The sequence below is a fragment of the Streptomyces sp. NPDC002868 genome (assembly GCF_055563295.1).
Genome location: NZ_JBVHDR010000008.1, coordinates 275,768 through 391,110, shown reverse-complemented (window position 1 = coordinate 391,110; position 115,343 = coordinate 275,768). Strand labels below are relative to the sequence as shown.

Annotated in this window: 95 protein-coding genes, 1 other RNA gene and 1 pseudogene (1 of these 97 cut by a window edge); 72 read left to right on the top strand and 25 right to left on the bottom strand. The window is 68.8% G+C overall.

What is annotated here, in order from left to right; translation table 11 throughout:
- The 7 genes from mtnA to ACZ3H8_RS25140 form a co-directional block, all read left to right on the top strand.
- Positions 1-967 carry the 3' portion of an S-methyl-5-thioribose-1-phosphate isomerase gene (gene mtnA / locus ACZ3H8_RS25170; RefSeq protein ID WP_467405424.1) on the top strand. It extends 182 nt beyond the left edge of the window, so only the last 967 of its 1,149 coding nucleotides appear in the window; its start codon lies off the left edge, out of view; the stop codon is at positions 965-967.
- 4 nt (positions 968-971) lie between these two features.
- Positions 972-1,661: an MtrAB system response regulator MtrA gene (mtrA, locus tag ACZ3H8_RS25165; RefSeq protein WP_205375139.1), complete on the top strand. Its 690-nt coding sequence runs from the start codon at positions 972-974 to the stop codon at positions 1,659-1,661.
- Position 1,662: 1 nt separating this feature from the next.
- Positions 1,663-3,684, top strand: coding sequence for an MtrAB system histidine kinase MtrB (mtrB, locus tag ACZ3H8_RS25160; protein WP_467405420.1), 2,022 nt, complete (start codon positions 1,663-1,665; stop codon positions 3,682-3,684).
- A complete protein-coding gene (locus tag ACZ3H8_RS25155) occupies positions 3,674-5,524 on the top strand; it encodes an LpqB family beta-propeller domain-containing protein (RefSeq protein WP_467405419.1) in 1,851 nt (616 codons plus the stop codon). Before mtrB ends, ACZ3H8_RS25155 begins: the two co-directional genes overlap by 11 nt.
- A gap of 80 nt (positions 5,525-5,604) precedes the next feature.
- Positions 5,605-6,327 (top strand): ComF family protein, encoded by a 723-nt coding sequence (locus tag ACZ3H8_RS25150; protein ID WP_467405417.1) that lies wholly within the window; start codon positions 5,605-5,607, stop codon positions 6,325-6,327.
- A gap of 341 nt (positions 6,328-6,668) precedes the next feature.
- A complete protein-coding gene (gene hpf, locus ACZ3H8_RS25145; RefSeq protein ID WP_307663078.1) occupies positions 6,669-7,358 on the top strand; it encodes a ribosome hibernation-promoting factor, HPF/YfiA family in 690 nt (229 codons plus the stop codon).
- A 197-nt stretch (positions 7,359-7,555) separates the two neighbouring features.
- Positions 7,556-8,311, top strand: a complete 756-nt coding sequence (locus ACZ3H8_RS25140) for a response regulator (RefSeq protein WP_467405415.1) — start codon at positions 7,556-7,558, stop codon at positions 8,309-8,311.
- A 20-nt stretch (positions 8,312-8,331) separates the two neighbouring features.
- Here the strand turns inward: ACZ3H8_RS25140 and ACZ3H8_RS25135 are convergent, their stop codons facing one another.
- Both ACZ3H8_RS25135 and ACZ3H8_RS25130 read right to left on the bottom strand, forming a co-directional pair.
- Positions 8,332-9,495 (bottom strand): winged helix-turn-helix domain-containing protein, encoded by a 1,164-nt coding sequence (locus ACZ3H8_RS25135; protein WP_467405412.1) that lies wholly within the window; start codon positions 9,493-9,495, stop codon positions 8,332-8,334.
- A gap of 168 nt (positions 9,496-9,663) precedes the next feature.
- Positions 9,664-10,239: a GNAT family N-acetyltransferase gene (locus ACZ3H8_RS25130; RefSeq protein ID WP_467405410.1), complete on the bottom strand. Its 576-nt coding sequence runs from the start codon at positions 10,237-10,239 to the stop codon at positions 9,664-9,666.
- A gap of 240 nt (positions 10,240-10,479) precedes the next feature.
- Here ACZ3H8_RS25130 and secA point away from each other — a divergent pair, with 240 nt between their 5' ends.
- The gene (gene secA / locus ACZ3H8_RS25125; protein WP_467405407.1) at positions 10,480-13,299 is read left to right on the top strand and encodes a preprotein translocase subunit SecA; all 2,820 of its coding nucleotides are present in this window, start codon (positions 10,480-10,482) and stop codon (positions 13,297-13,299) included.
- A gap of 85 nt (positions 13,300-13,384) precedes the next feature.
- Here the strand turns inward: secA and ACZ3H8_RS25120 are convergent, their stop codons facing one another.
- Positions 13,385-13,900 (bottom strand): SgcJ/EcaC family oxidoreductase, encoded by a 516-nt coding sequence (locus tag ACZ3H8_RS25120; RefSeq protein WP_467405405.1) that lies wholly within the window; start codon positions 13,898-13,900, stop codon positions 13,385-13,387.
- An 80-nt stretch (positions 13,901-13,980) separates the two neighbouring features.
- On the opposite strand from ACZ3H8_RS25120, the gene ACZ3H8_RS25115 reads away from it, so the two are divergent.
- Positions 13,981-14,418 (top strand): MarR family winged helix-turn-helix transcriptional regulator, encoded by a 438-nt coding sequence (locus ACZ3H8_RS25115; RefSeq protein WP_467405402.1) that lies wholly within the window; start codon positions 13,981-13,983, stop codon positions 14,416-14,418.
- An 82-nt stretch (positions 14,419-14,500) separates the two neighbouring features.
- On the opposite strand, the gene ACZ3H8_RS25110 is transcribed toward ACZ3H8_RS25115, so the two are convergent.
- Positions 14,501-14,929, bottom strand: a complete 429-nt coding sequence (locus ACZ3H8_RS25110) for an Rv3235 family protein (RefSeq protein ID WP_467405400.1) — start codon at positions 14,927-14,929, stop codon at positions 14,501-14,503.
- Positions 14,930-15,204: 275 nt separating this feature from the next.
- On the opposite strand from ACZ3H8_RS25110, the gene ACZ3H8_RS25105 reads away from it, so the two are divergent.
- Both ACZ3H8_RS25105 and ACZ3H8_RS25100 read left to right on the top strand, forming a co-directional pair.
- Entirely contained in the window at positions 15,205-15,711 is a 507-nt protein-coding gene (locus ACZ3H8_RS25105) for a DUF6912 family protein (RefSeq protein WP_467405397.1), read from the top strand.
- Positions 15,712-15,791: 80 nt separating this feature from the next.
- Positions 15,792-16,457, top strand: coding sequence for an HAD family hydrolase (locus ACZ3H8_RS25100; RefSeq protein WP_398989779.1), 666 nt, complete (start codon positions 15,792-15,794; stop codon positions 16,455-16,457).
- 168 nt (positions 16,458-16,625) lie between these two features.
- Here ACZ3H8_RS25100 and ACZ3H8_RS25095 read toward each other — a convergent pair whose 3' ends face one another.
- A complete protein-coding gene (locus ACZ3H8_RS25095; protein ID WP_467405395.1) occupies positions 16,626-17,192 on the bottom strand; it encodes a DJ-1/PfpI family protein in 567 nt (188 codons plus the stop codon).
- A gap of 459 nt (positions 17,193-17,651) precedes the next feature.
- Between ACZ3H8_RS25095 and ACZ3H8_RS25090 the strand changes: the two genes are divergently transcribed.
- Positions 17,652-22,604: an NAD-glutamate dehydrogenase gene (locus ACZ3H8_RS25090; protein WP_467405392.1), complete on the top strand. Its 4,953-nt coding sequence runs from the start codon at positions 17,652-17,654 to the stop codon at positions 22,602-22,604.
- 121 nt (positions 22,605-22,725) lie between these two features.
- On the opposite strand, the gene ACZ3H8_RS25085 is transcribed toward ACZ3H8_RS25090, so the two are convergent.
- The 3 genes from ACZ3H8_RS25085 to ACZ3H8_RS25075 form a co-directional block, all read right to left on the bottom strand.
- Positions 22,726-23,985 (bottom strand): glycosyltransferase 87 family protein, encoded by a 1,260-nt coding sequence (locus ACZ3H8_RS25085; protein ID WP_467405391.1) that lies wholly within the window; start codon positions 23,983-23,985, stop codon positions 22,726-22,728.
- A 98-nt stretch (positions 23,986-24,083) separates the two neighbouring features.
- Complete coding sequence (locus ACZ3H8_RS25080; protein ID WP_467405389.1) at positions 24,084-24,869, bottom strand: ABC transporter ATP-binding protein; 786 nt, start codon at positions 24,867-24,869, stop codon at positions 24,084-24,086.
- On the bottom strand, positions 24,862-25,779 hold the full coding sequence (locus ACZ3H8_RS25075) for an ABC transporter permease (protein ID WP_467405386.1): 918 nt from the start codon (positions 25,777-25,779) through the stop codon (positions 24,862-24,864). Before ACZ3H8_RS25075 ends, ACZ3H8_RS25080 begins: the two co-directional genes overlap by 8 nt.
- A 126-nt stretch (positions 25,780-25,905) precedes the next feature.
- On the opposite strand from ACZ3H8_RS25075, the gene ACZ3H8_RS25070 reads away from it, so the two are divergent.
- A complete protein-coding gene (locus tag ACZ3H8_RS25070; RefSeq protein ID WP_467405384.1) occupies positions 25,906-26,511 on the top strand; it encodes a TetR/AcrR family transcriptional regulator in 606 nt (201 codons plus the stop codon).
- Positions 26,512-26,960: 449 nt separating this feature from the next.
- On the opposite strand, the gene ACZ3H8_RS25065 is transcribed toward ACZ3H8_RS25070, so the two are convergent.
- The 4 genes from ACZ3H8_RS25065 to ACZ3H8_RS25050 all read right to left on the bottom strand — a co-directional run bounded on the left by ACZ3H8_RS25065 (position 26,961) and on the right by ACZ3H8_RS25050 (position 34,091).
- Positions 26,961-27,842, bottom strand: a complete 882-nt coding sequence (locus ACZ3H8_RS25065; protein ID WP_307663093.1) for a carbohydrate ABC transporter permease — start codon at positions 27,840-27,842, stop codon at positions 26,961-26,963.
- Positions 27,839-29,122: a carbohydrate ABC transporter permease gene (locus tag ACZ3H8_RS25060; protein WP_467405381.1), complete on the bottom strand. Its 1,284-nt coding sequence runs from the start codon at positions 29,120-29,122 to the stop codon at positions 27,839-27,841. Before ACZ3H8_RS25060 ends, ACZ3H8_RS25065 begins: the two co-directional genes overlap by 4 nt.
- A 71-nt stretch (positions 29,123-29,193) precedes the next feature.
- Positions 29,194-30,558, bottom strand: a complete 1,365-nt coding sequence (locus tag ACZ3H8_RS25055) for an ABC transporter substrate-binding protein (RefSeq protein ID WP_467405380.1) — start codon at positions 30,556-30,558, stop codon at positions 29,194-29,196.
- A 161-nt stretch (positions 30,559-30,719) separates the two neighbouring features.
- Positions 30,720-34,091: an FHA domain-containing protein gene (locus tag ACZ3H8_RS25050; protein WP_467405377.1), complete on the bottom strand. Its 3,372-nt coding sequence runs from the start codon at positions 34,089-34,091 to the stop codon at positions 30,720-30,722.
- A gap of 455 nt (positions 34,092-34,546) precedes the next feature.
- On the opposite strand from ACZ3H8_RS25050, the gene ACZ3H8_RS25045 reads away from it, so the two are divergent.
- The 4 genes from ACZ3H8_RS25045 (at position 34,547) to ACZ3H8_RS25030 (ending at position 39,760) form a co-directional block, all read left to right on the top strand.
- Positions 34,547-36,181: a serine/threonine-protein kinase gene (locus tag ACZ3H8_RS25045; protein WP_467405376.1), complete on the top strand. Its 1,635-nt coding sequence runs from the start codon at positions 34,547-34,549 to the stop codon at positions 36,179-36,181.
- Positions 36,182-36,403: 222 nt separating this feature from the next.
- Positions 36,404-37,684, top strand: coding sequence for a serine/threonine-protein kinase (locus ACZ3H8_RS25040; RefSeq protein WP_467405375.1), 1,281 nt, complete (start codon positions 36,404-36,406; stop codon positions 37,682-37,684).
- A 38-nt stretch (positions 37,685-37,722) separates the two neighbouring features.
- Positions 37,723-38,829, top strand: coding sequence for a peptide chain release factor 2 (prfB, locus tag ACZ3H8_RS25035; protein WP_467405372.1), 1,107 nt, complete (start codon positions 37,723-37,725; stop codon positions 38,827-38,829).
- 268 nt (positions 38,830-39,097) lie between these two features.
- Entirely contained in the window at positions 39,098-39,760 is a 663-nt protein-coding gene (locus ACZ3H8_RS25030) for a hypothetical protein (RefSeq protein WP_467405370.1), read from the top strand.
- Positions 39,761-39,846: 86 nt separating this feature from the next.
- On the opposite strand, the gene ACZ3H8_RS25025 is transcribed toward ACZ3H8_RS25030, so the two are convergent.
- Positions 39,847-40,041, bottom strand: coding sequence for a hypothetical protein (locus ACZ3H8_RS25025; RefSeq protein WP_307663101.1), 195 nt, complete (start codon positions 40,039-40,041; stop codon positions 39,847-39,849).
- A 249-nt stretch (positions 40,042-40,290) separates the two neighbouring features.
- Between ACZ3H8_RS25025 and ftsE the strand changes: the two genes are divergently transcribed.
- From ftsE to ssrA, 5 genes are all read left to right on the top strand, one after another.
- Positions 40,291-40,980, top strand: a complete 690-nt coding sequence (gene ftsE / locus ACZ3H8_RS25020) for a cell division ATP-binding protein FtsE (protein WP_266475950.1) — start codon at positions 40,291-40,293, stop codon at positions 40,978-40,980.
- A gap of 40 nt (positions 40,981-41,020) precedes the next feature.
- Positions 41,021-41,938, top strand: coding sequence for a permease-like cell division protein FtsX (ftsX, locus tag ACZ3H8_RS25015; RefSeq protein ID WP_467405367.1), 918 nt, complete (start codon positions 41,021-41,023; stop codon positions 41,936-41,938).
- 67 nt (positions 41,939-42,005) lie between these two features.
- On the top strand, positions 42,006-43,157 hold the full coding sequence (locus ACZ3H8_RS25010) for a S41 family peptidase (RefSeq protein ID WP_467405364.1): 1,152 nt from the start codon (positions 42,006-42,008) through the stop codon (positions 43,155-43,157).
- Positions 43,158-43,175: 18 nt separating this feature from the next.
- Positions 43,176-43,655, top strand: coding sequence for an SsrA-binding protein SmpB (gene smpB, locus ACZ3H8_RS25005; protein ID WP_398989795.1), 480 nt, complete (start codon positions 43,176-43,178; stop codon positions 43,653-43,655).
- Between the two features lie 97 nt (positions 43,656-43,752).
- Positions 43,753-44,137: a transfer-messenger RNA gene (gene ssrA, locus ACZ3H8_RS25000) on the top strand.
- 27 nt (positions 44,138-44,164) lie between these two features.
- Here ssrA and ACZ3H8_RS24995 read toward each other — a convergent pair.
- Positions 44,165-45,421, bottom strand: coding sequence for an MFS transporter (locus tag ACZ3H8_RS24995; RefSeq protein ID WP_467405361.1), 1,257 nt, complete (start codon positions 45,419-45,421; stop codon positions 44,165-44,167).
- 274 nt (positions 45,422-45,695) lie between these two features.
- Here ACZ3H8_RS24995 and ACZ3H8_RS24990 point away from each other — a divergent pair, with 274 nt between their 5' ends.
- The 10 genes from ACZ3H8_RS24990 to ACZ3H8_RS24945 all read left to right on the top strand — a co-directional run bounded on the left by ACZ3H8_RS24990 (position 45,696) and on the right by ACZ3H8_RS24945 (position 57,090).
- Positions 45,696-46,697 carry a LysR family transcriptional regulator gene (locus tag ACZ3H8_RS24990; protein WP_467405472.1) on the top strand — a complete coding sequence of 334 codons (1,002 nt, stop codon included), beginning with the start codon at positions 45,696-45,698 and terminating at the stop codon, positions 46,695-46,697.
- Between the two features lie 94 nt (positions 46,698-46,791).
- Positions 46,792-48,132 (top strand): nitrate/nitrite transporter, encoded by a 1,341-nt coding sequence (locus ACZ3H8_RS24985; protein ID WP_467405359.1) that lies wholly within the window; start codon positions 46,792-46,794, stop codon positions 48,130-48,132.
- Between the two features lie 84 nt (positions 48,133-48,216).
- Positions 48,217-49,359, top strand: coding sequence for a uroporphyrinogen-III synthase (locus ACZ3H8_RS24980; RefSeq protein ID WP_467405357.1), 1,143 nt, complete (start codon positions 48,217-48,219; stop codon positions 49,357-49,359).
- 51 nt (positions 49,360-49,410) lie between these two features.
- A complete protein-coding gene (locus ACZ3H8_RS24975) occupies positions 49,411-49,947 on the top strand; it encodes a GNAT family N-acetyltransferase (protein WP_467405355.1) in 537 nt (178 codons plus the stop codon).
- A 204-nt stretch (positions 49,948-50,151) separates the two neighbouring features.
- Entirely contained in the window at positions 50,152-50,754 is a 603-nt protein-coding gene (locus ACZ3H8_RS24970) for a CGNR zinc finger domain-containing protein (RefSeq protein ID WP_467405353.1), read from the top strand.
- 131 nt (positions 50,755-50,885) lie between these two features.
- The gene (locus tag ACZ3H8_RS24965) at positions 50,886-51,473 is read left to right on the top strand and encodes a sigma-70 family RNA polymerase sigma factor (protein WP_142217417.1); all 588 of its coding nucleotides are present in this window, start codon (positions 50,886-50,888) and stop codon (positions 51,471-51,473) included.
- Positions 51,470-52,300, top strand: a complete 831-nt coding sequence (locus ACZ3H8_RS24960) for an anti-sigma factor family protein (RefSeq protein WP_467405350.1) — start codon at positions 51,470-51,472, stop codon at positions 52,298-52,300. The genes ACZ3H8_RS24965 and ACZ3H8_RS24960 overlap by 4 nt, the downstream gene beginning before the upstream one ends.
- 61 nt (positions 52,301-52,361) lie before the next feature.
- The gene (locus tag ACZ3H8_RS24955) at positions 52,362-54,662 is read left to right on the top strand and encodes a HelD family protein (RefSeq protein ID WP_467405348.1); all 2,301 of its coding nucleotides are present in this window, start codon (positions 52,362-52,364) and stop codon (positions 54,660-54,662) included.
- Between the two features lie 406 nt (positions 54,663-55,068).
- The gene (locus tag ACZ3H8_RS24950) at positions 55,069-56,502 is read left to right on the top strand and encodes an NAD-dependent malic enzyme (RefSeq protein WP_467405347.1); all 1,434 of its coding nucleotides are present in this window, start codon (positions 55,069-55,071) and stop codon (positions 56,500-56,502) included.
- 306 nt (positions 56,503-56,808) lie between these two features.
- Positions 56,809-57,090 carry an HU family DNA-binding protein gene (locus tag ACZ3H8_RS24945; RefSeq protein WP_004571953.1) on the top strand — a complete coding sequence of 94 codons (282 nt, stop codon included), beginning with the start codon at positions 56,809-56,811 and terminating at the stop codon, positions 57,088-57,090.
- Positions 57,091-57,181: 91 nt separating this feature from the next.
- On the opposite strand, the gene murA is transcribed toward ACZ3H8_RS24945, so the two are convergent.
- On the bottom strand, positions 57,182-58,522 hold the full coding sequence (murA, locus tag ACZ3H8_RS24940) for a UDP-N-acetylglucosamine 1-carboxyvinyltransferase (RefSeq protein WP_356229732.1): 1,341 nt from the start codon (positions 58,520-58,522) through the stop codon (positions 57,182-57,184).
- Positions 58,523-58,775: 253 nt separating this feature from the next.
- Here murA and ACZ3H8_RS24935 point away from each other — a divergent pair, with 253 nt between their 5' ends.
- The 18 genes from ACZ3H8_RS24935 (at position 58,776) to ACZ3H8_RS24850 (ending at position 79,596) form a co-directional block, all read left to right on the top strand.
- Positions 58,776-59,336, top strand: coding sequence for a YqgE/AlgH family protein (locus ACZ3H8_RS24935; RefSeq protein WP_307663114.1), 561 nt, complete (start codon positions 58,776-58,778; stop codon positions 59,334-59,336).
- Between the two features lie 30 nt (positions 59,337-59,366).
- Complete coding sequence (locus tag ACZ3H8_RS24930) at positions 59,367-59,654, top strand: DUF3039 domain-containing protein (protein ID WP_356229730.1); 288 nt, start codon at positions 59,367-59,369, stop codon at positions 59,652-59,654.
- A 201-nt stretch (positions 59,655-59,855) separates the two neighbouring features.
- Positions 59,856-61,160, top strand: a complete 1,305-nt coding sequence (locus tag ACZ3H8_RS24925) for an extracellular solute-binding protein (RefSeq protein ID WP_467405343.1) — start codon at positions 59,856-59,858, stop codon at positions 61,158-61,160.
- A gap of 290 nt (positions 61,161-61,450) precedes the next feature.
- The gene (locus tag ACZ3H8_RS24920) at positions 61,451-62,647 is read left to right on the top strand and encodes a carbohydrate ABC transporter permease (RefSeq protein ID WP_467405340.1); all 1,197 of its coding nucleotides are present in this window, start codon (positions 61,451-61,453) and stop codon (positions 62,645-62,647) included.
- Positions 62,644-63,483: a carbohydrate ABC transporter permease gene (locus tag ACZ3H8_RS24915; RefSeq protein WP_467405337.1), complete on the top strand. Its 840-nt coding sequence runs from the start codon at positions 62,644-62,646 to the stop codon at positions 63,481-63,483. Before ACZ3H8_RS24920 ends, ACZ3H8_RS24915 begins: the two co-directional genes overlap by 4 nt.
- 19 nt (positions 63,484-63,502) lie before the next feature.
- Positions 63,503-65,302 (top strand): beta-N-acetylhexosaminidase, encoded by a 1,800-nt coding sequence (locus tag ACZ3H8_RS24910; protein WP_467405336.1) that lies wholly within the window; start codon positions 63,503-63,505, stop codon positions 65,300-65,302.
- A gap of 287 nt (positions 65,303-65,589) precedes the next feature.
- Positions 65,590-66,486, top strand: a complete 897-nt coding sequence (locus ACZ3H8_RS24905) for an FAD binding domain-containing protein (protein WP_467405333.1) — start codon at positions 65,590-65,592, stop codon at positions 66,484-66,486.
- Complete coding sequence (locus ACZ3H8_RS24900; protein WP_467405331.1) at positions 66,483-67,838, top strand: (2Fe-2S)-binding protein; 1,356 nt, start codon at positions 66,483-66,485, stop codon at positions 67,836-67,838. Before ACZ3H8_RS24905 ends, ACZ3H8_RS24900 begins: the two co-directional genes overlap by 4 nt.
- On the top strand, positions 67,835-70,150 hold the full coding sequence (locus tag ACZ3H8_RS24895; protein ID WP_467405329.1) for a xanthine dehydrogenase family protein molybdopterin-binding subunit: 2,316 nt from the start codon (positions 67,835-67,837) through the stop codon (positions 70,148-70,150). Before ACZ3H8_RS24900 ends, ACZ3H8_RS24895 begins: the two co-directional genes overlap by 4 nt.
- Positions 70,151-70,339: 189 nt before the next feature.
- Positions 70,340-70,780, top strand: a complete 441-nt coding sequence (locus ACZ3H8_RS24890; protein WP_467405326.1) for a hypothetical protein — start codon at positions 70,340-70,342, stop codon at positions 70,778-70,780.
- A gap of 75 nt (positions 70,781-70,855) precedes the next feature.
- On the top strand, positions 70,856-72,328 hold the full coding sequence (locus ACZ3H8_RS24885) for a WXG100 family type VII secretion target (protein WP_467405324.1): 1,473 nt from the start codon (positions 70,856-70,858) through the stop codon (positions 72,326-72,328).
- Between the two features lie 30 nt (positions 72,329-72,358).
- Positions 72,359-73,717: a type VII secretion-associated serine protease mycosin gene (mycP, locus tag ACZ3H8_RS24880; RefSeq protein WP_467405322.1), complete on the top strand. Its 1,359-nt coding sequence runs from the start codon at positions 72,359-72,361 to the stop codon at positions 73,715-73,717.
- A gap of 418 nt (positions 73,718-74,135) precedes the next feature.
- Positions 74,136-74,378 carry a hypothetical protein gene (locus tag ACZ3H8_RS24875; RefSeq protein WP_467405319.1) on the top strand — a complete coding sequence of 81 codons (243 nt, stop codon included), beginning with the start codon at positions 74,136-74,138 and terminating at the stop codon, positions 74,376-74,378.
- Positions 74,379-74,410: 32 nt separating this feature from the next.
- A complete protein-coding gene (locus tag ACZ3H8_RS24870; protein ID WP_467405317.1) occupies positions 74,411-76,231 on the top strand; it encodes an alpha/beta hydrolase in 1,821 nt (606 codons plus the stop codon).
- Entirely contained in the window at positions 76,228-76,809 is a 582-nt protein-coding gene (locus ACZ3H8_RS24865) for a hypothetical protein (RefSeq protein WP_467405314.1), read from the top strand. The genes ACZ3H8_RS24870 and ACZ3H8_RS24865 overlap by 4 nt, the downstream gene beginning before the upstream one ends.
- A gap of 255 nt (positions 76,810-77,064) precedes the next feature.
- On the top strand, positions 77,065-78,432 hold the full coding sequence (gene mycP, locus ACZ3H8_RS24860; RefSeq protein ID WP_467405312.1) for a type VII secretion-associated serine protease mycosin: 1,368 nt from the start codon (positions 77,065-77,067) through the stop codon (positions 78,430-78,432).
- A 14-nt stretch (positions 78,433-78,446) separates the two neighbouring features.
- A complete protein-coding gene (locus ACZ3H8_RS24855) occupies positions 78,447-78,917 on the top strand; it encodes a hypothetical protein (RefSeq protein ID WP_467405310.1) in 471 nt (156 codons plus the stop codon).
- Positions 78,918-78,954: 37 nt separating this feature from the next.
- Positions 78,955-79,596, top strand: coding sequence for a hypothetical protein (locus ACZ3H8_RS24850; RefSeq protein WP_467405308.1), 642 nt, complete (start codon positions 78,955-78,957; stop codon positions 79,594-79,596).
- 6 nt (positions 79,597-79,602) lie between these two features.
- On the opposite strand, the pseudogene ACZ3H8_RS24845 reads toward ACZ3H8_RS24850, so the two are convergent.
- A pseudogene (locus ACZ3H8_RS24845) lies at positions 79,603-80,397 on the bottom strand (helix-turn-helix domain-containing protein).
- A gap of 260 nt (positions 80,398-80,657) precedes the next feature.
- Positions 80,658-80,987: an ATP-binding protein gene (locus ACZ3H8_RS24840; protein ID WP_467405305.1), complete on the bottom strand. Its 330-nt coding sequence runs from the start codon at positions 80,985-80,987 to the stop codon at positions 80,658-80,660.
- Positions 80,988-81,211: 224 nt separating this feature from the next.
- Between ACZ3H8_RS24840 and ACZ3H8_RS24835 the strand changes: the two genes are divergently transcribed.
- Both ACZ3H8_RS24835 and ACZ3H8_RS24830 read left to right on the top strand, forming a co-directional pair.
- The gene (locus ACZ3H8_RS24835; RefSeq protein WP_467405302.1) at positions 81,212-82,039 is read left to right on the top strand and encodes a helix-turn-helix domain-containing protein; all 828 of its coding nucleotides are present in this window, start codon (positions 81,212-81,214) and stop codon (positions 82,037-82,039) included.
- The gene (locus ACZ3H8_RS24830; protein ID WP_467405299.1) at positions 82,036-82,242 is read left to right on the top strand and encodes a DUF397 domain-containing protein; all 207 of its coding nucleotides are present in this window, start codon (positions 82,036-82,038) and stop codon (positions 82,240-82,242) included. The genes ACZ3H8_RS24835 and ACZ3H8_RS24830 overlap by 4 nt, the downstream gene beginning before the upstream one ends.
- Positions 82,243-82,296: 54 nt before the next feature.
- Here the strand turns inward: ACZ3H8_RS24830 and ACZ3H8_RS24825 are convergent, their stop codons facing one another.
- From ACZ3H8_RS24825 to ACZ3H8_RS24805, 5 genes are all read right to left on the bottom strand, one after another.
- Positions 82,297-84,369: a protein kinase domain-containing protein gene (locus ACZ3H8_RS24825; protein WP_467405298.1), complete on the bottom strand. Its 2,073-nt coding sequence runs from the start codon at positions 84,367-84,369 to the stop codon at positions 82,297-82,299.
- Positions 84,370-84,411: 42 nt separating this feature from the next.
- Entirely contained in the window at positions 84,412-86,601 is a 2,190-nt protein-coding gene (locus ACZ3H8_RS24820) for a protein kinase domain-containing protein (protein ID WP_467405296.1), read from the bottom strand.
- A gap of 3 nt (positions 86,602-86,604) precedes the next feature.
- Complete coding sequence (locus ACZ3H8_RS24815) at positions 86,605-87,525, bottom strand: protein kinase family protein (protein ID WP_467405294.1); 921 nt, start codon at positions 87,523-87,525, stop codon at positions 86,605-86,607.
- A gap of 142 nt (positions 87,526-87,667) precedes the next feature.
- Entirely contained in the window at positions 87,668-89,692 is a 2,025-nt protein-coding gene (locus tag ACZ3H8_RS24810) for a protein kinase domain-containing protein (protein ID WP_467405293.1), read from the bottom strand.
- Between the two features lie 22 nt (positions 89,693-89,714).
- Positions 89,715-91,925, bottom strand: coding sequence for a protein kinase domain-containing protein (locus ACZ3H8_RS24805; protein ID WP_467405291.1), 2,211 nt, complete (start codon positions 91,923-91,925; stop codon positions 89,715-89,717).
- A gap of 806 nt (positions 91,926-92,731) precedes the next feature.
- Here ACZ3H8_RS24805 and ACZ3H8_RS24800 point away from each other — a divergent pair.
- Positions 92,732-93,160, top strand: a complete 429-nt coding sequence (locus ACZ3H8_RS24800) for a hypothetical protein (protein ID WP_467405289.1) — start codon at positions 92,732-92,734, stop codon at positions 93,158-93,160.
- A 113-nt stretch (positions 93,161-93,273) separates the two neighbouring features.
- Here ACZ3H8_RS24800 and ACZ3H8_RS24795 read toward each other — a convergent pair whose 3' ends face one another.
- Entirely contained in the window at positions 93,274-94,140 is an 867-nt protein-coding gene (locus tag ACZ3H8_RS24795; protein ID WP_467405288.1) for an AraC family transcriptional regulator, read from the bottom strand.
- A 246-nt stretch (positions 94,141-94,386) separates the two neighbouring features.
- Between ACZ3H8_RS24795 and ACZ3H8_RS24790 the strand changes: the two genes are divergently transcribed.
- The 7 genes from ACZ3H8_RS24790 to ACZ3H8_RS24760 all read left to right on the top strand — a co-directional run bounded on the left by ACZ3H8_RS24790 (position 94,387) and on the right by ACZ3H8_RS24760 (position 103,262).
- Positions 94,387-94,977 carry a hypothetical protein gene (locus ACZ3H8_RS24790; RefSeq protein ID WP_467405285.1) on the top strand — a complete coding sequence of 197 codons (591 nt, stop codon included), beginning with the start codon at positions 94,387-94,389 and terminating at the stop codon, positions 94,975-94,977.
- Between the two features lie 496 nt (positions 94,978-95,473).
- The gene (locus ACZ3H8_RS24785; protein ID WP_467405284.1) at positions 95,474-95,944 is read left to right on the top strand and encodes a hypothetical protein; all 471 of its coding nucleotides are present in this window, start codon (positions 95,474-95,476) and stop codon (positions 95,942-95,944) included.
- A 188-nt stretch (positions 95,945-96,132) separates the two neighbouring features.
- Positions 96,133-99,045, top strand: coding sequence for an FxSxx-COOH system tetratricopeptide repeat protein (fxsT, locus tag ACZ3H8_RS24780; protein WP_467405282.1), 2,913 nt, complete (start codon positions 96,133-96,135; stop codon positions 99,043-99,045).
- A gap of 424 nt (positions 99,046-99,469) precedes the next feature.
- Entirely contained in the window at positions 99,470-100,732 is a 1,263-nt protein-coding gene (locus ACZ3H8_RS24775; protein ID WP_467405279.1) for an ATP-binding protein, read from the top strand.
- A complete protein-coding gene (locus ACZ3H8_RS24770; RefSeq protein WP_467405277.1) occupies positions 100,680-102,098 on the top strand; it encodes a DUF6414 family protein in 1,419 nt (472 codons plus the stop codon). Before ACZ3H8_RS24775 ends, ACZ3H8_RS24770 begins: the two co-directional genes overlap by 53 nt.
- 208 nt (positions 102,099-102,306) lie before the next feature.
- Positions 102,307-102,693, top strand: coding sequence for a GntR family transcriptional regulator (locus ACZ3H8_RS24765; protein ID WP_467405469.1), 387 nt, complete (start codon positions 102,307-102,309; stop codon positions 102,691-102,693).
- Positions 102,690-103,262, top strand: a complete 573-nt coding sequence (locus ACZ3H8_RS24760; protein WP_467405275.1) for an HD domain-containing protein — start codon at positions 102,690-102,692, stop codon at positions 103,260-103,262. Before ACZ3H8_RS24765 ends, ACZ3H8_RS24760 begins: the two co-directional genes overlap by 4 nt.
- On the opposite strand, the gene ACZ3H8_RS24755 is transcribed toward ACZ3H8_RS24760, so the two are convergent.
- Together ACZ3H8_RS24755 and ACZ3H8_RS24750 are read right to left on the bottom strand one after the other, a co-directional pair.
- Positions 103,250-103,723: an NUDIX domain-containing protein gene (locus ACZ3H8_RS24755; RefSeq protein WP_467405272.1), complete on the bottom strand. Its 474-nt coding sequence runs from the start codon at positions 103,721-103,723 to the stop codon at positions 103,250-103,252. The two genes, ACZ3H8_RS24760 and ACZ3H8_RS24755, sit on opposite strands and share 13 nt — an antisense overlap.
- 2 nt (positions 103,724-103,725) lie before the next feature.
- Complete coding sequence (locus ACZ3H8_RS24750) at positions 103,726-104,442, bottom strand: XRE family transcriptional regulator (RefSeq protein WP_467405270.1); 717 nt, start codon at positions 104,440-104,442, stop codon at positions 103,726-103,728.
- A 515-nt stretch (positions 104,443-104,957) separates the two neighbouring features.
- Between ACZ3H8_RS24750 and ACZ3H8_RS24745 the strand changes: the two genes are divergently transcribed.
- The 12 genes from ACZ3H8_RS24745 to ACZ3H8_RS24690 all read left to right on the top strand — a co-directional run bounded on the left by ACZ3H8_RS24745 (position 104,958) and on the right by ACZ3H8_RS24690 (position 114,916).
- Positions 104,958-105,272 (top strand): hypothetical protein, encoded by a 315-nt coding sequence (locus ACZ3H8_RS24745; protein WP_467405267.1) that lies wholly within the window; start codon positions 104,958-104,960, stop codon positions 105,270-105,272.
- A complete protein-coding gene (locus tag ACZ3H8_RS24740; protein ID WP_467405266.1) occupies positions 105,269-106,135 on the top strand; it encodes a DUF2637 domain-containing protein in 867 nt (288 codons plus the stop codon). The genes ACZ3H8_RS24745 and ACZ3H8_RS24740 overlap by 4 nt, the downstream gene beginning before the upstream one ends.
- Positions 106,135-106,521, top strand: coding sequence for an RRQRL motif-containing zinc-binding protein (locus ACZ3H8_RS24735; RefSeq protein ID WP_467405263.1), 387 nt, complete (start codon positions 106,135-106,137; stop codon positions 106,519-106,521). Before ACZ3H8_RS24740 ends, ACZ3H8_RS24735 begins: the two co-directional genes overlap by 1 nt.
- Before the next feature lie 82 nt (positions 106,522-106,603).
- A complete protein-coding gene (locus ACZ3H8_RS24730) occupies positions 106,604-108,823 on the top strand; it encodes a cell division protein FtsK (protein ID WP_467405261.1) in 2,220 nt (739 codons plus the stop codon).
- Positions 108,824-108,964: 141 nt separating this feature from the next.
- Positions 108,965-109,216: a hypothetical protein gene (locus ACZ3H8_RS24725; RefSeq protein ID WP_467405258.1), complete on the top strand. Its 252-nt coding sequence runs from the start codon at positions 108,965-108,967 to the stop codon at positions 109,214-109,216.
- Between the two features lie 21 nt (positions 109,217-109,237).
- Positions 109,238-109,426, top strand: a complete 189-nt coding sequence (locus tag ACZ3H8_RS24720) for a hypothetical protein (protein ID WP_467405256.1) — start codon at positions 109,238-109,240, stop codon at positions 109,424-109,426.
- Positions 109,427-109,438: 12 nt separating this feature from the next.
- Complete coding sequence (locus ACZ3H8_RS24715) at positions 109,439-110,047, top strand: hypothetical protein (protein WP_467405255.1); 609 nt, start codon at positions 109,439-109,441, stop codon at positions 110,045-110,047.
- A gap of 2 nt (positions 110,048-110,049) precedes the next feature.
- A complete protein-coding gene (locus tag ACZ3H8_RS24710) occupies positions 110,050-110,517 on the top strand; it encodes a hypothetical protein (RefSeq protein WP_467405253.1) in 468 nt (155 codons plus the stop codon).
- Positions 110,518-110,607: 90 nt separating this feature from the next.
- On the top strand, positions 110,608-111,537 hold the full coding sequence (locus ACZ3H8_RS24705) for a bifunctional DNA primase/polymerase (RefSeq protein WP_467405251.1): 930 nt from the start codon (positions 110,608-110,610) through the stop codon (positions 111,535-111,537).
- The gene (locus ACZ3H8_RS24700; RefSeq protein ID WP_467405248.1) at positions 111,534-113,084 is read left to right on the top strand and encodes a YfjI family protein; all 1,551 of its coding nucleotides are present in this window, start codon (positions 111,534-111,536) and stop codon (positions 113,082-113,084) included. Before ACZ3H8_RS24705 ends, ACZ3H8_RS24700 begins: the two co-directional genes overlap by 4 nt.
- 306 nt (positions 113,085-113,390) lie before the next feature.
- Positions 113,391-113,633 (top strand): excisionase family DNA-binding protein, encoded by a 243-nt coding sequence (locus ACZ3H8_RS24695; protein WP_467405246.1) that lies wholly within the window; start codon positions 113,391-113,393, stop codon positions 113,631-113,633.
- An 11-nt stretch (positions 113,634-113,644) separates the two neighbouring features.
- Positions 113,645-114,916 (top strand): tyrosine-type recombinase/integrase, encoded by a 1,272-nt coding sequence (locus ACZ3H8_RS24690; RefSeq protein ID WP_467405244.1) that lies wholly within the window; start codon positions 113,645-113,647, stop codon positions 114,914-114,916.
- Positions 114,917-115,343: the final 427 nt, after the last annotated feature.

Here is a 115,343-nt window from a genome sequence, read left to right as displayed (position 1 = left end):
CGCCGTGCGTGGGGCGCCGCTGCTGGGCATCGCGGGCGCCTATGGTGTGGCCCTCGCCGCCGTGCGGGGCTACGACGTGGAGGAGGCAGTGGGGCTGCTGGAGCAGGCGCGGCCCACCGCCGTGAACTTGGGATACGGCGTGCGGCAGGCGGCGGCCGCGTACCGGGCTGCGGCGGAGAAGGGGGCGGACGCGGGGCAGGCGGGACAGGCGGCGCTGGCCGCGGCCAAGGCGCTGCACCGGGAGGATGCCGAGGCCAGTGCCCGGATGGCTGAGCACGGGCTGGTGCTGCTCGACGAGCTGCTGCCGGGTGGCAGTCACCGGATCCTGACCCACTGCAACACCGGGGCGCTGGTCTCGGGCGGTGAGGGCACCGCGTTTGCCGTGGCGCTCACGGCGCACCGCGCGGGGCGGCTGCGGCGGCTGTGGGTGGACGAGACAAGGCCGCTGCTGCAGGGTTCCCGGCTGACCGCCTATGAGGCGGCGCGCGGCGGAATGCCGTACACATTGCTCACGGACAATGCCGCGGGGTCGCTCTTTGCGGCGGGCGAGGTGGATGCCGTACTGATCGGGGCCGACCGGATCGCCGCCGACGGTTCGGTGGCGAACAAGGTCGGGAGTTACCCGCTCGCAGTGCTGGCGAAGTACCACCACGTACCGTTCATCGTGGTCGCGCCGACGACGACGATGGACCTGAGCACGCCGGACGGGGCGTCGATAGAGGTGGAGCAAAGGCCTGGACAGGAGGTGACGGAGGTCACCGCGCCGCACATAGCGGCGGCCGGAGGAGGAGTGGGCGGCGGGCTGCCGGTGGCGCCGCTGGGAACGCAGGCGTACAACCCGGCGTTCGACGTCACACCCCCGGAACTGGTGACCGCGATAGTCACCGAGCAAGGAGCGTTGTCCCCGGTCACCGGGGGTGGAATAGCGGAGCTGTGTGCCAGGTCACGCCAGGTAACGATTAGCTAATGGGATGATGTCGATTATGAAGGGACGAGTCCTTGTCGTCGATGACGACACCGCACTGGCCGAGATGCTCGGGATTGTGCTGCGTGGTGAAGGTTTCGAGCCGTCGTTCGTAGCGGACGGCGACAAGGCACTTGCCGCTTTCCGTGAGGCCAAGCCGGATCTTGTACTGCTGGATCTCATGCTGCCCGGACGGGACGGCATCGAGGTGTGCAGGCTGATCAGGGCCGAGTCCGGCGTGCCGATCGTGATGCTCACGGCCAAGAGTGACACCGTGGATGTGGTGGTCGGCCTGGAGTCCGGGGCCGATGACTACATCGTCAAGCCGTTCAAGCCGAAAGAGCTGGTCGCCCGGATCCGGGCGCGGCTGAGGAGGTCCGAGGAGCCGGCGCCGGAGCAGCTGGCGATCGGGGATCTGGTCATCGATGTGGCCGGTCACTCCGTGAAGCGGGACGGGCAGTCGATCGCCCTGACCCCGCTCGAGTTCGACCTGCTTGTCGCGCTCGCCCGCAAGCCCTGGCAGGTGTTCACCCGCGAGGTGCTGCTGGAGCAGGTGTGGGGCTACCGCCACGCCGCGGACACGAGGCTGGTCAATGTGCATGTACAGCGGTTGCGTTCCAAGGTCGAGAAGGACCCTGAGCGCCCGGAGATTGTGGTGACCGTCCGTGGTGTCGGTTACAAGGCCGGGCCGAGCTGACATGTCCCGAGGCAGTGTTGCTCCGAAGCCCGGGGAGCCGGGAGTCCGTACGGGGCGGGCTGCCGGACCGGGGCGTGAGCCTTCGCGATTCGGCCGCCTGCTCCATGGCGGACGGCTGCCCCAGGACAGTGCGCCCGGCGGCCCGATTCTCCGGCTCGCCATGCGCTGGGTGCGCCGTCCGCTGCTGCCGGCCGTCCGGCTGTGGCGGCGGAACATCCAGCTCAGGGTGGTCGCGGGCACACTGCTGATGTCGCTCGGTGTGGTGCTGCTGCTCGGCCTTGTCGTCATTGGGCAGGTGCGTAACGGTCTGCTCGACGCCAAGGGGAAGGCGGCCCAGAGTCAGGCGGCCGGTGGCTTCGCGGTGGCGCGGGAGAGGGCGAACGCGCCGGTTGGACCCGGCGGGCAGGACGGCGCCTCGACGGACGGCAGGACCGCCCGGAGCTCCTGGCGGTCCGACCTGGTGGAGCAACTGGCCAGTGGTGGTCAGGGCGCGTTCAACGTGGTGGCGCTGAGTTCCGGCTCCGAGGACGCGGGTTCCAGCCGCGGGCCCCGGACCTCGGGGAGTGTGGACTTCGCGAGCATCCCCGAGGGACTTCGGGAAGCCGTCGACCAGGGGACCGGGACGTACGAGACGTACATCCGGATCAAGTACAACAACGATGAGCACGAGCCGGAGCCCGGGCTGGTCATCGGTACGCGGCTGAACGACATCGAGGGCAATCCCTACGAGCTGTACTACCTCTTCCCGCTGGCTCAGGAGGAGCAGTCGCTCAGCCTGGTCAGGGGGACCCTCGCCACGGCCGGACTGTTCGTGGTGGTCCTGCTGGGAGCCATCGCCTGGCTGGTGGTGCGGCAGATTGTCACGCCCGTACGGATGGCCGCGGGGATCGCCGAGCGGCTCTCCGCGGGCCGCCTCCAGGAGCGGATGAAGGTCACCGGCGAGGACGACATCGCCAGACTGGGCGAGGCATTCAACAAGATGGCGCAGAACCTCCAGCTCAAGATCCAGCAGCTGGAGGAGCTCTCCCGCATGCAGCGGCGGTTCGTCTCGGATGTTTCGCACGAGCTGCGTACGCCGCTGACGACCGTCCGGATGGCAGCGGATGTCATCCATGAGGCGCGGCAGGACTTCGACCCGGTGACGGCGCGCTCCGCCGAGCTGCTCGGGGATCAGCTCGACCGCTTCGAGTCGCTGCTCTCCGATCTGCTCGAGATCAGCCGCTTCGACGCGGGAGCTGCGGCGCTGGAGGCCGAGCCGATAGATCTGCGCGAGGTGGTACGGCGGGTGATCGGCGGCGCCGAGCCGCTGGCCGAGCGCAAGGGCAGCCGGATACGGGTGATCGGCGACGAGCAGCCGGTCGTGGCGGAGGCCGACGCCCGGCGTGTGGAGCGTGTCCTGCGGAACCTGGTCGTCAACGCCGTCGAGCACGGCGAGGGCCGGGACGTGGTGGTGCGAATGGCAGTGGCCGGCGGGGCCGTCGCGGTCGCCGTGCGCGACTACGGCGTGGGACTGAAGCCCGGGGAGGCGACCCGGGTGTTCAACCGCTTCTGGCGGGCGGATCCGGCGCGTGCCAGGACCACTGGCGGAACCGGTCTCGGTCTGTCCATCGCGGTCGAGGACGCCCGGCTGCACGGCGGCTGGCTGCAGGCGTGGGGTGAGCCAGGCGGGGGTTCGCAGTTCCGGCTGACCCTGCCGCGTACGGCGGACGAGCCGCTGCGCGGTTCGCCGATACCGCTGGAGCCGGAGGACTCGCGGCAGAACAGGGAGCGTGCCCTGTCCGCAGAGCCGAAGGTGAGCGGGCACCTGCTGGCGTCTGTGCCCGTTCAGCCGGTGACGGACCGGTTGCCCCTGCCCGGGCCGCCGCGTGCTCCGGTGCGGCCTCGTACGGGCCCGACGGGCGTGAATCCCGCGGCGCTGCCGGGCAGCGGTGCCCGGGTGGTGGCGCGTCAGGCGGGGGAGCGGCAGGACGACTCCGCGGCACAGGTTTCTTCGGACCGGGAGGACACGACTCGTGGGCGCTGATTCCCGTCGCAACGGCCGCCGAGGCGCGTTGCGCGTGTCGGCGCTGCTCGGCTGCGGCAGTGTGCTGATCGCCGGGTGCGCCTCGATGCCCGACAGCGGTGACATCCACGCCGTGAAGGCGTCCCAGGGCGCGGACTCGCAAGTGCGGGTGTATGCGGTGCCGCCGCGGAAGGGGGCCACTCCCCACGAGATCGTCACGGGCTTCCTGGAGGCGATGACCAGCGACGATGCCAATTTCGCAACCGCGCGGACGTATCTGATGCCGGAGACGTCCCAGAAGTGGCGGCCGGAGGCGGGCACCACGGTGCTGTCGGCCGCACCCGACGCGGGACAGGCGAGCACGGGCGACGCGGAGAATCCGGGTATCGACTATCCGCTGTTGGGCAAGCAGATCGCCACGGTGGATACTCAGCACGCCTATCAGCCGGTCACGCCCACCGACTACCGCCGGACCATTCATCTGTCGCAGCAGAACGGTCCGGACGGCAAGCAGTGGCGTATCGACAACCTGCCGCCCGGGCTGGTGCTCGGCGCATCAGACTTCCAGCGCAACTACCGCTCGGTGAACAAGTACTACTTCGCCTCCGGGCGGAACATCCTGGTGGCCGACCCGGTCTACATCCGGCAGCGGCTGGATCCGGTGACCCGGATGGATCCCGTCACGCAGTCGGTCAAGACGCTGCTGGACGGGCCGACGAACTGGCTGAAGCCAGTGGTCGCGTCGCCCTTCCCGACCGGTACGACGCTGAAGGAGGGCACCAAGTCGCTCGCGTTCGACGACCGCAACGCGCTGAAGGTGCCGCTCAATGAGAAGGCGTCCAATGTGGACCGCCAGCAGTGCATGAAGATGGCGGCGCAGATCCTGTTCACTCTGAAGGATCTGACGTCCACCAGGGTGGAGCAGGTGGAGCTGCAGCGTGCGAACGGCTCGCAGCTGTGTGTGCTCAACAGCGGTCAGGCGGAGGGTTACGCGACGGACCACGTCTCGGGCAGGCCGGTCAACCAGTACTTCGTCGACGACAAGTTCCGGCTGGCGCTGCTGGCGGGCGGAGCGAAGGACGTAACCGAGCCGGAGAACGTGCCGGGGCCGTTCGGCAATGGGCAGCTGCCCATGAGCATGGTCGGGGTGGCTCGCGACGAGCACACCGCCGCGGCGGTCTCGAAGGACAACAGCCGCCTGTACGTGTCGTCCATAACCGCGGAGAGCGAACTGGGCGACGCGGTGGTGAAGAGCGTCGGCAAGAGCACCGGCAACCGTCTTTCGGCCCCCAGCTGGGACGGGCGTGGCGATCTGTGGGTCGCGGACCGCGACCCCGACCATCCGGCCCTGTGGCGTCTGGCGGACGGCGCGGGCCCGCCCCAGAACGTCAAGATCATCCCCGGGCTGGACGGCGCGCGCATCGAGGCGCTGAAGGTGTCCGCGGACGGTGTGCGGATCGCGCTGCTGCTGACGAAGGACGGGAAGACCACGCTGAAGATCGGACGAGTGGAGCGCCCGGGCCCCAAGGGCAGCCCAGTGGTGTCCGTCGCGGAACTGCGGCCTGCCGCACCGCAGATGGAGACGGTGACGGCCGTTTCCTGGGCCGGTCCCAGCAGGCTCGTGGTGGTCGGCAAGGAGTCCGGCGGGGTGCAGCAGGTGCGCTATATGCAGACGGACGGCTCGAGTTCGGACGTGAGCGTGCTGCCGGGGCTGAACCGGGTCTTGGCGGTCGCGGCGTGGGACGACGAGACTCGCCCGCTGGTGGCGTACTCCGAGGACGACGGCATCGTGCGGCTCCCGGCCGGCGCCAACTGGCAGACGCTGGTGAAGAAGGGCTCGTCGCCGGTCTACCCGGGGTAGTCGCGCCCGGCGCGGCCCCACTTACGGAGAGTTATCCACAGGGGTGGCACGGCGCTCCAGCTGTTGGCAGAGTGGTTGTCATGCGGGGCTGGTGGAGGGAAATCTCCGGTCTGGTGCTGCCGGTCGACTGCGGCGGCTGCGGCACTCCGCGTACGCCACTGTGCGAGGAGTGCGCGTGGGCGCTGTTCGGCACGGCAGCGCGCCGGGCGAGGCCCGTGCCGGAGCCCGCGGGCCTGCCGATGGTGCACGCCGCCGCACCGTACGCCGATGCGGTACGCGCGGTGTTGCTGGCCCACAAGGAGCGGGGCGCGCTGGGGCTGGCCCGGCCCCTGGGCGTCGCGCTCGCCGGGGCGGTGCGAGCCGGCCTGCCGCGGGCCGCCCGGGAAGCGGGGCCGCTGTTGCTCGTACCGGTGCCGTCGGCGCGGCGAGCGGTCAGAGAGCGGGGGCACGACGCGGCGCGGCGGATCGCTCTGGCCGCCGCGGGCGAGCTGCGGCGTACGGGGACGGAGGCGAGGGCGCTCCCGGTGCTGCGGCAGTGGCGGGCAGTGGCCGACCAGTCGGGCCTCACGGCCCGTGGACGGGTGGAGAACCTGGCGGGTGCCCTGGAGGTCGCGGCCGGCGGCGGACGGCTTCTGGAGGGCGGCCGGGCGGTGCTGGTGGACGATCTCATGACGACGGGGGCGTCGCTGGTCGAGGCTGCGCGGGCGCTCCGTGCGGCCGCCGGGCTGCGATTTCCCGGCCCCATGCAGCTGAGCGCAGCGGTTGTCGCGGTCCCACCACTCTCTTTCCGGAACCGGAACTGACAGAGTAGTCGGAACGTTGCAGGTAGTGAGAGGAGAAATACCCCTGAACGGAGGTACGCGCTGGTAGCGGGTGCCGACAGCGCTCCGATCGAGCTATGTTCGGTTGTGAGGAATGGCGATCGCCGTACCTCACCGAATGTACTGCCGTGCTTCCGGGCTTTCGGTCAGAGATTCGAGGAAATACCAGCCTCGAAAGTTGGTGGGGTGGGGATCTTGTCGACTGGGGAGGAGGAGGTGAAAGTCGCCAAGTCCGAGGCTTCGGTGATCACCGGAGTCTGGTGCAAGAGGGAGACGCTCCGCAGCCTGCGAGCGGGCGGGGCTATCCGGGAACGGAGTTCTGCGTGGACATCGTCGTCAAGGGCCGCAAGACCGAGGTGCCCGAGCGGTTCCGCAAGCACGTGGCCGAGAAGCTGAAGCTGGACAAGATCCAGAAGCTCGACGGCAAGGTGATCAGCCTGGACGTCGAGGTGTCCAAGGAGCACAACCCGCGGCAGGCCGACCGTTCCGACCGAGTGGAGATCACTCTCCACTCCCGAGGCCCGGTTATCCGGGCGGAGGCGGCGGCCGGCGACCCGTACGCAGCACTCGACCTCGCTACCGGCAAGCTGGAGGCGCGGCTGCGCAAGCAGCATGAGAAGCGCCACAACCGCCGTGGCAACGGCCGCATTTCGGCGTCCGAAGTGGCTGATGTCGTTCCCGGCGTCGCCGAGTTGAACGCCAATGGCCGGCCGCACGCCGAAGAGGCGTCGGAATCCATTCCCACCACCAGGATCGGTTCGCTCGAAATCCAGGGCGAGGGACCGCTGGTGGTCCGCGAGAAGGTCCACACCGCAGCACCGATGACGCTCGACCAGGCGCTCTACGAGATGGAGCTGGTCGGGCACGACTTCTACCTCTTCGTCGACTCCGAGACGAAGCAGCCCAGTGTCGTCTACCGGCGGCACGCTTACGACTATGGCGTCATCCACCTGGAGACCGACCCGCTGGCGGGATCCGAGGCGGGCGGCGCCGGAGGTGCACTCGGCGGCTGACGACGGCCGCCACAGCAGGTAGGTGGTGCCCCTGGAGCGCCCCGTGCGCCCCCAGGGGCACCACCGTGCGACCACTGGATCACCGCTCTTTCGTCCGGGCATGAAAGCATGGCCTCTCGCAAGCCAACCGGTGTGCTGTGCACTGACGTTGGCTGACCACACGTGATCTTCAGGCCACGGCCTCAGGGGGAGGAACGATGGCGGACAGCTTCGGGCCGGTTCGCGACGACGACGCGGACCACGCCGGTGCCCCAGTCGTCGCTGCCGACGCGGACCACGGCAGCTCCCGCAAGGAGCCGATCCGGGTCCTGGTCGTGGACGACCACGCCCTGTTCCGGCGCGGGCTGGAGATCGTCCTCGCTCAGGAGGAGGACATCCAGGTCGTCGGCGAGGCGGCCGACGGCGCGGAGGCCGTCGACAAGGCGGCCGATCTGCTGCCTGACATCGTGCTGATGGATGTGCGGATGCCCAAGCGCGGTGGCATCGAGGCCTGTACGTCCATCAAGGAGGTGGCCCCCAGCGCGAAGATCATCATGTTGACGATCAGCGACGAGGAGGCCGACCTCTACGACGCGATCAAGGCGGGCGCCACGGGATATCTCCTCAAGGAGATCTCCACCGACGAGGTGGCCACGGCGATCCGCGCGGTGGCGGACGGGCAGTCGCAGATCAGCCCGTCCATGGCGTCCAAGCTGCTCACCGAGTTCAAGTCGATGATCCAGCGCACCGACGAGCGCAGACTTGTGCCCGCGCCCCGGCTCACCGAACGGGAGCTGGAGGTGCTCAAGCTCGTCGCCACGGGGATGAACAACCGCGACATCGCCAAGGAGTTGTTCATTTCCGAGAACACCGTGAAGAACCACGTCCGCAACATCCTGGAGAAGCTGCAGCTGCACTCCAGGATGGAGGCCGTGGTCTACGCGATGCGGGAAAAGATCCTCGAGATCCGGTAGCGGTCAACAGCGGGCAAGGGTCAGGAAACGGCCCGGACGAGGTCCGCGGTGAGTTCGGGGCGGTCGACCCGTTCGATGCGTACAGAATCGCAGCCGACCCACTCCGCCGCCTCGCGCAGCGCCTGCGCCATGGGTGCCACCGACTTCGCGGCGCGCAGGGACACCTGGCGTGCCACCAGCGTCGAGCCCTCGCGGGCCGGGTCGACGCGGCCCAGCAGCTTTCCGCCCGACAGCAGCGGCATCGCGAAGTAGCCGTACACCCGCTTGGGCTTGGGGACGTATGCCTCGAGGCGGTGCGTGAAGCCGAAGATCCGCTCGGTGCGCGCCCGTTCCCAGATGAGCGAGTCGAACGGCGAGAGCAGGGTCGTACGATGCCGGCCGCGCGGCTCGGAGGCCAGCGCCTGCGGGTCCGCCCAGGCGGGCTTGGACCAGCCCTCGACCGTCACCGGCACCAGCCCGGAGTCCGCGACCACCGCGTCGAACTGCTCGCCCTTGAGGCGGTGGTAGTCCGCGATGTCCGCGCGGGTGCCGACGCCGAGCGCCTCGCCCGCGAGCCGGACGAGCCGGCGCATGCACTCCGTGTCGTCGAGCTCGTCGTGCAGCAAATCGTCGGGGATGGCCCGCTCGGCGAGGTCGTACACCCGCTTCCAGCTGCGCCGCTCGGTGCACACCACCTCGCCGTACATCAGCGCGCGCTCGACGGCGACCTTCGAGGCCGACCAGTCCCACCACTCCCCGCCGTTGTTCGCGCCGCCCAACTCCGTCGAGGTGAGCGGGCCTTCGGCGCGCAGCTGCTTGACGACCGTGTCGTACGTACCGTCCGGGAGGTCGTGGTTCCAGTGCGGGCGGGCGCGGTAGGCGCGGCGGCGGAAGGCGAAGTGCGGCCATTCCTCGACGGGCAGGATGCAGGCCGCGTGCGACCAGTACTCGAAGCTGTGCCCCTCGGTCCAGTACGCGTCCTCCACCGTCCTGCGGCCGACCGCGCCGAGCCGGGCGTACGGAATCAGCTCGTGCGAGCGCGCCAGCACCGAGATCGTGTCCAGCTGTACGGCGCCGAGGTGCCGCAGCACGCCCCGCACCCCGGCCCGCCTGTCGGGCGCGCCCAGGAACCCTTGGGCGCGCAGAGCTATGCGGCGGGCTTCGTCGGCGGACAGTTCGGCAGCGGGCCGCGGCACAGGGGTCATGGTCGGCACCCTAGACGGCGGCACTGACAATCGGCCCCGCGCGGACAACCGGCCCCGGCCGCCAGGCCAGGCCCTGCCAGGCATCGGCAGGCCAGGCCTCGCCCTGTCATCCCCGTCCCGTCATCTCCCCGTCCCGTCATCTCCCCGTCCCGTCATCTCCGCCTCCCGTCAGCTCCGGGTCGGGAGATACGGATGGGTGCTCGTCAGTCCCAGGTCGGACGGGAGCAGCGCGCCCACCCAGGTGTCCCTGAGGGTGTCCTTGTTGAGCAGGGCGGCGCGCAGCGCCCCCTCGACGACGAAGCCGGTCTTCTCGGCGACGGCCCGCGAGCCCGCGTTGCCCACCTCCGCCCGCCACTCGAGGCGCGTCGCGCCCAGCCTGGCGAAGGCCCAGTGCGCCACGGAGCCCACGGTCTCCGCCATGATGCCGCGCCCCCGGTGCTCCTTGGCCGTCCAGAAGCCGATCTCCCAGGTGCCCGACAAAGTGCGCAGGGTCACCGCGACCGACGCCATCAGCGGGCCGCCCGCGCGCGGCAGCACCGCGAAGGTGCACATCGTGCCCGAGTGCCAGCCGTCCGGCACCATCTGCCCGGTGAAGTCGGCCGCGTGCTGCCGCTCGTAAGGCGAGGGAACCGTCGTCCACCGTTGGATGTCGGGATCCTGGCAGGCCTGATACACCGCCTCCGTGTCGTCGGTCGTGAACGTGCGCAGCAGCAGGCGCTCGGTGGTCAGGGTGATCGGCTCCATAGCCGGATTCTTGTCAGGTCCGCGGAGGGAAGCGAGCACTTTTCGTACCTCACCGGCACCTTCCACGCGTCCCGCGCGTTCTATTTGCGGATGACAGCAGGCCTGGCTGACGGCGGACCTCCCGACCTGGTGGGGTCCTCGCTTACGATGGCCGTTGCGGTGGGGCCCACCTGCCGTGCCCGCGCCAGTGTCCATAACACGACCCAGTGCCAGGCCCGATTGGCAAGGAGACCAACCTCAGTGTCCGTCTTCAACAAGCTCATGCGTGCAGGCGAAGGCAAGATCCTGCGCAAACTGCACCGCATCGCGGACCAGGTCAACTCCATCGAAGAGGACTTCGTCAACCTCTCCGACGCCGAGTTGCGGGCGCTCACAGACGAATACAAGGAGCGCTACGCCGACGGCGAAAGTCTGGACGACCTGCTCCCCGAGGCGTTCGCGACCGTCCGCGAGGCCGCCAAGCGCGTCCTCGGCCAGCGCCACTACGACGTACAGATGATGGGCGGCGCCGCGCTGCACCTCGGACACGTCGCCGAGATGAAGACCGGTGAGGGCAAGACCCTCGTCGGCACGCTGCCCGCGTACCTCAACGCCCTCTCGGGCAAGGGCGTCCACCTGATCACGGTGAATGACTATCTGGCCGAGCGCGACTCCGAGATGATGGGCCGCGTCCACAAGTTCCTGGGCCTGAGCGTCGGCTGCATCCTCGCCAACATGACTCCGGCGCAACGTCGCGAACAGTACAACTGCGACATTACGTACGGCACGAACAACGAGTTCGGCTTCGACTACCTGCGCGACAACATGGCTTGGTCCAAGGACGAGCTCGTCCAGCGCGGCCACAACTACGCCATCGTCGACGAGGTGGACTCGATCCTCGTCGACGAGGCCCGTACGCCGCTGATCATCTCCGGCCCCGCCGACCAGGCCACCAAGTGGTACGGCGACTTCGCCAAGCTGGTCACGCGCCTGACCAAGGGCGAGGCGGGCAACACGCTCAAGGGCATCGAGGAGACCGGCGACTACGAGGTCGACGAGAAGAAGCGGACCGTCGCCATCCATGAGCCGGGTGTCGCGAAGGTCGAGGACTGGCTGGGCATCGACAACCTCTACGAGTCGGTGAACACCCCGCTCGTCGGGTACCTGAACAACGCGATCAAGGCCAAGGAACTCTTCAAGAAGGACAAGGACTACGTCGTCATCGACGGCGAAGTCATGATCGTCGACGAGCACACCGGCCGTATCCTCGCCGGCCGCCGCTACAACGAGGGCATGCACCAGGCGATCGAGGCGAAGGAAGGGGTGGACATCAAGGACGAGAACCAGACCCTCGCCACGATCACCCTGCAGAACTTCTTCCGCCTCTACGGCAAGCTCTCCGGCATGACCGGTACGGCGATGACCGAGGCCGCCGAGTTCCACCAGATCTACAAGCTGGGCGTCGTGCCGATCCCGACGAACAGGCCGATGGTCCGTAAGGACCAGTCCGACCTGATCTACCGCACCGAGGTCGCCAAGTTCTCGGCCGTTGTCGACGACATCGTCGAGAAGCACGAGAAGGGCCAGCCGATCCTGGTCGGCACCACCTCGGTCGAGAAGTCCGAGTACCTCTCGCAGCAGCTCAACAAGCGAGGCGTCCAGCACGAGGTCCTCAACGCCAAGCAGCACGACCGGGAGGCGACGATCGTCGCCCAGGCCGGCCGCAAGGGCGCGGTCACGGTCGCGACGAACATGGCCGGACGTGGTACCGACATCAAGCTCGGCGGCAACCCCGACGACCTCGCAGAGGCGGAGCTGCGCCAGCGCGGCCTGGACCCGGTCGAGCATGTCGAGGAGTGGGCCGCGGCCCTGCCCGCCGCGCTGGAGCGCGCCGAGGAGGCCGTCAGGGCCGAGCACGACGAGGTGACCGACCTCGGCGGGCTCTATGTGCTGGGCACCGAGCGGCACGAGTCACGGCGTATCGACAACCAGCTGCGCGGTCGCTCAGGCCGTCAGGGCGACCCGGGCGAGTCCCGCTTCTACCTCTCCCTGGGTGACGACCTGATGCGGCTGTTCAAGGCGCAGATGGTCGAGCGCGTGATGTCGATGGCCAACGTCCCCGACGACGTGCCGATCGAGAACAAGATGGTCACGCGCGCGATCGCGTCGGCCCAGTCGCAGGTCGAGCAGCAGAACTTCGAGACGCGTAAGAACGTCCTGAAGTACGACGAGGTCCTCAACCGGCAGCGCGAGGTCATCTACGCCGAGCGCCGCCGCGTCCTGGAGGGCGAGGACCTGCACGAGCAGGTGCGCCACTTCATGGACGACACCATCGACGCGTACATCCAGGCGGAGACCGTCGAGGGCTTCGCGGAGGAGTGGGACCTGGACCGGCTGTGGGGCGCGTTCAAGCAGCTCTACCCGGTGAAGGCCACCGTCGAGGAGCTGGAGGAGGCGGCCGGCGACCGGGCCGGGATCACCGCCGAATTCATCGCCGAGTCCATCAAGGACGACATCCACGAGCAGTACGACGAGCGCGAGAAGCAGCTCGGCTCGGACATCATGCGTGAGCTCGAGCGGCGCGTGGTGCTGTCCGTACTGGACCGCAAGTGGCGCGAGCACCTCTACGAGATGGACTATCTCCAGGAGGGCATCGGCCTGCGCGCCATGGCGCAGAAGGACCCGCTGGTGGAGTACCAGCGCGAGGGCTTCGACATGTTCACCGCCATGATGGAGGGCATCAAGGAGGAGTCCGTCGGCTATCTGTTCAACCTGGAGGTCCAGGTCGAGCAGCAGGTCGAGGAGGTCCCGGTGCAGGACGCGGCGGAGCGGACCTCGCTCGCCAAGGAGGACGCGGTTCCGGCGGGCGCGTCCCGTCCGGAGATCCGCGCGAAGGGGCTCGACGCCCCGCAGCGGCCCGACCGGCTGCACTTCTCCGCGCCCACGGTGGACGGGGAGGGCGGTGTCGTCGAGGGCGACTTCGACAGCGACGGGCAGCCTGCGCGGTCGGATTCGGACGGGCTGACGCGGGCGGAGCGGCGCAAGGCGCAGAAGGGCGGCGGGCGCCGCCGCAAGAAGTAGCGCCTGTACGAGAGTCGTAAGGCCGGGGCCGGACATCCATTGCGGTGTCCGGCCCCGGCCGTTTCTCTTTCCGTTCTCTTTGCGCTCAGGGGCCGGCGGTGGCGCGGCCCAGGCCGAGGCGGCGCGCGGTCCGGGTCATCGCCTGCGACATCCTCGACGGCATCGAGTCGGGTGCGGGGACGGTGACGGGGCGCACCCGGCCGTTGTGGATGGCGGTGATCCGCCAGCCGTCGTCGGTGTTCACGACGACGATCGTCTGGCGCGACAGGCGGCGCTTGGGGAGCTTGGAGCGCCACGGCATGAGCACGGACGCGGTGCCGTACACGATCGCGACGTCGGGCGTGACGTAGCGGATCGCCTCGATCTCGCCGACGAGGGCGGAGCCGGTGAGCACCCCGCGGAACAGCTTGTCGTGGTTGGCCTGGTGCTCGGCGAGCCCCACGGCTCGTGTGCCGTCGTACGAGACGTAGTCCGAGTCCGCGGTGAAGCAGGCGCCGAAGGCGACCGCGTCGCCGTCGGTCCAGGTCTGCATGAAGCGCTGGAAGAGGTCCTCGATGTGCCCGTCGACGCGACCGTCGCTCTTGTGCTGCTGGGTACCCATGGCTTTGCCCTCCTGGTGCTATCCTTACGATCAACGAAACTTACGATATCAGAAAGATTCGAATGTCGAAAGAAGCGTTTGTGGAGAGCGTCGCTCAGCAGCTCCGGTCGCTGCAGCAGAGCTTTGACGCGTTCGACGAGGCGGCCGCCGCGCGGCTCGGGGTGAACCGCACCGACCTGCGCTGTCTCGACCTGGTGCTGGGCAAGGGGCCGCTGTCGGCCGGTGAGCTGAGCACCGCGCTGAAGCTCAGTCCGGCAGCGACGACGACGGTCATCGACCGCCTGGAGCGGGCCGGCCTGGTCGCCCGTACGCGCGACGCGGCCAACCGGCGGCGGGTACTGGTCACGGCCACGGAGGCCGCGGGTGCGGCCGAGGCGGAGGTCTATCTGCCGGTGGGTGCCGCGGGGGCTGAGGCGTTGAGCCGCTACGACGAGGAGCAGCTCGCCACGATCCTGGACTTCCTGCAGGTGGCGCGGCAGGTGCAGGAAATCCAGGCGGCGCGGCTGGCCGCGGAGTGAGTGCGGCGCTTGTTGGGGGGCGGCGGTGTGTGGGCCGCGGCCGTCGGCCGGACTGGGCTGCCTGGCCGGCGGCCGCCGGTCGTTAGCCGGCCGCGTGTACGCTCACGCGTTCACCGCCCAGCTCGACCGCAGCGCAGCGCCAGCGCTGGTCCGCACCCTGTTCGAGGCGGAAGGCCATCGCGCTGACCCGGTCGCCCGAGCCGATTCTGGCGAAGGCCTCGATCACACCGGGGCCCGGGTGGTACTCGCCGCAGTGGCGGACGACCGGCGTCACCCGCTCCGCCGGCCGCAGCGGGGCTCCCGGGGCGAGCCGCACCAGCTGTTCGTACGCCTCCCCGATCGTGTGTCCGAGCATCCAGTGCACCGGCCGCTGGCCGCTGAGCACCGCGAGCAGGCGGTCGGCGAACCAGTAGTGCGGCCTGTGCTGCCGCCGTGCGCGTGCCATCGCCGCTGCCGCCACCACGGCGGGACGGCGCTGGTCGCGCCGTCCTGCGGGCCGGGTCCTGTCCATGCAGATCGCCCCCGTTGAGCCGGGCCCGGCCGATACCGGGCGGTAACTTCGTTGGTGATCTTCTACGGCTCGGGCTGCGCCGTCCGCAATGCGTGCTGTCCGACGAGGAGGCGGCGCCGTAGATCACCTATCAGGGTGACGAGAGGCGGCCTGGGGCCGTCGCCGGGCGGGGCGGGGCCTTTGTCCGCTGACGGTGCGCGAGGCCGGGAGCGGCACTCCGAAGGGGGACCTCGCACGTATCCTGAGGGCGTCTCCGACTACGAAAGCGGCCAGCCATGCGCGTCTACGTTCCCCTGACCCTCTCCGGTCTCGCAGAGGCGCACAAGGCGGGCGAACTGGGGCCCGGCCCGCTGACCGCCTATGCCGTCACTCCCGGGCTGCGCGAGTGGTACGTCTCCGACGACATCGAGGAGCTCGAGTACGCCGCGCTGAACCGCGCCGCGGCCGCGTCGCTGCGGCTGCTCGCCGGTGACCCTGGCGCGGCCCGGCGCCGGGTGGTCGTCGCCATCGACGTACCGGACCAGGACGCGGTCGCCGACCCCGACCGGGTGCTCGTCGCGAGCGCGCTGGGCGAGGTGCGGGTCGGATCCGCGGTGCCGCTGGCCAAGGCGGCGGCGGTCCATGTCGATGGCGACGACGCGGTCGGCGACGTGTCCGCGGCGGCGGACGCGCTGGGGGCGGCGGACCAGGGCGACGACGACGCGCAGTTCACGGTGGACGGGGCGGAGGACCACGAGCTGCTCTGGTACGGGGTGCAGGAGATCCCGAACCTCATCGGCTGAGGCAGGCGCCCGGTCCGCCTGAAGCGCCCGGTTTCCGGTCCGGGCCGTGCGTTGTCAGACCCGGCCGGTACCGTTTTCGTATGGGGAAGCACAACACGCATCTGGTCTGGGACTGGAACGGCACACTGCTCGACGACATCAAGGCGGTCATCGGGGCGACGAACGCCGCCTTCGCGGAGATAGGCCTGGAGCCGATCACGCTCGAGCGCTACCGCGAGCTGTACTGCGTGCCGATTCCCCGGTTCTACGAGCGGCTGATGGGCCGACTGCCGTCGGACGCGGAGTGGGAGGTCATGGACGAGGCCTTCCACCGTCACTACAGCGAGCACCGGATCGGCTGCGGGCTGACCGAGGGCGTCGAGGAGCTTCTCCGGGAATGGCAGTTGGCCGGGCGCAGCCAGTCGCTGCTGAGCATGTACGGGCACGAGCAGCTGGTCCCGGTCGTACGGGGGTACGGCATCGAGAGCCACTTCATCCGCGTGGACGGGCGGACCGGGCCGTCCGGCGGCGGCAAGGCGCTCCACATGGAGCGCCACCTCCGGGCGCTGGACGGGGCTGTCCAGCCGGGTCGCACGGTGGTGATCGGCGACGCGGTCGACGACGCGGTGGCGGCGGCGCACGTGGGCGCGCTGGCGGTGCTGTACACGGGCGGCTCGCACAGCAGGTCCAGCCTGGAGGCGGTGGGTGTGCCGGTGGTGGACACGCTTGCCGAGGCGGTGGAGGAGGCCTTGCGCCTGGCGGCGTGAGGCCCGCACGCACGAGTCCGTGGCCGGGGCAGCCCCGACCGCCCCGCTTTCAGACGCGCGCCGCGGTCCGCCTCGCCGCTGGATGAGTCCGCCCGGCACCAGGCCAGGCGCCAGCCGGCCCCGACCGCCCCGCCGCTCTCAGACGCGCGCCGCGGTCCGACCGCTGCGCTACGCCACCGGTGCCTTCGCTCGTAGCACCTTCAGGAACTCCCGCATCCAGGCCGAGTGGTCCGGCCAGGCACGGGAGGAGACCAGAGTGCCGTCGACCACCGCCTCCACGTCCTGGAAGCTGGCCCCCGCTGCCTGCATGTCCAGTTCCAGGGCTGGGTATGCGGTGACCCGGCGGCCCTCCAGGCTGCCGATCGCCGCCGTCAGCAGCGGGCCGTGGCAGATCTGGGCCACCGGTTTGTCCGCGTCGAAGAAGGACTTCAGGATCTTGCGGAGCTCAGGGTCGTTGCGCAGGTACTCCGGGGCGCGGCCGCCCGGGATCACCAGCGCTGTGTACTGTCCGGGGTCGACCTCCGAGAAGGCGAGGTCCGCGGGCCAGGTGTAGCCCGGCTTCTCGGTGTACGTGTCGAAGCCCGGCTCGAAGTCGTGCACGACGAACTGCAGCTGCTTGCGGGCGGGGGCCGCGATGTCGACCTCGTACCCCTCCTCCCGCAGCCGTTGGTACGGGTAGAGGACTTCGAGGGACTCGGCTGCGTCGCCGGTGACGATCAGGATCTTCGCTGTCATGGCTGCTCCCGGTGTCGGGCTGTCGACGGTTCCCCTGCCGTGGGTGCAGGGCGGTGGCGCCGCTCGCGGGGGCGCCGTGTCGTCACCGCCAACCTGCACCGCGGCGGGCTGTTTGCCAAGAGTGGGCCTTTGTCGCTGTCCAGAGTGTCAAACTTCCGGCCCCGCTTTTGTACACATACGGCTCATGACGGGTCGGGGGGGCGGGGAGATAGCCTTGACCCGTGATCAGCGCTATATGCCGTGGGGGCAGCGAAGCCCCCGGCCTGCGCCCGGAGCGCCACAGCGCCCGGGCGATCGTTGATCTTCTCGTTCCGGCCCGGCTGCCAAAATTGGCCAATAACGGCTCGGACATCTCTCATCGCGGCATAGCGTCGACTCCGACCGGATACCCCGCGTCGTGGCGTTGCGTCGTTTCTTTCCCCTACGTCACGCAACGGCGCGCGACAGGAGCCAGAGGACATGCAGACCAAGCTGGACGAAGCCAAGGCCGAGCTGCTCACACGGGCCGCCCGGGTAGCTGAGAACAGCCCGGTCGGGGGGCACCTTCCGACTGGGGCCGAGCAAGGGAAGCGTCCGGACCAGGACACCCTGCTCTCGTACCTCCAGCGCTACTACCTGCACACCGCTCCCGAGGACCTCGCTGACCGCGACCCGGTCGACATCTTTGGCGCGGCACTTTCCCACTACCGGCTCGCCGAAAACCGCCCGCAGGGGACGGCCAATGTGCGGGTCCACACCCCGACCATCGAGGAGAACGGCTGGACGTGCAGCCACTCCGTGGTCGAGGTCGTCACCGACGACATGCCCTTCCTCGTCGACTCGGTCACCAATGAGCTCTCCCGGCAGGGCCGCGGTATCCATGTAGTGATCCACCCGCAGGTCATCGTCCGCCGGGATGTCACGGGCAAGCTCATCGAGGTGCTGCCCAGCGAGACCAATGGCAGGGCCAAGGCCGAGGGCAGGGCGCTGCCGCACGACGCGCTCGTCGAGTCCTGGATCCACGTCGAGTTCGACCGCGAGACCGACCGGGCCGATCTGAAGCAGATCACCTCCGACCTGCTGCGCGTCCTGTCGGACGTGCGCGAGGCCGTCGAGGACTGGGAGAAGATGCGCGACGCCGCGCTGCGCATCGCCGAAGAGCTGCCGAGCGAGCCGACCGCCGACGATCTGCGCGACCAGGAGCTCGAGGAGGCGCGCGAGCTGCTGCGCTGGCTCGCCGACGACCACTTCACCTTCCTCGGCTACCGGGAGTACGAGCTCACCGAGAACGACTCGCTGGCCGCCGTGCCCGGCACCGGCCTCGGCATTCTGCGCTCCGACCCCCACCACAGCGCCGACGAGACCCACCCGGTCAGCCCGTCCTTCAGCCGGCTGCCCGCCGACGCTCGCAAGAAGGCCCGCGAGCACAAGCTGCTCGTACTGACCAAGGCCAACAGCCGCTCGACCGTGCACCGGCCCAGCTACCTCGATTATGTGGGCGTCAAGAAGTTCAACGCCAAGGGCGAGGTCGTCGGCGAGCGCCGTTTCCTCGGCCTGTTCTCCTCCGCCGCGTACACCGAGTCCGTCCGCCGGGTCCCGGTCATCCGCCGCAAGGTCGCCGAGGTCCTGGAGGGCGCCGGCTTCTCGCCCCACAGCCACGACGGCCGCGACCTGCTGCAGATCCTGGAGACCTACCCGCGCGACGAGCTCTTCCAGACGCCCGTCGACCAGCTGCGCTCCATCGTCACCAGCGTGCTCTACCTCCAAGAGCGCCGACGGCTGCGGCTCTACCTGCGCCAGGACGAGTACGGCCGTTACTACTCGGCGCTCGTCTACCTGCCTCGCGACCGCTACACCACCGGCGTCCGGCTGCGGATCATCGACATCCTCAAGGAGGAACTGGGCGGCACCAACGTCGACTTCACCGCCTGGAACACCGAGTCGATCCTTTCCCGGCTGCACTTCGTGGTCCGCGTCCCGGTCGGCACCGAGCTGCCCGACCTCACCGACGCCGACAAGGAGCGCATCGAGGCCCGGCTGGTGGAGGCAGCCCGTTCCTGGGCCGACGGATTCGCCGAGGCGCTGAACGCCGAGGTCGGCGAGGAGCGCGCGGCCGAACTGCTGCGCCGTTACGCCAACGCCTTCCCGGAGGGCTACAAGGCCGACCACTCGCCGCGCGCCGCCGTCGCCGACCTGGTCCACCTCGAGCAACTGACCCAGTCCGGCAAGGAATTCTCGCTCTCCCTGTACGAGCCGGTCGGCGCGGGCCCCGGCGAGCGCCGCTTCAAGATCTACCGCATCGGCGAGCAGGTCTCGCTCTCCGCCGTGCTGCCGGTGCTGCAGCGGCTGGGCTGCGAGGTCGTCGACGAGCGTCCGCACGAGCTGCGCTGCTCGGACCGTACGAGCGCGTGGATCTACGACTTCGGGCTGCGTATGCCGAAGGCCACGGCCAACGGCGACTACCTCGCCGACGACGCCCGCGAGCGTTTCCAGGACGCCTTCGCCGCCGTCTGGACCGGCGACGCGGAGAACGACGGCTTCAACTCCCTTGTGCTGGGCGCCGGTTTGAACTGGCGGGAGGCGATGGTGCTGCGCGCGTACGCCAAGTACCTGCGCCAGGCCGGTTCGACCTTCAGCCAGGACTACATGGAGGACACCCTCCGTACCAACGTCCACACCACCCGGCTGCTGGTCTCCCTCTTCGAGGCGAGGATGTCGCCGGACCGCCAGCGCGCGGGCACCGAGCTGACCGACGGTCTGCTCGAGGAGCTCGACGGGGCGCTCGACCAGGTCGTGAGCCTGGACGAGGACCGGATCCTGCGCTCCTTCCTCACTGTCATCAAGGCGACGCTGCGCACCAATTTCTTCCAGGAGGCGGGGGGCTTCACGCAGCACGGCTATGTGTCGATGAAGTTCGACCCGCAGGCCATCCCGGATCTGCCGGCGCCCCGCCCGGCGTACGAGATCTGGGTCTACTCCCCGCGCGTCGAGGGTGTGCACCTGCGCTTCGGCAAGGTCGCGCGCGGCGGGCTGCGCTGGTCCGACCGCCGTGAGGACTTCCGTACGGAAATCCTCGGCCTGGTCAAGGCGCAGATGGTCAAGAACACCGTGATCGTGCCGGTCGGCGCGAAGGGCGGGTTCGTCGCCAAGCAGCTCCCTGACCCGTCGGTGGACCGGGACGCCTGGCTGGCCGAGGGCATCGCCTGCTACAAGATCTTCATCTCCGCGCTGCTCGACATCACCGACAACCTGGTGGCGGGCGAGGTCGTGCCGCCGGCCGATGTCGTACGCCACGACGGGGACGACGCCTACCTCGTCGTCGCCGCCGACAAGGGCACCGCGACGTTCTCCGACATCGCCAACGAGGTCGCGCTCTCGTACAACTTCTGGCTCGGTGACGCCTTCGCCTCGGGCGGCTCCGCCGGATACGACCACAAGGGCATGGGCATCACCGCCCGCGGCGCGTGGGAGTCCGTCGAGCGGCACTTCCGCGAGCTCGGCCACGACACCCAGACCCAGGACTTCACGGTCGTCGGCGTCGGCGACATGTCCGGCGACGTGTTCGGCAACGGCATGCTGCTCAGCGAGCACATCCGGCTGGTCGCGGCCTTCGACCACCGGCACATCTTCATCGACCCGAACCCGGACGCCGCCCTCTCGTACGCCGAGCGCCGCCGGCTCTTCGAGCTGCCCCGCTCCTCCTGGGCCGACTACAACAAGGAGCTGCTGTCGCAGGGCGGCGGCATCCACCCCCGCAGCGCCAAGTCGATCCCGGTCAACGCGCAGATGCGCGAGGCGCTCGGCATCAAGGCGGGCATCGCCAAGATGACGCCCGCCGAGCTGATGAAGGCGATCCTCAAGGCCCCGGTGGACCTGCTGTGGAACGGCGGCATCGGTACGTACGTCAAGGCCTCCACCGAGTCCAACGCGGACGTCGGCGACAAGGCCAACGACGCGATCCGCGTCAACGGCGAGGACCTGCGGGTCAAGGTCGTCGGCGAGGGCGGCAACCTGGGTCTGACCCAGCTCGGCCGGATCGAGTTCGACCGCCACGGCGGCAAGATCAACACCGACGCCATCGACAACAGCGCGGGCGTGGACACCTCCGACCACGAGGTGAACATCAAGATCCTGCTCAACGGCCTGGTGTCGGACGGCGATCTGACCGTCAAGCAGCGCAACAAGCAGCTTGCCGAGATGACCGACGAGGTCGGCAAGCTCGTGCTGCGCAACAACTACGCGCAGAACGTCGCCCTGGCCAACGCCGTCGTCCAGGCGCCGAGTCTGCTCCACGCCCACCAGCGCTTCATTCGGCGCCTGGAGCGCGAAGGGCGGCTCGACCGCAGACTTGAATTCCTGCCGACCGACCGGCAGATCCGTGAACTGCTCAACGCGGGCAAGGGACTCAGCCAGCCCGAGCTGGCCGTTCTGCTCGCCTACACCAAGATCACGGTGGCGGACGAGCTGATCAAGACGCCCCTGCCGGACGACCCGTATCTGCGCCGGCTGCTGCACGCGTACTTCCCGAGGCCGCTGCGCGAGAGGTTCCCCGAGGCGATCGACGGGCATGCGCTGCGCCGCGAGATCGTCACGACGGTGCTGGTCAACGACACGGTGAACACCGGTGGTTCGACCTTCCTGCACCGGCTGCGGGAGGAGACGGGCGCGTCGGTCGAGGAGATCGTGCGGGCGCAGACCGCGGCCCGGGAGATCTTCGGTCTCGGCGCGGTGTGGGACGCCGTCGAGGCCCTCGACAACAAGGTCGCGGCCGACGTCCAGACCCGTGTCCGGCTGCACTCGCGCCGCCTCGTCGAGCGCGGTACGCGTTGGCTGCTGGGCAACCGGCCGCAGCCGCTGGAGCTCGCCGAGACCATCGACTTCTTCGCCGAGCGCGTGGAGCAGGTCTGGGGCGAGCTGCCGAAGATGCTGCGCGGCGCCGACCTGGAGTGGTACGAGCGCATCCTGGAGGAGCTCACCGATGCGGGCGTGCCCGAGGAACTCGCGCTGCGGGTTGCCGGGTTCTCCTCCGCCTTCCCGACGCTCGACATCGTCGCGATCGCGGACCGTACGAAGAAGGAGCCGATGGCGGTCGCCGAGGTGTACTACGACCTCGCCGACCGGCTGCAGATCACTCAGCTGATGGACCGGATCATCGAGCTGCCGCGGGCCGACCGCTGGCAGTCGATGGCCCGCGCCTCCATCCGCGAGGACCTGTACGCAGCGCACGCCATGCTCACCGCGGATGTGCTCTCCGTCGGCAACGGCGCCTCGACGCCGGAGGAGCGGTTCAAGGCGTGGGAGCAGAAGAACTCGGCGATCCTGGGCCGGGCGCGCTCGACGCTGGAGGAGATCCAGAGCTCGGACACGTTCGACCTGGCGAACCTGTCGGTGGCGATGCGGACGATGCGGCAGCTGCTGCGGATGCACAGCTGACGCGGTGACTGGCGAAGGCTGACCGGCGAAGGCTGACCGGCGGCCGCCGCCCGGTGGCCGGTTTGTCCTCAATCGCCGGACGGGCTTGATTTCAAGCCCGTCCGGCGATTGAGCGTTCTGCTCAGTCGGCCCGGGTGGCCGTGGCCGCCCACAGCCGATGGCAGGAGAGCAGCGCCGCGGCGAGCAGCAGCCCGTTCCGTACGACCATGAGCAGCAGGCCGAGTGGAGAGCCGGCCAGCACGTCGTCGTACAGCAGGGGGTAGGCGAGCGCGCTCAGCGCGGCAGCGGGCAGCATCAGGAGCGCGACCGGGCGCTGGGTGGTGTGCCGGGAGGTGAGGCAGACCGCGGCCAGGCCGAGCAGCCAGATCAGATACTGCGGGCTGATGACGCGGCTGGTGACGGTGAAGAGCAGTACGGCTGCGAACGCGGCGTCGAAGGGCGTGGCCGGTGTCCAGCGCATTGCCCGGACCCGCCACAGCAGCAGCCAGCACACCGCGGCGGCGGTCAGCAGCAGGGAGATCCGCGCCATGCTCGGCACATAGGGGCCGACGAACTCGAAGGCTCCGTACTGGAATCTGACCGAGCCCGACCAGCCCGCCTTCCGCGCCAGCTGGAGCGCGGTCCCGCCGAGCGACTCGATCTGCACACCCCGCGCGCCCTGCTGGCGCAGAAAGTCCAGGCTGTGCGTGAGGGCTAGGGACAGCACGGCGAGCAGCGCGGCGGCGGAGGCGGCCGCGGAGAGCCAGGCGGCGCGTGTCGTACGTCCCCGGGGCGTGCCCAGCACGGTGAGCAGCGGCCACACCTTGATCATCGCGCCGAGCCCGGCGAGCGCGCCGCCGGTCAGCGGCCGGTTCCGCACGGCAAGCAGCGCGAGCACGGCGACGGCGGTGACCTGGACGTCGTAGCGCGCGTAGGGGAGGTGCAGCAGCAGCGGCAGTCCGCACACCCACAGCCAGGCGCCGCGCACACCGGCCCGGGCGAGGGAGAGCGTGATGACGGCGTCGGCGGCGAGGGTGAGCGCGACGAAGGCCTGGAAGTACGTCAGCCAGGGCAGCGCGCCGGGGGAGAGGAAGACGAGCGCGGCGCCGGGCGGGTACTGCCAGGTGACGTCGTTCAGGGGGAAGGCGCCCTGGGCGAGCTGTTCGTACCAGCGCCGGTAGAGGGTGTGCACCTCGCCGGCGACGCCGCTGTCGCCTACGCGGTCGACGACAAGCAGGGCGAGCATGCCGACGCGGGTGGCCGCCCAGACGGCGGCGAGGGCGGCGGCTTGCCGGGGGTGGGGGCGGGTGCCGCCGCGGCGTGCGGTGCCGGCGTCTGAGATCCCCGGCGCCTGGGGGAGGCCGAAGGCGGGCGGGGGCGGGCCGATCCGATGGGTCGTCATCGGCCGGTACTTTAGCCCTCTTTAAAGCTATTTCGACAGATTTTCTGGCGCTTCGTGCCGCTTCTCGCCGCTCCCTGCCGCGTCTCGCGGCGCCCCTGCTACTTCTTGCCGCCGGTGAACTCTTCGTACGCGGCGACGACTTCCTTCGCCGGGCCGTCCATCCGCAGCGTCCCCGCCTCCAGCCAGATGGCGCGGTCGCAGGTTTCGGTGATCGTGCCGTTGCTGTGGCTGACCAGGAAGACCGTGCCCGCCTCCGCGCGCAGCTCGTCGATCCGCTCCTGGCTGCGCCGCCGGAAGCGGGCGTCGCCGGTGGACAGCGCCTCGTCGATCAGCAGGACGTCATGGCTCTTGGCGGCGGCGATGGAGAACCGCAGCCGGGCGCCCATGCCGGAGGAGTACGTACGCATCGGCAGCGAGATGAAGTCGCCCTTGTCGTTGATCCCCGAGAAGTCGACGATGTCGTCGTAGCGCGCGTGGATCTGCTCGCGCGTCATGCCCATCGCGAGGCCGCCGAGGATGACATTGCGCTCGCCGGTCAGGTCGGCCATCAGTGCGGCGTTCACGCCGAGCAGGGAGGGCTGGCCCTGGGTGAAGACCTTGCCCTCTGAGGGCGGCAGCAGACCCGCGATCGCCTTGAGCAGGGTCGACTTTCCCGAGCCGTTGGAGCCGATCAGGCCGATGGCCTCGCCCTTGTACGCGGCGAAGCTGACGCCCTTGACGGCGTGCACCTCGCGCCCGCCGGGGGCGGACTTGCGGGAGATGATCCGGCTGAGGGCGGTGGTGGCGCTGCCCCGGCCGGTGCGGGCGCCGTTCACTTTGTACGTGACATGGACGCCGTCGACGACGACGGTGGGGACGCGTGTGGTGGTGCGGGAGTCAGCCACGGCCGTACTCCTCCTCTGCCTTCCAGAAGTACACGAATCCGCCGGCCCCGAAGAGCACCGCCCAGAACAGGGCGAGAGCCCATACGTGCGGGGGGAGGTGGGCGGCGGTGAAGCTGTCGATGAGGGCGAAGCGCACCAGGTCGATGTAGACGGCGGCGGGGTTGCACTCCAGCGCGAGCATCACGAGGTGGGGCAGCTTGTTGTGGCTGAGCACCTTGTCGATGGACCACATCACGCCGGAGACGTACATCCAGGTGCGCAGGACGAACGGCATCAGCTGGGCGATGTCCGGGGTCCGGCTGGCCAGTCGCGCCATGATCATCGAGAGGCCGGTGTTGAAGCCGGCCTGCAGGAGCAGTGCGGGAATCGCGAGCAGCCAGCTGACGTGCGGGTACTCCCCGACGGCGATCAGGATCCCGACCAGCGCGGCGAGTGAGAAGAGCAGCTGCTGGAGCTGCTGGAGCGCGATGGCGATGGGGAGGCTGGCGCGGGGGAAGTGCAGAGCCCGTACGAGGCCGATGTTGCCGGAGATCGCGCGGGTGCCGGCCATGATCGAGCTGGAGGTGAAGGTCCAGATGAAGACGCCGGTCACGAGGAACGGGACGAAGTCGGCGACGCCGTTCTTGGTGTCGAGCAGCACGCCGAAGATGAAGTAGTAGACCGTCGCGTTGAGCAGGGGGGTCATGACCTGCCAGACCTGGCCGAGCTTGGCCTGGCTGTACTGGGCGGTCAGCCGGGCGGTGGCGAAGGCGACGATGAAGTGGCGGCGGGACCAGAGCCGGCGGACGTAGGCGGGGAGGGTGGGGCGGGCGCCGCTGACGGTGAGGCCGTGGCGGACCGCGAGCGCGGTGAGGTCCGTCTGGGGTCTGTGCAGTTCCGGCTGTGGCCGGGCGATGGTCTGGCTGCTCACGGTGCTCGCTTTCCACAGGGCGGGGGCGGCGGCAGCGATGGGACGGACCCGTTTCGTCGCTACGGGGAGAGTAGGACGGAGATACGTCGCGACGCAACCGTCTCGTCGTCCCGCTATGCTCTGCGCATGACCACGGATCCTGGAACCCCACGTCGTGCGCCGGCGGGAGCCGCAGTGCTCCGGGAAGACGTGACCGACGCCATTCGCGCCGCCGTCTTCGAGGAGCTGGCGGCGGTGGGCTTCGCGCGGATGTCGATCGAGGGGATCGCTCGGCGGGCGGGCGTCGGCAAGACGGCGGTCTACCGGCGGTGGAAGTCGAAGCTGTCGCTGGTGCTGGACCTGGTCTCGGCGTTCGCGGTGCAGGGGTTGCCGGCGCCGGCGACGGGTTCGCTGTACGGGGACGTACGGGCGCTCCTGGAGGTGGCGTCGCACGCCCTGCGCCACCCGGTGGCCTCGCAGGTCATCCCTGACCTGCTGGTGGAGGCGGCCCGCCACCCGGAAATCTCGGACGCGATCAAGGCGGCGCTGCTGGACAGCCAGCAGGGGGTGGCGGCAGTGGTGGTACGGGACGCGGTGGCGCGCGGCGAACTGCCGGAGTCGACGGACCCGGACCGGGCGCTGGACGTGATTGTGGGGCCGCTGTACTGGCGGCTGGTGGTGGTGCGGGCGGGGTTGCCGAAGGGGTACTTGGACGAGCTGGCGCGGTCGGCGGTGGCGGCGCTTCGGGCGTGACGGGGCGTTTCCCCCTACCCCGCCCCTTCCCGAACGGGTGCGAGACCCCCGGGCCCCGCCGCGCGGCGGGACCCGGACAGCGGAGGCCTCCGGCCCCGCGGGACGGGGGTGAATACGGCGTGGGGCAGTTTCACACCGCGATTGGCGGCCCCGGGCCCGTGGGTACCCGCCGACAATCCGCGGCGGCTTCGGTCCCGCTGGGTGCGGCAGCTTCGCTCCGCGGGACGGGTCGTCGGCGTCGCGGACAGGGACGGGCCCCTGGCCTCCGGCCGCAGCGCCACCCGGGTGGCGGCGGCCCCGTCAGACGCCGACCGCCCGGGCCACCGCCCCGGTGCGCACCGACCCCGCGCCGCCGGGCCTCGGGCCCGGGAGCGCCGCGAACCTCGCCCCGCGCAACCGCGGCCCCGGTCAGGCTTCGGCCAGGGGCGCCGTCGTCAGTGGTGCCGGGGCTACTTGACCGCTCCCGCCATCACTCCCGTCACGAACTGCCGCTGGAACGCGAAGAACACCGCCAGCGGGATGATCATCGAAACGAACGCTCCCGGCGCCAGCACGTCGATGTTGTTGCCGAACTGCCTCACCTGGCGCTGCAGCGCCACCGTGATCGGTGCGCTCTCCGAGTCCGCGAAGATCAGCGCGACCAGCATGTCGTTCCACACCCACAGGAACTGGAAGATGCCGAGCGACGCGATCGCCGGGCCGCCCAGTGGCATCACCACGCGGGTGAAGAGCCGGATCTCGCCCGCCCCGTCCAGCCGCGCCGCCTCCAGCAGTTCCCTCGGGATCTCCGCGAAGAAGTTCCGCAGCAGGAAGATCGCGAACGGGAGCCCGAACGCCACATGGAAGATGATCACGCCGATCGTCGTCTCGAAGATGCCGATCTGGCCGAACAGCCTGGAGACCGGCACCAGCGCCACCTGGACCGGGACCACCAGGAGGGCGACCACCGCGATGAACCACCAGTCGCGGCCCGGGAAGTCCATCCAGGCGAAGGCGTAACCGGCCAGCGAGCCGATCACCACCACCAGGAGCGTCGCCGGGACGGTGATCAGCACGCTGGACAGCAGGGAGTCGGTGATCGCCTCGTTGTCCAGCAGACGCGAGTAGTTGTCGAAGGTGACCTGCGCGGGCGTCGTGAAAACCTTCCACCAGCCGCTCTCGCCGATGTCCGCCGGCCCCCGCAGCGAGGACAGCAGCAGCCCGATCGTCGGCATCAGCCAGAACAGGCCCACCAGGACCAGGAAGACGCGCATCACGCCACCGCCCGTGCGCGCCGCGATCCGTGCGGGGAGGGACTGCTTCGCCTTCACCACACCGTCGGTCGTGGTCATCGGCGGGCCTCCCTTCGCATGCGCCGGATGTTGAACAGCATCACCGGGATCACCAGCAGCAACAGCAGGACGGCGATCGCGCTGCCGAGCCCCAGGTGCGAGTCCGTGCCGAACGACGACCGGTACAGCTGGAGCGCAAGCACGTTCGCGTCGTCCTGGGCCGAGCCCGGCGCGATGATGAAGACCAGGTCGAAGATCTTCAGCACATTGATCATCAGGGTGACCAGCACCACCGCGAGTACGGGCGCCAGCAGCGGGACCGTCACCCTGCGGAAGACCTGCCACTCGTTCGCGCCGTCCACCCGCGCCGCTTCCAGCAGTTCACGCGGCACGCTCGCCAGGCCCGCCGCGATCAGCACCATCGCGAAGCCCGCCCACATCCACACGTAACTGCCGATGATCGCCGGAGTGACGAGCGAAGGGCCGAGCCAGTTGACGCCGTTGTACGGCTCCCTGAAGTTGTCGGCGGGCAGCCGCAGTTGAGCCCCCTCCGCGGACGCCGGCAGCGTGAACGTACCGTCCGCGCCCGCCCGCGCGGACGCGACGACCTTGCCGTCCTTGACCGCCTCCACCTTGATGCCCTTGAGGCCGAACTCCTGCGTGTCGATGGCGTTCGGCTTGCCGCCGCCGCCCTTGGTGAAGTCCAGCCACGCGGTCCCGCGGATCTTCCCGTCGTCCGGCTGCGCCGTCTTCGCGGGCTTCGCGTCGGACGGCATCTTCGCCGGCGCGACGCCGACCAGCGGCAGCAGCGCCTCCTTGCCCGCAGTCACCGGCTCCTTCGTGACGAAAGAGCCGCCGCCGCCCGCCTCGAGCGGATGCACCGGCAGCGGATGCGCCTTGGGGAAGCCGGCCGACTCGGCGAACGTGTCGTGCACGCCCACCCAGACCGCGTTGGCGACCCCCCGGTCCGGATCCTGTTCGTACACCAGCCGGAAGATGATGCCCGCGGCGAGCATCGAGATCGCCATCGGCATGAAGACGATCAGCTTGAAGGCCGTGCCCCAGCGGACCCGCTCGGTGAGCACGGCGAAGATCAGTCCGAGCGCCGTCGAGACGGTCGGCGCGACCACCACCCAGATCGCGTTGTTCTTGACCGCGGTCAGGATGGAGTCCTCGGTGAAGATCTCCTTGTAGTTGTCCAGCCCGGCGAAACCGCTGCCGGCTTGGTCGAAGAAGGACCGGTAGACCGAGTACCCGATCGGGTAGACCACGAGCGCACCCAGCAGCACCAGCGCGGGCAGCAGAAAGCCGGCCGCGACGATTTTACGTGTGCCTGTCACGCTCTTGCGCTTGCCGACGGGGGGCTGCGGGCTCGCCGAGCCCCCCGCGGTCGCCGCGGCTGTCACCCGCGTCAGCTCTTGTACGCCTTGGCCGCGTCCGACTCCAGCTTCTGCTGGGCCCCCGCGACGTCCTTCGGGTTCTTCAGGAAGTCCTGCAGTGCCTTCCACTCACCCTTGCCGGGCGTGCCACCGAACGACTGCGGCATCTGGTCCGACATGTCGAAGCGGAAGTCGTCGCCCGCCTCGATCAGCGCTTTCGCGATGTCGCGCTGCACATCATTGGGGTACGCGGCGAGGTCCAGGGCCTTGTTCGGGGAGATGAACCCGCCCGACGAGGCCGAGATCTTCGCCGCGTCCGGAGAGGCGAGGAAGGTCAGCAGCGCCTGCGCGCCCTTGGAGTCCTTCAGCGCCACGGCCGCGTCTCCGCCCGTCACCACCGGAGGCTCCGCGCCGACCGCCGGGAACGGGAACACCTTCGCGTCCGTACCGATCTTGGCTTCGGTCTGCGCGATGTTGACGGTCACGAAGTCGCCCTCGAAGACCATCGCGCCCTTGGGCTGGTCGCCCCCGCTGAAGGTCTGGGTGACCGATGCCGGGAACTCCGTCTGCAGCGCGCCGTCCGCGCCGCCCGCGATCAGGGCGGGCTTGCCGAAGAGCTCGCCGAGCGTGGTCAGCGCGGTCTTCACGGAAGGGTCGGTCCACTTGATCTTGTGCTGGGCGAGCTGGTCGTACTTCTCCGGGCCCGCCTGGGAGAGATAGACGTTCTCGAACCAGTCGGTGAGCGTCCAGCCGTCCGCGCCGGCCACCGAGACGGGGGTGACGCCCGAGGCGGAGATCGTCTCGGCCGCCGACAGGAAGTCCTTCCAGGTCTTCGGCTCCTGCGCGCCCGCGTTCTCGAAGGCGGCGCTGTTGTACCAGACCAGGGACTTGTTGGCGGCCTTGTAGTACACGCCGTACTGCGTGCCGTCCACGGCGCCGAGATCCTGCCAGCCCTTGGAGTAGTTCTTCGCCAGCTGCGCCTTGGCCTCCGCGCCGACGGGCTTGGCCCATTTACGCTGTACGGCCTGCTGGATCGCGCCCACCTGGGGGAGCATCGCGACATCGGGCGGACTGCCGCCCGCGATCTTCGTACCGAGGAAGTTGACGATCGGGTCCTGCGCGGGGACGAATGTGACCGTGGCCCCGGTCCGCTTCTCGAACTCCTTGAGGACCTTGGTGAAGTTCTCCTGCTCGGGGCCGCTCCAGACCGCGGCAACTTCTATCTTCTCGCCGTTCAGCTTGGGCAGTTGGACGGTTGCCGAGGACTCCTTGCCCTTGCTCTCGCCCGGTTTCGCCGTGTCGTCCTTGTTGTCGCCGCAGCCGGTGATGGCGAGGGCGCCGATGGCGGCGAACACCACTGCGGCCCTGCCCGTAGTCGTACGAAGAGTTGTGCGCATCACTGCCCCGTCTCTTCCGTGCGCTGTCCCGTGCGCTGTCCCGTGACCGACAGGTGTACGCCCGGTATCCGGGGGCCGCAATACCGCATCAGGCGTCAACAAGGCTTTTGTGATGGCCTTGTGACGTGATGTCAGGTCAAAGGCCGGACCTGTGCTGCCGGTCAGGGGCGGGCCGGAGTCAGCGGCGGAACCGGAGCCGCGTCCACCGATCGTGCAGCTCGCTCCAGGGCACTGGCCAAGAGCGCCAAGTCCGTTGGGCCATTGCCCAGTTCACGTACGGGACGACGGGTCGGCGGATCACCCATCCGCTCCCACTCGAGCGGCACCACAGTGGGACGCAAGGTCGCCGTACGCGGAATGCGTCCGGTGACCCGGCCGCTCTGGAACGGCGTCACCCGGCCGTCCGGATGTCCGAGCCTGCCGCGACCCGGAGCGGGGTCCTCCGGTCCCGGTGAGGCGGGCGGCGCGTCCAGCACGACGCGCAGCCGCGCGCCCTGCGCGAGCTCCGTGTCCGCCGTGCGGTCGGGGCGGGCGGATGTCGCCACCAGATGTACGCCGAGCCGCTCACCGTCGCGGGCAACGGCATCCAGCGCCCGTACGACCGAACCGGCCGCGGGGCGTCCCGGGCTGCCGAGCGCCGGGGCGACCAGTGCGTCGAAGTCGTCCGCCAGCACGACGAGCCGGGGCAGCGGGGCAGGCCCCTGCGCCTTCGTACGAGCGCCGGGGCGCAGCCGGAGCGTGCCGCTGGAAGAGGAGTCCAAGTCGCCGCGCTGCTCGGCGGCGCTCGGCGGGCGCTGGCCCACCATCCGGTCGGCCAGCTCGCGCTGCGTGTGCCACTCGGCGAAGCCCACGCTGCCGAGCAGCTCGGACCGGCGCTTCAGCTCGGCCCCCAGCGCCTGCGCGAAGGCCCGCATCCGGACCGGGTCGGAGGCCACCAAGTGCTCGGTGACATGCGGGAGTTCCGCACAGGCCGCGAGCCCTTCGCCACGCTCGCCGCCCGCGCCGTCGACCAGCAGCAGACCGAGCCGGTCGGGGCGGCCCGCGGCGGCCAGCGAGGCCGCGACGGAACGCAGCAGCTCGGTACGGCCACTGCCGGCCGGGCCCTCGATCAGCAGATGCGGGCCCTCTTCGATCAGATCGACGGCCAGCGGGCCGTACGGACCCGCGCCGAGCACGGCGGTGCCGTCGCCCGCGGACGCCCAGCGCGCCATCAGCGATGCGGGCGTGGCGCGGGCCAGGCCCAGCTCGTCGAGGAGCCGCGCGGACCGGGGCAGCGCCACGGCCCTGCCCGGGTGAGCGCCCGTGCTCCCGCCCTCGGCGCGCAGGGGTGCAAGCGCGCGGCCGAAGCGCTCCGCCCAGGCCGCCGACACCGCGTCCACCGCGCCGACCGTGCCGTGCCCGGCGGGCTGCCCGCCGGCCGTACGCATCAGGCGCAGCGCGGTCGCCACATCGCCGCTCAGCAGGGCGACCGCCCCGCACTCGCGGAAGGCGAGCGAGGCCGCGCACGCAGTCTCGTACGTCGCGGCGACGGGGGACGCGGGCGAGGCGGCCGGGGTCTCGGCCAGACAGATCAGATGGATCCCGGCGGCCGAGCCTGCGCCGGCGAGGCGGGCCGTCGTCTCGCGCAGCACGGCCGAGCCCGGGTCACCGTCGACGATGACGACGGTGCGGGCCCCTTCGTACCGCGCGGCGGCCTCGGCGAGGGACCTGCGATCGGCGCTCGGCCAGCTGGGACCGAGCGGGCCGTCGTCCAGCCTGCGGGTGAGCTCCGCGCTGCGGGCGGTGGCCTGGTCCCGGTCGTACGCGAGCAGAAGCCGGCAGTCCTGGCCGTGGGCGGGCCGCAGATGCGGCAGCCAGCCGAGCCAGGCCCACTCGGCCCTGCGCTCCTCCAGGCTCCGGGTCCGGTCCGTGCTGATCAGCACGATCTCCAGGTCCACCGGCGAGTGCAGCGCGGCGAGCTGGGCCACGGCGGACCTGGCGAGACCGGCCAGCCGCGACCGCGGTCCCGCGAGCCCCAGTGAACCGGCCTCCCGCAGGCCGACGGTCACCGGCACGGCCGGCAGCTCGGCCCGGTCGGCGGTGCCGAGCCGTACGACGAGTGACTCGCGATGCCCGGGCCCGCGCTCCCAGAGCCGCGGTCCGGGGCCGAGCGCGGTGAGCAGGACGGCTGCGGGGTCGGGCCAGCTCTCGACGACAGGCCCGGCGCTGAGGGACGGACCGGGCTGCGGCGCGACCTCGGCGACGGGCTCCTCCCGCCCACCGGCCAGCCGCCGCGCCCAGGCACCTATGCCACGTCGGCGCCCGACACCCTGGGGCAGCCGGGTCCCGTGCGCGGGAGTGCCATGCCCCTTGGGCCCGCCGGAGGGAGGCTCGTCCTGACCGTCGGCGGCCCTGGCATGCACGGCGTCGCCCTGGGGGCCGCCCGCGGGGTGGCTCGGGTACAGCGTCCCGGCGTCGCCCTGGCCGGCGCTGGTGGGTGCGGACGGGGCGTAGGGGTCGTACTGGCCGGGCACGCGGGGGGTGGTGTTGTACGGGGCGGCGTACGCGTCGGAGCCGGGGCCACCGGGGGCGTACGCGTCGGGGCCGGAGCCGTCCTGCGAACCGGCGGAGCCGGTGCCGTACGGAGCCGGCCCGTCGGGACGGCGAGGGTCCTGTGCGGGGCCGCCAGGGCCTGAACCGGCCGCGCCGGAGGCATACGGAGCCGACCCGGCAGCGCCCGAGCCGCCCTGTCCCGACCCCGCAGCGCCCGAGCCGCCCGGCCCGGAGGCATGCGCGGCCGACCCGCCGCCGCCCGATTCCGCCGGCCTGTCAGGGCCTTCCGCGCCAGTGCCCCGCGTCACCCGCAGGTGTCCCTCACCGTCCGGAGCCGTGGCCAGGCCCGGCGTCCGGTCGCACGGGGCCAGGCGGAGCGTCGACTCGCCCAGCCGCAGCAGCGCGCCCGCGGGCAGGCGGACCGGGCGCGCGCTCACCGGTGTGCCGTCCAGCGTCGTGCCGTTCGTCGAGCCGAGGTCCGCGATCGTGACGCGGCCGTCCTCGGCGACCGTGACCGCGCAGTGCAGCCGCGATACGTCAGGGTCGTCCAGCGGCACGTCCGCATCGGCGGAGCGGCCGATCCTGATCTGGCCGCCGTGCAGCAGATGGACGCCGCCCGCGTCCGGGCCCGCCACCACATGGAGCTGGGCGGCCGCGTCCTCGACGGGCGACTCGTCATCGCGGGGGACCTGGAGAGAGAGCACCGCGCCGTCCACCAGCGGAGGCTCGCCCAGGGTGCGGCGCTGGGCGTCGAGCCGCTCCTGGCCCGCGTACAGCACGACCGAGCCCGAGACGTCCGGGCCGGAGACGGCCGCCGCCAGACCGGAAGCCACGGCGGCCAGCGCCGTCCCGGCGGGCGCGGTGATCAGCACGTCACACGCGCGCCCCGCAGAGGCCTGTCCCGCGGAGCCCTGTCTCGCCGAGGACTGTCCCGCATAAGCGTGTCCCGCGGCCGCGGACTGCCCGCTGCACGGCGCGAGGACGGTCAGCCGGATCTGCATCGCCGTCAGCAATCCCTTCTGCGCGGGGTACCCGGCAGGGGAGCCGCCCCGTGATCGCCCCCACCCGGCAGGTCGGCACGCAGCGCGAGGCTCCCTCCCTCACGACTCCGTGCTGAAGGCATCCTCGCACCTGCCACTGACAACACGCCCGGGGGCCACCGGTAAGTGATCTTGATTGGTCGGCTCTGGACGTAAAAATGCCTGGTTGGGATCTGATCCGGAACGTGAGTGATATGCGCGGCACGGCCGTTCGGCAACCATCCGTACGATGCCCGCGTCTTTCTTTCGAACACCGCTGGGCAGGCGAGGGGACGGACAAACGGACAACTGGACGGGCAACTGGACGGACGACCGGCCGGTGTCCCGTCCGGCGGCACTAAAGTGGGTCGGACACCCGGACAGGGCACAGCGTCCCGGGACCACGCAAGGACCACGATCAGCAGGGAGCACATGACGTGCGGCCGGTAGGCAGCAAGTACCTGCTCGAGGAGCCCCTCGGGCGCGGCGCCACGGGCACCGTCTGGCGAGCCAGCCAGCGGGAGACCGCGGGCGCCGAGGCGGCCGTGGCGGGCCAGCCCGGCGAGACCGTCGCGATCAAGGTCCTCAAGGAGGAGCTGGCGAACGACGCGGACGTGGTGATGCGCTTCCTGCGCGAGCGCTCCGTCCTGCTCCGCCTGACCCACCCGAACATCGTGCGCACCCGAGACCTCGTCGTCGAGGGCGATCTCCTCGCGCTCGTCATGGACCTGGTCGACGGCCCCGACCTGCACCGTTATCTCCGTGACAACGGCCCCCTCACGCCGGTCGCCGCGTCCCTCCTCACCGCCCAGATCGCGGACGCGCTCGCCGCCAGCCACGCCGACGGCGTCGTCCACCGCGACCTCAAGCCCGCGAACGTCCTGCTCAAGAACGACGCCGACGGCCAGATGCACCCGATGCTGACCGACTTCGGCATCGCGCGCCTCGCGGACTCCCCGGGCCTGACCCGTACGCACGAATTCGTCGGCACGCCCGCGTACGTCGCGCCCGAGTCCGCCGAGGGCCGCCCGCAGACCTCCGCCGTCGACATCTACGGCGCGGGCATCCTGCTGTACGAACTGGTCACCGGCAGGCCCCCGTTCGCCGGCGGCACCGCGCTCGAAGTGCTCCACCGCCACCTGAGCGAGGAGCCGCGCCGCCCCACCACCGTTCCCGAGCCGCTGTGGACGGTCATAGAGCGCTGCCTGCGCAAGGAGCCCGCCGAGCGGCCCAGCGCCGAGAACCTCGCCCGCGGGCTGCGCACCGTCGCGGCCGGTATCGGCGTGCACTCCTCCTCCGCTCAGGTCGAGGCCGCACTCGGGGTCGCCGCGCTGCTGGCACCCGACCCGTCGCCGGCCCCGGTGCCCGGCCTCCCGGGCGAGGCCGACCCGACACAGGTGTTGCAGAGCAACGCCGGTGCGTACAACCCCCCTGCGTACGACCCCAATGGCGCGACCAGCGTCATGCAGCAGACGGGCACCCCGCCGAACGGCGCCGACCCGACGGCGGCCATGCCCCCCGTACCTCCGGGCCCGCCGGGTCCCGAGGATCCGCACCCCTGGCAGTCCCAGCTCCAGGCGGCGCGCGACCGCAACGAACAGACGCAGGTCCAGTACCTCGACCCGAGCCAGGACCCGCTGCGCCGTCGTCCGCAGCGCCAGCAGCAGCCGCCGCAGCGCCCGCAACAGCAGCAGTACGCACCGCAGGCGCAGCCCCAGCGGCCGCAGCCCCAGCGGTACGCCCCGCCACCGCCGCAGCAACAGCAGTACGCGCCTCCGCAGCCGCCGCCCCAGCAGCCGGTGCCGCGCCGGCCGAGGCAGCGCAGCGCCAACCCGATGCGGATCCCGGGCCTCGGCTGCCTCAAGGGCTGCCTGTTCACCGTGGTCCTGTTCTTCGTCGCGGGCTGGCTGATCTGGGAGCTCACCCCGCTCCAGGACTGGATCGCGCAGGGCACGAGCTACTGGGAGGCGATCGGCAACGGCATCTCGAAGGTGACGGACTGGATCTCGGACCTCGGCGCTTCGGACCCGGGCTCATCGGACCCCGGCACCGGCCCAGCCCCGGGGCAGTAGCCACTGGGTAGCTTTGTCGACTTCTACGGGGTGATTTCCCCCGCAGAAGTGAAGGTTGGCGCCATCCGGGGCACACAGCCCCCGGATGCCCGCGTACGTTACTCAGGTGCGCCTCGCGTGTCCCCGTCGGTCACGGTGCCCGGCCTGCTTTTCGGGCCGGGGGTCCGGGGGTTGTCCCCCGGGTAGACACAGCGGGCAACGCCAGCCGCTGAGGGAGCAGTCTTGGCACGGAATATCGGCAGCCGGTACACGGCCCACCAGATCCTGGGGCGGGGCAGCGCCGGCACGGTGTGGCTCGGCGAGGGGCCCGAAGGCCCCGTCGCCATCAAGCTGTTGCGTGAGGACCTGGCATCCGACCAGGAGCTGGTCGGACGCTTCGTGCAGGAGCGCACGGCCCTGCTCGGACTTGAGCACCCGAGGGTCGTCGGAGTCCGTGACCTCGTCGTCGACGGCAACGACCTGGCGCTCGTCATGGATCTCGTCCGGGGCACCGATCTGCGCACCCGTCTCGACCGGGAGCGCCGCCTCGCCCCCGAGGCGGCGGTCGCGATCATCGCGGACGTCGCCGACGGCCTCGCCGCCGCCCACGCCGCCGGGGTCGTCCACCGCGACGTCAAGCCCGAGAACATCCTTCTCGACATGGAGGGCCCGCTCGGCCCCGCCGGATCCCATCCGGCGCTGCTCACCGATTTCGGCGTCGCCAAGCTGATCGACACCCCGCGCCGCACCAAGGCGCTGCGCCCCACCGGCGCGAACCCGCCGAACCCGCCGAACCCGTCGGGCATCATCGGCACCCCCGACTACATCGCCCCGGAGATCGTCGAGGGCCTGCCGCCCCGGGCCGCGGTCGACATCTACGCCCTCGCCACCGTCCTGTACGAGCTCCTCGCCGGCTTCACCCCCTTCGGCGGCGGCCACCCCGGCGCGGTCCTGCGCCGCCATGTCACCGAGACCGTGGTCCCCCTCCCGGGCATCCCCGATGAGCTGTGGCAGCTCATCGTCCAGTGCCTCGCGAAGGCCCCCGCCTCCCGTCTGCGCGCCTCCGAGCTGGCCACCCGCCTGCACGACCTCCTCCCGCTCCTCGCCGGCATGCCGCCGCTCGACGTCGACGAGCCGGACGCCGAGCCGCCCCCGGAGCCCTACGAGGACGTGGTGCAGGCCACCCCCGGCGAGCCCCGCCGCCGCGGCGCCGTCCCCCTCGTCCCCGGCGCAGCCCCCGCGGACTCCAACCGCGACACCCACACCTCGATGCGCGTTCCGGCCCCGGACGAGCTCGCGGGCGGCGCCCGGGGCACGGCCCGCGCCCCTCGCACCCCCGGCCAGCGCCGCCCGGGATCGGCCCGCCACAAGTCGGACGCGGTCCGTAAGCGCCGCATCACCCTGGGCGTCGCGGCGCTCGCGGTGGCGGCTGCGGTGGGCGTCGGCGGCTGGCTGGCCACGGGCGACGACGGTACGGACGCGCCCCCGCAGGACTCGAAGCAGTCGGCACCCGCGGAACCCTAGGGGGTCGGGGTGTCGCGCCCAGCCGTTACGCTGGACGCGTGGCAGTCGTCGATGTATCCGAAGAGCTGAAGTCCCTCTCCTCGACCATGGGGTCGATCGAGGCCGTCCTGGACCTCGAGAAGATGAGGGCAGATATTGCCGTGCTCGAGGAGCAGGCCGCGGCCCCGTCCCTCTGGGACGACCCGGAGGCGGCGCAGAAGATCACCAGCAAGCTTTCGCACCTCCAGGCCGAGCTCCGCAAGACCGAGGCGCTCCGTAGCCGGATCGACGACCTGAGCGTGCTCTTCGAGCTCGCCGAGACCGAGGACGACGCGGACACCCTCGCCGAGGCAGAGTCCGAGCTCACCGACGTCCGCAAAGCTCTGGACGAGATGGAAGTACGCACGCTCCTGTCCGGCGAGTACGACGAGCGCGAGGCGCTGGTCAACATCCGCGCCGAGGCCGGCGGCGTCGACGCCTCCGACTTCGCCGAGCGCCTGCAGCGTATGTATCTGCGCTGGGCCGAGCGCCACGGCCACTCCACCGAGGTCTACGAAACGTCGTACGCCGAAGAGGCCGGCATCAAGTCGACCACCTTCGTGGTGAAGGCGCCGTACGCCTACGGCACGCTCTCCGTCGAGCAGGGCACCCACCGTCTGGTGCGTATCTCGCCGTTCGACAACCAGGGCCGCCGCCAGACGTCCTTCGCGGGTGTCGAGGTGCTTCCCGTCGTCGAGAAGACGGACCACATCGAGATCGACGAGGCCGAGCTGCGCGTCGATGTCTACCGCGCGTCAGGACCCGGCGGTCAGGGCGTCAACACCACGGACTCGGCGGTGCGTCTGACGCACATCCCGACCGGCATCGTCGTCTCGTGTCAGAACGAGCGCTCGCAGATCCAGAACAAGGCGAGCGCGATGAACGTCCTGCAGGCGAAGCTGCTTGAGCGCCGCCGTCAGGAGGAGCAGGCCAAGATGGACGCCCTCAAGGGCGACGGCGGCAACTCCTGGGGAAACCAGATGCGTTCGTACGTCCTGCACCCGTACCAGATGGTCAAGGACCTGCGTACGGAGTTCGAAGTGGGCAACCCCCAGGCGGTACTTGACGGTGAGATCGACGGCTTCCTGGAGGCCGGAATTCGCTGGCGCAAGCAGCAGGAGAAGTAAAACGACGCTTTGTCGACAAGGGAACTGCCGCCCCGGGGGCGGCAGTTCCCTTTTATGTCACAGTTGCATCCGTGCAGGTCAGGCAAGCTCCCGCATACCGGACATCGCGCGCGCAACGACCTTGACGCTAGTGCGAAAACTGGGAAAGCTGACGCGCGGCATGCGTATCTCTGGGGCGCGTGTGAATGGGGGAAGAGCAGAACCACCCCCAACGAAGTTGCCCCGGGCGCTGCTCCATTGACGATTAGCTACTGGGGGTAGCAGCCAGATGACCAAGAAGACGCGGATCCGTGTGGCGCGAATAGCCGCCGGCGCGGTGATCGCTGCCGGTGCGTCGCTGACCGCCGCCGGCGCCGCCTCGGCCGTCGGTGTCGGCATCGACGTGGGTCCCCTCAAGGTGTCGGCCAACGCCGACGAGAGTGGCATCGACGCCGGTATCGGTATCGACGCCGACCCGACTGAGATCCCGACGGACATTCCGACGGACATTCCGACGGATGTCCCCACCGACATCCCGACCGATGTTCCGACGGACGTCCCCACGGACGTTCCTACCGATGTCCCCACGGACAAGCCCACGGGCAAGCCGACCGACAAGCCCACGGGCAAGCCGACGGACAAGCCCACCGGCAAGCCGACCGACGACCCGTCCGAGGACCCGACGAACCCGGGTAACGGCAACGGCAACGGCAATGACGGCGACGCCGGCACCTGCACCGTCGACCTCGACGGTGCCGAGTGCGCCGACAACACCGACACCGACAGCGCCGGCTCCAAGCCGGTCGAGCAGGGCAAGGCCAAGGAGGAGCTGGCGGAGACCGGCGCCGCCGAGACCACCTTCCTGCTCATCGGTGCCGCGACGATGATCGCCGGTGGCATCGGCTTCCGTATGCTGCCGCGTCTCGTGAGTGGCGGTCGCACCGTCGCCTAAGCGGCAAGCGACACAGCGCGTAGCAGTACGCGGAAGGGCCCGGGGTGCTACAGCACCCCGGGCCCTTCCGTATGCCTAAAGCTGTCCTACGCGGTCTGGTGGGCGGCCAGCAGTGCCAGGGCCGCGATCAACACCACCAGCAGGGTCAGCAGCGCCACCGGGCTCAGGCCGCCGAATGGGCCCTGCTGCTGCAGTCGCTCGCGGTTCGCCCGGCAGACCGGACAGCGACCCTCTGTGACCGGGGCCGCGCAGTTGGCGCACACCAATCGGTCGTAGGTCATGCGCTCTCCTCCTCCCGCGCGCCGGAGCCGCAGGCGCGGACCGTAAGCACAGTTCTCTGCCGACAACGCTCAGGGAAACGCCACTGTTCCCCTACCACTGTGCCAGCTCGCGCGTGTTTCGGCGCGCCCCGCCGGATTACACCCCTTCCATGACGGGACAAAATGCGCAACTCATGGCGTCGACTGCGCGCGCCAGTCCGCTTCGCGTAAGGTCACGCACACCTACTCCCGGCCGACCGTGGTGCACCCGTGATCCGATTCGACAACGTCTCCAAGACCTACCCCAAGCAGAGCCGCCCCGCCCTGCGCGACGTCTCACTCGATATCGCCAAGGGAGAGTTCGTCTTCCTCGTCGGCTCGTCCGGTTCCGGCAAGTCGACCTTCCTGCGGCTGGTTCTGCGCGAGGAGCGCGCCAGCCAGGGCCTGGTGCATGTCCTCGGCAAGGACCTGGCCCGGCTGTCCAACTGGAAGGTGCCGCACATGCGCCGCCAGCTGGGCACGGTCTTCCAGGACTTCCGGCTGCTGCCCAACAAGACCGTCGCGGAGAACGTGGCGTTCGCGCAAGAGGTCATCGGCAAGCCGCGCGGTGAGATCCGCAAGGCCGTGCCCCAGGTCCTCGACCTCGTCGGCCTCGGCGGCAAGGAGGACCGGATGCCCGGTGAGCTCTCCGGCGGTGAGCAGCAGCGCGTCGCTATCGCGCGGGCCTTCGTCAACCGCCCCATGCTGCTGATCGCGGACGAGCCGACCGGCAACCTCGACCCGCAGACCTCCGTGGGCATCATGAAGCTGCTGGACCGGATCAACAGGACCGGTACCACGGTGATCATGGCGACTCACGACCAGAACATCGTCGACCAGATGCGCAAGCGCGTCATCGAGCTCGAAAAGGGCCGTCTCGTACGCGACCAGGCACGCGGCGTTTACGGCTACCAGCACTGAGCCCGTAGAGCGACACGACTGAAAGGCTGAAAGACTCGCCATGCGCGCCCAGTTCGTACTGTCGGAGATCGGCGTCGGTCTCCGCCGCAATCTCACGATGACCTTCGCCGTCATCGTCTCCGTAGCCCTTTCACTCGCCCTCTTCGGCGGAGCGCTGCTCATGCGCGAGCAGGTCAGCACGATGAAGGACTTCTGGTACGACAAGGTCAACGTCTCGATCTTCCTCTGCAACAAGAACGACGCGGCGACGTCCCCCAAGTGCGCCAAGGGCGCCGTAACCGCCCAGCAGAAGCAGCAGATCGAAGGCGATCTCAAGAAGATGGACGTGGTCGACACCGTCCACCGCGAGACGGCCGAAGAGGCGTACAAGCACTACCGGGAGCAGTACGGCGACACTCCCATCGCGTCCACCATCACGCCGGACCAGATGCAGGAGTCGTTCCGGGTCAAACTGGACGACCCCGAGAAGTACAAGGTCGTCGCGACCGCCTTCGCGGGCCGGGACGGTGTGCAGTCCGTCCAGGACCAGCGCAACATCCTGGAGAACCTCTTCTCCCTGATGAACGGCATGAATGTCGCCGCGCTCTTCGTGATGGCGCTGATGCTGGTGATTGCGCTGATGCTGATCGTCAACACCGTGCGTGTTTCGGCGTTCAGCCGCAGGCGTGAGACCGGCATCATGCGGCTCGTGGGAGCCTCCAGCTTCTACATCCAGATGCCGTTCATCATGGAGGCCGCCTTCGCCGGTCTGCTGGGCGGCGTGGTCGCCTCCGCCATGCTGCTCGTGGGCCGGTATTTCCTGATCGACCACGGTCTGGCGCTGTCCGAGAAGATGCAACTGGTCAACTTCATCGGCTGGGACGCGGTGGTCACCAAGCTCCCGCTGGTGATCGCAATCGGGCTGCTGATGCCCGCCATGGCTGCTTTCATCGCATTGCGCAAGTACCTCAAGGTGTGACAAGCACCCCTGGCGCCGTGCGGTCAACCGCCGTACGGCGCCTTTCGCTTGTCCTAGAGTGTTCGCCATGCCGGGCCCGGAGTTCAGCCCTCGGCCCCGCCGCATCCGCCGCGGGGCGGCCCTGACATTGGTCTTCGCAAGCGTTCTCGCCACCGCGGCCGCCACCAACGCGCTGCCGCGCGACAAGAACGCTCCGCCCCTCTCCGCCCGCTCTGCCGCCGCGACCGTCGACGGCGACGACGTCGCCCGTGCCGCTGCCGAGGCGATGGCCGACGGCAAGTCCGGTACGGAAGCGGCCGAGGACGTCGTCAGCCGCAGCGGGGACCGCTGGGGCGCGGTGTACGACAAGAGCGAGTACGAGGAGTTCGAGCAGGCCCTCGACGGTGAGTACACCGGCGTGGGCCTGTGGGCGCGCCGGGCCGGGGACGGGCGGGTAGAGGTCGCCAGGGTCCAGCCCGGCGGCCCCGCCGCCAAGGCGGGCATCAAGGCCGGCGACCGGCTCCGTACGATCGACGGCCTCACGGTCGACAAGCGCCCCGTCACCGAGGTGGTGGCGCTGCTGCGCGGCGGCGACCGTACGGGGGTCACGCTGGGCCTGGAGCGCGACGGCCGGGCCTGGACCGAGAAGCTGCTGCGCACCACGCTGACCACCGAGGCGGTCACCGTCCGGCAGCTGGCGGGCGGCGCCGTCATGATCAAGGTCGCCTCCTTCACCAAGGGCGCGGGCACGCAGGTGCGGGACGCGGTCCGGGGCACCCCTGCGGGCATCGGCGTTCTGCTCGATCTGCGCGGCAACGCGGGCGGCCTGGTCACCGAGGCCGTCACCGCCGCCTCCGCCTTCCTGGACGGCGGTCTGGTCGCCACGTACGACATACGGGGCGAGCAGCGCGCGCTGTACGCCCCGCCCGGCGGGGACACCGAGAGACCCGTCGTCGCCCTGGTCGACGGCGGCACGATGAGCGCCGCCGAGCTGGTCACCGGGGCGCTGCAGGACCGTGGCCGGGCGATCACCGTCGGATCGCGCACCTTCGGCAAGGGCTCGGTCCAGATGCCCAGCCGGCTGCCCGACGGCTCGGTCGCCGAGCTGACCGTCGGCCACTACCGCACCCCGGCCGGGCACAGCGTGGATGGCAGGGGCATCACCCCGGACCTCGCAGCGAGCGAGGGGGCCGAGGAACGGGCCCAGACAGTATTGAGTGGCCTCGGGGGCGGGTCTTAGTGCGAAAATGACCGCACTATGGCTAAGGAAAAAGGGCGCAAGCTGATCGCGCAGAACAAGAAGGCGCGGCACGACTACCACATCCTCGACACCTACGAGTGCGGTCTCGTGCTGACAGGTACCGAGGTGAAGTCGCTGCGTCAGGGGCGGGCCTCGCTGGTGGACGGCTTCGTCCAGATCGACGATCACGAAGCGTGGCTGCACAACGTGCACGTGCCGGAGTACACCCAGGGGACGTGGACCAACCACAGCGCGCGGCGCAAGCGGAAGCTGCTGATGCACCGCGCAGAGATCGACAAGCTCGAGTCGAAGTCGCAGGAGACGGGGCACACGATCGTGCCGCTGGTGCTGTACTTCAAGGACGGCCGGGCGAAGGTCGAGATCGCGCTGGCGAAGGGCAAGAAGGAGTACGACAAGCGGCAGACGCTGCGGGAGAAGCAGGACCGGCGCGAGACGGACCGCGCGATCTCGGCGGTGAAGCGGCGGCAGCGGGCCTGACGCCCGACCGAGCGGAATATGGTGGCACCGTCGTGCGTTGGTCACGTACGATGGCATCTGCACCTCACAGCGGGTGCATGCATTGAAAACTCAACATGGGGATGATCGGTTTCGACAGCGGATGTCGAAGCAGGGGAAGCGAGCCGAGGAAGCGGCAATGATCTCGTTAACCATATGTCGCAACCAATAATCGCCAATTCCAAGAGCGATTCCCGCGCCTTCGCGCTCGCTGCCTAATTAGCAGCTAGCGAAGGCCTTCGGGTGTCAGCCCGGGGCTGTTCCCGACCCGGATCCTGGCATCAGCTAGGGGACTAAACCTCTGAGCCCGGTCACGGGGCGCAGAGGGAAATCAAACAGTGACTGAGCCCGTCGGAGACTTGTTCGCGTGATCTCCGGGGCTGAGAAAATCGCAGCGAACTGCGCTCGGAGAAGCCCTGATTCTGCACCGTTGGACGCGGGTTCGATTCCCGCCATCTCCACTCATCCCATGTGAGGCGAAGGCCCGGCTGTCACGACAGCCGGGCCTTTGTCGTGCCCGCCACCGTGAGGGCAACGACCAGGGCCAGTGCCGCCGCCGATGACGGGATGGCGTAGCCGTGCGCCGCGCCCAGGTGCTCCACCGTCCAGCCGGCCGTCGCCGAGCCGACTGCGATGCCGCCGAGAATGGCGGTGACGGCGAGCGTCATGCCCTCGTTCAGGCTGTTCTGCGGGGTCAGCCGCTGGACCAGGGTCATTCCGGTCACCATCGTCGGCGCGGTCGCCGCGCCCGCCAGCAGCAGGGCGACGGCGAGGAGGGCCGCCGAGCCCGTGCGGGCGGCGAGCAGCGGCAGGGTCATCAGGGCGGTCATGGCAGCGAGAGTGCCGGCCAGTCGGCCGGGCAGGCTGCGGGCGGGGCGCATCGCCCCGTACAGCAGGCCTGCCACGCACGACCCGGCGGCCTGCAGTGCGAGCAGCAGCCCCGCCCCCAGGTTGTCCAGATACGCGAGCGTGGTGACCTCCAGCGCGCCGAAGACCGCGCCGGTGGCGAGGAAGACGGCGAGCAGCGGCGCCATCCCGGCCGTACGCAGCGGGGAGCGGGTCCCGGCCGGGCGGGGCGTGACCGGCGGCTCTGTGGAGCGCTGGGCCGCGAAGATCAGTACGCCGGTCAGCATCAGGACCGCGCCCGTGAGCGTGCCCGCCTCCGGGAAGAGCGCGGCGCACAGGAACGCCGCGAGCACCGGTCCGAGCATGAAGCACAGCTCGTCGGCGGCCTGCTCGAAGGAGTTCGCGGTGTGCAGCGTGGCCGGGTCCCCGCGGTGGATGTGGGCCCAGCGGGCGCGGGACATGCCGCCGGTGTTGGGCGTGGTGGCGGTCGCGGCGTACGCGGCGAAGAGCGTCCAGTCGGGCGCGTCGTAATGCACGCAGAGCAGGAGGGCCAGCGAGCCGAGCGCGGCGAGCGCGGTGGCGGGCACGGCGATACGGGCCTGCCCGTGCCGGTCCACGAGCCGCGCGGTCCACGGCGCGACCAGCGCGGTGACGGCGAGCCCGGTCGCGGTGACGGCTCCGGCGAGGGCGTACGAACCGCGCGATCCGGCGATCATGATGACGGCGCTGACGCTGAACATGCCCATGGGGAGGCGGGCGAGGAGGTTGCCTGCGGTGAAGGCGGGGGCGCCGGGGGGTGCGAAGAGTTGCCGGTAGGAGGAGAGGGGGCCGGGCTTGCGGGGTTTGCCCCCACCCCGCCCGTTCCCGTAACTGGGGCTCCGCCCCGGACCCCGCTCCTCCATCTCCCCCAGACTTCGTCCGGGGGGACCCCCAGGGGCTCCATTGGAGCCCGTCCGGCGATTGAGGACTCGCCCGGAGGGCGTACGGGGGTCTGGGGGCTTGCCCCCAGTTCGGGAAGGGACGGGGTGGGGAACAGCCCCGCCGCAGGCGTCGGCGGGAGAGCTGGCTGAATGCGGCATGGCCCCAACCCTCGCCGCGAGGCCCTCACGCGGTCCAACACCTGCTCCGACGCCATTGACGCACTCGCGTTGTAGATTCAACGGCGTGCCCCGAGACATGGACCCCCGCCTGCTCCGCGCCTTCGTCGCCGTCGCCGGCGAGCTGCACTTCACCCGTGCCGCCGCCCGCCTGTATGTCGCGCAGCAGGCCCTCAGCCGCGACATCCGGCGGCTGGAGCGCGAGATGGGCGCCGAGTTGTTCGTACGGACCACCCGGCAGGTGACCCTCACGGCCGACGGCGAGCGGCTGCTGCCGTACGCCCGGCGGGTGCTGGCGGCCCAGGACGATCTGCTGGCGGCCGCCGCGGGGGCCTCGCGGCCGCTGCTCGTCGATCTCAACAGCGAGGGCATGGCATCCGGCCGAGTCCTCGCGCGGGCGCGGGAGATCGCCCCCGAGTGCGAGCTGATGGCCCGCTTCGAGAGCGGGCTGACCGGCGCCGCCGCCGAGATCGTCGCCGGGCGGCTCGATGTCTCCTTCGGGCGCTTCGCCGGGCTCGAACCGGCCGTACGGGCGCTCCTGTCCCATCAGCCCGTACGGTACGAGCCGATGGCCGTCCTGCTGCCGCACGACCACCCGCTCGCCGGGCTGGCGCGCATCCCGCTGGACGCGCTCGCGGGTGAGAGCGTGTACGCGGGGGCGGGCAATCCGCGGACCCTGGAGTGGACGGATCTGGCGCTCCGGCTCTTCGCCGGGCGGGGGATTCGCATCGCCCCGCCCGCGCCCGTGGCCATCGGAGCCGAGGAGTTCCGGCGGGTGATGGCCAAGACCCGCAACCCGGTCCTGGCGGTCGTCGATTTTCCGGCTATGCCGGACAGCGTGCTGCGCCCGGTCGTCGATCCCGTACCGCTGTCGCCCCTCTCGCTGGTGTGGCGCAAGGGGCTCCGGCACCCGGGCATTGACGCGCTGCGGGCGGCCGCCGCGCGACTGGCCGCGGAGGAGGGCTGGCTGGACCGTGATCCCGCCCACTGGCTGCCTGAAGACGACATATCGCTCATGAGTGACGACCAGCCGATCATGAGTGACGCCCGGCGGCTCACAGACGCGCAGGCCGCCGGGTGAGAGCAAGGTTTCGCGCCGGTCACCTCGGGTCACCGGGGGCGAAACGCGCCGCTCCTAGCGTCCCTCCCACACCCGACACCCGTGGAGGCTTGTGATGGCTGGCCGATGGATCGAACATTGGGACCCTGAGGACGAGGCTTTCTGGGAGGCGGGAGGAGAGCGGGTTGCGCGACGCAATCTGATCTTCTCCATCCTCTCCGAGCACATCGGGTTCTCGATATGGACCTTGTGGTCCGTCCTGGTCCTGTTCATGGGACCGGAGTACGGGATCGACCCGGCCGGCAAGTTCTTCCTGGTGGCCATGGCGACGCTGGTCGGCGCCTTTATCCGGGTCCCGTACACCTTCGCCGTCGCCCGCTTCGGCGGGCGTAACTGGACCATCGTCGCGGCGTCGATGCTGCTCCTGCCGACGACCGCCGCCTTCCTGGTGATGGAGCCCGGGACCTCGTACACCACGTTCATGCTGGTCGCGATGCTCACCGGCGTGGGCGGCGGGAACTTCGCCTCATCGATGACCAACATCAACTCCTTCTTCCCGCTGCGGAAGAAGGGCTGGGCGCTCGGACTGAACGCGGGCGGCGGCAACATCGGGGTGCCCGTCGTGCAGCTGGCCGGACTCGCGGTCATCGGCGCGGCCGGCGGACCGCGTGTGCTGCTCGGGATCTACCTCCCCTTCATCGCCGTCTCCGCGATCTGCGCCGCGCTCTTCATGGACAACCTCGCCCCGGTCAAGAACGACACCGGGGCGTCGAAGGACGCCGTGCGCGATCCGCACACCTGGATCATGTCCTTCCTCTACATCGGCACCTTCGGGTCGTTCATCGGCTACAGCTTCGCCTTCGGTCTGGTCCTCCAGACGCAGTTCGGGCGTACGCCGCTGCAGGCCGCGTCCATCACCTTCATCGGGCCGCTGCTCGGCTCGCTGATCCGGCCGGTCGGCGGACGGCTCGCCGACCGCTTCGGCGGCGCGCGCATCACCCTGTGGAACTTCCTCGGGATGGGGGCGGCCACGGGGGTCGTCGTGCTCGCCTCGGTCCAGGAGTCGCTGGCGCTCTTCACCACCGCGTTCATCGCGCTCTTCGTGCTGACCGGGGTCGGCAACGGCTCCACGTACAAGATGATCCCGGGCATTTTCCAGGCGAAGGCGGTTGCAAAGGGCATGACCGGCGAGGCGGCGGCCGCGTACGGGCGGCGGCTGTCCGGCGCGTCCATGGGGCTGATCGGCGCGGTGGGCGCGCTCGGCGGGCTCGGTATCAACCTCGCCTTCCGCCAGTCCTTCCTGACCGCGGGCACCGGCACGTCGGCGTTCGTCGCCTTCCTCGCCTTCTACGCGGCCTGTTTCACGGTCACTTGGGCGGTATACCTTCGCCGGCCCGCCACCGAGGCGGCACCGGTTGCGGAGGCGAAGCCGCAGCTCAGTTACGCAGAGGTGTAACACCGGGGAAATCCAGGCGAACCGAGTCTGTCACGCCCCGTTGGCAGGCTCGGCCACCCATCCGCATACGTGGGGACGACAGCCATGCACGACCAAAAGCTGCCCGGGCCGCTCGCCGGATTCACCGTCGGCGTCACCGCGGCACGGCGCGCCGACGAGCTCGGCGCGCTGCTCTGCCGACGCGGCGCCGCCGTCGTCCACGCCCCCGCCCTGCGTATCGTCCCGCTCGCAGACGACGCCGAACTGCTCGCCGCCACCAAGGAGCTGATCGACCACGGGCCCGATGTGGTGGTCGCCACCACCGCGATCGGCTTCCGCGGCTGGGTGGAGGCCGCGGACGGCTGGGGGTACGGCGAGGAGCTGCTGGCCCGGCTGCGCGGTGTGGAGCTGCTGGCCCGCGGGCCGAAGGTGAAGGGCGCGATCCGCGCCGCCGGGCTGACCGAGGAGTGGTCCCCGCCGTCCGAATCGATGGCCGAGGTGCTCGACCGGCTGCTCACCCAGGGCGTCGCGGGCCGCCGGATCGCGCTCCAGCTGCACGGCGAGCCGCTGCCCGGTTTCGTGGAGTCGCTACGGGCCGGGGGCGCCGATGTCGTCGTCGTACCCGTCTACCGGTGGATGCCGCCGCAGGACCTCGCACCGCTCGACCGCATGCTCGACGCGACTGTCGCGCGCGCCCTGGACGCCCTCACCTTCACCAGCGCCCCGGCCGCCGCCTCGCTGCTCTCCCGCGCCGAGACCCGCGGACTCCTCCCCGAGCTGCTGCACGCTCTCGACCACGATGTGCTGGCCGCCTGCGTGGGGCCTGTCACCGCGCTGCCGCTGCAGGCCCACGGCATCGCCACGGTGCAGCCGGAGCGCTTCCGGCTCGGCCCGCTGGTGCAGCTGATCGGCCTGGAGCTGCCGTCCCGGGCCCGTACGCTGCCGATTGCGGGCCGCCGCGTCGAGATCCGCGGCCACGCGGTCCTGGTCGACGACGACTTGCGGCCCGTGCCGCCCGCCGGAATGGCCCTGCTGCGCGCGCTGTCCCGGCGCCCCGGCTGGGTCGTCTCCCGCTCCGACCTGCTGCGGACGCTGCCGGGCGCGGGCCGCGACGAGCACGCCGTCGAGACGGCGATGGCCCGGCTGCGCACGGCACTCGGCGCGCCCAAGCTGATCCAGACGGTCGTCAAACGGGGCTACCGGCTGGCGCTGGACCCGGCCGCCGACACCAAGTACGCGGACGTGTGACGTACGAAAACGGTCGCGCAAGAGCCTGTCCGGGCGTCTACGGTACGCAGGATGAGCACTGATCCCGTACGCCTGGAGCCTGACGGGCCGGACGCCGCCGCCCGCCTCGCCGAGGAAGTCGCCCGGGCCCTGGTCCGTAATCGCGACCACATGCGTCCCTGGGAGCCCAACCGTCCCGAGGCGTACTACACCCCCGAAGGGCAGGCCGCCCGGCTCGCCCCTCATCCGGCCACCAGGCGCTGGCACTTCACCGAAGGCCCGCGCGTCATCGGCGGGATCACCCTTTCCGGCATCGCGCTGGGACCGTTTCGCAGCGGGAATCTCGGCTACTGGATCGACGCCGAGTACACCGGCCGCGGGCTCGCCACGCGCGCGGTCGAGGAGGTCTGCCGGGCCGCTCGCGAGGACTTGGGCCTGCACCGCGTCCAGGCGGGCACCCTCATCGCCAACGCCGCCTCCCAGCGCGTCCTCGCCAAGTGCTCCTTCGAGCTGATCGGCACGGCACCGCGCTATCTGCACATCGACGGCGCCTGGCGCGACCACCGCCTTTTCCAGCGGATCCTGCACGACGACCCGCCGACTCCCTGAAGAGCGGCGGCCCCTGAGGCACGCAACCTGACGGAGCGCCCGGACGAGTCGTCCCCGCAGTACGAGGACATCGCTCCGGACATCGCCCGCGACTAGATCGTGCGGTGTGCGGCCGGACCGGGCGCGAGGAGGGGTTCCGGCCGCACGCCCGGACGGGCACTCTGGTGGGGATACCCGGAAGTGACCCGAGGTGGTGACAGGCGCATGGCGGCAGGCGCGACGGGTGCGGCCGCGTACGACTGGAGGTTCGACTCCGGGCGGATCTGCCTTGACCTGGTGGCGACCGCGGAGGCGGCCACCGGCGGGCGTGAGCCGCTGGACGGGCCCGGGCGGCTCGGCCGGTGGCTGGTCGGAGCCGGTCTGGTGCCCGCGGGCACACAGCTGGCGGCCGTCGAGGGCCAGTGGGTGGGGCGCTTCGTCGAACTGCGGGACTGCCTGGGCCAGTTGGTGCGGGCTCAGATCGAAGGCCGCGGCGCCGAGTCGGCGCTGGAGCGGGTCAACGCCCTCGCCGCGGGAGCGCCGCCCGGCATCCGGGCCGTACGCGACGCGCAGGGCTCGCTCGTACGGGCGCTGAGCGCCGCGCCCGAGTGCGGGGCGCTGCTCGCCGCTGTCGCCCGCGACGCCGTGGAGCTGCTGACCGACCCGCCGGCCCGGGCGAGGCTGCGGCAGTGCGAGGGTGACAACTGCCGCCGCGTCTATCTGGACACCTCCCGCGGACGGCGGCGGCGCTGGTGCTCCAGCGAGGTGTGCGGCAACCGCGAGCGGGTCGCCAGACACCGGCGCAGGGCCGCCGTGGCGAGGGCCTGAGGCCGGCTCGGGCCGTCCCTCAAAAGATCTTGAAACTTTTTTGGCGGGACGTTGAGTGATGCGTCTGCGGCCCCCGTAGTGATGGGGGAGAAGCAGTCAGCCAAAATCAGGGTCTCGACCAGGAGGTTCAGGTGCGCAAGGATGCCGCCGTGGCCGATGACCGTCCGCAAAGGGCCCGCCATCGCAGCGAGAAGCCACGCAACGACTCCTCAGCACCTGACGAGGAGCTCATGCGCGCGCTGTATCGCGAACATGCGGGACCTTTGCTCGCCTATGTACTCCGTCTCGTCGCCGGCGACCGCCAGCGAGCCGAGGACGTGGTGCAGGAGACGCTCATCCGTGCCTGGAAGAACGCCGGTCAGCTCAACCGAGCCACCGGCTCTGTCCGACCCTGGCTGGTGACGGTCGCACGCCGCATCGTCATCGACGGTCACCGCAGCCGGCAGGCCCGGCCGCAGGAGGTCGATCCGTCGCCGCTGGAGGTCATGCCCGCGGAGGACGAGATCGACAAGGCGTTGTGGCTGATGACGCTCTCGGATGCGCTCGATGATTTGACGCCCGCCCACAGGGAAGTTCTTGTCGAGACGTATTTCAAGGGGCGTACGGTCAATGAGGCGGCCGAGACGCTCGGCATACCCAGTGGGACGGTGCGCTCCCGGGTGTTCTACGCACTCCGTTCCATGAAGCTCGCTCTGGAGGAGAGGGGGGTCACGGCATGACCATGTATGAGCAGGAATCCGTACACGATGCTGTCGGCGCGTATGTGCTCGGCATTCTGGACGACGCAGACGCCTCCGCCTTCGAGGCGCATCTGGCGGGCTGCGACATCTGCGCCGCCCACCTCGAGGAGTTCTCCGGAATGGAGCCGATGCTGGCCATGCTGGCTGAGGCCCCGGTGCCGGTGCAGCAGCCGAATGTGCTGAACATGCCCGGCATGCGGTTCACGCCCGACGTCCCGCCGCCGCGACCGGTCCCCGTGGTGCCCACCGCGCCCCGCCCGCAGCTGCTCGGCGGACTGCTCGACGAGGTCGCCGCCAAGCGCGCGGCCAAGCGCCGGCGCGGCATGTATCTGGTCGCGGCCGCCGCGGCCCTGATCATCGGTGGTCCCACCGTCGCGGTCGTGGTCACGGCTGACGACACCGGCAGCAACAACCAGGCGCTCACCGATCCGCACCCCACCAGTCCCGCCGAGGACGCCTTCTTCAACCACATGAACGAGAAGGTGCAGGCCACGGACGCGACCACCAAGGTCAGCGCGACCGTCGGTCTGGAAGAGAAGGGCTGGGGCACCCACACCGTTCTCGAACTGAAGAACGTCAAGGGCCCGCTCAAGTGCAATCTGATCGCCGTCTCCAAGAGCGGCGAGGAAGAGGTCGTGACCTCCTGGGCCGTCCCGAAGTGGGGTTACGGCATCGAGGACAGCCCGAACAAGTTGGGCAAGAACCCGCTCTACGTCCACGGCGGAGCGGCGATGGACCGGAACGACATCGACCACTTCGAGGTCCGTACCTTCGACGGCAAGCGACTGGTGGAGGTCGAAGCCTGACAGATTCGCCCCCTTCGCGTACGGTTGACGGCTGCCCAGTGCACGTCAGAAGGGGGCCTCGGTGGCCGCGCAGGATGCCGCTGTCGAAACCGCTGATCCCGGTGTCGATTCCGTACGAGACCGCGAGATCGGTATCGAGCAGGAACATCTGAATCAGGTGTACCGCCGCCTCGAGGAGAAGATCCACGAGGCGGAGTTCCTCATGCACGATGCCGCCAAACGCGGGCAGGTCGGCACGCCGGGCGCACTCGCCGAGCGGGACGCCCAGGTCTTCCGGGCGGGAGTGCACCTCAACCGGCTGAACAACGAGTTCGAGGACTTCCTGTTCGGCCGGATCGACCTGCTGCACGGCAAGGACGGCAAGAAGGGCCCGGACGGCGCGTACACCTCGGTCGAGCCCGCGGACGAGGCCGTACGGGCGGACAACACGGCCGACATCGGGGAGACCCTGCACATCGGCCGTATCGGAGTCCTCGACTCCGACTACGCGCCGCTGGTCATCGACTGGCGCGCCCCGGCCGCCGCTCCCTTCTACCGCTCGACCCCGGTCGATCCGGGCCGGGTGGTACGCCGCCGGGTCATCCGCTCCAAGGGCCGCAAGGTTCTCGGCGTCGAGGACGACCTGATGCGCCCGGAGCTGATCGCCACGCTGGACGGGGAGCAGCTCCCGGTCGTCGGGGACGGCGCGCTGATGGCGGCGCTCGGGCAGGCCCGCAGCCACACCATGCGGGACATCGTCGCCTCCATCCAGGCGGAGCAGGACCTGGTGATCCGGGCCCCCGCCGCGTCCGTCACCTATGTGGAGGGCGGGCCCGGCACCGGCAAGACCGCCGTGGCCCTGCACCGGGCGGCGTATCTGCTCTACCAGGACCGCCGGCGGTACGCGGGCGGCATCCTGATCGTCTCGCCGACCCCGCTGCTCGTCGCGTACACCGAGGGCGTGCTGCCCTCGCTGGGCGAGGAGGGGCAGGTCGCGATCCGCGCGGTCGGCAATCTGGTGGACGGCGTGGAGGCCACGGCGTACGACGAACCTGCCGTGGCCCGCGTCAAGGGCTCCTCGCGGATGCTGAAGGTGCTCCGCAAGGCCGCCCGGGGCGCGCTGGAGCGGGGGGACGGCCCGGACCGGCTGCGCGTCGTCGCCTTCGGGCGCCGCGTCGAGCTGGAGGCCGACGAGCTCCATCGCATCCGCCAGGCGGTGCTGGGCGGCACCGCCCCGGTCAATCTGCTGCGCCCGCGTGCCCGCAGGCTGCTGCTCGACGCCCTGTACGCCAAGTCGGGCGCCGCGACCCGTCACACCGACCCGGAGCTCGCCGCCGAGCTGCGGTCCTCCTTCGACGAAGACGTGGCCACCGAGGACGCTTTCATCGGCTTCCTGGACGCCTGGTGGCCCGAGCTCACCCCGCGCCGGGTGCTCACCGCGATGGCCGACGAGAAGCTGCTCGGCCGCTGGGCTCGCCGGATCCTCAACCCGGGCGAGGTGCGCCGCCTCGCCCGCTCGCTGCGCCGCGAAGGCCTGTCCGTACACGACGTGGCGCTCCTCGACGAGCTGCAGACGCTGCTCGGCACCCCGGCCCGCCCCAGACGCAGGCGCGAACTCGATCCGCTGGACCAGCTCACCGGTCTGGAGGAGCTGATGCCGCAGCGCGAGGAGACCCAGTACGAACGGGCCGAGCGGCTGGCTCAGGAACGTACCGAGTACGCGCATGTCATCGTGGACGAGGCGCAGGACCTGACCCCCATGCAGTGGCGGATGGTCGGCCGCCGCGGCCGGCACGCCACCTGGACGGTCGTCGGCGACCCGGCGCAGTCGTCCTGGTCGTCCCCGGACGAGGCGGCCGAGGCCCGCGACGAGGCGCTCGGCTCCCGCCCGCGCCGCCGCTTCCAGCTCACCGTCAACTACCGCAACCCGGCTGAGATCGCCGAGCTCGCGGCCAAGGTGCTGGCGCTCGCCATGCCCGGCATGGAGTCCCCGTCCGCGGTCCGCTCCACGGGCGTGCAGCCGAGCTTCGCGGTCGTACGGGACGGGAATCTGGCCCAGGCCGTACGGGCCCAGGCGCAGCGCCTGCTGGACCGGGTCGACGGCACGGTCGGCGTGGTGGTCGCGATGAACCGGCGCGAGCAGGCGGCGCGTTGGCTGGCCGGGCTCGGCGAACGTGTGGTCGCGCTCGGCTCGCTCGAGGCGAAGGGCCTGGAGTACGACGCGACGGTCGTCGTCTCGCCCGCGGAGATCGCGGACGAGTCCCCGGCCGGGCTGCGGGTTCTGTACGTGGCGCTGACCCGGGCGACCCAGCAGTTGACGGTGGTCTCGGACCGGCGCGACGAGCCGGACGCGAACGGGGTGCCGGACCTGCTGCGGGACTGATGGAGAGTCAACCCGCGATGCGGGAATCACTTACCGGGGTTGAGGGTCCGGGGGCGTCCCCAGGGAAAAGCACAGTGTTAGCCTGGTTGTGGCACCGGCTCGATCCAAGCCCCCGGGCCCAACCTTCGTCGCTACGAGCGACCACTTGCCGCGAGGCGAGCATGGCGGGTCGGTGCCACCTATTCGTACGACAGACAGGTCCGCGTCACCGCGAGGTGACGCGGACCTGTTTCGTTGGAGGCTTCCGCCCGAACGGTAGCATCTCGTATGGTGGAAAACGGTTTCCGAAAACAAAACGAACGCTATTACCTGCTACTCGCAGGTAGGTGCGACCATCGGAAAGCGTCGCCGGGCACCAGCCGCGGCCGCATGGCAATGAAGCTAGCGAAAGCAGAGGAACCCGGTCATGGCAACGGCGCCCAGCGTCTCGTACTCGATGACGGTCCGGCTGGAGGTCCCCGCGAGCGGTACCGCGGTCTCTCAGCTCACCACGGCCGTGGAGTCCTCCGGCGGCTCTGTGATCGGCCTGGACGTGACCGCTTCCGGCCACGAGAAGCTGCGGATCGACGTCACGATCGCAGCGACCTCCACCACGCACGCCGACGAGATCGTCGAGGAACTGCGCAAAATCGAGGGCGTCGTCCTCGGCAAGGTCTCCGACCGTACGTTCCTGATGCACCTCGGCGGCAAGATCGAGATGCAGTCCAAGCACCCCATCCGCAACCGTGACGATCTCTCGATGATCTACACCCCGGGTGTGGCCCGGGTCTGCATGGCCATCGCCGAGAACCCCGAGGACGCCCGCCGCCTCACCATCAAGCGCAACTCCGTTGCGGTGGTGACCGACGGCTCCGCCGTACTCGGCCTCGGCAACATCGGCCCCATGGCCGCGCTCCCGGTGATGGAGGGCAAGGCAGCCCTCTTCAAGCGGTTCGCCGGCATCGACGCCTGGCCGCTGTGCCTGGACACCCAGGACACCGACGAGATCGTCGCGATCGTCAAGGCGATCGCCCCCGGCTTCGCGGGCATCAACCTCGAGGACATCTCGGCGCCCCGCTGCTTCGAGATCGAGGCGCGGCTGCGCGAGGCGCTGGACATCCCGGTCTTCCACGACGACCAGCACGGCACCGCGATCGTCGTCCTCGCCTCGCTGACCAACGCGCTGCGCGTGGTCGGCAAGGCGATCGGTGACGTACGGGTCGTCATGTCCGGCGCGGGCGCCGCCGGTACGGCCATCCTGAAACTGCTGATCGCAGCGGGTGTCAAGCACGCCGTCGTGGCCGACATCCATGGCGTGGTGCACGCGGGCCGCGAGGACCTGGTGGACGCGGAGCCCGAGTCGCCGCTGCGCTGGATCGCCGACAACACCAACCCCGAGGGCGTCACCGGCACGCTCAAGGAAGCGGTCGTCGGCGCGGATGTCTTCATCGGAGTGTCCGCCCCGAACGTGCTGGGGGCGGCGGACGTCGCGGCGATGGCCGACGGCGCAATCGTGTTCGCGCTCGCGAACCCCGACCCGGAAGTCGACCCGGCAATCGCCCGTCAGACGGCGGCAGTTGTGGCCACGGGCCGCTCCGACTTCCCCAACCAGATCAACAATGTGCTGGTCTTCCCGGGCGTCTTCCGCGGCCTGCTGGACGCGCAGTCCCGGACGGTCAGCACGGAGATGATGCTCGCGGCGGCGGCCGCGCTTGCGGACGTCGTCACCGAGGACGAACTCAACCCGAACTACATCATCCCGTCCGTCTTCAACGACAAGGTCGCCGGAGCGGTCGCGGGAGCCGTCCGCAATGCCGCGAAGGCGGCCGGAGCGGCTGTGACGGGCCACACGTCGGCGTGACGCCCGGCGCGTCGCGAGTCGCGGGTCCGCGACTGCCGCTCTAGGGTGGCGGACCATGAGCCCCGCGGCTCGCGGCTCCAAGGAGTCTCCACCGAGTGGACGGAACGTCACCACGACGAGGCCGTGGCGCTTTTCGTGTGACTCCGGAGGGTGCCGGATTGGCTTTCCCGCCGCTGGTGGGGGCAGGATGCGTATTCGGGCGCGAGGGTCTGACAGCAGACCCGGGTCCGGGGACTGTCCGAGGGCCCTGGCAGCATCGGCTTCGATCTCACGCCTCACAGGCAAGAAGAACACGGGAGTAACAACATGAACCGCAGTGAGCTGGTGGCCGCGCTGGCCGACCGCGCCGAGGTGACCCGCAAGGACGCCGACGCCGTGCTGGCCGCTCTCGCCGAGACCGTCGGCGAGGTCGTCGCCAAGGGCGACGAGAAGGTCACGATCCCCGGCTTCCTGACCTTCGAGCGCACCCACCGTGCCGCTCGCACCGCTCGTAACCCGCAGACCGGCGACCCGATCCAGATCCCGGCCGGTTACAGCGTGAAGGTCTCCGCGGGCTCCAAGCTCAAGGAAGCCGCCAAGGGCAAGTAATCCGCCTGGGCAAGCCAATGGGCGGCCACCCCTGCCGGGGGTGGCCGCCCATTGGCGTGTGGCTGGGCCTCCGGGGGCGAAGTCCCCGGGGTCAGACGAGCCTGCCGCCCGGCAGCTCCACCTTCGCGCCCAGCTTCTCGAGCTTCTCCATGAAGTTCTCGTAGCCGCGGTTGATCAGGTCGATGCCGTGGACCCGGGACGTCCCCTGCGCCGCGAGCGCCGCGATCAGGTACGAGAAGCCGCCGCGCAGGTCCGGGATGACCAGGTCCGCGCCCTGGAGCTTCGTCGGGCCCGACACGACCGCCGAGTGCAGGAAGTTGCGCTGGCCGAAGCGGCAGTCCGAGCCGCCGAGGCACTCGCGGTACAGCTGGATGTGCGCACCCATCTGGTTGAGCGCGGAGGTGAAGCCGAGCCGCGACTCGTACACCGTCTCGTGGACGATGGACAGGCCCGCCGCCTGGGTCAGGGCCACCACCAGCGGCTGCTGCCAGTCGGTCTGGAAACCGGGGTGCACGTCCGTCTCCAGCGCGATCGCCTTCAACGCGCCGCCGGGGTGCCAGAAGCGGATGCCCTCGTCGTCGATCTCGAAGGCGCCACCCACCTTCCGGTAAGTGTTCAGGAACGTCATCATCGAGCGCTGCTGCGCGCCGCGCACGTAGATGTTGCCCTCGGTCGCCAGCGCCGCCGACGCCCAGGACGCCGCCTCCAGGCGGTCCGGGATCGCCCGGTGGGTGTAGCCGCCGAGCTTGTCGACACCGGTGATCCGGATCGTCCGGTCGGTGTCCATGGAGATGATCGCGCCCATCTTCTGCAGTACGCAGATGAGGTCCTCGATCTCCGGCTCCACCGCCGCGTTGGACAGCTCGGTGACGCCCTCCGCCAGCACCGCCGTCAGCAGCACCTGCTCGGTCGAGCCGACCGACGGGTACGGCAGCCGGATCTTGCAGCCGCGCAGCCGCTGCGGGGCCTCCAGATACTGGCCGTCCGCCCGCTTCTCGATCGTCGCGCCGAACTGGCGCAGCACCTCGAAGTGGAAGTCGATGGGCCGACCGCCGATGTCGCAGCCGCCCAGACCCGGAATGAAGGCGTGGCCGAGCCGGTGCAGCAGCGGGCCGCAGAAGAGGATCGGGATGCGCGAAGAGCCCGCGTGCGCATCGATGTCCGCGACGTTCGCGCTCTCGACGTGGGACGGGTCGAGTACCAGCTCACCAGGCTCGTCACCGGGCCGGACCGTCACTCCGTGCAGCTGCAGCAGTCCGCGTACGACGCGCACATCACGGATGTCGGGCACGTTGCGCAGTCGGCTCGGCTCGCTGCCCAGAAGAGCGGCGACCATCGCTTTGGGCACGAGGTTCTTCGCGCCGCGGACGCGGATCTCACCCTCCAGCGGGGTTCCGCCGTGGACAAGCAGTACATCGTCTGTGCCGGTCATGAATCTCGCGTTCCGGAGTGGTCGGGCAGGGGGCCAGTCAAAAGGGTAAGGGGCGTCTACCCCTGTCCCGTAAGGCCAAGGACGCTCCGCGGGCGTAATGAATTGGGCACAACACACTGGGTCGCCGACTACTTGCGGAGCGTCACCGCCCCGGGTTCGCGTGCCGCCCCCTTCTGTCGCGTCCTGAGCTGCGCTGGCTCACACTCAGCCGCCCGCTCCCCGCGGAGGGCGAAGATGCGGGATCATGTCTCGCATGACCGAGGTGTCCTCGCTCACAGGGCGGCTGCTCGTCGCCACTCCCGCCCTTGCGGACCCGAACTTCGACCGGGCGGTGGTTCTGCTGCTCGACCACGACGACGAGGGCTCGCTCGGCGTGGTCCTCAACCGGCCCACCCCGGTGGTCGTCGGCGACATCCTGGAGTCCTGGGCCGCCCTCACGGGCGAACCGGGCGTGGTGTTCCAGGGCGGGCCGGTCTCCCTCGACTCGGCGCTGGGCGTCGCCGTCATACCGGGCGACGAGGGGCCGCTCGGCTGGCGGCGGGTGTACGGCGCGATCGGTCTGGTCGACCTGGAGGCCCCGCCGGAGCTGCTCGGCGCGGCGCTCGGATCGCTGCGGATCTTCGCGGGGTACGCCGGATGGGGCCCCGGCCAACTGGAGGACGAGCTGAACGACGGCGCGTGGTACGTCGTCGAGTCGGAGCCGGGCGATGTGTCGTCGCCGCGGCCGGAGAGCCTGTGGCGGGCGGTGCTGCGACGGCAGCGCAACGAGCTCGCCATGTTCGCGACGTACCCGGACGACCCTTCGCTGAACTGAGTGGCGTGGCCTTCAGTACCCTTGGCAGTTATGAGCACTCTTGAGCCCGAGCGCGGGACAGGCACGGGGACCCTCGTAGAGCCGACGCCACAGACGTCGCACGGCGACGGCGACCACGAGCGCTTCGCCCATTACGTCCAGAAGGACAAGATCATGGCGAGTGCGCTCGACGGCACTCCCGTGGTGGCACTGTGCGGGAAGGTCTGGGTACCGGGGCGTGACCCCAAGAAGTATCCGGTCTGTCCGATGTGCAAGGAGATCTACGAGTCCATGTCCGCCGGCGGCGACAAGGACAAGGGCGGCAAGGACAAGAAGTAGTCCTTCCGCCGGGGACGGCCCCCGGGGCGCGCATTCGTGCGCGCCCCGGGGGCCGTTTCCGTTGCACGGGGTGCGTCTGCTGGTCACAGAGTGGTTGAGACCTCTTGTCCGGTTGTTGGCGCGCCCTTAGCCTCCTGCGTGTTGTGCAGAACGAAACGTTCGTTGCGCAGAGTGCAACGCCTACTCGTAGGGGAACCACGCATGAAGCTCATCGCCCGAATTGCCGCCCCGTCCGTGGCACTTGTGCTGGCGGGCCTCACCGCCACCGCCTGCGCCCCCCAGACCTCCGACAACAGCGCCAAGAAGGACGACAAGAGCGGCACCCTGCGCATCTGGCTCTTCCAGGAGGTCAACAACAAGCCCAAGGAGCAGGTCGTCGACGCCGCCGTCGCCGCGTTCCGCAAGGCGCACAAGGGTGCCGAGGTCGAGGTCGAGTACATACCGGTCGAGACCCGCGCCCAGCGGATCAAGGCCGCCTTCAACGACCCGAAGAGCGCGCCGGATCTGATCGAGTACGGCAACACCGACACCGCCGGCTACGTCAAGGACGGCGGACTCGCCGACGTCGGTGAGGAGTTCACCGCCTGGGACGAGGCCAAGGACACCGACCCGACGGCCAAGAAGTCGGTCACGGTCGACGGCAAGATCTACGGTGCCCCGCTGTTCGTCGGCGTACGAGCGCTGTACTACCGCACCGACGTCTTCAAGGAGCTGAGGATCGCGGCCCCCAAGACCCAGGACGAGCTGATCGCCACCGCCAAGAAGATCCACAAGGCGAAGCCGGAGCTGTACGGGCTCGCGGTCGGCGGCGCGTACACCTATGGCGCGATGCCCTTCATCTGGGCGCAGGGCGGCGAACTGGCGCAGGAGAGCGGCGGTTCGTACAAGGCGGCCATCAACAGCCCGGCCGCGCAGAAGGGCATCACGGCGTACACCTCGCTCTTCGGCGACGACAACTGCCCGGCCGCGAAGTGCGCGTCGATGGGCGGCAACGCGACGGTGACCGCCTTCGCCTCCGGCAAGGCGGCGATGGCGATCGGCGGCGACTTCAGCCACCAGGCGGTGGAGGCGGGCGCGGTGAAGGGCAAGTACGCGGTGGTGCCGCTGCCGGGCAGGGAGGAGGGCTCGATCGCGCCGGCCTTCGCGGGCGGCAACAACATCGGCGTACTGAAGAGCAGTTCGCACCGCACGCTGGCGGTGGACCTGATGAAGCAGTTCACCGGCAAGGAGACACAGCGCAAGCTCTTCGACGCGATGGGGTTCCTGCCGACGTACACGGATGTACGGGCGGAGGTCGCGAAGAAGGAGCCGTTCGTCGAGCCGTTCGTACGGACGCTGGGCGCGGGCGCGAAGTTCGTGCCGGCCTCGTCGGGCTGGGGCCAGATCGACGCGTCGCTGGTGCTGCCGACGATGTTCCAGGAGATCGTCAGCGGCAAGAAGGACGTGGCGGCGGCGTCGGGTGACGCGGCGAAGAAGATGGACACGGCGTTCGCAGCCGCGGGCTGAGTGCGATGACAAACGGTACGGAGCCGGGGCCGAACGCCCCGGACAGCACGGGCACGCGCGAGACCGCGGTCCCGCCGCCGGGGACAAGGGCGCCGGACGATGCGGGCACGCCGGCCGGCGCTTCGGCGGCTGAGGCCTCTGCGTCTGCCGGTGGTGCCGTCGTGTCGGCTGAGGCCTCTGCGTCGGCCGGTGCCGAGGCGGGGCCGTCCGGTGGGACTGCTGCGTCTGCCGGTGGTGCCGTCGCGTCGGCGGGTCTCCCGGCGGCTGAGGCCTCTGCGTCGGCCGGTGGGATGGGCACGTCGGCCGGTCTCTCGGCGGCTGAGGCCGCCGGGCCGTCCGCCGAGGGTGTGGTCGCGTCGGCCGTCGTCGGGGCGGTGCCGTCCGGTGGGACTGCTGCGTCTGCTGGTGGTGCGGTCGCGTCGGCGGGTCTCCCGGCGGCTGCCCGTGGGGCGGCTACGGCCTCCGGCGGGCCGGGCGCGTCGGTCGGTGGCTCCTCGGTCGTCGGCACCGCCGGGCGGTCCGAGGGGCGGCCCGCGCGCGTGCCCAACGCCCGGAAGGCGGCCGGGGGTTCGTCCCCCGGCGACCGGCGCGCGGCGCGGCGCGGCCGGCGGCGCGACGGCTCCTGGACCCCGTGGCTGTACCTCGCGCCCGCGCTCCTCGTCCTCGGTGGGCTCCTCGTCTACCCGATCTACCAGCTCGGCCTGATCTCCTTCCTCGAGTACACCCAGGCCCAGGTCAGCGGCGGCAAGCCGACCACCTTCCAAGGCCTCGGCAACTACCGCACGCTCCTCGCCGACAGCCAGTTCTGGCAGGTCCTGCTGGCCACCGTCGTCTTCGCCGCCGCCTGCGTACTCGCCACCCTCACCGCCGGCTGCGCCCTCGCCGTCCTGCTGACGCGCGTACGCGCCCTCCCGCGCCTCGCCCTCATGCTCGCCGCCCTCGGCGCCTGGGCGACCCCCGCCATCACCGGCTCCACCGTCTGGGTCTTCCTCTTCGACCCGGACTACGGACCGGTCAACCGTCTTCTCGGCCTCGGCGACTTCTCCTGGACGTACGGGCGCTCCAGCGCCTTCGCGCTCGTACTCCTCGAAGTCGTCTGGTGCTCGTTCCCGTTCGTGATGGTGACGGTCTACGCGGGCATCAAGGCGATCCCCTCGGAAGTCCTGGAGGCGGCCTCACTGGACGGCGCGTCCCAATGGCGGATCTGGCGCTCCGTCACCGCCCCGATGCTCCGCCCCATTCTCGTCGTCGTGACCATTCAGTCGATCATCTGGGACTTCAAGGTCTTCACCCAGATTTACGTGATGACGAACGGCGGCGGTATCGCCGGCCAGAATCTCGTGCTCAATGTGTACGCCTATCAGAAGGCCTTCGCGTCCTCCCAGTACAGCCTGGGCTCGGCCATCGGCGTCGTGATGCTGCTGATTCTGCTGGCGGTCACCCTCGTGTATCTGCGGCTGCTGCGACGCCAGGGAGAAGAACTGTGAGCCTGCTCAGCATTCGCCGCCCCTGGCGGCTCGCCGCCGAGGCATCGGCGCTCGTCATCGCGGTCGTCGTGGCCTTCCCGCTGTACTGGATGGTGCTCTCGGCGTTCAAACCGGCGGGCGAGATCCAGTCCACCGAGGCACGCCCCTGGACGCTTTCCCCCTCGCTCGACTCCTTCCACCGCGTCTTCGAACAGCAGGAATTCGGCCGGTATTTCCTCAACAGCCTGTTCGTGGCAGGCACGGTAGTGATCGCTTCCGCGCTGATCGCCTTCCTGGCGGCGACCGCGGTGACGCGGTTCCGCTTCAAGTTCAGGACGACCCTGCTGATCATGTTCCTGGTCGCCCAGATGGTGCCGATCGAGGCGCTGACCATCCCGCTGTTCTTCCTGATGCGGGACTTCGGCCAGCTGAACACGCTCGGCTCGCTGATCCTGCCGCACATCGCCTTCTCGTTGCCGTTCGCGATCTGGATGCTGCGTGGCTTTGTGAAGGCGGTCCCGGAAGCCCTGGAGGAGGCGGCCTGCATCGACGGCGCGAGCCGGACCCGCTTCCTGTGGCAGATCCTGTTCCCGCTGGTCTTCCCGGGGCTCGTGGCGACGAGCGTGTTCTCGTTCATCTCGACGTGGAACGACTTCCTGTTCGCCAAGTCCTTCATCATCAGCGACACCTCACAGTCGACGCTGCCGATGGCGCTGCTGGTCTTCTTCAAGCCGGACGAGAACGACTGGGGCGGCATCATGGCGGCGTCTACCGTGATGACCGTGCCAGTGCTCGTCTTCTTCGTACTCGTACAGCGACGCCTGGTCTCCGGCCTGGGCGGCGCGGTGAAGGACTGACGCAATGAGCCTTATGGCCATGACCCTTACGGCAACGAGCCCTGCGGATCTGATCCCCGCGCCGCGCGCCGTCGACGGCCCGTACCGCACCCCCTTCGTGCTCGGCACCGGTGCCGCACTCGCGGCGGCGCCCGGCACCGAGGGCGTCGCCCGCTGGCTGCGTACGACCCTCGGCGGCGCTCTGGGACGCGAACTCCCATCGGGGGTGGCGGGAGCCGCGCACACCATCACGCTGCGGATCGATCCGTCCCTGGAGCCCGAGGCGTACCGGCTGTCGGTCGCATCCGGTGTCGAGATCGTGGGCGGCACCGCGGCCGGGGTGTTCTGGGGAGCACAGACGCTCCGTCAGCTCCTCGGCCCCGATGCGTACCGCCGGGCCTGCGTCGATCCGGAAGCCTGGCGGGGCATTCCGCACCAGGTCATCGAGGACGCACCCCGCTTCCCCTGGCGCGGCATGATGCTCGACGTCTCACGGCACTTCCTGCCCAAGGACGACGTCCTGCGCTATCTGGACCTCCTCGCCGCCCACAAGCTGAACGTCTTCCACATCCACCTCACCGACGACCAGGGCTGGCGCATCGAGATCAAGCGCTACCCCAAGCTCACGGACATCGGGGCGTGGCGGGCACGCACCAAATACGGCCACCGCGCCTCCGAGCTCTGGGACGAGAGCCCGCACGGCGGCTACTACAGCCAGGACGACATCCGGGAGATCGTCGCGTACGCCGCCGAGCGGCATATCAGCGTCGTCCCCGAGATCGACATCCCCGGCCACTCGCAGGCCGCCATCGCCGCGTATCCGGAACTGGGCAACACCGACGTCATCGACACAACAACCCTCTCCGTCTGGGACAACTGGGGCATCAACCCGAACGTACTCGCCCCCACTGACAACACCCTCCGCTTCTACGAGGGCGTCTTCGAGGAGCTCCTCGGCCTTTTCCCCGCCGCCGTCTCACCGTTCATCCACGTCGGCGGCGACGAGTGCCTCAAGGACCAGTGGAAGGCGTCCCCGGCCGCCCAGGCCCGTATCAAGGAACTCGGCCTGGCCGACGAGGACGAGCTCCAGTCCTGGTTCATCCGCCACTTCGGCACCTGGCTCGCCGACCGCGGCCGCCGCCTCATCGGCTGGGACGAGATCCTGGAGGGCGGGAGTCGAGCCAAAGGGCGCGCCCCTGTCGAAAGAGACGAGGAGGAGGGAGCGAGGGCTGCGCTCGACTTGCGGCTAACGCCGCGTGGGCGACCGCTCGACGAGGAACGTCGACAGGGGGTACGAGCGCCCGGAGGCGAGACGACGGAATTGGGCCTGGCCCCCGGCGCGGCCGTCTCCTCCTGGCGTGGATACGCCGGCGGCATCGCCGCCGCCGAGGCCGGCCACGACGTCGTCATGTGTCCCGAGCAGCAGGTGTACTTGGACCACCGCCAGCACGGCGGCGCCCAGGAGCCGATGCCCATCGGATACGTACGCACCCTCGAGGACGTCTACCGCTTCGAGCCCGTGCCCCCGGCCCTCTCGCCCGAGGCCGCCGCGCACATCCTCGGCACCCAGGCCAATGTCTGGACCGAGGTGATGCAGGACCGTTCCCGCGTCGACTACCAGGTCTTCCCGCGGCTCGCCGCCTTCGCCGAGGTCGCCTGGTCCGCCCTGCCCGCCCCCGCCGAGCGCGACTTCGCGGATTTCGAGCGGCGAATGACCGCCCACTACAAGCGCCTTGACGCGCTCGGTGTCGACTACCGGCCGCCCGGCGGCCCGTTGCCCTGGCAGAAGCGACCGGGTGTGATCGGACGCCCGATCGAGGGGGCGCCCCCAAACGTGTGAGCCCGGCTCAAGACGCATCTCCCGCGCACGTGACCCTGGGACCGTGTAAAGCCGCAAGGAATAAGTCGCACAAGGATGGCCGAAAAGTGGCAATCCGCATGTGGCGGCGAGGATGTTGCAAACCGGACCATCCACGCGAGCCGGTATATCCGGTACGGATCTGCCCTTCGCGGACCCTCTCGCCGGTCGGCTCGGAAGATGTGCCAGAGTTGCCACGTCCGGGCTGTGAGCACGTACGGTACGGCAACACAGGCGGGACAGCCGGGACACCGGGAAGGGGCAGCTGGGTGACCACGCACGCACCGCAGACGGGGCAGTCGGTGACGCTGCCGGCTTCGCTCGACGAGGCCGTGGCGGCGCTGACCGCCATGCCCGCCGCCGTGCCCGTCGCGGGCGGCACGGACCTCATGGCCGCCGTCAACAAGGGCCAACTCCGCCCCGCCGGCCTCGTGGGCCTCGGCCGCATCAGCGAAATCCGGGGCTGGCGCTACCAGGACGGACACGCGCTGCTCGGCGCCGGACTCACCCACGCCCGGATGGGACGGCCCGACTTCGCGGCCCTCATCCCCGCGCTGGCCGCGTCCGCGCGCGCCGCCGGCCCGCCCCAGATCCGAAACGCGGGCACCCTCGGCGGCAACATCGCCACGGCCGCCCCGACCGGCGACACCCTGCCCGTGCTGGCCGCGCTGGAGGCGGACCTGGTGATCGCGGGACCCGGCGGCGCACGCCGCGAGATCCCCGTCTCGCACCTCCTGGCAGGCCGGGAGATGCTCGCCCCCGCCGAACTCATCGGCTTCGTACGCGTGCCCCTCCTGCACGCCCCACAGGTCTTCGTGAAGGCCACCGGCCGCACCGGTCCCGGCCGCGCCACCGCATCCGTAGCCGTCGTCCTCGACCCGGCGCGGCGCGGCGTGCGCTGCGCGGTGGGCGCGATCGCGCCGATGCCGCTGCGGCCGCTGGAGGCAGAGCGGTGGATCGCGTCACTGATCGACTGGGACGGCGAGCGCGGCCTCGCGGGCGAGGCGCTGGCGGCCTTCGGTGAGTACGTCGCGGCGGCGTGCATCCCGGATCCGGCCCCGGCCGCGCAGGGCGAGGAACAGCCCGTGCTGCCGCCCGCCGTACTGCATGTGCGGCGCACCGTCGCCGCGCTGGCCCGACGTGCACTGGGGAGGGCGCTGTCGTGAGCAATGAGGAGAACCCGCAGGGACGCCCGCCGGAGCAGGGGGGCTGGCAGCCCACGCCTCAGGGCGGTGAGTACGACGCCGAGGCCACCGCCTTTCTGCAGCTGCCGTCCGAGGGCGCGCTGGACGCGGCGCCGCTCGAAGCGCCCGGACACGGCTACGTACCGCCGATGATCACGCCCCTGACTCCGGCCTCCGAGGCCGATCCGGCGGCGACGGGCGGCTGGGCCGGGCAACAGGCGACGGGGGAGCCGGCGGTGCAGTGGCCGGAGCCCGCGGGCACCGAGCGGCATGTCGACCCGCACGCCACGGGACAGTGGACCTTCACGGGCGCCGAGCCGGCCGGGGCGCCGGTCACGCCCACGCCTGCCTCCGAGTTGACCGGTCAGTGGACGATTCCGGTGGCGGACGGCGATCTGCCGGACGAGTCCGGCGAGTTCACGACGTCCTCGCTGGCGTCCCACTGGGGTACGACGACCCCGCCCGCGACGCTGCCGGGCGGGGCGACGGCCCCGTGGGCGACCGCGCAGGAGCCCCCGGCGACGCTGCCGGGCGGAGCGGCCGCGCCCTGGGCGACGGCTCCGGAGCCGTCGCCGGAGCCCTCCGCGGTGGCCGAGGAGCCGGAGCCCGTGCAGTCGGGGCCCGTGCAGGAGCCGGAGCAGGCGCCGGAAGCGGTCGAGGCCGAGGCGGCGGCGAGCCCCGACGAGGCCGCCGAGGCGCCCGCCGACACTCCTGAGGCGGCCGCCCCCACCTCCTCCACGGGCAGCGACGAACACCCGCCGACCTCCTACGTCCTGCGCGTCAACGGCACCGACCGCCCCGTCACCGACGCCTGGATCGGCGAGTCCCTCCTCTACGTCCTGCGCGAGCGCCTCGGCCTCGCCGGCGCCAAGGACGGCTGCTCGCAGGGCGAGTGCGGCGCGTGCAACGTCCAGGTCGACGGCCGTCTCGTCGCCTCCTGCCTGGTCCCGGCGGCGACCGCCGCCGGCTCCGAGGTCCGTACGGTCGAGGGCCTGGCCACCGACGGCGAACCCTCGGACGTCCAGCGAGCCCTGGCGGGCTGCGGCGCGGTGCAGTGCGGTTTCTGCATCCCCGGCATGGCCATGACCGTCCACGACCTGCTCGAGGGCAATCATGCCCCCACCGAGCTCGAGACCCGCCAGGCGCTCTGCGGCAACCTCTGCCGCTGCTCCGGCTACCGGGGCGTCCTCGACGCCGTACGCGAAGTGGTCGCCGAGCGCGCGGCGAGTACCGCGACCGCCGCCGAAGCGAGTGAGGAAGCGCGCATTCCGCACCAGGCGCCCCCAGGCGCGGGTAGTGTGCAGCTCCACCCGCACGACGGAGGCATGGCGTGAGCAACGACGCGGCCACCACGACGACGCCCAGGACGGTCGACGGCCCCCAGACGGAGCCTCCCGCCCACGGCCTCGGCGCGTCCCTCCCGCCGGCCGACGCCCGCGCCAAGACCGAGGGCACATTTCCGTACGCCTCCGATCTGTGGGCCGAGGGCCTGCTGTGGGCGGCGATCCTGCGTTCCCCGCACCCGCACGCGCGTATCGGCTCGATCGACACCTCGGCGGCGCTGGAGATGCCCGGCGTACGAGCCGTGGTCACCCATGAGGACATTCCGGGCGATTCTTCGTACGGCAGGCGAATCGCCGACCGTCCCGTCTTCGCCTCCGAGCTCGTACGCCACCACGGCGAGGCGATCGCGGCGGTCGCCGCGGATCACCCCGACACGGCCCGCCTCGCGGCGGCGGCCATCGCCGTCGAGTACGAGGCACTCGACCCGGTCACCGACCCCGAGAAGGCATTCGCCGCCGAGCCCCTGCACCCCGACGGCAATCTGATCCGCCACATCCCCCTCCGCTACGGCGACCCCGATGTGACGGGCGAGGTGATCGTCGAGGGCCTCTACCGCATCGGCCGCCAGGACCCCGCCCCGATCGGAGCCGAGGCCGGCCTGGCCGTCCCGCGCCCCGACGGCGGCGTGGAGCTGTACGTCGCCTCCACCGACCCGCACACCGACCGCGATCTGGCCGCCGCGTGCTTCGGCCTGGAACCGGACCGGGTGAAGGTCGTGGTCACGGGCGTCCCGGGCGCGACGGGCGACCGCGAGGATCCCGGCTTCCAACTCCCGCTCGGCCTGCTGGCGTTGAAGACCGGCTGCCCGGTCAAGCTGACTGCGACCCGCGAGGAGTCCTTCCTCGGCCACGCCCACCGCCATCCGACGCTGCTGCGCTACCGCCACCACGCGGACACCGAGGGCCACCTGATCAAGGTCGAGGCCCAACTGCTGCTTGACGCGGGCGCGTACGCCGACGCGTCCTCCGAGTCACTCGCGGCCGCGGTCGCGTTCGCCTGCGGCCCGTACGTCGTCCCGCACGCCTTCATCGAGGGCTGGGCGGTCCGTACGAACAACCCTCCCTCGGGCCATGTGCGCGGCGAGGGAGCGATGCAGGTGTGCGCGGCGTACGAAGCCCAAATGGACAAGCTGGCCGCGAAGTTGGGCGTGGACCCCACCGAACTGCGGCTGCGCAACGTGCTGGCGACCGGTGACATCCTCCCCACGGGCCAGACAGTCACCTGCCCCGCGCCTGTCGCGGAACTCCTCCGCTCGGTCCGGGACTTCCCGCTCCCGTCCCTCCCCAAGGACAGCCCCGAGAACGACTGGCTGCTCCCCGGCGGCCCGGAGGGCGCGGGCGAACCCGGAGCCATCCGCCGCGGAGTCGGCTATGCGCTGGGCATGGTCCACATGCTGGGGGCGGAAGGCGCCGACGAAGTCTCCACGGCAACGGTCAAGGTCCACGACGGCATCGCGACGGTGATCTGCGCGGCGGTGGAGACCGGCCAGGGCTTCTCGACGCTGGCCCGGCAGATCGTCCAGGAGACGCTGGGCATCGAAGAGGTCCACGTGGCCTCGGTCGATACCGACCAGCCCCCGGCGGGCCCGGCGGCCCACGGCCGCCACACCTGGGTCTCGGGCGGCGCGGTCGAACGCGCCGCGAAGATGGTCCGTACGCAACTGCTCCAGCCCCTGGCCCACAAGTTCGGCATGTCCACCGAACTCCTCCAGATCACAGACGGCAAGATCACGTCGTACGACGGCGTGCTGTCGACGACGGTCACGGAGGCGATGGACGGCAAGGAACTCTGGGCCACGGCCCAGTGCCGCCCCCACCCCACGGAGCCCCTCGACGAGTCCGGCCAGGGCGACGCCTTTGTGGGCCTGGCCTTCTGTGCGATCCGTGCGGTGGTCGACGTAGACATCGAGTTGGGTTCGATCCGCGTGGTCGAAATGGCGGTGGCCCAGGACGTCGGCCGCGTCCTGAACCCGGCCCAACTGACCGCCCGCATCGAGGCCGGCGTCACCCAGGGCGTGGGAACGGCCCTCACCGAAAACCTCCGCACGGCCCGCGGCCTGGTCCGCCACCCGGACCTGACGGGCTACGCACTCCCGACATCTCTTGACGCTCCGGACATTCGCATCGTGAAACTGGTCGAGGAACGCGACGTGGTGGCCCCCTTCGGAGCAAAGCCGGCGAGCGCGGCCCCGGTGGTGACGTCCCCGGCGGCGGTGGCTTCGGCGGTGCGGGCGGCAACGGGCCGCCCGATCAACAGGCTGCCGATCAGGCCTCAGGCGGCGGTGGCCGTCCCCAACTCGTAGCAGTGTGACGCGCATTGCATGTGCAGGTGCAATGTAGGGATGCGCGGTGTCACTGGTGCTCGCTACAGTGGTCACTGAAGCTTTGGGTTAAACGGGGAGGATGCTTTGCTGCCGAGCGAGGGCGGGTCAGGGGGCACGTCGTCTGGGTTCTTCAACCCATTTGAGGCCGTCCAGGACGCCGTGAGCGACATGGTCACCGAACTTTCGTCGTTCACGAACTTCCGGGACCGAGTCGACCAGCTGGTGAAGGACCTCAAAGAGGGGCCTGCCGGGCCGAACAAGGTGGGCCAGGGTTCCATGGCGCGAGGCCAGCTCGGAGGCGGGGAAAGCGGCTGGCACGAGGCGGACGGACTGTTCGATTCGTACACGACGGTCATCGAGGAGCTGGAGAAGCTCTCGAAGCTGCTGTCGGACTCCATCGAGGGCATGGGCATCGCGGTCATGGCCTCCCACAACGGTTACGAGAACCTCGACGAGGACATCCGTCGGCGTATGGCCGCCATCGGCAGGCACACGACAGATGACTACAAGCGGCATCACTCCTCATCGCCAGCGGAGAAGGGCCACAGCAGCGCGCAGCCGGGGGATTCGGGTGCCAGCACTGCCGGTGCTGGTGACGATCTCAAGTGATGAGGGCCAGCTGTGGATCACGGGGAATAGGTGAGACGGCGTATGGGTAACAGGGGACGAACTCCGTTCGAGGGTATGTCCCACGCGACGATGCTCGCGTGGTTGGACGCGGCGAACGCAAGCTCCGTGCAGGACGCTGCTGACAGACTGGCCAAGGCGGCCGAGGAGATCCACAAGATCGCCGAGGACCTCAAGGTCCGCCCGCAGTGGGTGGAGTGGAAGGGCGAAGGCGCGAACGCCTTCCGGGAGTGGGGTGCCGACCTCCACAGTTCGACGCTGAAGTTGGGTGACTACAGCGAGGGCGCTGCGAAGTGGCTTTCAAGCGCCTCGGATGCGATCGCTCTCGCCAAGTCCTCCATCCCCCGAACGCTGCCGGAGGAGGCGGCAAACCTTGCAGTGGCCAGGAAGTATCACAACGACCCTGACACGGGGGCCATCAGGAGCAAGGCTGTGTCCACGCTCCCCCACGACTACGAAAACGCCACACCGGAGGCGAAGGCGGCCGCTGCCGAGGCAGCCCAGGTGGCCGCAGCGGACCGGATGAGGGCGCTGGCGGAGTCGTACGTGGATTCTCAGGAAAAGATGGACAATCTGGAGCGTCCTGTTTTCCCGCCCCCGCCGGGGGCGGTCATGCCCGAGGGATGGAAAGACGGCTTCAACAGCGAAGAGGGGACGTACCGGAGGGGCGACAGCAGCTCGTACTCGGCAGAGCGCGCGTACAGTGAGCCCACTCAGGAGCGGACGGTTACTCCCGAGACTGCGTCGCGGGCAAGGGCTGAGACCGACCTCGGCACGGACACTGCTCAGACGGTGGAACGCCCGGTGGGCATGGAGATCGACAGCGTGGCCACGCTGCCCCCTGTGCACACCACGCCCCCGGGAACGACCGGTACCGTCCCGCCAGTCAACAGGCCCGATGGCTTGGGCCCAGTCATGCTAGGAGTGATACCGCCTGCGTTCGGCGGCAACTCCGGCGTGCCTGTTGCCAATGCACCGGGGAGGGCGGTTCCCGGCATGCGAGGAGCTGTGCCGCCCGGACAGGCTGGAGTCACCTCGAGGATGCCGCGTGAAAACGGCATTGTCGGTGGCCGCCCTGTCGCGCCGAACACGGGGCGCCCTACTGGCGGGATCCCTCGTGGCACAGTGATCGGCAGTGAAGGCACCACCGCCCGCGGCCAGATGGGGCGGGGCATGGGCGGCATGCATGGCGGTCCCACGGGAGGCGTCGGCCAGAGCGGTATCAGCGGTGGGCGTCGCCTGGCGTCCGAGGCGGGCGGCGTTGTCGGAGGCCGGCCTGGACAGGCTGGACAGAGCAGCGCTCGGCCCTTCACTCCGGGTGGGTCGGGCCTGGTTCGAGGCGGGAACCCGAGCCCCACCGGTGGGGCACACCCTGGACAGGCAGGCCGAGCCGGGGCGATCCCTCCAGGAGCGCGCGCCGCCAACTCTCGCCGTGACGAGCAGAACGGCGAGCGCCCGGATTACCTCGCGGAGGACGAAGAGACGTGGCAGCAAGGCAGCCGACGTATCGTCCCTCCGGTCATTGACTGACCCCGCAGAGAAACAGGTCAAGGGAACCAGATGCCTACCAGCAGTATTCGAAGTGGCCGCCGTCGAAGCGTTGTCTCGGCGGTGCTAGGACTACTGCTGGTGGGCATTGCGGCCACACCGGCGCACGCCGACTCAGTGCGCTCGGATCAGTGGTTCCTCGATGCCATGGGTGCTGAGGAGATCTGGAAGATCAGTACGGGCAAGGGCGTTACCGTCGCTGTGATCGACTCGGGAGTCAAGACAACCAACCCCGATCTTCAAGGCCGAGTCCTGCAAGGGAAAGACCTGGACGAGGCCCAGGCCGGCAATGAACACACCGACTACGACGGTCATGGCACCGGCATGGCTGGACTCATCGCCGGGACAGGCGAAAGCGGTGGAGGGGACGGCGCGTTCGGGCTTGCGCCCGGAACGAAGATCCTCCCCGTCCGGATGCCCAAGCCGGGTGCACTCAATCGAGCTCAGGGTGACAAACGGTTCAACGTAGCTGCCTCACTGGCTATCCGATACGCCGCTGACGAGGGTGCGAAAGTCATCAACCTCTCTCTGGGCAGGTCTACGGGATCGCAGCAACTGGCAGACGCGGTGAAGTACGCTCTGGATAAGGGTTCGTTGATCTTCGCTGCTGTGGGCAACGATGGTGCTTCGACGAATGAACTCATGTACCCCGCCGCCACTCCAGGAGTTGTAGGCGTAGGAGCAATTGGCAGGGATCTCCGTAAGACCGACGAGTCCCAGTACGGCCCCCAGGTGGATATCGCCGCTCCTGGAGATGAGATGGTCCATGCCTGCGGGGGAGAGACGGGCCTGTGCACGACGAGCGGTTCCAGTGACGCGACGGCGATCGCATCCGCGACGGCAGCCCTGATCTGGTCCAAGCACCCCAAATGGACCAACAACCAAGTGCTGCGGGTCATGCTCAACACCATCAGCGCTCCGTCCGACGGCGTTAAGCGCAACGACCATATTGGCTACGGCGCCGTGCGTCCCTTGCGCGCCCTGAAGACCCCAGGCGACCCCGGCCCCGCCAACGAGTACCCCCTCCCGGACCTCGCGGCCGCCGCCCCCAAGTCGCCCTCCCCGGAAGCCTCCAAGCCCACGGGCAGCACCGAGAACGACGAAAAGTCGGCCGCCGCAGCGCCCGCGTCGCAGGACGACAGCAACACCGGCTTCTGGATCGCAATCGGCGTCGGCGCGGCCGTCCTCCTCGGTGCCGCAGTGGCCCTTCCGCTCATCCGGTCCCGCCGAGGCAACGCGACAGTCCCGCCGGCTCCGGCCTTCCCGCCCAGCGCTTATCAACAGCAGCCGCAGTACCCGGCCTACGGTCCGCCGCCGGCCAGCCAGAACCACCCGTACCCGGGTCCGCCCGGACCTGGTCAGCCAGGGTGACGTAGCTGTCTCCATTGAGCCTCTGTGCCCTTGTGACTATGGGCGTCGACTGGTATGGCCGTCGGCGACGATTGCTCACGGAATCCCCATTGCACTTGCGCATGGTGGTGTCGTCTCCGATAGCGTCTTCACACGCGATAAGCGGTGTCGGATGAACGTGACAAGACGGGGGAGAGACGTGGCGAGCGAGACGCAGCCGCCAAACCTGCAGCATCTGGTCGAGCTAGAAGGGCAGCACGCAGCAGGGGTCCAGTCGGCGGGATCCGGCTCTGGGGATGGCGGGATGACGCTTGCCGCGGCTGACCCGGCCGGGGGCGGGGGTGGTGGTGCGGGTGGCCAAGGGCTCATGCACAGTGAGGGCCCGTGGACGCATGGTGCAACGGTCGTTGGTGAGTTGAAGGCGGACACCACCTCCGGCATGACCAAGCTTGAGACGGCACACGGCGGAGTCTCCTGCGGCACCGAGGGCCTGGAGACCAGCGCTGCGCTCAGTGCTGTCCTCTATTCCTGGCAACAACGGCTGAAGACAGTCCGGGACGAGTGCGGAAACTTGGAGGCGCCACTGCGTCTGGTGGCCAAGGACCAAGGTGAGTTCGAGAAGTACACGGCAGGGAGATTTGTGCAAGCGGTGCCCCAGGGCCAGGACAAGGGCGGGCGGTGACAGCGATGGTGTCCTTGCAGGAGCTGAAGGATATGAATCTGTCGGAGCTCGTGGAGGCGGCCGAGGGCTGGGCCGATGTCAGTAAGCGTGCGTACACGTCTCGCAAGAGAGTCGACAACGAAGTAGTGGCCAAGCTGACCGACACCCAGAAGGGCATGGCGGCCACATTCGCCACGTATCGCCTGGGTCGTCTCAGCCGCAACTTTCAGTACATCTACACTGAATGCGGACTGCTCCAGGCTTCGCTCAGCGGTCTGGCTCAAGAACTGGCCGCCCCCCAACGCCGTCTCCTCACGGCGTTGGCCGAAGCTCATTACTACAAATTCACCGTGCACGACGACGGTGCGGTGAGCTACCCGGCGGCGGGGGAGGAGTTCGGCGGTCAGCAGCCTCAAGGCGACACCGTCAAGGGCGCCGACGGCCTGTTCGGGAGCCTTTTCAAGACCCCGACAGCCATGCTGAACCCCAACCCGAACGCAGCCAAGGCGCAGGGCATCGCCGACGAGATTGCAAGCGCTCTCAGCGAGGCAAGTGAAATAGACGCCGAGTACGCCGCCGCTGTGCGGAGACTCAAGGCGGAACAGGGCCTTGAGGTCACCGAGAACACCTGGGCCGACGTCAGCGGTGACGCGAAGGCCGTCCATGGAGCGGCGGACGATGTCCTCAAGGACGACATTCCGACGGGCGGGACTGCGGCGGAGCGCAAGACTTGGTGGGAGGGGCTTAGCGAGGACGAACGGATTGCCTATCTGGCGGTCTACCCGGACACCGTCGGCAACTTGGACGGCATCCCGGCCGTGGCGCGTGACGAAGCCAATCGAGCCTACCTGCCGCAGCTCATGGGCAAGCTCAGTGAACAGGGCGATGAGGTGTCCCAGACTAAACTGGCCGGTCTGCAGGGCATCCAGCAACAGCTGATTTCGGGCCCCTCCGCGCCCCCGATGCTTCTGCTGGGCATCGGCGACCAGGGCAACGGGCGTGCGATCGTCGCGTATGGCAATCCCGATACCTCCAAGAACGTCTCCGCGTACGTCCCCGGACTGGGCACGAAACTCAACGGTGAGTTCGCGACGGGAACGATGAAGCGCGCCTTCGATACCGCCTCCGGCGCCCGGAAACTTGATCCGTCCAGCGCCTCGATCGTCTGGCTGGGTTACGACGCTCCGCAGGATGTCGATGTCATGAGCGACGGCGACGCGAAGCGAGGTGCCCCCGCCTACAACAGCTTCATGGGCGGGCTGCTGGCCACGAACGACAACGCCGACCCTCACATCACTGCGATCGGCCACTCGTACGGCTCACTGACAGTCGGGCAGGCCACCCAGCAACCCGGGGGCATCCCCGGTGTAGACGACATCATTCTGGTGGGCAGCCCGGGCGTTGGCGTGGACCGGGCCGAGGACCTGGGCGTGGGCAAGCAGCACGTTTTCGTCGGCGCTGCGGACAACGACCCGGTCACCAAGCTCCCATCCAAGCCCGAGGCGGGCGTGATCCTGGGTGGCGCAGAGGCCGGGGCAGTCGCCGGCTCGTCTCTGGGTCCGGTAGGGGTGGTTGGTGGTGCGGTAGCCGGCGGCCTGCTTGGCTGGGGAGCATCGGATGTGGCCGACCCCGGGGGTGACGACGGCTACTTCGGAAAAGATCCCGCGAGCGAGGCGTTCGGTGCCAATAGATTCCGGACTGAGCCTGGCCCCGAGGTGGTTGATGTGGAGTTCCCGAAAGTCTGGGACAGTAAAGTGGGTGTCGAGGCACACTCGAACTACTTCAATCCCGAGAAGGATCAGATTTCAGCTGGCAACATTGCCGCGATCGTCGCGGACCAGCCTGGCAAGATGATTCCGGAGGCGCGACGATGAAGGCGCGATTTGCTGTTGTTGCGGGACTGATGTTGATCCTGGCTGGCTGTGGCACGGCTGGCGGTTCGCAGCAAGAGCAAGGCAACGAGGGGCATACGCAGAAGATGAATATGCAAGAGGCTGCAGAGCACGCAGATGCAATCCTCGACGGCACGTTTGTGGCGATCAAGCCGTCTGTGGAGTGGACCCATCAGGAAACCATGCCGGGCGATTGCACAACAGACCGTATACGCTCGGTCATGACGATTATCTCTGCCGAGCGTAGAGGTAGCTTCCTCGGTTTGGTTGAGCGCTACTGGAAGAGTGAGGGATTCACGTTCCGGGCGGCGAGCCAGGACAAGCAGGCAGCCTATTACATGACTCCGGACGGATTCCAGATCAGCGTGAAGTTCGGCTGGAAGGGGCAGGCCCACTTCGAAGTGACCACTCCTTGCGTGGAGAAGTCTGAGGTATCGGACCCTGCTTCCAAGTCGAATGGCCCGGACTACAGTGGACAGGAACTCCCAGCGCCGAATGTACGCTCGGATTTCTGGTCCGCGAGCACGCCGGTCTCAGAAGCCTCGCCCAGCGCATCCTGATGGTGCCTTGGGCGCTGTGAAGCCGCACAAGCCGCCGAGTGGAAGGATCCTGGTCTGTTATCAGCTCCGGCGGGCCTGGGAGACAGGCCGGGCGCGTTCTCCCCGGGGTCGAACAACGCCAATCCTCGCCGCGATGAGCAGGACGGCGAGCGACCGGACTACCTGTCGGAGGACGAAGAAACCTGGCAGCAGGGGAGCCGCCGCGTAGTCCCCCCGATCATCGACTGATCTCCCACGGATTGGCATAAGGAACAGATGCGTACCAGCAGTGAGCGAGCCATCGGCTTCAAGTCCGTTGCGTCGATGGTAACGGGGCTCGCCCTGCTGGCTATCGCAGCCACTCCGGCTCACGCCGAGACTGTGCGGGATCAGCAGTGGCACCTCGACGCCATGAAAGCCGATGAGATCTGGAAGATCAGCAAGGGGAGCGGAATTACCGTCGCCGTGCTGGATTCGGGTGTGGACGACACCGTGCCTGATCTCCGCGGGCAAGTCCTGAAGGGGAAAGACTTTTCGACCTTTCGGGGCGATGAGAATGTGGACATCGACAACCATGGCACCGGGACGGCTGCGCTGATCGCAGCTACTGGGAGCCGAGGTCCAACCCAGGGCTCGTACGGCCTTGCTCCCAGCGCGAAGATCCTTCCTGTTCGAATTCCCTATGCGCAGGAGCGGTGGGCGCAGGATGGGAGTGGGAAGAGCTTCGCGGAGGGAATGAGCGAGGCCATCCGCTTTGCCGCAGACTCGAATGCAAAGATCATCAACATCTCCGTTGCGAGCAACGAAGGTGGGTCTCCCGAACTCACCAAAGCTGTCAGGTACGCGCTCGACAAGGGAAAACTGATCTTCGCGGGTGTGGGCAACACCGGTGACAAGGGCAATGAACTCGAGTACCCCGCGGCAACGCCGGGTGTCGTCGGTGTGGCCGGTGTGGACAAGAAGGCCGCACGATGGCCGAAGTCGCAGTGGGGCCCGCAGGTGGATCTTTCTGCGCCCGCTGAGGACATCACCAATGCCTGCACCGGCGGGACGCAACTTTGCGAGGGCAGCGGGACGAGTGCTGCGACTGCATTGGCATCAGCATCCGCGGCCGTCATCTGGTCCAAGCACCCGGACTGGACGAACAACCAAGTCCTTCGGGTCATGCTCAACACGGCAAGCAAGCCGGACAACGGCGCCAAGCGCAGTGACTACATCGGCTACGGCGTCGTACGCCCGCGAATCGCGCTGAAGACCCCCGGCGACCCCGGCCCCGCCAACGAGTACCCCCTCCCGGACCTCGCGGCCGCCGCCCCCAAGTCGCCCTCCCCAGAAGCCTCCAAGCCCACGGGCAGCACCGGGAACGACGACAAGCCGACTGCCACAGCGCCCGCGTCGAAGGACGACAGCAACACCGGCCTCTGGATCGCCATCGGCGTCGGCGCGGCCACCATCATCGGCGCAGCAGTTGCCATCCCGCTCCTCCGCGGCCGCCGCCGCAACACCGCGCCCCCGCCGGCCCCGGCTCCAGTGCATTTGTATCAGCAGCAGCCTCCCTATCCGGCCTACGGCCCGCCTCAGGGCAGCGCTCCCGACGCCAACTCCCCATACGGTGGCCCACCGGGGCCCGGCCATTCTGTGTGAAACGAGACGAGAACGTGCGCGCTACCGCCGACGCGTTGATCGCGGGGTGGGCGCCCTTCGGCCCTCCGCCCAAGACCCCAGTTGATCACGACCTGTGTTCGATCTCGACGGAGAAGAACGTTGGTGAAGGGCCAGGAGATGTACGAACCACGTTCAGTCTCTCGGATGCCGAGCAGGCGAAGGGAGACGGGGAGATCGCGAAGTCGCTGACACCGTACGAGATGGGGGAGCGCGCCTCGATCGGTACTCAGCGGGCCTACGTGTGGTTCTCGTGCAAGAGCGCTCAGCTATCGGGGTCGGAGGATACCCCGGCTCATATTCTCGGAGAGGTTGAAAACTGGCGCGACCCGCAGGGTGAGGACGGACAGCTGCGTGACGCTAAGGCGACGCTGCTGCACTCCACTTCTCTCGCCCTTGCTCGTCAGCTGGCTTGTGAGGGCGATGGGGCACTGCAGTCGAAACCAGCGCTGAAGCACGCGACGTAGTGTGTTCCGCACGAGCCGAAGAGGTTACATGCGAAACATGCTGAGAATGCTCATGGTGCCCGCGGCCGTCGTCGTCATGGTGATGGCGGGCTGTACCTCCGACGACGGTGGCGGGGAAAGGGATCAGGGCAAGCCGGCCGATGAGGTCTGCGGCGCTTTCGCCAAAGATGATGCCGCTTCCGCCGCGCTCAACGCCATCGGTGGAGGAGGGAACTTCACCAGTAGTCTCTCGGAGCCGGAGAAGGTTATCGTTGCCCTCCGTGAGGCTGCGCGAACGCAGTCGAGCGCGCAGGAACGCGCGCAGAGCCGCCACTTCTGCTGGCTCCTCCCCGCCGAGGGGGGAGAGACGGATCTGATTATTGATTTCCGTGAGGTCACGGGCGTTCCGGAGCGGGATGCCCGGCTGGAGGATTCCGTCACCTACTTCTCCATCGGTGGGCTGGCATCATCGTCCGACAGCCTTGCGTCCGTCTTCTTCAAATGCCGTATGAAGGCCCCCGCTCACGAGATCGTCATTGCTGCGCAGCTCCGTGGACCGGACGGGAACAACGCCTCAAAGAAGGGCATCCGGGCCAACCAGATCACCGTGGCCAACGCCGCCGCGCGCAAGGTCGCCGCCGACCTGGGCTGCCAGAACGACACCAAGCTGGTGAGCGGGGTGCCCAAGCCCGCAGCCTGAGGTAACTCAGAACGCCAGCGGTGCCGGTGGGCTGCAGTCCCCGCACCGGCCCGGCTCTGGAGCGCGGAAGGCACGGTCGCAGCGGTCGCAGTTCTGGAGGAGGTCCGGGCCCTCTTGTTGTGGCGTCGCCGGGAGCGGTGGGCGAAAGCATCGCGGTGAGGCGGTGGGTGATCAGCGCCGCCGGTTCTGGATCGGGCCTGTGGGGAGCGCAGCGGTCAGAGTGCGGCGTACAGCCTCCGGTGCGATGTCGCGCTCCAGCCAGGCGTCGACAGCCGGGGCGAGGCGGCGTACGTCGCGTTCGGCGAGGAGCAGACGCGGGTCGTCGCACCGTAGGGACGCGGCGAGGTCGAAGGCGGCCGAAGTCGCTGGCGCGGGTAGTGACAGGACTGGCGCGGGGCGCGCGGACTGCGGGCGTTTTGGTGGTGGCGGGGCTGAACTGGGTTCCGCAGCGCCGGGGTTGTTGTAGGAGACCGTACGGGTGATCACTCGGCCTGACGGCAGCCGCTCACGTGTACGGGCGAGGTAGCCGTGAGCCTCCAACTCGCGGAGAGCGGCGGCGATGCGGACCTCGCCCTCGGGGAAGCGTTCCGCGAGGGCCTTGATGGAGACCTTCGCGCCCGCAGGTAGCGACTGGATGTGCACGGCGAGGCCGATGGCCGTAAGGGAGAGTTCGCCGTGCTGGGCGAGGTGGTTTCCGACCACGGTGAAGCGGTCCGCGTGGCGGTGGTTGATGTGCCGGATGCCGGACGTGGGAACGGAAGGCGACGCGCACGGGGGCGCGTTAAGCTGCGGTTCAGCCATCTGGGAAGCGTCCACTTCCTCGGTGGTCAGGCCCTCGATCGGGATTGCCGTCCCGGCCGGGGGCCGTCGCATGTCTGTGGTTGTCAAGGCCGAGCCTGCACTGCCAACCGGCATATGTGCCAGCCAGGTTGGGGTGGATCACTCGTGTGAGTGACGGGGGGCTGGGGGTGGGTTGGAAGGGTTCTCTGCCTGGGTTCTTTACTCCTTGACGTCGAGCCCTGCCGGGCAGTCGTGCACCGGGTCGCGGTACCTCGATGCGGTCAGAGCGGCGTGGACAGGTCGATTTCCGCCCAGGCCGTCTTGCAGGGCGCACGGCCCAGGACAATTCCCCAGCGGTCGGCCAGCGCCTCGACGAGCAACAGTCCGCGCCCCGACTCGGCCTCGGGCTCCGAGGGTTCGGGCGTCCGGGGCAGTCTGTCCGCACGGGCGTCGGTGACCTCGAGACGTACCGTCTCGGAGTCGCTGAGGGTAAGGGTGAGGCGGAAGTCCCGACCGGATACGCGGCCATGCAGGGCGGCGTTCGCTGCGAGCTCACCGACGATCTGCTCGGCCGCGTCGAATGGCCGCCCCCAGTCGCTCAGTTGCTGCACCGTCAGACGTTGGGCGAGGCGAGCGCCTCTGCGGGTCGAGGACAGCAGGACCGTGAAGTGGCGGACGGTGGTTGCGGATTGGGTGATTTTGGTTCACGTCACTCAGCGTGGCCAAGCACACCTACGCTGAACAGCGACGGCGTCAGTACGGAGCGTCACTGTCCGGGCGCGGTGCGGTCTTGTCCGGCCCGTACCCCGTAACGCGAGCAGAGGTGGTGGTCCGCATGTATCTGGGCAGCGGCGTGGAAGACGACGACTCCGGCGCGGTGATGAAGACGGTATGCCGACAGATCAAATTGTGGCGCGAAGCGGCCGGTCTGCGGCAGGGCGAGTTGGGCGCGGCGATCGGATACGGCGAGGAACAGGTCTCGTCCGTGGAGCGAGGGCGGCGCATCCCCAAGCCGGAGTTCCTGGACAAGGCGGACGAGGTCCTGGGCGCTGGCGGCAAGATCCGTGCGATGAGGAAGGACGTGGAGGAGGCCAGGTACCCGAAGAAGGTCCGTGACCTGGCGAAGGTCGAGGCCGAGGCGGTCGAGCTGGGAGCGTTCGCCAATTATGTGATGCATGGGCTGTTGCAGACAGAGGAGTACGCGCGGGCGCTGTTCGGGACCAAGCGGCCTCCATTCACCGAGGAGGCACTGGAGCAGCGGGTGGCCGCTCGCATGTCCCGACAGAAGATCTTCGAGCAGGTACCTGCGCCCGTTTGCAGCTTCGTACAGGACGAGGCGACACTACGCCGCCCCCTCGGAGGCAGAATGGTGATGCGGCGGCAGCTCGAACGTCTATTGGAGGTCGGCCAGTTGCGGAACGGGGACATCCAGGTGCTGCCATTGGACCGTGAGGACAACGCCGGTGTCGACGGTTCGTTTCGGCTGCTGCGGCTCAAGGATGGCACCACGGTGGGGCACAACGAAGTACAGCTCATCAGCCGTCTGATCTCCGATCCCAAGGAGATCCAGATCCTTGAGATGAGGTATGGGATCATCCGGGCCCAAGCTCTCAGCCCACGAGAGTCACTGGCCGTCATCGAGATAGTGCTGGGAGACACATGACCATCACACCCTCTGCCGGGAGCGGCTCCGAGCTGGAGTGGTTCAAGAGCAGCTACAGCACGGCCGAGGGGCCCGACTGCGTCGAGGTCGCGGCCGCCCCCGGCACCGTCCACGTCCGCGACTCCAAGAACACCCAAGGCCCCCAGCTCGCGTTCGGGCTCGCCACCTGGGCCGAGTTCGTCGGCTACGCCTCGGGAAGCTGAGCCGGCCGACGCCGCGCTGACCAACGTCGGACTCATGCTGAACGTCCGCGACCGTCAGAAGACCGGCATCGCGACCAAGGTGCCCTTGTTCAGAAGGAAAACGCGGTTGCCCGCGGCGGCCATGTGCCAGGGCCCTTCCGAATCCGGTTCGTACGTCCACAGAACCTTGAGATCCGCCTCCTCGGACAGGGAATCGGTGAATGCCGAGACACCGGACGACGTACCGCCTTCGGTGATCCAGAGGGTGTTGCTCTCGACGACCGGGGGCAGGCGGGAGGGGGTGCTGCTGTCCGGCCACGAGATGTCGCTCAGGGTGCCGGACTCCTTCAACACGCGGCGCAAGAGTCCGCTGTCGAGGGCGGCGATGTAGTTGCCGTCGATTGCGGGGGAGCCCCAGCCCTCAGCGGGGTCGAACGAGTCGGACGCCGTGGACCAGATCTCCTCACCGGACGCCAGCTGCAGGGCGGTGAGCTTCTTTCCGCCGATGTAGACGACTCCTTTTTCGATGGCGGGCGTCAGGGCCGTCGTGGTCTGTCCCTTCACGCGCCATGCCTCGTCCCCCTTCTTGGAATCGACGGCAATGTAGGTTCCGTCCGCGGTGCACACGACCAGCCGCCCTGCTTCCGCCGCGGCCATGGTTTCAGGATCGATGGTGGACTCGCTGGATACCGTCCAGCGAACCTTGTGGTCGGCTGTGTTGATCGCGGTCAGTTGGTTGTCCTTGGTCACCGCGTACACGGTGGAGTCCTTGGGCGCGACCGTCAGGAGCTTCTCCGCGTTGGCCGCAGCGCTCCACCGTCGCTCGCTCGTGGACGCGTCGAAGGCCAGCACCGTGCCGTCCGCGTCGGCTGCGAGGAAGACGTCGTCCGTCAGTTGCAGGAAGCCGGCGGACGGAGACACCTCCGGCAGGTGCCACTTCCGCTTGCCGTTGATCACCAGGTGAGCGGCAAGTCCCCCTGATGGGTGGGCGAACATGACGACATCCCGCATTGCCAGCAGGCTGGACGCGTCCGGGGCGGCGACCTTCAGCGGGCCCCACAGGGGTTTCGGGGGCGTGCCTTGCTCGTAGTCGGCGGCGGTCAGCAGTTTGGCAGACGGGGCATCGCCTGCTGTCGGCAGATCAGGGCCTCTGGTCAGCCACCAGGCCCCGCCGCCGCCCACGGCCAGAACCGCACCGCCGACCGCGAGGGAGCTCAGGAAGCGCCGCCGTGAGGGGCTCCCGTGGTCGACGGCAGAGCCGGTCAGTGTGCTGAACTGTTCTGTCCGGGTCTCGTGCTCCCTGATCTGGGTGCCGAGCGCACCCTGTTTCCAGGTGCGGTGAGCACCCCGAGGGGCCACGAACGCGTCGACAAGCGCAGAGGGTTGGGGACGATGCGCGGGGTCCTTGGCCAGACACGGAGTGATGAGGGGCTGGAGCGACGGCGGTACGGCACCGAGGTCCGGGCTTCCATGCACCACTTCGTACTGGACTGCCGCGACATGCGGGCCGTCGTAGGCCGGCTTGCCGCCTGCCGCGTACACCAGAACGGCTCCGAGGGAGAACACATCGGCGGACGGGCCGACGCGCTGACCCAGGATCTGCTCGGGTGCGCCGTATCCGGGGGTGGCCGGTGCCTGGCCCGTGGTGGTGAGGGTGAGGCCGTGCGTGGGCCGGGCGATGCCGAAGTCGATGATGCGCGGGCCCGAGGAAGTGAGGACGATGTTGGCCGGCTTGAGATCGCGGTGCACCAGGCCCGCGGCATGAATGTCCTTGAGCGTCGACGCGAGGGCGCAGGCCAGCGCCCGTGCGCCGTTGTCGTCCAGGGGCCCGTGGGCCGCTACCGCCTGGTCCAGCGTCGGTCCGGCCAGGTACTCCGTGGCGATCCAAGGGCGTCCGCCCTCCGTTTGCGCACCCAGGACACGTGCGATGCCCTTGCTGGTGACCGCCTTCGCGGTCTGCGCCTCCCGAACGAAACGCTGAGTGAGGTGCTGGTCGTTCCAGAGTTCCGGGCGAAGCACCTTGACGGCCGCGGTCCGGCCGGAGTTGTCGTGGCCGAAGTACACCTTGCCCATTCCGCCCTCTCCCAGTACTCCCGCGAGGCGGTAGGGCCCCAGCCGGATCGGGTCGCCGAATGACAGAGGGAGCATGGCGTGGGTCGACCTTTCGTGGTGACGATGAGTACGTGAAGGCTAGGGGGCGTCGGCCAGGGGGAGTGCGGTGATGGTCCCTTCCCCGAGGCCGATGAGCCGCCTGGCTGAGGTCAACGCGGCGAACCGGTCGAGACTCTCCTTGTGGAGCCAGACGGTCTCGTGTGTCCGGAGATCGATTGCGCGGAGTCCCGCCGCACTGTGCTTGTAGACGTACCGATCTCCCACCGTGGGCGCCACTTTCAGCTCGCCCCCCGACTGGACGGGATTCTTCTCCCGCCACAGGAGTTTGCCGGTATCGGCGCTGACGGCCACGAGCGCCCGCGCTCCCGCACGTTCCACCGCGTAGACCACTCCGTCCTTCACCGTGGGAGCGCCGTACGAGGTGACGTTCGTGCCCTGGTACTTCCAGACTTCCTTGCCGTCGGCAAGTCGCAGCGCCTGCAGCGCATCCGAAGCGACGTAGAGGTGCCCGTCGCCCAGGGCCATCGGGCTCCTCGGGGTCTCGTCGGCGTCGAGGCGGAGAGACCTCCGCCAGACGGCTGCTCCCGTGCGCACGTCGCAGACGAGCACATTGACCCCGCCGGAGTCCGTACGGAACTGCAGGACCAGGTGCGAGCCGGTCACGCGAGCCTCTGTCACCCACGGGACATCACCGGATACGGACTCTTTAAGGATCAACTCTGTGCGCTTCTTGCCGTTCGAGAGGGAGAACGAGGCAATCAGCCAGCCTCGTTCGGGGCCGATGCCACTCGACTCCTCGGTATCTGTCTCGCGTACCGGCGCCGTGAGCACCCATGCGAAACCGTCGGCGACGGAAAGAAGCTGATTGCCCAGCAGTTTTCCGTTGTAGGCCCGCTCGTGGACTTCCGGGTCCATGAGTTTTCCGTCATCCAGATCGATCTGCGCGATGCGTAGTCCCTCCTTCGGATTGAGGGAGTACTCCACCGCATAAAGACTCTCCCCGTCGGTGGCCACGTCCCAAGGACTCAGCACCTCGTCGTTGGACCAGAGGTTCCGGCCGGTCGACACGTCGATGGCGGTCATGACGTTTGCGAGGGCCACGATTGCCTTGTCGCCGACCAGCAGTGGGCGCCCCATTTTGGCTGGTTCCCCTGTTGCGACGCTTCGCCGCCACAGGGGGGTGGGGGCCTTCGTGGAACCGGCGGCCCTCGGATTGTTCGCGCTACGGCCGTCGAGCCACGCCCATGTTCCGATGCCCGCGCCGGCCACACCGAGCAGCGAACTCCCGCCGATGGCAAGGAGTTTGCGGCGGCTCTTCCCGGTTCCCCTGGTGGCCGGGAGGGTTTCGGCGATGGCGTGGTCGGAGGGCGCCGGCCGGCGGTACGGCTGGTACTGCCAGACCTCCGTTGCCCGGCGGGTGACTTCGCCGAGGACCGAGTCAGGAAGATGATCAGCGAACTGGCCCTGACCATCGTGGAGTTGGGTGGCAAGCTCCGTGGTGGACGGGCGCTGGGCTGGGTCCTTGGAGAGGCAGCGGGCAAGGATCGGGATCAGGGACTCGGGGACGCCAGTCAGGTCCGGGTCCGCGTAGCGGACGCGGTACAGCAGGTCCGCCGGCTGGCCCGAGCCGAAGGGGCCGTGGCCCGTTGCCGCGTAGGTGAGGACTCCTGCCAGTGCGAAGACGTCGCCCGCCGGTGTGTGCTCCTGGCCGGTTGCCTGTTCCGGGGACATGAAGGCGGGGGTGCCTGCAGCCGCTCCCGTACGAGTGAGGCGGTCGTCGCCCGCCGCGCGCGCGATGCCGAAGTCGATGATTTTCGGGCCGTACGCCGTGACCATGACGTTCGAGGGCTTGAGGTCGCGGTGGACGACGCCCGAGGCGTGGAGCTGGGCAAGGGCTCCGGCAAGTGCTGCTCCCAGGGCGCGGACCGACGGCTCGGGGAGCGGGCCGGAGAGGGTGACCGCGTCGTCGAGCGGTGGGCCGAGGACGTACTCCGTTGCCAGCCACGGGGTTTCGGCGAGCGGGTCCGCGTCGACGACGGTCGCACCGTGGTGGCCGCCGATGATGCGGGCCGCGTCCGTCTCCAGGCGGAAGCGCGTACGGAAGTCGGCGTCTGCGGCGATGCCCGCGTGCATCGTTTTCAGCGCGACCGTACGGCCGCCGGCGGAACGGGCCAGATACACCGTGCCCATGCCGCCGCTGCCCAGGCGCGCGGTCAGGCGGTATGCGCCCAGCTGGACAGGGTCGTCGTACGTCAGAGGCGAAAGCACCGGTCAGATCCTGGGGGAGAGAGGGACGCGGAGCTCCGCGGCGAGTACTTCAGCCGACTGACGGGCAACCGCCGCCACCACCCGGCCCGGCAGCCAGCCGGGGGTGAGCAGTGACGCCGTGGAGTCCAGCACCGTCGCGGTGGGGGCGGGCGACGACGGCGGGAGGGCGTGCAGGACCTCGGGTGCCGTGGGGCGGTCCGCCGGGTCCCTGGTCAGGCAGGCCGAGATCAACCCCCGTAGCGCCTCCGGTAGTTCGGAGCGTTCCGGGACCGTGTGGCCCGTCGCCGCGTACGCGAGGACCGCGCCCAGTGCGTAGATGTCGCCCGGCGGGCGTGGGCGGCCGCCCGATGCTTGTTCCGGGGCCAGGCTGCCTGGCTCCAGGCCCGGGAGGCCGGTGCGCTGTTCGCCGTCCGGGGCCGCCGCGCGTACCGCGCCGAAGCACGTCAGGCGCGGGCCGTCGCCGGCCAGGAGTACGGCCGCGGGCGATAGGCCCGCATGCGTGATGCCCGTGGCGTGTGCGCCCGCAAGCGTCTCGGACAGCGCCGCGCCCAGAGCACGTACCGTGCGCTCGGGCAGCGGGCCGCCGTGGACGGCCAGGGCTACGGGGAGCGGTAGCGCGGGGAGGTAGGGGGAGGCGTACCAGGGGGCGGTGGACGGGGGTGAGGCTTCGGAGACGGGGGAGACCCAGGGGCCCAGCAGACGGCGGGCGGCGTCGGCCTCGACGAGGAAGCGGCCCGGGTCGGTGCCTTCGAGCGGGGCCCTGACCAACATTGTGCGTTCGCCGTCCGCGCTGCGCGCGACGAACCGGCGCTCGGGTACGGGCGGGAAGCCGGGGCCGGTCGGATCGAGACGGGTGATCAGGTAGTACGGGCCGATCTGGCGCGGAGTGTCCACGCGTGGTCGTTCCGTCTGTGCTCGTTCCATCTGCGAATCCCCCGGCGCCGTCTCGAATGACAGGAGCCTACTCAAGTCGCGGAGCCTGCCCGAAGAGTGGTCGGAGCCTGCCCGGAGAGTGGTCGGCCGACCGTCGCGATCCTGAAGGTCAGGGCGGGCGCGGGAGCAGTACTCATGCCGGGACGGACAGGACGGTCAGCGCTTCGTGGGTGAGGAGGAACAGACGGTTGCCTTCCGCTGCCATCGAGTCGATTGCCCAGTCCTGCGGGTGGAACCATGCGCGCTCACCGGTGTCCTTGCGGACTGCTGCGACCCCCAGGGCCGGGTCCTCGAGGGCACGCGCATAGACGAATCGGCCGTGGACCAGCGGACTATTCTCGGACGATGTGCGGAAGTTCAGTTCGTGCGTCCAGACCTTCGCGCCATCGCTCACGCGCCGGCAGTGGAGGACGTTGCCGTCGATCGCGTAGACAAAGGCTCCGGAGACGGTCGCCGGGCTCCAGCGGTTCTTGTTGAGGAGTCCCTGCATGGAAATGGACCACACCTCCTTGCCGTCGCTCAGCCTCACCGCCTTCAATGTGTCGTTGCCCAGCAGAACCAAGTCCTTGTGTATCGCCGGTGTCGTGGGCAAGAGAGCCAGGTCATTGCGGGCCCACACCTTCTTGCCCGTACGACTGTCGAGAACGGCCGCATCACCCGTCGCGCTGTAGAGGGCAAGCCGGTTCCCGGCAACGGCGCCCTGGGCTATGGCGTCGATGTTGGCGCGGACCGGTGAGGGGACGATCCACCGCTGTTCGCGTGTTGCCAGGTTGTAGCAGCGGATCTCTTCGCCGTAGTGGACGTACAGGGATTCATCGTCCATCGCGAGCAGCGTGTCCCACCCCGCGTAATCCGACCATTTCTCCGTTCCAGTGGATGGGTCGAGACCAAATGCTTCGCCGTCGTTCGCAAGGACCAGCCCGCCGGGCAGGGCGAGGAAGCCCTTCTGCGCTTGGAAATCGGGCTTCGCCCACTTCTGCTCTCCGCTCCCGGCGTCGTACGCAGCGATGCCCTTGTCCGGCATGCCGACGACCACGACGCCTCCCACCGGCAACGGCGGCGGGCTCAACACGTCCGCGACCTCCAGTGGTCCCCACAGCACCACCGGCTCCGTACTGGTTTTCGAGGCGTTCTTGTCCGCCCCGTCGTCCTCCTTGCCGCTCCCCATCAGCCAGGCGGTGGTTCCGCCGCCGACCGCCAGCACTGCCGCCCCCGTCGCCAGGCCTGCCAGCAGCCGCCGACGGCTCGGCGCGGCCGGTACGACCGTCCCGGGGAGGGTGGCCTGCGCTTTCGCGTTCGCCTCGCGGTGCTGAATGTCGGCGGCCATGGGCCCCTGCCGCCAGATCCGATCCGTGCCTCGCGGTGGTGCGAAGGCCGTACGGATCTGCGGGGGGAGGGGACGGTAGGCCGGATCCTTCGCAAGGCACGGCCCGATCAGTACGCGCAAGTGCTCCGGAATGTGGCCGAGGGACGGCTGCCCGTGCACGACTTCATACTGCACCGCGGCCACATGCGCGCCTTCGTACGCCTGGCGCCCGCTCGCCGCGTACACCAGCACCGCTCCCAGAGAGAAGACGTCCGCCGCCGTTCCGACGCGCTGTCCCAGCACTTGCTCGGGGGCGCCGTAGCCCGGTGTCACCGGGGTCTGGCCCGTGGTCGTCAGAGTGAGTCCGTGCTCGGGCCGTGCGATGCCGAAGTCGATGATGCGAGGGCCCCGCGAGGTCAGCACGATGTTCGACGGCTTGAGGTCGCGGTGGATCAGCCCGGTGGCGTGGATGTCCTGGAGCGTGCCGGCGAGCGAGGCGGCGAGCGCGCGGAGAGCCGGTTCGGCGAGGGGGCCGTACGCCTGCACGGCCTGGTCCAGGGTGGGTCCCGCCAGGAACTCCGATGCGATCCAGGGACGGCCGCCCTCGGTCTGGGCCGCGAGGACACGCGCCACGCCCTTGCTCGTCACCGTCCGGGCGGCTTCGGCCTCGCGCAGGAAGCGCTGCACCAGATGCTGGTCATGGGCGAGTTGAGGCAGCAGGACCTTGATGGCCGCGGCCCTGCCCTGACTGTCGTGGCCGAAGTACACCTGGCCCATGCCGCCCGCGCCGAGTACGCCGACAAGACGGTACGGGCCGAGGCGAAGGGGGTCGCCGGGGCCGAGGGGGTTCATCGGTGTTGCCTTTCCGGGTCGGTCAGTTCTGGTCCAGCCGGATGGCCACGACCAGATCGTCGCCCACCCCGACGAGCCGCGCGGCGCGTTCGTGGAGGACGAAGGTCGAGGGACTGGGGCTGAAGGTCCAGTCCTTCTTGTACGAAGCGACATTGACAGCGCCCAGCTGCGTGCCGTCCGAGCTGAAGACGTGGCCGCCATGGATGACGGGCGGGATGCGGAGCGCGGGGAACTGATTCCGCGGCTGCTCCTCCCAGCGCAGATTTCCGTCGGCCGCGGCCAGACCCACGAGCCCGCCCTGGTACTCCGTCACGTACACCACGCCGTCCTTCACCGCCGGTGTGCCGTACGAACGGGCGTCCGCGGCGGCGATGCTGTCGCGCCCCTCGCCGAACCGCCAGGCGACGGAACCGTCGGAGAGACGCAGAGCCAGGGCCTCGTCGGCCCCGAAGTAGACGTGCCGACCGTCCACCGCGAGCTCGCCCGGGAGGAGGACACTCGTGTCGGTCTCGCCCCTGGCCACGGTCGCCTTCCACAGCTCCGCACCCGTACGGACATCCCTGGCGCTGACTTCGAGGGCGTTACCGGTGGCGGCCTTCCGGCACAGTACGAGCCGGCTGCCGCTGCGGGCCGAGACGATGGTCTCCTCGAGCACGCCGATCCGGTACGAACGCAGGGGCGTGCTCCACAGCTCCTTGCCCGTACTCAGGCTCACGGCCATCACGTGCCAGCTCTTCTCCTGCACCGGGCCGGGGTCGCCGGACGCTCCCTTCCTGGCGGCGAGGTAGAGCGTGCCGTTGGCGACGTCCAGCAGGTGGGCCTGCTGGACGGGCTTGTCGAACTTCCCGAACGCGGTGAGCGGCGTTGTGCGGCCATCGGTGAGGTTCACGGTGTGCGGGGACAGCTGGTGGCCGTGCGAACCGCCGGGGAGCAGCGCGTAGATCCGGGCTCCATCCGAGTGCAGCTGCCAGGCCTGCTTGAGGTCCTTGTTGAGCCAGCGCTGCTTTCCGCTCGTGGCATCCAGGCTCAGGAGTCCCTCGTCGGTGGGCAGTACGACGCTGTCGCCCACTGCCATCGGCGGGATCCTCGTCACCTCGCTCTTGATCGTCCGGCGCCAGGCCTCGCGTGGGTCCTTGGCCTGCGGGGGCGGCGTGCTGGACGGGGTGTCCGAGGCTGTGGGGCTTGTGTCCGGGCCGTCGCTCTTGAGCCAGGTCCAGGCGCCGAAGGCTGCGGTGGCCGTGCCGAGGACCGACCCACCACCGACGGTGAGGAGTTTGCGGCGGGAGAGGGGGCGGTGGGCGGGGACGGTGGGGCTGAGGGCGTGGTCGGCGGGGGTGGGGAGGCGGTGGGGCTGGTGCAGCCAGACCTCTGCTGCGCGGCGGGCGATTTCTGCGAGGAGGGTGTCGGGCAGGTGGTCGGCGAATTCGCCCTGGCCGTTGTGGAGTTGGGTGGAGAGTTCCAGCGTGGTGGGGCGTTGGGCGGGGTCTTTGGTGAGGCAGCGCGTGAGGATGGGGAGCAGCGACTCAGGTACGCCCGTGAGGTCCGGGTCTGCGTACCGGACGCGGTACAGCAGGTCCGCCGGCTGGCCCGAGCCGAAGGGGCCGTGGCCCGTTGCCGCGTAGGTGAGGACTCCTGCCAGAGCGAAGACGTCGCCCGCCGGTGTGTGCTCCTGGCCGGTTGCCTGCTCGGGCGACATGAAGGCGGGGGTGCCTGCCGCCGCTCCCGTACGAGTGAGGCGGTCGTCGCCCGCCGCGCGCGCGATGCCGAAGTCGATGATTTTCGGGCCGTACGCCGTGACCATGACGTTCGAGGGCTTGAGGTCGCGGTGGACGACGCCCGAGGCGTGGAGCTGGGCAAGGGCTCCGGCAAGTGCTGCTCCCAGGGCGCGGACCGACGGCTCGGGGAGCGGGCCGGAGAGGGTGACCGCGTCGTCGAGCGGTGGGCCGAGGACGTACTCCGTTGCCAGCCAGGGGGTTTCGGCGAGCGGGTCCGCGTCGACGACTGTCGCTCCGTGGTGGCCGCCGATGATGCGGGCCGCGTCCGTCTCCAGGCGGAATCGGGTCCGCGAGGCCGGATCCGATGCGATGCCCGCATGCATGGTTTTGAGCGCGACGGTACGGCCGCCGGCGGAACGGGCCAGATAGACCGTGCCCATACCGCCGCTGCCCAGGCGGGCGATCAGGCGGTACGCGGCGATCGCGACGGGATCATCGTGCGTCAGCGGGGAGAGCACCGGTCAGATCCCGGGAATGCAGTCGTGCACGGCAGCGCATGGCGGCAGGGCTGTGCGCAGTCGTCCCATGTGTGAATCCCCCTTGGTGTCCCCAACAGCATCAGGAGCTTACTCAGCGGCTCGATCGACGTTTGGCCGGGATGCCTGCCTCCCGGAAGGAGTTGTGGGTCACCTTGCTGCCCCGGCGGGCTCGGCAGTGAGGGCAGATGTACTCAATTGCGTACGGAAACAAGGGCGATGGCCGGGTGGTGCTGCCGAGGACCTGAATGAGTGCGGGTGCTCAGAGCAGTTAGTGATCCATACTCATCCGGGCCCGCGCCTGAACCGGCAGGGTTCGTACGACATCCCCCACGTGCGGGTGGCATGCCCGCGGAACGAGGTACGCACCGATGACTCAGCCGCCGTATCAGGGTCCTCAGGACTGGCCGGGGCAGTACGGTCAGCCAGGACCGGAGGATGCGCGGCCCGGGGTGCCACCGGTTCCGCCTCCGCCGCCGACGCAGCCGCCACAGGCTCCGCAGTATCCGCCGAACCAGCCCTTGCCGAACCAGCCGCTGCCGAACCAGCCCCTGCCGAACCAGTATCCGCAGTACGGCACGCCCTACGGGTCGTACGGTCAGCAGCCTTCGCCGTACGGGGCTTATCCGCCTCCGCCGCCGGCACCCTCCGGTGGCCGTAAGACCCCTTTGATCATCGCTGCGGCAGTCGTGGCGGTCGCCGTCATCGGTGGTGCCGTGTGATTCGCCACGTCGGGCAGCGATGGCGACGACAACAAGGCTTCGGCTGGGGGAAGTTCACAGGTCAGCGTGAGCCCGTCCATCAGCGTGCCCGAGAGCGAGCAGCCGACGGCCGGGCCCAGCGCAACTCCGAGCGAGGCGGAGTCCGGCGGCATCGGTGCGGAGCCCACCGGGACCGGCATGGCGGGTATGTGGAGGTCGGACTCCGGCGGTGGGGTTCTCGGGCTGAAGGAGAGCGCGGACACCGACGAGCCGAGCAAGATCTCGGTCATCTTCGTCTCCGGCGGACTCGAGTGCCGGGGAATCCGGAAGGTCGAAGAGCCCGACAGGAAGTACCGGATCGCGATGCTCTGTGAGCGGGGCGGCAAGCCGGTCAAGGAAGAGGACCGCGGCGGGGACCTCACGTACGGCGGCGGGGACACCGTCACCGTCAAGTGGTTCAAGGGCAAGACCGGTTCCGAGACGTTCACTCGCTACGGCGACTGGCCGGAGAGCTAGGACTGAGGGCGTCGGCGATCAGCCGGGCACGGTCATTCCGGCCTACGGCCGACGAGGGCTCGTTGGCCTCGAAGCCCAGCGCGCGGCGGCCCGGGACCGCCGCGCTCTGCCGCTCAGACCGCAGTCCGCTCCACGGGGATCCACAGCTCCGCGTCCGCCTGTGCCGCGTCCTGCGACAGCCGGGTGCGCAGGATCTCGGGCCCCGGCCGGCTCCGGTACGGATTGGACGGAAACCACTGCGTGAACACGTCCCGCCACAGGTACTGGAGCGCCTGCGGAAACGGCCCGGAGCTCTCGAAGACGGCCCACGTCCCGGCCGGGACGGTGAGCGCGTCCATGTCCTCGGGCACGGCGGCGCGGGTCACCACGCCGTGGTAGTAATCGAGTTCGGTTCCCTCCGCGCGGCTGTCGTCCAGATTGTCACTCACCGAGACGATCCCCTCCGGCACCTGATCGGACAGGCTCTGGATGCGCTGCAACGTCTCCTGGCCGATGGCCCGGATGAAGGCGGCGATGGCCGGGTTCACCCCCTCGTGCACGAGGGGGACGCGCGCCTTCCTGCCGACCACACGGAACTCCTCCATCTCCACGACCCTGTACCGCATGCTGCTGCTCCCTTCGACGATGAGGCGGAAGGACATCCGTGGCTGGGACTGCAGACTCGCACCGGCCCGCCTGGCCTCGCCGGGACCGACGCCGTGCATGACGCGGAACGCACGCGCGAAGGCCTCCCCCGAGGTGTAGCCGTAACGCACCGCGACCTCCAGCAGCGTCCGCTCCCCGGCCAGCACCTCGGCACCCGCGACCGTCAGCCGCCTGCGCCGGATGTACTCCGACAGCGGAATCCCTGCCAGCGCGGAGAACAGCCGCCGGAAGTGGTACTCCGACGTCACCACGATCCGCGCCAGGTCGGACACCTCGATCCGCTGATCAAGGTGGCACTCGATGTGCTCCATGGCCCGGTTCAGCCGCTCCAGCACCCCGGCCTCCTTCCCTTTCGATCACTCACGTTAGGAAGGACTCACCCTGCCGGACCCGACATCCTGTGCCCGGTCCGGTCGGGTACGACGGGCCACGGACGGCCCGCGCACACCACACCTGCCTCAGTCACAACGAGCAAACGCGGCCTAGCAGGGGCTGGACGGCGTACGCAAGAGCATCCGCGCGCGGAAGGTTGAGTGGGAGGTCTCTCGCCCGGGTTTCCCCGGCTCCGTAGCGTCACAGCCATGATGGCGACGGTCGGACGCAGGGCGCTGGCACTGGCGGGGGCACTTCTGGGCGTGTGGGCGCTCGGTGGGTGCCAGGTGATGGGGGGCGGAGGAGGTTCCGACCCGGATCCCGCGGTCTATCTCTCGGAGGCCAGGCAGCGGCTCGATGCGCGTTCCCAGAGTGTGTACGACCGACTGGGCCTGGCGGGCGAAGTCCAGGTCAACGACATCCAGTCCACCGGTTGTTACACCACGACCTTGAGTCTCAAGGAGGAGCTGAACGGTCTCGGCATGGAGCACCGGTGGCAGATCAAGGATGTCGCCGAGGCCGACGCCAGGTCCGCGGACCGGCGGATGCGGGAGCGGATGCGCGCGGACGGCTGGGAGGTCGTCTACGACAGGCCGGGCAGCAAGGACGGGGTCGCAGGCGTGAACGTCCGGTTCAAGGATCCGGAGACCGAGGACTCGCTCAACCTCTCCTGGTGGCCCACGGCCAGGAGCCTCTCCGTGAGGCAGTACGTGAACTGCACTCCGGTCGACGGCGACAGACCGGGTGTGCACGATCTCGTCACCACGTGGGACACGGACTTTCAGGGAGTACGCGCATAACCGGCGAGTGCGCGCATGACCGGCGCCCTGGGCCTTCGGCGCGGGAGCACGCGGAACGCTGGGGCCCGGGTACGGCAGCGGCCGCCGCCGCGCTATGGGGGGCCGCTGCCGTACGTACGCAGAGGCCGTGACCGGAATCGAACCGGCGTAACTCGCTTTGCAGGTTTGTCAGCCCAGGTCAGAGCATGATCTGGGCTCGTTCACTGGCGTTCATCCCCGTACGGACGCTGTGCCCACCGAGGCAGAGTGAACTGCCCCGGACGGCCGCGTATGGCGATGAATGAGACGGAAACTGAGACGGTCGCCCCTGTCTCGCTTCGCCTGCCACCAACGTTCTACTGTCTTGCCCATGGATGGCCAGTGGGCAGTAGTCGTGGGAGCGGGACTGGGCGCTAGCGGGGCCGCCGTTGGTGCGCTGACAACATGGGCGAGCGCACGACTCCAAAGTCGTTCGCACCTCAACATCGCCCGGTTGCAACACGAGTCTGCGCAGTGGGTGGAGACGATCGACCGCAAGCGGACAGCTTGCGCCGAACTGGTCTTGTCAGTGGACACCGTCCGCCGACAAATGCGCGTGGTGCGACAGCACATCGAGGGTGCGGATGGTTCTGACGACGATTTCCGCGTCAAGCGCGACGCCGTGCATGACCGGATACGCGAGATGCAAGCAGCGGAGTGGGTCCTGAGGCTCATGCTCGCTGTCGATGAACAGGACTCTGTTAGCCAGCTCCTGGAGGCCGTATACGCGTCGCACTATGCACTGATCCAAGATGGCGATGAGTGGCTCACTCAGAGCTTTGCGGGCTCGGGCCGTCCTCCAGGTCAGACGGAGCGCTTTGCGTCTACGACGGCCCCTCTTCAGACTCAAATGATGAAGTTTGCGCAACTCGCCCACTCACGTCTGTACTCGTCAGCGCTCGGCGTGAGCGACATCCCGGTCCAGAGACTGCCCCCAGAGCCTCACTGACACTCGGGGTGTCGTGACTGCTCGGAGGTGGGTTCGCACCAGCCAGGGGACTTCACCTACTCCTTCCGCTTTGCAGGTTTGTCCGGGCTGGTCAGAGCATGATCCAGGCTCGTTCGCCGACGTTCATTCCCGTACGGACGCGGTGCCCATCGCGGGGGGTGAACGGCTCCGGACGGCCGCGTACGGGGATGAACGAGACGGAAGCTGAGACGGCCGCCCGTAAGGCGCATGCGGGGCCATGCTTCGTCCCAAACGCTCACCTCGGCGCACTGCTGATGGGTACTTACGAACCCGTCGTGTCAGGTTTGATGCTCTGGCACGGTATGAGCGAGGAACGGGGCGGGGGCGCGGGTATGGCGGGCAGACGTGGAGCGTGGGCGGGATCAGCCGTGACGGCTGCTGCTGCGTTGGTGACGGCGGTGCTGGGACCGGTGACCAATTACGCGAGCGCGACGGTGCCGGGGTGGGCCGCGCAGGCGTGGGTGGTGTGGCCGGTGTTCGGGGTGCTGGTGGCCGCCAGCGTGGGGTTACTGCTCTGGGGGCGGCGACTGGATGGCGGGGCGACTTCCGTGCGCCTGACACGGGTGGACAGGCTTGCGGGGACTCGGCATGGCTCGCTACAGCGTCAGCATGTGGAGCAGGTGCGTGGCCGCGAGGCAGAATTGGCTCTTCTGACGCGGATGTTGCGCCGACCGCAGGGCAGGTTTGCGGTGGTGTGCGGGGCTGGGGGACTGGGCAAGACGACGGTGGCTGCGCAGCTCGCTGCTCAGGCCGAAGAGGCAGGCTGGGCGGTGTTCTGGTTGCGATGGCACAACTCCGTCGACCTGGCGCAGCAGCTGACGCAGGTGGCGGTGGCGTGCGGGCTGCCGGAGGCGAGTCTGGAGGCTGCCCGGGCTGGGCATGAAAGCCTGCCCGATGTGATTTGGCGGCAACTGCAGTTCTCGCGGCGCTGGCTGGTAGTGCTTGACAACGTCGATGAACCGCCGGCGGTGGGCCCCGGCCATGAGCAGGTAGCCCACTATCGGGGATGGATCCGCCCGCACGGCGGCGGTCTGCTGCTGGTGACCAGCCGGGACACCAGCGGGCAGACCTGGGGACCGCGCGCGCAACTATTGCGGCTGGAGCCGTTGGGCGTTCAGGAGGCGAGTCGAGTCCTGCTTGATGCAGCACCGCAGGCTGGTACGCAGGAGCAAGCGCGGGAACTGGCAGCCCGGCTGGGCGGGCTGCCACTTGCCCTGCACGCGGCTGGCTCCTACCTCGCGACTGCCACTAGCCGCTACCGAACCTTCGACCACTACCGCCGGGCGTTGGACGCCGAGTTGTCCACACTCCTCGGCGCGCAGCACACCGACGCTTCCGACCCAGACGTTGCTCGCACCGTGGTGCGTCACACCTGGGAGGTGTCCCTCGATCAGCTCACGGGGGAAGGCAACGCGCTGGCCCGTCCGCTGCTGCGGATGATGGCGCTCCTAGCCCAGGCGCCCATTCCCCTGTCTCTGCTCACTCCGGGCCTTCTGGCCGCTGCGACGGGAGAGCCGGTCACAGTGGTCAGCATGGAGGCCGCGTTGGCGGGTCTGCACCGCTACGGGCTCCTCGGCCTGCTCGAACCCGTCACCGGACTGGAGGTGACGGAGGAGGATAGTGCCCAGGTGGTGCTACATCCCCTGGTCCGGGAGATCAGCGTCCTCGCTCTCACGGCCGAGACCACCGACCTAGCACAGTGGCACCGCGCCCTCACTGATCGGCTGACCGAAGCTGTCCACGATGTTGCCGCGGCCGGTCGCGCTGGCTGGCCTGCTGCCCGCCTCCTCGCCCCGCACATGCGGCTCCTGCTCGATCACAGCATCCGAGAGACCTTCACCGATGCCCGTGACGCGGTCGTGGCATTCGCGGATGTACTGGGCAGCGCTGGTGCCTACGCACTGGAGCACGTTCTACGCCAGCAGGTCCTCGATGCCCAGATTCGCTTCTTCGGTCCTGACCACCCCGAAACGCTGACCAGCCGTTACGACCTCGCCATTGCTCTGAGCGGGATGGGAGAGTACGCGCGGGCGGCTGAGCTGCACCGGCACACGCTTGAAGACCGCATACGGGTCTTGAGCCCTAACCACCGCGACACCCTGTGGAGCCGCAGCGGCCTGTCTAGTGCTCTGTATGGGATGGGGGAGTACGCACAGGCTGTGGCCTTGGATCGGCAACTCCTAGAGGAGCGCACGCGCGTCCTGGGCTCTGACGACCTCGACACTCTGGCCAGCCACAACAACCTGGCGCTTGCCTTGAGCAGAATGGGGGAGTACGCGCAGGCGGTTGAGCTGCACCGGCAGACGCTTGAGGAGCGCACGCGCGTCCTGGGCCCTGACGACCCCGAAACCCTCGGCAGCCGCAACAACCTGGCTAATGCGCTGAGCGAGATGGGGGAGTACGCGCAGGCGGCTGACCTGCACCGGCAACTCCTTACGGAGCGCACGCGCGTCCTGGGGCGTGACCATCCCGACACCCTGATCAGCCGCAACAACCTCGGTGTTGTTCTGTATCGCATGGGGGAGTATGCGCAGGCGGCCGAGCTGCACCAGCAGACCCTTGAGGCGCGTACGCGGATTTTGGGCCCTGACCATCCCGACACTCTGGGCGGCCGCAACAACCTGGCCCTTGCGCTGAGTGGGATGGGGGAGTATGCGCAGGCCACTGAGCTGCACCGGCAGACCCTTGAGGCGTACACGCGGATTTTGGGCCCTGACCATCCCAACACTCTGATCAGCCGCAGCAACCTGGCTAATGCGCTGAGCGAGATGGGGGAGTATGCGCAGGCGGTTGCCCTGCAGCGGCAGACGCTTGACGCGCGTTCGCGCGTCCTAGGCCCTGACCATCCCGACACCCTCGGCAGCCGGCATAACCTGGCTAACTCGCTGAGGGGGATGGGGGAGTATGCGCAGGCGGTTGCCCTGCAGCGGCAGACGCTTGAGGATCGCACGCGCGTCCTGGGGCCTGACCATCCCGATACCCTCGGCAGCGGCCGTGTTCTGGATCGGGCTCTCGTTGCATCGCGCAGAAGGCGCCGTCGACGAGACCGCTGGCTGCGTCGTAGGGCAGCTCCTGAATAGACAAGGCGCAGGCACTGCTGAGCCTGCTTCCCTTGTGCATGCCTTGCAGGTCTGTCTTCGCTGGTCAGCGTCCAGTCCGAGGGAGTTCATGCTCGTTCAGTCCTGGGTGCTTGGCCTACGCGCGGACGGAAACTGAGGCGGGCATCCTCTGCGAGCGGGGCGTGGTTACGCGGACTGCCCCGCGACACGCCTTGCCGTTGACCAGGATGACGCTGAGGCACGAGGCCGAAGAGGGCCGACACCTGGGCTTGCGGGCAGAGCGATGCCTGGAGGGCATGCGAATGGCTTGGGTTGCAGCTACGGGGATCCCACTGCTCAGCCAAGACGAAGCCAGGGCAGGGCAAATCCTGCGCCCTTACACCATACTGAGCACCGTAAGGCTCATCTCTCGCTCCCTGGCGAGGCAAGGACGTGCGAGGTCCGCATGGAAATCCACTCTCACCAAACAATGGCGCGAGTATTTCACGTCGATGATGAAACCGACACTGTCTACTGTGAGTTGCAAGACGGTCGGGTGGCCAACTGGTCAGCGTCTGACACAACGGATCTTGAACCCGGTGACGTGTTTTTGATCGCTGAAGACCTCAGAAGCGCCGTTCGCGGACCGCGTGAACTATGGCCCGAGCAGCCAGGTGACGACGCTACCAGACAGCCTTGGGACGACAAATCATGGGTAGGCGTCGTCAAAATTCTGCTCGATGACCGTGTCATCGTAGAAGTTAATGGTCAATTTAGAATCCTCGAACGGGCTCACAGTGAGCTGCAGGTCGGCAATACAGTTGAGGGTAACAGTGCTGGCATTGTGGGAATCCTGGCCGAGGAGCCTGTGCGTTATCTAGAGATCCCGGTAGACGACGCTACGATCAAACAGTACAAAGTGCCTCCCGGTGGGGGCAGTGAATCCTTTGCGGATTTCGTAGGTTTTCCAGAGATCCTAGAACGAGCGCGGGAACTAATTGAGATTCCTCTGGAGAAGCATGAACAACTAAAAAAGATCGGCGCTCGACCGATCAAAGGCGTGCTATTTACTGGACCGCCGGGGACGGGGAAAACGCTGCTGGCGCGAATCATCGCCAATCAGGCTGGAGCCGCATTCTATGAAGTCAGTGGACCGGAGATTCTCAGTAAATGGTATGGGCAAAGTGAAGAGTTGATCCGCAAGATCTTCGAAGATGCGAAGAATCAACCACGGGCCATCGTATTTTTCGACGAAATGGATAGCTTGGCATCTCAGCGGAGCAATGACTCTCATGAGGCATCTCGGCGCATCGTGGGACAACTTCTCTCCGCCATGGATGGGTTCTCAATCGACTCGAATGTTGTAGTTATTGCCACCACAAATCGCCCTCAGGATATCGATGTCGCATTGCGCCGTCCAGGTAGATTTGACTGGGAGCTTCACTTCTCAATGCCCTCGCAAGATGCAAGGAGAGAGATTCTTGCCGCTACCGCACAACGCCACAATGTAGATGGTGAGCTTCCGCATGAATTTATCGCGGAGAAAACGCACCTGTGGTCTCCGGCCGAACTGACGGCTATCTGGTCCGAGGCGGCCATTTTGGCCGTGACGGATGACCGGGATGTATTGATGCCAGAAGACTATATAGGCGGGTGGGAACGCGTATCACGCAATCGTGATCGCGTCGCCGCAAGCAGGCAAGACGAGAGCGAGCGGGTCGTTGATTAGAAGAATCAAGGCTTGGTTCAGAAGGAAAGACAAGTTCTGGAACCTTGAGGAAAAATTGCTCCGCGAGTTCGTCTACCTCGATGAGGTCAGTGTGACGAGTCTACTTTCCTCGCATCGCGGTGCAATCCCAGAGGAGATCACAGAGACGCTCTCAAATTCCATGACGAAAGAGGGAAACTTGGGATTTGAAATTAGCGCTGGACCGTTGAAATCCAACACAGGGTCACGGTTCGAGTCAACCAAAACGCAAGACTATCAGGTGCTCCGTAAAGCAACGATCCAGGCCACCTTCAAGGATCTACTCAAGAGAGTTCGGCACTCCTTGGTGATGATGCCAATTCCGGTGCAGGAAGCTAGTCCTGCTAGGGAAGTCGTGCGCAGTCTAACTGTCGGTGGCGAGATTGTAACGGGTCCTTACCGTTGGGCATTCGACGCAGTCAAGTTGCAGCGAGGGAGACTGTTTGAGGTAGAAATTGAACTGGAAGCCGACCCGATTTTTCAGTTCAGTACGATCATCTCAACCATCGCTGAAATTATTGAGCAATCCGATCAATTGTCGGCGCAGGTTGCGCCCGAGGAGATGAGCCAGGCTCGCGAAGTTAACCAACTTCTTGAGAGTCTAATGGGTGGGCTTATTCCCATTCGGTGCCGGGCTGTCAACTACGATGCATTCTCAGTCGATGGCGTGGGCTACGTGACCCATCGGAGCGTGACGGATGATTTCGCCGCACAGTCGGGCGCATCCGCGCAACCCCTCTACCTCGTTGGCGTAGTGGAGCAATCTCTATTCTGGAAGGATATCCGAAGAATCCTCTTCTCGAAGTCACCAGTGACTGCGCTTTGCAGGGTTGGTAAGTCAGGAATCCGCTCCTCATGGACGCCTGTCAAGCTGGTAGATGTACTGGAGCGGGTTGTTCCTGATATCGGTCGAGATATTAGGCAGATTGCTCCTCAGGCGCTCCAGGTGATGGCAACTGCGGGAGACTCGTCGACAGGATCAGCTGAACTGAGAAAACGCGCACTTCGTGCATACGGAGAAGCTCTTGCTGCCGAGTGTGAAATTCCTTTGAATGATTCAGACTTGCAGAGACTCCAACTTCAAGCTGACATCCATCATTCGCACCTGACCTCAGTTTCAGAAGCCCGTCGTGGCTTTTCTGCCATTGCAGAATTCATGGACGCTGAGTTTGGATGTCGGGCGTCGAGTACACGCTCCGCTGCACTTCGAGAGGAATCCATGAGGGAATGCGGCCTGATGCCAGGAGGAGTACTGGCGCTGCAATCATCTGCTATCGCTCAGGTAGATTCGGAAGGCGAGAAGGAAGCTCAATATCTGGATTCTGAGATCGTGGCTATTTACTGGTAACCCCAAGACGAAGATGTAATTTTCCAACCGCCGCCATGTGTAGGCACTAGGTCGGCCCTGCCGACGTCGGCGAGCCGTACGCCTACGATCATGCGAATCTTATCTGTGACAGTGAAGAGAGGGAGAGTTGGTGTCGCAAACCAGTCCACGTGGGACCTTCCTGAAGATTGCTGACGCAGTGAAGGCTCAGATAGCCGAGAACCCTGAGATGGTGGAACTTCCGTCGGTAGCGGATCTAATGCGGGATCACGGCGTTTCCCGCGGTGTGGTGCTACGTACATTTGGGGTCTTGCAGAAAGAAGGCATTGCAGAACCAGTTCCAGGGGGTCGTTGGCGTGTAGTTAAGGCGGGGCAGGCGCGGGACCGCCGGCCGCTGGAAGAGCGAATCTCGGACGTGATCGCAGCGGACAGGCTAGAGGTAGGGGCCGATTTCCCGAGCGCGTCTGCACTGAGTTCCCGGTTCGGTGTCTCGCGACCTACCGTCAGCAAGGCCTTGGAGAAGCTTGAAGCGGCCGGGCTGCTGACGGCAGGAAGCCAGGGCAAGGTGAGGAAGGTACGCGCAGTGCCAAGTCAAGAGGAGCGTGCGGAGCGTTGAGCACCCGAGGACTGACCGAGTGGGCCTATCCGCTCGCCGAATCGCTGCTTGCTGAACCGCTTCCGCGCCGATGGCAACACTCGTTGGGTGTTGCAGAACGGGCGCGGACAATCGCTCCCATCCTCGGAGCGGACGCAGATCTGATGGAAGCGGCTGCGGTACTCCATGACATCGGTTACGCGCCTGATCTCGTCAAGACTGGTTTGCACCCACTGGATGGAGCCCGCTACCTCCGCGACATCGCGAAGGCAGACGACCGCGTCGCGCGACTCGTAGCCCACCATTCGTGCGCGTGGATGGAGGCAGAGGCGCGAGGGCTGCGCGAGGAGTTGGAGGATGAGTTCCCGCGGGAAGACCCGAACCTCAACGATGCGCTCTGCTTCTGCGACATGAACACAACGCCTGACGGCACTCCAACCAACCCCGTGGACCGAGTGAACGAGATTGCCGGGCGGTACGGGCCAGACAGTCTCATCGGCACGTTCATCCGCCGCGCCGAACCGGAGATCCTGGCCAGCACCGCCCGCGTACTGGAGCGGGTCGCCACGGCAAAGCGTCAGCCGATGTAGGGCGCCGTACGCGTCCGGTCCATCGCGTGCTCGATGCGCAGCCGCATCGTCGCGTGGATGTCGAGTTCCGTCAGGTCCGCTGGAGTTACCCAGCGGACCTGCGTCGTCTCGTCGCTTGTACGAACGTCTCCGCCGATCGGCCTTGCCCGGAAACAGATGCTGAACTGCTGCCGCGCTTCGCCGTCGTCGTACAGCATCACGTGGCCAGGGTCCGTGTAGATCCCGGACATGTCGATGACTTCTGCCTTGATGCCGGTCTCTTCCCAGACCTCACGCACCACCGTGTCGCTGATCGACTCGCCGACATCGTGTCCACCGCCGGGAAGCGCCCACCGGCCGTTGTCGGACCGCTGGATCACGAGTACCTCGCCCGCGTCGTTCTGCACGAACGCGACGACCGATGGCACTACGGAGTTGGCCGGCGGTGCGTCGGGGTCGTGTAGGTAGTCAATGCGTCCCATACTCAAGCTCCCCTGAGGTCGTGATCCGTGACCTGGCGCGCGCCTCCCCAGGTCTGCTCAATGCTATTCGCGTACGTGTCGAAGAGCCCTCCACCCGGCAACCGACGGAGATGTAGAACGGGAGCCATGTATGCGCCGATGCCGTAGACGTGAGTGTTCACCAGCATTTCGTCGTCGGCCCGGAACAGCGAGTTGTAGAGCGTCGCGTCATGCAGCCGGAAGCCGATATCAGGATGACTGCTGAACAGCGGACGGTAGTTCATCAGTGCATTGCGAATTTTGCCGTCCATGATCTGGTGACCTTCATCTATGCCGCGCTGCTTGACCGCTGCACAGTGCGGGTCTCCGAGCAGGATGCGCACCTGCGCGTTTCCCTGCACCTTGGCCTTGAGCAGATCGAGAAAGAGCGGGTCCTCCGACAGCCACAACCCGGAGTAGACGAGTACGTCGACGTGCGACTGGGCCCGCCCATAGATCTCGCGCCAGAGTCCGGTGGGGACCATGTGCCGGTGCGGGTAGACCGTGACGATCTCAGCCTTGCTCAGGTCGGATGCACTTTCGACCGTGCGGGAGTCTTCCCACAGCGTCGTCACATCGACCTTGAGCAGTGACGCGGTCGCGTACTGGTGCCGCCGGTAAGGGACTTTCCCCTGCGTGATCCAGCGTTCGACCGTCTTCGGGTTTACCTCGATCGCATCGGCCAGGTCCTGCACGGTCATGCCCTGCGCCAAGAGAGCAGACCGTAAGCGCTCGTTGGACATCTCAACCCCCGGTGGGACGTCTAGGGACTTCCTGACGGTAGCGAGATCGACTCAAGGTGTCCACGCGCGGGGTGAACAACGCCCCTCACCTGCACCGATTCTGATGGTGCGCCAAGAAGTTCCGGCGCGAAGCCAAGAGGTCCCGCCGATGTACTTGACGGAGCACTATGCGGTACCTGTAAAACAGGTACCGCATAGCTGCCCGGAGGACCCCGTGAGACGGGTTCGAAGGAAGCGCCTGAGCCTTGAGAACTCAACAGTGTGTTGAAAACGAGTGTTTTTGGTCCTGACGCCGCCTGGAGGGTGGCGTCAGTGGCCATGACCGCTCGTCTTCGACGAGTGGTCGCCGCTGGCAGCGCTTCGCGCTGGTCAGCGGCTCGCTCAACTCCGACAGGCCAGGGCATCCAACCTCTCACCACGGACCGAGGTGCCCCGGCTCTCCCTGCCCCTTCTGACATCAGGAGAGCTTTGCCATGCGCGATTTCATCGGCCGACACCAGGCCCTGAACGACGTTGAGTTCACTGAGCTGGCGCTCGGCTACGAGGAACTGTCGGCCGGTATTGACCACGACTTGTTCCGCGGCCCGCTCGCCTTCGAGGCACCGGAGGAGGAGGCGGCCCGCCTGGACGCGGCTCGCGACATCATCGCCGACCTGCGCGCCGAAGGCGTGGCCGGTGACGAGGTGGCCGCGTGGGATGCCCTGTACGCCGACGCTCTCACCCGGACCGTGCCGTTCCTGCGGGCTGCCGCCCGCGGCCGGGCCTCCGGGGCGGGGGAGGCGGCGTGAACCGCAAGGGTCAAGTCCTGCTGATCGCCGCCCTGGTGGCCGTGGTCGGCATGGCGTTCCGCGTCTCATGGAACGCGCTGAGCGACGTGGCACGTGCGGTCGGGGCCGACGACGCCGGAGCCACCCTGTATCCGTTCGTCGTGGACGGCCTGATGGCGCTCGCGCTGGTCGCCACGCTTGTCCTCACTGGCAAGGACAAGACCTTTGCGCTGCGAGTGCTGGCTGGCTACACGGGCGCATCCCTCGTTCTGAACTTCGTGCATGGTGCGGTGCCAGAGCTGCACGGCGACACGGTCAACTGGGGCCAACTGGCCGACTGGCAACTCCCCAACTACGCCCTGGTGTTGCTCGCGACTTCACTGCCGGTCGGGTCGATCTACTTTGGATCGGACCTGGTCGCCAAGGTCATTCACCATCAACCCACCCCGAGTGCAGTTCGGGAGGAATCGCAACGGACCACCGTAAAACGGTTGGGTTCTGACCTGCACGAGTCGGCCCCCGAGCCCCCGGCCGCGCCGGGTGAACTGCCCGCTGCGGAGTTGGCCGACCCGCTGCCCGCCATCGAACCGGCAGCGCCGGGCGAGTCGGCTGCGGTCAAGGCGGTCGCTGCGGTCGAGCACGCGCCGCGTCGGGCGACCGGTCGGGTCCCCGAGTCGGCCCGCAGCACCCGACCGACGCGTAGCCCGGAGCAGCTGTTCAGTGAGGCGCGGTCGGTCACTGCGGACTGGTCGGATGAGGCCCTGACCGCCGAAGCGATCCGTAAGGCGGTCCGGACGTCGTCCGCCAGCGCCCGCACGCTGCGCGATGCGCTGAAAGCTGAGCGGGCCGCAGGCGAGAGCGGACCGGTAGAGGCGGCTTCGTGATGTCGCCGACGTTCGGCAAGTGCTACGACCCGAACGGCACCACATACGGCGTCCCCACCTTTCCCTGGAAGTTCGCCCCGGACAGCTACGCCACCCGTCGCCAACTGCGCGCCCGCGGGTTACGGCCTGGTGGGCAGCCGATCGCGGCACAGGTCATGCGGCGTTGCCGCGGCCGCAAGTCGGGTGTCCTGGTCGCCTACCTGTACCGCATCGACCAAGCCAAGCCGGTCCGCCCGATGACGCCCGCCAAGCGCCTGGCTCTCGCCAAGGCGATGGCTGCGCGCCGCTGGTGCCCTTCCTGCCGGACCGATGCCGGGTACTGCATCCCGACGTCGCTCGGCATGTGCGTGACCTGCGCCTATCCCGAGGAACAGCGCGCTGCCTGAACACCCCGCGTGGGGCCCGGACGGTCGGCCGTCCAAAGCGCCGCCCAGGCCCCTCAACTCCCGTGAAGGAGCAAGGTTCATCGTGACTGAGACAACCGCGTTTCCGCCTCCGGAGGAGCCGGAGGACAGCACGGCAGAGGTTCTGCCGTTCCCGCTGCAGAAGGACCCGGCACCACCGGAGATTCCGGCACCGGGCGAGGTGAAGCCGGGCGAGTGGGAGGCGGACCTCCCCGACACTGACGACCCCGAGGCTGAGGGCCTGGAGGAGGGGCAGTCGGTCGACCCGCCCCGCGAGGTCTATCCGCCCTCGGTTGCCGAGTGGATGGAGGCCAAGGACAAGGCGCGGCCGACCGTCTTCCCCGACTGGGTGAAGCTGCCCGACCAGCGCAGCGCGGTCCGGAAGTGGGCGGTGCGACACTACTCGACCATGGCCGGGTATCACGCGGTACGCCTGCCGTGCGTCTACACGCCCAAGCTGCTGGCCTACTCCCCTCGCGGGGCGTGGCGCTGGTCAACTGCGGTCGGCCGGTGGGTTTTCGACGCCGAGGGCAAGAACCTCCGGCTCGCGGCAGTCGAGAACGAGGATGCGGGCGAATACCTGAAGCTGTCGCGACAGCGCAACGACCGCGTACGGCTGCGGGGCATCGTCACCACCCTCGCCTCCTTCGTGGGCCTGGCAGCCGCCCTGACCGTGTATGTGATGGCTCCGTCGTGGCTGCTGCTGTTGTCGGTGGCCACCCTGACCACCGCGGCAGGGCTCACCGGCGCGCCGGCCGATCGCCCGCTGATCGACCGGGCCAAGGTGACGTTCCGCAAGCGCAAGCTGTCCTCGGACATCATCACCCGGGCCTTTGTGGCCGCTGGTCTGACCAAGCCTGACCAGGGGATTGCGTTCCCGCGGCCGATCGGCCGGGACGGGGACGGCTGGCGCGTCGTAGTCGACCTGCCGTACGGCAAGTCGTTCGCCGATGCCCTGGCCAAGCGCAAGGCGCTCGCCTCGGGCATCGACATCGCCGCCACTCAGTTGTTCCTGGACCCTGATCTGTCCTCGGAGCGGCGGGTGTCGATGTGGATTGCCGACCGTGACCCGCTCGCGGTCCCCTCCGGCCGTACGCCGCTGCTGGGGGCAACACGGGTGGACTTTTGGCAGCCGTTCCCGTGGGGCGTGGACGAGCGGGGCAACCCGGTCATGGCCTCGATGCTGTGGCTCTCCTTGCTGGTCGGCGCGGTTCCCAGGCAGGGCAAGACGTTCTCCGCCCGCACCATCGCGCTGGCTGCCGCACTGGACCCGTACGTCAGGCTGATCCTGTTCGACGGCAAGGCATCGCCGGACTGGCGCAGCTTCACGAAGGTGGCGCACCGCATCGGCTTCGGCATCGTGCCCCGCAACGGCTTCGACCCGGTAGAGCACCTGATCAGTGCCCTGATGGAGCTGAAGGCGGATGTGGAAGACCGCTACCACCGGCTGTCCGAACTGCCGCTGCACATCTGCCCCGAGGGCAAGCTCACCCCGGAGATCAGCCGGAACAAGAAGCTGAACATGCCCCTCACGCTGGTCGTGATCGATGAGGTGCAGGAGTACTTGCAGCACCCCGTCCACGGCAAGACCATCCTTGACCTGCTGGTCTACCTCGCCCGCGTCGCCCCGGCAGTTGGGGTGTCAGTCATGAACTCCACCCAGAAGCCGGACGACACCGCATGCCCCTCAGTGCTGCGTGACCAGCACCAGGCCCGGTTCTCCCTCCGCGTCGGGTCCTGGCAGGTCTCCGATGTCGTCATGGGCGCCGGTTCCTACAGCGAGGGCCTGGACGCCTCCCGGCTGCTCAAGTCCCACAAGGGCGTTGGCCTGCTCAAGGGCATGTCGGACGAGGCGGGCATCGTGCGCACCTACCTGGCCGATGGCCGCGACGCCGACACGATCCTGACCCGTGCCCGCGCGCTGCGCGAGGACGAAGGCACGCTCACGGGCGACGCTGCGGGCGAGGTCATGGCCACCCGCGGCGCGGACGCGATCCTGACCGATGTGGCCGCGGTGCTCGGGCGCAAGGAAGACAAGGTGTGGTCCGAGACCATCGTGGACCGCCTCGCCGAGCTGAACCCCGAGGCATACGGCGAGTGGGCGGAGCTGGAGGGCCGCGCCAAGGCGGACCAGCTCGCCTCCGCGCTCAAGCCCTACGGCATCACCACGGGCCAGGTGTGGGGCAAGACCGAGGGCGGCAAGGGCGCGAACCGGCGCGGCATCGAGCGTCAGCACATCATCGACGCGATTACGGAGCGCAACAAGAAACGGTCCGCGGAGTAGGCCCGAACGGTTGCTAGGTCTAGCACCCACCGTCGCTAGACCTAGCAACCTCGCTAGCGACCAAAACCGCCACTGATCAGGTCGCTAGCACCTAGCGACCCACCTGCGGAAACACCCTCAACCCCGCCTGGAAGGCACCCCATGACCCCCATCGCCCTTGCTAGCGCCTGCCTACTCGCCATCACGCTCTGTTACGGATCTCTGTGCTGGGTCAGCCCGTTCGGCCGCTGCCGCAAGTGCAACGGACTCGGCTTCGCCCTCAAGCACGACCGCAAAGGACGGCCGAGGCGCGGCAAGCACTGCCGCCGCTGCCACGGCCACGGCATCCGCATACGCATCGGCCGCCACCTGCTCAACCGCGGCCGACGCATCCACCGCCACGGCACCCGCTAACCCACCACCACAGGAGGCCCCGTGGCCATCACCGTCTCGCTCGTCTTCGCCTTCGGCATCGCCCTCGCGCTGCTGCTCCGCTTCAAAGCCCTCGGTGCCGGAGCCGCAACCGTCGCCGTGCTCTTCGGCTTCTACCTCGCCGACACCGACGCCCGCACCACCGTCAACGACCTCATGGGCGCAGTCATCCAGGCGCTCCCCGACCGGTAGAGGAGCCCCGCCGTGAACGAACCCATCGTCGCCCGCAGCACTCTGGCCCTGGCCCTGCCGAAGGTGGCCCCCGCGGTTGCCACATCGACCGTGCTCATCCTCGGCCGCCTCTGGAACGCCAACGGGGCCGAACACAGCGTCGGCAACGCCACGTTGATGGTCGTGCTTGCGGCCGGTGCCGCAGTGGCCGGCGGATTCGCCTCCGCCGGACAACGCGGAGACAGCGTCATTGCCGGAACCGCGTTCGCCACCTCCGGTGGGCTCGCCCTCGCAGGGGTGGCCGGATACGCGGACGGGCTGTCCCTGCCGCTGCTCCTGTGGGTGCTGGCCACCGCGGTCGCATATGGCATCGCGGTCCGGTACTGGCGCACCGACCGCCGCAACACTGTCGCCTACGAGCGGCACATGGCAGAGCGGCGTGAGGAACACGGCCACATCGAGCGCGTGGAAGCCCTGCGCGCCGGAGCACAGATCGAGGTCGCCCGCGAAGGCGCGGCCTACGCCACCGCCCTCGCGCAGGCACTGACCGCCCGGGCAGCGCTGCCGGGCTTCGATCCCGCCCAACTCACACGCGCGGGACTGCCCGAACTCCCCGCCATCGAGACCGCTAAGGAGCACTGACCATGTTCGAGATCCGCATCATTTGCGACCCCGCAGACACCGAACGCATCACGGCCGCGCTCAACGGCATGTTTGACACCGGCGCGGTGCGACGTCTGCCCTCCCGGTACACGGACATGGACCGGCTGTACGTCACCGCCGATCACCGGCCGCAGACCGAGACGTGGCCGACGCCGGAAGAGGCATACGCCGCCGCCCCGAGCATCATCAGCGAGATCGGGTGGACCGCCCGTACCGCTGCCGACAAGCCGTTCGGCACGCAGCTCGGGCGGGAGTTCTGGCTCCGCAAGGCCGCAGTCCTCGACCGCATCGCCCACGGCCACGAGGACGGCAGCAGCGACACCAACGACGCCGCCGAGGTGGCCACCGAAGCAGCCTGCCGCGTCATGGATCTCGATGGCGTCAGGCCTGGCTGCGAGCCGCGCCTGTACGTCCGCCGCGTCTACATGGACTGGGCCACGCACCGATAGATACGCCCGGGGCGGTCGCCCTCTCACCACAAGACCGCGACCGCCCCGGCTCCGCCCTGCCCCTTACGACAGAAGCAGGAGAACTCCAGCATGACACCCACCCGAACTCCCGCGCTGCTGCGCGCCGCGCTCGCGGCTGCTGAGCGCGGCTGGCCCGTCTTCCCTCTACGCCCCGGCGACAAGCGGCCCGCGGGGCACGCGGAGGCTCGTTGCGCCCGTACCGGACGCTGTACGAACGGGCACCGCACGCCGGAGCAGCGCGCCACTTGCGACGCCGCAGCGATCACGGCCGCGTGGAGCGCAGCCCCGTACAACGTCGGACTCGCCACCGGGCCCGCCGGACTGCTCGTGGTGGACCTCGATCTACCGAAGGACGACAACGACACCGCGCCGGAGGAGTGGGCAGGCACGAGCGACGGTCTGGACGTGTTCGCGATGCTGTGCGAGCAGGCGGGCGAGTGGCTGCCGACCGAGACCTACACGGTGCGCACCCGCAGCGGCGGACAGCAGCTCTACTTCACTGCCCCCGAGGGAAAGACGCTACGCAGCGGGGCGGGTGTCCTGGGGTGGAAGGTCGACACCCGGGCCTGGGGCGGGTACGTGGTTGCGGCCGGCAGTGTCGTGGGTGGAAGGCCGTACCGCGTCATTCACAATGCCCCTCCCGCCCCCCTCCCTGCGTGGCTTAGTGACCTGCTGACCACACAGCCGGTACCGGCCCCGATGCCGATCACCACCCTGTCCATCCACATGCGCAAGACCTCCGCCTACGTGGCCACGGCCGTGGAGGGGGAGTTGGAAAAAGTGCAGTCCGCCCGTGAGGGCGGTCGTAATGGCGCTCTCTACGCCGCTGCCTACGCCCTCGCCCGCTTCATCCGCCTCGGAGACCTGACCGAGACGGCCGCGGAAACGGACCTCACCGCCGCGGGGCTCTCCGTGGGCCTGTCTTCGGCCGAGTGCCGGACCGCGATCCGCTCAGGCTTCCGCCGCGGCGGTGCGGGCGAGGAGGTGGGTGCGGCATGACGACACAGCCTGTGGACAGCGAACTGTGGGCAGGGCTCACCGCCGATCTGGACGCACCGCCCGCAGAACCGGTGTGGGAGGACCCCGTGCCTCTCACCGCGCGGCGAACGCTCGCAGAGTTCCCGGTGGGCTCCTTGCCGGGCTGGCTGCGCGAATTCGTGGCCGCGGTCGCCGAGGAGACGCAGACCCCGGTAGACCTTGCGGGATGCATCGCTCTGTCGGTCATCGCGACCGCTGCGGGTGGCCGGTCGGTTGTGCTCGTGCACGGCAACTGGCGCGAGCCCACCAACCTGTACGTGGTCGTCGCCCTGCCTCCGGCCAACCGGAAGTCCGCCGTGTTCGCGCTGCTGTCAGATCCGCTCTTTGATGCCGAGCAGCAGCTCAAGACCGTGCGCCAACCGGCGATCGTGGAAGCACAGTTGACCGCTCGGCTCGCGAAGGAGGCGGCCGACAAGGCAACCGCCAAGGCAGCTACGGCCAAGGCGGATGAGCGTGACGAGCTGGTGGCCAACGCGCTCGCACTGGCGCAGACCGCGGACAGCATCGCTATCCCGACCGAGCCCCAGTTGCTCGCGGATGATGCGACCGCGGAGACGGTCACGACGCGGCTCGCGGAGCAGGGCGGGCGGATCAGCGTCATGTCGGCCGAGGGGGAGATCTTCGACATCATGGCCGGCCGCTACAGCAGCGGTTCACCCAACCTCGGAGTCTTCCTCAAAGGCCACGCAGGAGACCGGCTGCGCGTGGACCGGCAGACCCGCCGCGAGTACATCGAACACCCCGCGGTGACCATGGGCATCTGTGTCCAGCCGCAAGTGCTGGAAGCCATTGGCCGCAACGAAGTCGCCCGCGGCCGCGGTCTGCTGGGGCGGTTCCTGTACTCCATCCCCGAATCCCTCGTCGGACGACGCAAGTCCAGCCCCGACCCGATCCCGGAGGACGTGAAAGCCACCTACCGGCGCAACGTCATGGACCTGACGATGGGCCTCGCGGACTGGACCGACCCCGCGGTCATCCAGCTCACCCCCGAAGCCGATGCCGCACTGCTGGCCTTCCAGGACCGCGTAGAGCCCAAGCTCGCCGCTCGCGGCGGCTCACTCGGTCACATTGCCGACTGGGCGGGCAAGGTCGTCGGAGCAACCGCCCGCATCGCCGGTCTGCTGCACCTCGCCCAGCACCTGGTGGGCTCGCACACCAAGCCAGTAGCCGAAGCCACCATGCGCGACGCCATCGCGCTCGCGGAGTACTTCACCAGCCATGGACTGGCCGCGTTCGACGCCATGGGCGCAGACCCCACCACCGACCGGGCCCGCAGCGTCCTGGAGGTGATCCGCTCAGGCGGCTGGAGCGAGGTCAGCAAGCGAGACCTGATGGCCAAGCTCTCCCGCTCCGAGTTCCCCACCGCTACCGACCTGGACCCTGCCCTGAACCTCCTGGAGGACCACGGATACGTCCGGGCGCAGGCGGTTCAGCGTTCCGGCGGGCGCGGTCGGCCGCCCTCGCCGCGCTACCTCATCCACCCCCGCCTGACGGCCCCGAACCGCTGACCCCCGCCACAGATACCGCAGAATCACAGAAATAACCCGGCTAGCCCTCTGGCCTGCACAAACGGCCCGATCAGGGCTGGTGATGGTGTCGCCACAGAAATCGCGAAAAGTTCCACAGAAATAAGAACCGCCTCGCGGCCTCCCCGGGCGGGCCTGCTGACGGCAGGGCCCGGCCGTATTTCTGTGGAACCAAAACCGATTTCTGTGGCGGGACCCCTCCCGCTGCATCACCGCAGGTCAGGTCCGCAATCCCGGGTTTCTGTGTATTTCGTGGTTTCTGTGGCGGCCCTCCTAGGAGCGAGCCCCATGAACGACACCCCTGAAACCGACACGCTCGCCGAACACGACCCCACGTTGGTCCTGCTCAAAGTCGAGGAGGCGGCGCGGCGGCTCCGCATCGGTCGCACCCTCTGCTTCCAGCTCATCGGCTCCGGAGAACTGGAGTCCGTTCCTGTCGGACGACTACGCCGAGTGCCCGTGACCGCGCTGGACGACTACGTCGCGCGGCTCCGGGAGGCCAGCCGACCCACTCTCACCAGTGCCGCCTGAGGAGGCTGCTCATGACAGAACCCAAGCGCACCCGCCAGCCAAACGGCCGGTCGTCCATCTACCTCGGCAAGGACGGAAAGTGGCACGGCCGTGTCACGGTCGGCATCCGCGACGACGGCAAGCCGGACCGCCGCCACGTGGAACGCAAGACGCGCGCCGAGGTCACCGAAGCTGTCCGCGACCTGGAGCGGCAGCGCGACGCCAAGACCGTGCGCAAGCCGGGCAAGCCCTGGACGGTCAAGGCGTGGCTGACGCACTGGATTGAGAACGTTGCCCCCCTCACGGTCAACGACAACACGATGGTGGGGTACGGCGTGGCCGTGCGGAAGCACCTGATCCCTGGCTTGGGTGCTCATCGTCTCGACAGGCTCAAGCCGGAGCACATCGAGGTGTTCTACGCGAAGATGCAGGCCAACGGCAGTAAGTCCGCGACTGCGCACCAGGTGCACCGCACGTTCCGGACCGCCCTCAACGAGGCTGTACGGCGCGGCCACCTCGGAAAGAACCCGGTCCAGTTAGCCAAGGCTCCGAAGGTGGGTGACTACGAGGTGGAGCCCTACACCGTGCAAGAGGTACAGCGTCTACTGAAAGCCGCCGACACGCACCGCAACTCGGCGCGATGGGCCGTTGCGCTCGCCCTCGGACTGCGCCAGGGAGAGGTGCTGGGCTTGAAGTGGGAGGACATCGACCTTGACGGCGGGTTTCTCTTGGTCCGCCGGAGTCGCCACCGTCCGCAGTTCGCGCACGGGTGTGCGGAAGCCTGCGGGCGCAAGGCTGGCTACTGTCCGCAGAGGCGGCGACGCAACCCGGAGACTTCCACCACCAAGTCGCGTGCTGGCCGCCGCGCGGTCGGTCTCCCGGAACAGCTCGTTGACCTACTGCGAGCGCATCGCGAGGCCCAAGACGCGGAACGGCAAGCCGCGGGGAAACGCTGGGTGGAAGGCGGCTGGGTGTTCCCCGACGGACACGGCCGCAGCCCTTCCCACCGGAAGGATTGGGCTGAGTGGAAGGCCCTGCTGACGGAGGCGAACGTACGCGACGGGCGGTTGCACGACGCGCGCCATACGGCCGCCACGGTTCTGCTCATCCTTGGTGTGCCCGAGCGAGCAGTCATGGGCCTCATGGGATGGTCGACAACCGCCATGGCCGCTCGGTATCAGCACATGGTCGACGCGGTTTGGGCCGACGTGGCGAGGCAGGTCGACGGTCTGATCTGGAAGGCCGAAGCGTCCCGGCCGGATGACGACGACGGCGCGGCCGGCGCGCTCGTATCGGCCAACTGAGAGGGGAATTGAGGCGAACACAAGTAGGGCGGCCCTACCTGGGGAGGGCCGCCCTACTTGTGTTCCCTGCTCAAAGGCATCGGACCCGTGGCGGGAATGGCAATGAACGAGACGAGAACTGAGGTGGCTGCTCGGCAGCATAGACGGCCCGCAGATGGCCCGAGCTAAACCTCATCTCTCGGCGCTTCTCGGTCTTAGCTTCACTCAACCTCGAACCCGAGTCACCCGAATGGGCTAACTGACGAGCCTTCTTGGGGCCGAAAGGTGATAGTGGCGAGGGAACGCTTCAAGGCGGATTACTGCGCCTTCAGGAAATGTCCGTGGAGGAACTATGCGGCGGAACCGAGTGCAGGAACGGGTGAGTTAACGTGTTTAGGCTTCGTAAGAAACGTGCGCCTGCTGCTCCGGCTGGAGCGCCTGCTCCTGC

What these genes read in the sequence shown, in the direction of transcription:
- ACZ3H8_RS24830 (WP_467405299.1), top strand. Translation starts at nt 82,036, where the DNA reads ATGACCATCACACCCTCTGCCGGGAGCGGCTCCGAGCTGGAGTGGTTC.
- ACZ3H8_RS24850 (WP_467405308.1), top strand. Translation starts at nt 78,955, where the DNA reads ATGCTGAGAATGCTCATGGTGCCCGCGGCCGTCGTCGTCATGGTGATG.
- ACZ3H8_RS25010 (WP_467405364.1), top strand. Translation starts at nt 42,006, where the DNA reads ATGCCGGGCCCGGAGTTCAGCCCTCGGCCCCGCCGCATCCGCCGCGGG.
- ACZ3H8_RS24995 (WP_467405361.1), bottom strand. Translation starts at nt 45,421, where the DNA reads ATGGAGGAGCGGGGTCCGGGGCGGAGCCCCAGTTACGGGAACGGGCGG.
- mtrA (WP_205375139.1), top strand. Translation starts at nt 972, where the DNA reads ATGATGTCGATTATGAAGGGACGAGTCCTTGTCGTCGATGACGACACC.
- ACZ3H8_RS24990 (WP_467405472.1), top strand. Translation starts at nt 45,696, where the DNA reads ATGGACCCCCGCCTGCTCCGCGCCTTCGTCGCCGTCGCCGGCGAGCTG.
- ACZ3H8_RS24765 (WP_467405469.1), top strand. Translation starts at nt 102,307, where the DNA reads ATGGTGGAACTTCCGTCGGTAGCGGATCTAATGCGGGATCACGGCGTT.
- ftsX (WP_467405367.1), top strand. Translation starts at nt 41,021, where the DNA reads ATGCGCGCCCAGTTCGTACTGTCGGAGATCGGCGTCGGTCTCCGCCGC.
- ACZ3H8_RS24945 (WP_004571953.1), top strand. Translation starts at nt 56,809, where the DNA reads ATGAACCGCAGTGAGCTGGTGGCCGCGCTGGCCGACCGCGCCGAGGTG.
- ACZ3H8_RS25135 (WP_467405412.1), bottom strand. Translation starts at nt 9,495, where the DNA reads ATGACCCCTGTGCCGCGGCCCGCTGCCGAACTGTCCGCCGACGAAGCC.
- ACZ3H8_RS24865 (WP_467405314.1), top strand. Translation starts at nt 76,228, where the DNA reads ATGAAGGCGCGATTTGCTGTTGTTGCGGGACTGATGTTGATCCTGGCT.
- ACZ3H8_RS24870 (WP_467405317.1), top strand. Translation starts at nt 74,411, where the DNA reads ATGAATCTGTCGGAGCTCGTGGAGGCGGCCGAGGGCTGGGCCGATGTC.
- ACZ3H8_RS24815 (WP_467405294.1), bottom strand. Translation starts at nt 87,525, where the DNA reads ATGGAACGAGCACAGACGGAACGACCACGCGTGGACACTCCGCGCCAG.
- ACZ3H8_RS24985 (WP_467405359.1), top strand. Translation starts at nt 46,792, where the DNA reads ATGGCTGGCCGATGGATCGAACATTGGGACCCTGAGGACGAGGCTTTC.
- ACZ3H8_RS25100 (WP_398989779.1), top strand. Translation starts at nt 15,792, where the DNA reads ATGGGGAAGCACAACACGCATCTGGTCTGGGACTGGAACGGCACACTG.
- ACZ3H8_RS24710 (WP_467405253.1), top strand. Translation starts at nt 110,050, where the DNA reads ATGTTCGAGATCCGCATCATTTGCGACCCCGCAGACACCGAACGCATC.
- ACZ3H8_RS24925 (WP_467405343.1), top strand. Translation starts at nt 59,856, where the DNA reads ATGAAGCTCATCGCCCGAATTGCCGCCCCGTCCGTGGCACTTGTGCTG.
- ACZ3H8_RS25130 (WP_467405410.1), bottom strand. Translation starts at nt 10,239, where the DNA reads ATGGAGCCGATCACCCTGACCACCGAGCGCCTGCTGCTGCGCACGTTC.
- ACZ3H8_RS25090 (WP_467405392.1), top strand. Translation starts at nt 17,652, where the DNA reads ATGCAGACCAAGCTGGACGAAGCCAAGGCCGAGCTGCTCACACGGGCC.
- ACZ3H8_RS24735 (WP_467405263.1), top strand. Translation starts at nt 106,135, where the DNA reads ATGTCGCCGACGTTCGGCAAGTGCTACGACCCGAACGGCACCACATAC.
- ACZ3H8_RS24700 (WP_467405248.1), top strand. Translation starts at nt 111,534, where the DNA reads ATGACGACACAGCCTGTGGACAGCGAACTGTGGGCAGGGCTCACCGCC.
- ACZ3H8_RS24705 (WP_467405251.1), top strand. Translation starts at nt 110,608, where the DNA reads ATGACACCCACCCGAACTCCCGCGCTGCTGCGCGCCGCGCTCGCGGCT.
- ACZ3H8_RS24690 (WP_467405244.1), top strand. Translation starts at nt 113,645, where the DNA reads ATGACAGAACCCAAGCGCACCCGCCAGCCAAACGGCCGGTCGTCCATC.
- ACZ3H8_RS24875 (WP_467405319.1), top strand. Translation starts at nt 74,136, where the DNA reads ATGACCAAGCTTGAGACGGCACACGGCGGAGTCTCCTGCGGCACCGAG.
- ACZ3H8_RS24935 (WP_307663114.1), top strand. Translation starts at nt 58,776, where the DNA reads ATGACCGAGGTGTCCTCGCTCACAGGGCGGCTGCTCGTCGCCACTCCC.
- ACZ3H8_RS24980 (WP_467405357.1), top strand. Translation starts at nt 48,217, where the DNA reads ATGCACGACCAAAAGCTGCCCGGGCCGCTCGCCGGATTCACCGTCGGC.
- ACZ3H8_RS24975 (WP_467405355.1), top strand. Translation starts at nt 49,411, where the DNA reads ATGAGCACTGATCCCGTACGCCTGGAGCCTGACGGGCCGGACGCCGCC.
- mycP (WP_467405312.1), top strand. Translation starts at nt 77,065, where the DNA reads ATGCGTACCAGCAGTGAGCGAGCCATCGGCTTCAAGTCCGTTGCGTCG.
- ACZ3H8_RS25110 (WP_467405400.1), bottom strand. Translation starts at nt 14,929, where the DNA reads ATGGACAGGACCCGGCCCGCAGGACGGCGCGACCAGCGCCGTCCCGCC.
- ACZ3H8_RS24775 (WP_467405279.1), top strand. Translation starts at nt 99,470, where the DNA reads ATGGAAATCCACTCTCACCAAACAATGGCGCGAGTATTTCACGTCGAT.
- ACZ3H8_RS25055 (WP_467405380.1), bottom strand. Translation starts at nt 30,558, where the DNA reads ATGCGCACAACTCTTCGTACGACTACGGGCAGGGCCGCAGTGGTGTTC.
- ACZ3H8_RS25095 (WP_467405395.1), bottom strand. Translation starts at nt 17,192, where the DNA reads ATGACAGCGAAGATCCTGATCGTCACCGGCGACGCAGCCGAGTCCCTC.
- ACZ3H8_RS24810 (WP_467405293.1), bottom strand. Translation starts at nt 89,692, where the DNA reads ATGAACCCCCTCGGCCCCGGCGACCCCCTTCGCCTCGGCCCGTACCGT.
- ACZ3H8_RS24885 (WP_467405324.1), top strand. Translation starts at nt 70,856, where the DNA reads ATGTCCCACGCGACGATGCTCGCGTGGTTGGACGCGGCGAACGCAAGC.
- ACZ3H8_RS25105 (WP_467405397.1), top strand. Translation starts at nt 15,205, where the DNA reads ATGCGCGTCTACGTTCCCCTGACCCTCTCCGGTCTCGCAGAGGCGCAC.
- ACZ3H8_RS25025 (WP_307663101.1), bottom strand. Translation starts at nt 40,041, where the DNA reads ATGACCTACGACCGATTGGTGTGCGCCAACTGCGCGGCCCCGGTCACA.
- ACZ3H8_RS24930 (WP_356229730.1), top strand. Translation starts at nt 59,367, where the DNA reads ATGAGCACTCTTGAGCCCGAGCGCGGGACAGGCACGGGGACCCTCGTA.
- ACZ3H8_RS24825 (WP_467405298.1), bottom strand. Translation starts at nt 84,369, where the DNA reads ATGCTCCCTCTGTCATTCGGCGACCCGATCCGGCTGGGGCCCTACCGC.
- ACZ3H8_RS24950 (WP_467405347.1), top strand. Translation starts at nt 55,069, where the DNA reads ATGGCAACGGCGCCCAGCGTCTCGTACTCGATGACGGTCCGGCTGGAG.
- ACZ3H8_RS24695 (WP_467405246.1), top strand. Translation starts at nt 113,391, where the DNA reads ATGAACGACACCCCTGAAACCGACACGCTCGCCGAACACGACCCCACG.
- mtrB (WP_467405420.1), top strand. Translation starts at nt 1,663, where the DNA reads ATGTCCCGAGGCAGTGTTGCTCCGAAGCCCGGGGAGCCGGGAGTCCGT.
- ACZ3H8_RS24755 (WP_467405272.1), bottom strand. Translation starts at nt 103,723, where the DNA reads ATGGGACGCATTGACTACCTACACGACCCCGACGCACCGCCGGCCAAC.
- ACZ3H8_RS24920 (WP_467405340.1), top strand. Translation starts at nt 61,451, where the DNA reads ATGGGCACGTCGGCCGGTCTCTCGGCGGCTGAGGCCGCCGGGCCGTCC.
- ACZ3H8_RS24725 (WP_467405258.1), top strand. Translation starts at nt 108,965, where the DNA reads ATGACCCCCATCGCCCTTGCTAGCGCCTGCCTACTCGCCATCACGCTC.
- ACZ3H8_RS25085 (WP_467405391.1), bottom strand. Translation starts at nt 23,985, where the DNA reads ATGACGACCCATCGGATCGGCCCGCCCCCGCCCGCCTTCGGCCTCCCC.
- ACZ3H8_RS24960 (WP_467405350.1), top strand. Translation starts at nt 51,470, where the DNA reads ATGACCATGTATGAGCAGGAATCCGTACACGATGCTGTCGGCGCGTAT.
- ACZ3H8_RS24890 (WP_467405326.1), top strand. Translation starts at nt 70,340, where the DNA reads ATGGTCACCGAACTTTCGTCGTTCACGAACTTCCGGGACCGAGTCGAC.
- ACZ3H8_RS25150 (WP_467405417.1), top strand. Translation starts at nt 5,605, where the DNA reads ATGCGGGGCTGGTGGAGGGAAATCTCCGGTCTGGTGCTGCCGGTCGAC.
- ACZ3H8_RS24790 (WP_467405285.1), top strand. Translation starts at nt 94,387, where the DNA reads ATGATGGCGACGGTCGGACGCAGGGCGCTGGCACTGGCGGGGGCACTT.
- ACZ3H8_RS25030 (WP_467405370.1), top strand. Translation starts at nt 39,098, where the DNA reads ATGACCAAGAAGACGCGGATCCGTGTGGCGCGAATAGCCGCCGGCGCG.
- smpB (WP_398989795.1), top strand. Translation starts at nt 43,176, where the DNA reads ATGGCTAAGGAAAAAGGGCGCAAGCTGATCGCGCAGAACAAGAAGGCG.
- ACZ3H8_RS24745 (WP_467405267.1), top strand. Translation starts at nt 104,958, where the DNA reads ATGCGCGATTTCATCGGCCGACACCAGGCCCTGAACGACGTTGAGTTC.
- ACZ3H8_RS25120 (WP_467405405.1), bottom strand. Translation starts at nt 13,900, where the DNA reads ATGGGTACCCAGCAGCACAAGAGCGACGGTCGCGTCGACGGGCACATC.
- ACZ3H8_RS24835 (WP_467405302.1), top strand. Translation starts at nt 81,212, where the DNA reads ATGTATCTGGGCAGCGGCGTGGAAGACGACGACTCCGGCGCGGTGATG.
- ACZ3H8_RS25065 (WP_307663093.1), bottom strand. Translation starts at nt 27,842, where the DNA reads ATGACCACGACCGACGGTGTGGTGAAGGCGAAGCAGTCCCTCCCCGCA.
- ACZ3H8_RS24910 (WP_467405336.1), top strand. Translation starts at nt 63,503, where the DNA reads ATGACCCTTACGGCAACGAGCCCTGCGGATCTGATCCCCGCGCCGCGC.
- ACZ3H8_RS25140 (WP_467405415.1), top strand. Translation starts at nt 7,556, where the DNA reads ATGGCGGACAGCTTCGGGCCGGTTCGCGACGACGACGCGGACCACGCC.
- mycP (WP_467405322.1), top strand. Translation starts at nt 72,359, where the DNA reads ATGCCTACCAGCAGTATTCGAAGTGGCCGCCGTCGAAGCGTTGTCTCG.
- ACZ3H8_RS24750 (WP_467405270.1), bottom strand. Translation starts at nt 104,442, where the DNA reads ATGACCGTGCAGGACCTGGCCGATGCGATCGAGGTAAACCCGAAGACG.
- fxsT (WP_467405282.1), top strand. Translation starts at nt 96,133, where the DNA reads ATGAACGAGACGGAAGCTGAGACGGCCGCCCGTAAGGCGCATGCGGGG.
- ACZ3H8_RS24970 (WP_467405353.1), top strand. Translation starts at nt 50,152, where the DNA reads ATGGCGGCAGGCGCGACGGGTGCGGCCGCGTACGACTGGAGGTTCGAC.
- murA (WP_356229732.1), bottom strand. Translation starts at nt 58,522, where the DNA reads ATGACCGGCACAGACGATGTACTGCTTGTCCACGGCGGAACCCCGCTG.
- ACZ3H8_RS25050 (WP_467405377.1), bottom strand. Translation starts at nt 34,091, where the DNA reads ATGCAGATCCGGCTGACCGTCCTCGCGCCGTGCAGCGGGCAGTCCGCG.
- ACZ3H8_RS25070 (WP_467405384.1), top strand. Translation starts at nt 25,906, where the DNA reads ATGACCACGGATCCTGGAACCCCACGTCGTGCGCCGGCGGGAGCCGCA.